Genomic DNA, 112761 nt, shown 5'->3' with positions numbered 1-112761 from the left:
GCCCCGCCAAGCCCGTCATCCCGGAACGGCAGCGGGCGATGTGCCCGAACTGCTTCGTCGAGGTGTCGGCGACGGGCGAGTGCGGCATCTGCGGCTGGTCGGCCGACTGAGGCCCGGGGCTACTTCTTCTTGAGGGACTTCTCCGGCACCGGCGCCTCGCCGGACGCCGCGAGCGCGCGGTAGTACTCCCGCGCCTCGTCCTGGCGCTTGCGCTCGGCCCCCGACGCGATCGGCGCGCGCACATGCTCGGGGGCGAAGCCGAAGGCGTCCACGAGATCCTGAGCGTGCGGACGCAGCCGCGCGGCGAGCCGGTCGATGTAGCGCGAGACGGATGCCGCGCGCTGCGTCGACAGCCTCCCGTTGATGAGGTACCACGCGAGGTGCTTCTCGATCAGGTGCAGGCCGAAGAGATCGCGCAGCCACCGCAGGACGTGCTTCGTGCCCTCGTCGGAGACGCGGTTCACGCCGTCGGTGAACGCCTCCCACTGCAGCAGCTCGGCGTGCGCCCGAGCAGCCTCGATGAGCTCGGCCTGGTGACTGTTGAACAGCGCCGCGGCCTCGGACTGCGGGAGCTTGGACGCGGGGCGCAGGGCCGCGGCCACGTCGGCCACCATCTGCTGCACGCGCCCGGCGAGCAGCTCGTGCTGCTGGTCGGCCCGCAGGCCCAGCTCCACCGAGCGTGCGGTGGAGCCGAAGTCGGCCACCGCCTGACCCAGCTGCCGCAGGCCCGCGCCGTGGAAAAGCTTGCCCGCGGTCTGCCCGACGGCGAAGCGGGCGAGGGTCGCGGCATCCGCTCCCTTGAACTGCTTGGCGTAGTCGGCCAGCAGCCGCTTGCCGACCAGCTGGAGCAGGACGTTGTTGTCGCCCTCGAACGTCACGTAGACGTCGAGGTCCTGGTGCAGCCCCACCATGCGGTTCTCGGCGAGGAAGCCCGAGCCGCCGCAGGCCTCGCGGGCCTCCTGGATGGTGTCCAGCGCGTTCCACGTCGACAGGGGCTTGAGCGCCGCGGCCAGCGTCTCGAGATCCTCGCGCTCCTCGGGGGTGTCGTGGCGGCCCGAGAAGACGCCGTCGAACTTCTTCAGCAGCTCGTCGTGGCTGAAGAACTGCGCGTAGTTCTGGGCGAGCAGGGGCAGCAGGCGCCGCTGGTGCTTGCCGTAGTCCAGCAGCACGACCTCTTCGGTGCCGGTGCCCGAGTCGAACTGCCGGCGCTGGTTCGCGTACGTCAGGGCGATGTACAGGGCGAGCGCGGTGCCGGTCGTCGCGGCGCCGTCCAGCGACACGCGGCCCTGCACGAGCGCGCCGAGCATGGTGAAGAAGCGGCGGCCGGGACTCGGGATCTCGGACGTGTACGAGCCGTCGGCCGCGACCTGCCCGTAGCGGTCGAGCAGGTTGAAGCGCGGCACCCGGACGTGGTCGAACGCGAGCCGGCCGTTGTCGATGCCGTTCAGGCCGCCCTTGACGCCGTCGTCCTCGCTGACGATGCCGGGGAGCATGTTGCCCTCGTCGTCGCGGATCGGCACGAAGAAGCAGTGCACTCCGTAGTTGACGCCGCCCGTGATGAGCTGCGCGAAAACCGTCGCGGCTCTGCCGTGCAGCGCGGCGTTGCCGAGGTAGTCCTTGTACGCGCCGCGGAACGGCGTGTGGATCACGAACTCCTCGGCGGCGGGGTCGTAGGTGGCCGTCGTGCCGATGGCGGCGACGTCCGAGCCGTGGCCGGTCTCGGTCATCGCGAACGCGCCCGGCAGCGACATGTCGATGACGCCGGGCAGCCACTCCTCGTGGTGCTTCTCGGTGCCCAGCTGGAAGATCGCGGACCCGAAGAGGCCCCACTGCACGCCCGACTTGATCTGAAGGCTCGGGTCGGCGAGCACGAGCTCCTGGAAGCCGGCGATGTTGGCGCCGTTGTCGTTCAGGCCGCCGAACTTCTCGGGCATCGCGCGGCGCGAGCCGCCGTGCTCGACGAGCAGGTGCAGCTGCGTCAGGACGCGCTCTCGGTGCTCGGCCATCGGCAGGCCGTCGATGCGCCAGAACGCCGGGTCCTTGATCATCTCGCGGGCCTCGCGGCGGGTCTCGCCCCACGTGCCCAGCAGCAGATCGGTGACGGCGGCGACGTCGATGCGGGGCTCGGATGCCTCAGCCGCCGTGTGCGGCGCGGTGGGGGCGCCGCCGGCGGGCGTGCGCTTGCTGGTGGCGGGCTTCTTGGTGCGGACGGCGGCGTCGGCCATGTGCATCACCTCTCGGTGCAATGGACAGGAGCAAGTTCTCTCCGACCGTAGGACTCCCACAAGCGGTCATCAAAGCCGCTGGTGGATGTCTACAATCCGAGGGCCAGGCGTCGCGCGCCCGGGTTGTGCGAGACGCACAGGTGCGTGCCGGTCGCAGGCCTCCCCCCTCGGGCCGGGGAGTCCTAGGCTCGTCGGCATGACGCCTCCGCCGACCGCCATCACGACGGCCTTCATCCCGGTGCACGACCCTCGCGCCGGGGCGCTCTGGTACGCCGACGCGTTCGAGCTCGACGTCGTCGAGTCGTCGGACGCGTCGAGCGTCGTGGCCGGCTCGCATGGCCAGGTGACCCTGATGGGGCCGGCGAGCGGCATCCACACCGCGCCCGGCCTGCGCTGGGCGACCTGCAACTTCCGCGTCGACGACCTCGCGGTGGCCCGCGAGCGCCTCGCCCGACTCGGCGCGCACCCGGGCGACGTGCTCGGGGATCCGGCGCGGTGCCTGTTCTTCACCGCGACCGACCCCGACGGCAACACCCTCCTCGTCACCGACCGCTGAGGCAGCCGGTCGACGCGTGGGACCCGGGAGTGTCGGGAGCGGCGGCGACAATGGACCGGATGGCCGACCGCATCGTGACGCTGGAGCCGTGGGGACCCGACGACCTGCCGCTGCTCGAGCGCGCCAACACGCCGGAGATGACCGCGTACCTCGGCGGCCCCGAGACGCCGGCCGAGCTCGAGGAGCGCCACGCACGGTATCTGCGCCTGACCGCCGAGGGCACCGCGGCGATGTACCGCATCGAGGCCGACGGGGTGGCTGTCGGCGGCATCGGGTACTGGCCGGTCGAGCACGACGGCGCGCCGGCGTGGGAGACCGGATGGAACGTGTTCCCCGAATGGCAGGGGCAGGGCCTCGCGCGGGCGGCGCTGCGGCTCGTCGTCCGCGAGGTCGCACGGCGCGGTGACCGCGAACTGCTCGTGGCATACCCGGGCGTCGACAATCCCGCCTCGAATGCGCTGTGCCGCTCTGCCGGATTCGAGCATCGCGGCACCGGGCCCTGGCGCGGCGGCGAGCTGACCTTCAACGTCTGGGTGCTCGACATGTCTCCCCTCGACCTCGCCGGCCGTGTGCCCGAGGTCGACGAGACGTTCGCGTCGCCCGCTCTGGACGCGGAGCGCTGGTGGCCGTTCTACACACCGCACTGGTCGTCGCGGGATGCCGCGGGCGCGCGGTGGCGCGTCGACCCCGGCGGACTCGAGCTGCGGATCGACGCCGACACCGCACCCTGGGCGCCCGACCTCGACGGCAACCTGCGCGTCTCGCATCTGCAGACCGGGCAGTTCTCGGGCCCCCTCGGCACCGGGATCGGGCAGCATCGCTTCCGCCCGGGACTCAGGGTGCGCGAGGAGCAGCCGCAGCACCGGCTGTGGCTCGTGCACCACGGCGTCATCGAGGTGCGGCTCGCCGCGATCCGGCATCCCGACGCGATGGTGGCGTTCTGGCCGATCGGCTTCGAGGAGCGCCCCGACGACTGCGGTGAGATCTGCATCGCCGAGATCTTCGGCAGCGAGATCGACGAGGGCGGAGGCTGGGTCGGCGTCGGCGTCAAGCCCCAGAACGACCCCCGGCTTCGCGAGGACTTCGAGAAGATCCGCGTCGACGGCGACCTCACCGAGTTCCACGACTACGCGGTGGAGTGGACGGGTGACCGGCTGCGCTTCTTCGTCGATGGGCGCTGGGTCAAGACGGCGGCGCAGTCCATCGACTACCCGGTGCAGCTCATGCTCGACGTCTACGAGTTCCCGCGGGCCGACGGCACGCGCGACGCCGCGGCGCTCCCCCACGCGCTGCGCGTGCAGCGGGTGCGGTCCTTCCCGCCGGCCTGAAACCGGCTCGCGCCGCGTGCATCCGCGGCCCTGACGCGGCCGAAGCGCGTGACTCGCGTCAGAAGAGCCCGACGATCCGGCCGTCGTCGTCGACGTCGATGCTGTTCGCCGCCGGCACGGCGGGCAGGCCGGGCATGGTCATGATGTCGCCGCACACCATGACGACGAACCGGGCGCCGGCCGCGAGGCGCACCTCGCGGATGTCGACGGCGTGGCCGGTCGGGGCCCCGCGCAGCTTCGGGTCGGTCGAGAAGGAGTACTGCGTCTTGGCGACGCACACCGGGTAGCCCCCGTACCCCTCGTCCTGCAGGCGCTTGATCTGGGCGCGCACCGCCGTCGATGCGGTGACCTCGGACGCCCCGTAGATCCGCGTCGCGATCGCCGTCATCTTCTGCCACAGCGTCGCGTGGTCGGGATACGTGAAGTGCAGAGCGGATGCCTCGGCGCGAGGCTCCTCGCAGATCCGCACGACCTCGCGGGCGAGGTCCTCGGCCCCGGCGCCGCCCTCGGCGAAGTGCCTCGCGACGACCGCCTTCGCCCCGACCGCCTCGGCGGCGGCGATGAGCGCCGCGATCTCGGCATCCGTGTCCTCCGCGCGATGGTTGATCGCGACGACCGCGGGGATGCCCCACGTGTCGCGCACCGTCTCGAGGTGCCGGACGAGGTTGGCCGTGCCGCGCCGGAGCGCCGCCACGTTCTCGTGCGGCAGGTCCGCGACCTCGACGCCGCCGTGGTACTTCATCGCGCGCACCGTCGCGACGATGACGGCGACGTCCGGCCGGAGGCCAGTGGTGCGGCAGAGGATGTCGACGAACTTCTCGGCGCCGAGATCCGCGCCGAAGCCGGCCTCGGTGACGACGTAACCCGCCAGTCGCAGCGCCGAATCCGTCGCGAGGTACGAGTTGCAGCCGTGCGCGATGTTGGCGAACGGTCCGCCGTGCACGAAGGCGGGCGTGTGCTCGAGCGTCTGCACCAGGTTGGGCGCGAGCGCGTCGCGCAGCACCGCGGCCATGGCGCCGTGCGCCTGCAGGTCGCGCGCGCGGATCGCACGGCGGTCGCGCGTGTAGGCGACGACGATCTCACCGAGCCGTTCCTTGAGGTCGGCGAGGTCGGTGGCCAGGCAGAAGATCGCCATCACCTCGCTGGCCACGACGATGTCGAACCCCGCCTCGCGCGGGTAGCCGTTGGAGGGTCCGCCGAGCCCCACGACGGTGTCGCGCAGGGCGCGGTCGTTCACGTCGAGCACGCGGCGCCAGGTCACGCGGCGCACGTCGATGCCGAGCTCGTTGCCGTGGTGCACGTGGTTGTCGATGAGCGCGGCGAGCAGATTCGTGGCGATGGCGATGGCCGAGAAGTCGCCCGTGAAGTGGAGGTTGATGTCTTCCATCGGCACGACCTGGGCGTATCCGCCGCCGGCGGCGCCGCCCTTCATGCCGAACACCGGGCCGAGGGCAGGCTCGCGCAGGCAGATCATGGCGCGCTCGCCGATCCGGGTGAGCGCGTCGCCCAGGCCCACCGTCGTGGTCGTCTTGCCCTCGCCGGCCGGCGTCGGCGACACGGCGGTCATCAGGACGAGGCGGCCGCGGGGCTTGTCGCGCAGCGTGCGCAGGTGCCGCAGCGACACCTTGGCCTTGTACCGGCCGTACGGCTCGAGCTCGTCGTCGGGGATGCCGAGGCCCTCGGCGATCCGGCCGATCGGCCAGAGGTCGGCCTGCTGTGCGATCTCGATGTTGCTCGTGGCCACGTCGCTCCCCGTCGGCGGGCGCCGTCGCCCGCTCCTGCGCGTCAGGCTACCGCGGGGCGCCCCCGCGCCGAGAAACCGCGGTCTCGCCGAGTAACCCCGCTGTCGGCGCCGAGGACGTGGTTCTTCGACGAGAAACCGCGATGTCGGCGAGAAACCCCGGGCTGCCGCGGGCCCCCACCCCCTCGCCGAGATACCGGGATGTCGTCGAGAGACCCCGCTGTCGGCGCCGACAACGTGGCTGTTCGACGAGATCGCGGTTCGTCGGCGGGAACGGGAGGGGCAGGAGGGGGCAAGAGGGGGCAGGAGGGGGCAGGAGGGATAGGGGGCTGAGGGGGTGGGGCCGACGGGGGACGAGGCCTACGGTGGGGGCATGCCCGATCGAGTCGTGCGCAGGGCCGCCGTCGACGACGCCGATCTCGTCGCCGAGCTGCTCCACACCTTCAACACCGAGTTCGACACGCCGTCCCCGGGCGCGCCCGCGCTGGCCGATCGGCTGCGTGAGCTGCTGGCCGAGCCGCACACGTTCGCGCTGCTCGGCGGCGACCCCGCGGTCGGCGTCGCGCTCGTGACGCTGCGTTCCAACGTCTGGTACCCCGGACCGGTCGCGCTGCTCGACGAGATGTACGTCGCGCCGCATGCGCGCGGGGCCGGCATCGGCGGCGCGATCGTCGACCGTCTCGTGGCGGAGTGCCGCCGGGGCGGGGTCTCGGCGATCGAGATCAACGTCGACGAGGGCGACGTCGACGCGCAGCGCTTCTACGAGCGCCACGGCTTCTTCGGAGGGGACCCCGACACCGGTGAACGGGCCTTCTACTTCTCGCAAGAGCTCTGACCCGCACGGCCCACCGCAGCGCCCGGTGCGGGGTGCGCCGCGCGGACCCCGGCGATGGAGACGGATGCCGCCCGCCAGCGCCGCGGTCGCACCGGCCTAGCCCGCCAGGAGCTCCAGCGCCGCGGCCGCGACCGCCTCGGCGTCGTCACCGGTCGCCAGGAGGCGGTTGGGTCCGACGACGACCAGCACCTCGACGGAGCGCGCACTGCTCTTCTCGTGCGCGAAGCGGTAGGCGGCATCCGCCCCCGGCATGGTGATCGGCGTGGCCTCCGCGACCGCGAGCTGGGCGTCGGAGGGCGCACCGACGCCCGCCTGCAGGTAGAGCTCGGCGGTGCGCGCCGAGCCGCTGGAGAGGTCGTACCAGGGGCACCACTGGGCGACGCCTGCCCCCGTGATGATGTCCCACGCAGCGCCTTCGGGAACGTTGTCACCGGGGAATCCCCGCTCGGGCGCGGTCATCCCCGCCGCGGCGGCGACGACGGGTTCGAAGGCATCGCAGGCCGGCAGGTCCCACCAGTCCTCGGCCGGCGCCGTCGGGGTGCCGGCGAACTCCTCCTGCTCATGCGCGAAGACCGACTGGATCGCGATGTCGACCGCCGCGGTCAGGAGCTCCGTCTCCTCCGGTGAAGCCGCCTCACGCTGCTGGAGCTGCGGGGCCTCGGCGAGCACCCACATGCCGGAGCGGATCTCGCCGCGCCCGCAGATGCCCCACTCGTAGCAGGAGTAGGCCTCGCGCGCTGCGACGAGCTCAGCCGGAACGGCCCCGACCGGCGCGACCACGACCGCCAGCCGCTCGATCTGCGACGTCTGCGCCACCCAGAGGCAGGCCAGTCCGCCCAGCTGCGCGAGCGAGCCCGAGGGGTCGGGCATGACGCCGCGCAGATAGCTCTGCTCCCGCACGGTGGGCTCCTCCCCGTCGAAGACGTCGGCGAGCACGTCGGCCGGAAGGACGCGCGCGCAGTCTCCGTCGAAGGGCACCTCGGCCTGCGCGGGCTCCGGAGTCGGCGTCGGCGTGGCGCTGGGCCGTGGCTCGACGGTGGACGGCGACTGCGTCGCCGCCGGGGTGCCCGCACAGCCGGTCAGCAGGGCAGCGACGGCGATCAGGGCGGCGACGGCGAGGCGAGGAGTCGTCATGTCGCTCACGGTAGTGCACGCCCGACCGCGGGATCGGTCGCCCTCATAACGGATCGAGAACGGATGCATTCTCTCATCGGAATGCGGTCGGCGGAGGGGACGGATGCCGCCACCCGATGCGCTGGGACGAGCGTCGGCCGCCGCCCTACGCGGCCTCGCGGATGACGCCGAGCACGGCCTCGCCGTACGCCTCGCGCTTCTTCGCGCCGATGCCCGCGACCCCGTCGAGGTCGGCGAGCGATCCGGGCCGCCGCTCGGCGAGAGCCCGCAGCGTCGCATCGCCGAACACGATGTACGCCGGCACGCCGAGGTCCTTCGCGACGCCGGCCCGCCAGGCGCGCAGCGCCTCGAACACGCCGACATCGGCCGGGTTGAGGCTGTCGGGCGCGTTGGTCTTGCGCACCCGGGCGACGCCGCCGGAGCGTCCCATCACGTCGCGACGCAGCGGCACCGGGGTCTCACCGCGCAGGACGCCGGCGGCAGGCTCACCGAGGGCGAGGGTGCCGTATTCGCCGCGGGCGACCAGGATGCCGCGCGCCAGCAGCTGACGGACCACGCTGCGCCAGTCCTGCTCGCTGAGGTCGGCGCCCAGCCCATAGGTCGACAGGGCGTCGTGCCCCTGCTGGCGGATGCGGTCGTTCTGGGCGCCGCGAAGGATGTCGATGAGATGTCCCGCGCCGAAGGCCTGACCGCGCTCGCGCTGCAGGCGCACGATCGTCGAGAGCAGCTTCTGCGCGGGGACGAGACCGTCCCACGTCTCGGGAGCCTCGAGGCAGGTGTCGCAGTTGCCGCACGGCTGGGAGGGCTCGCCGAAGTACGCGAGCAGGTTCTGGCGGCGGCATCCGACGGTCTCGCACAGGCCGAGCATCGCGTCGAGGTGCTGGCCCAGCCGGGTCTTGAATGCCCGATCGCCGGGCGACTGGTCGATCATGCGGCGCTGCTGCACGACGTCGCCGAGCCCGTAGGCCATCCAGGCGACGGATGCCTCGCCGTCACGGCCGGCCCGACCCGTCTCCTGGTAGTAGCCCTCGACCGACTTCGGCAGGTCGATGTGGGCGACGAAGCGGACGTCGGGCTTGTCGATGCCCATGCCGAACGCGATGGTGGCGACCATGACCACGCCGTCCTCGCGCAGGAACCGCGACTGGTTCGCGCTACGCGTCTCGGCCGGCAGGCCCGCGTGGTACGGCAGCGCGTCGACGCCCTGCGCGGAGAGGAACTCGGCAGTCTGCTCCACCGACTTGCGGCTGAGCGCGTAGACGATGCCGGCGGCACCGGCGCCCTGGGAGCGGATGAAGGCGACGAGCTGACGCCGCGGGTCGGACTTCGCCTCGATGCGGTACTGGATGTTCGGGCGGTCGAAGCTGGCCACGAAGTGGCGCGCGCGGGGCAGCTGCAGCCGCTCGGTCATCTCGCGATGCGTGGCGGGGGTCGCCGTCGCGGTCAGCGCGAGACGCGGGACGCCGGGGAACCGCTCGGCGAGCGCGCCCAGCGCGAGGTAGTCGGGCCGGAAGTCGTGGCCCCACTGCGACACGCAGTGGGCCTCGTCGATCGCGATCACGCTCAGCCGGCCCCGGGCGAGGAAGCGCAGCGTCGTCTCGGTGTTGAGCCGCTCGGGAGCGACGTACAGCAGGTCGAGCTCGCCCGCGAGGAAGGCGCGTTCGACCGCCGCCCGCTCCGCGGGCGCCTGGGTCGAGTTGAGGTAGGCCGCCCGGACGCCGTTGGCGACGAGGGCGTCGACCTGGTCGTGCATGAGCGCGATGAGCGGGCTGACGACGAGGCCGGTGCCGGGGCGCACGAGCGCGGGCACCTGGTAGCAGACGCTCTTGCCGCCGCCCGTGGGCATCAGCACGACGGCGTCCCCGCCGGCGATCACGTGGTCGACGATGGCGTCCTGCTCGCCGCGGAAGGCGTCGTAGCCGTACACCTCGCGCAGCACGGCGCGCGCGTCGGTGCCGGTGAAGTCCCGGCGGGGCCCCGCGCCGGCGAAGGGATCGATCGGCGCCGACCCGGCCGCGAGGGGGTCGGACGGAGGCATCCACCCGTCCTCCGGGGGCGCCCAGGAGTCGTCCGGCGGAGGCGCGACCTCGTCGGCCTCCCACGCGAGATCGGCGTACGGGTCGCCCTGCGGGATCGTCATCGCTTCCAGGGTAACCGCGGCCCCCGACGCGGGACCGCCCGCCCGCGGATGCGGCGGGAACCGGTGCCGGCCGTCGCACCCGGCGTGACCTGTGGAGGAAGCCGCGTCAGCACCACTTCGCGGCGATGGCCGTGACCACCGCGAGATTGCGGTTGGTCGCGACCCCCAGCAGCTTCGCCGCGTTCAGCGGGTCGACGGACCCCGCCTGGTATCCCGGCCCCAGCAGGGCGTGCGCGGCCCGCCCGCGCACGACCATCTCGCCCTCGGCCGACGCGAGCGCCTCGATCCGCGCCACCGCGTCCGCCGACGGCTCGTCCTTCAACAGGTACACGTAGTGCCGCTCCAGCCCGGGACGCTCGGCGCTCAGCGCCGTGGCGTCCCGGGCGATCTCGGCGAGCTCCGCCGTCGTGAACACGATCGCGGGGACCTCGAAGCCGCGGTCGGCCGCGAACGCCCGCTCGAGGACCGCCTCGATCTTCGCGCGCGAGCGCATCGGCGTCGTGAAGCGCACGTTGCCGGTGTTGATGTGGGTCTCGACATCGGTGAATCCGACGCCCTCGACGACGCGGCGGATGTCGTCCTTGGGGAACTTCCGGTTCGCGCCGAGGTTGATCGCCCGCAGGAAGGCCACATAGGTGGGCATGACGTCATCATTCCGGATGCCGGCGACACCCGGCATCCGTTATCGTCGTCGTCATGCAATGCCGGTGAGCCGCTTCCATCACCCTGCCGCCCGCTGCGATCCGCGCGGGCGCATGATCCGGATGCCGCGACACGGCGTCCACGAAAGGCATCGCATGTTCCCCTCCTCCTCCCTGCCGCTGCGCGGCAGGACCGCCCTCGTCACCGGCGTCTCACGCCGGCGCGGGATCGGGTTCGCCGTCGCGTCGCAGCTCGCGCGCCTCGGCGCCGACGTCTTCGTCCACCACTTCCGCCCGCACGACACCGTCCTGCCGTGGGGCGGCGACGACCTGGACGCGGTGCGCGACGCGCTGCGTGCCGAGCTCACCCCCGGCGCCCGGCTCGGCGACCTCGGCGCGGACCTGCGGGACGCGGCATCCGTTCCCCGTGTCATCGAGGCGGCCCGCGCACTGACCGGCCGGCTCGACATCCTCGTGTGCAACCACGCGCAGTCCGGCGACGACGGGTCGATCCTCGACATGACCGCGGACCGGCTCGACGGGTTCTGGCAGGCCAACGCGCGCTCGACGATCCTGCTGACCCGCGAGTTCGCCGCCCTCCACGCCGGCGACGGACCGGGTGCGCGACCCGGCGAGCGCATCGAGCGTCGCGGACCGTTCGCCGAGCCCACCGGCCGGGTGTTCTGGATGACCTCCGGCCAGACCCACGGCCCGATGCGCGGCGAGGTCGCCTATGCCGCGAGCAAGGCGGTGCTGGCGGGCATCACGAAGACGGTGGCGGCGGAGCTGCTCGAGCTCGGCATCATCCTCAACACGATCGACCCCGGCCCCGTCAACACCGGCTACCTCGACCCGGAGACGACCGACCGGCCGCTCGACGAGATCGAGGCGTGGATGCGCTCGACGCCCTTCGGCCGCTACGGCGAGCCGGCCGACCCGGCGCGCCTGATCGGCTGGCTCGCGAGCCCCGACGGCGCGTGGGTGGTGGGGCAGGTGCTCTCCACGGACGGCGGGCTCGGGCTCGGCTGACGAGGGGGCTGGTCGACGACGCCTCGCCGCGCCGCCTACAGCCGCACGACCTCGGTGATGCGTACGACGGCCGTCCCCGCCTCCTCCGAGGCGGGCAGGTCCACCACCCCGCGGATGCGCCAGTCGTGGTCGCCGGCCGGGTCGTCGACGGTCTGCTCGACGCGCCAGAGACCGGATGCCGCGGCATCCGTCTCATCCACCGTCACCAGGCGCGGCGACCGGGCGGCGCCGCCCGTCAGGATCTCGTCGTGCTCGTCGAAGTACGCGTCGAGCGCGGCCGGCCAGTCGACGTCGGGATCGAGCTCGACGAGTTCGTCGTCGCGCTGCAGCGCGGCCAGCTGCACGCGCCGGAACAGCTCGTTGCGCACCAGCACGAGGAAGGCGCGGCGGTTGGTGAGCACCGACGGCGGCGCGGGCGGGACGACCGGCGCGGCGGGGTCGTCGACGGGATTGACCAGCGCCTCCCACTCGTCCACCAGGCTGGAGTCGACCTGCCGCACCACCTCGCCGAGCCACGCGACGAGGTCGTGCAGGTCCTCGGTCTGCGCCTCGGCGGGCACCGTCTGCCGGATGGCGCGATAGGCGTCCGAGAGGTAGCGCAGGACGAGGCCCTCGCTGCGGGCCAGCTGGTACTGCGAGATGAGCTCCGAGAACGACAGCGCGCGCTCGAACATGTCGCGCACGACGGACTTAGGCGACAGCGCGAAGTCGCGCACCCACGGCTGGCTCGTCGCGAACACCTCGTACGCCTGGGTCAGCAGCTCCTCGAGCGGCTTGGGGTACGTGACCTCCTCGAGCAGCGCCATGCGCTCGTCGTACTCGATCCCGTCCTGCTTCATCGCGGCCACCGCCTCGCCGCGCGCCTTGAACTCCTGCTGCGCGAGGATCGGCCTCGGGTCGTCGAGCGTCGCCTCGATGACGCTGACCACGTCCAGCGCGTAGTGCCCCGTCCCGGCGGCACCGGCGGTGTCCTCCGGGTCGAGGAGCTCGATCGCGGCGAGCGCGAACGGCGACAGCGGCTGGTTGAGTGCGAAGTTCGGCTGCAGATCGACGGTGAGACGGATGCCGGGCGCCGCGGCATCCGCTCCGCTGCGGTCGACCTGGACGACGCCGGCGGTGACGAGCGTGCGGAAGATCGCGATCGCCCGCCGGGCGAGCTCGTAGCGCCGGGCGCGGGGCTCGTGGTTGTCGAACACGAGCGAGCGGACGTGCTCGAACACGTCGCCGCCGCGCGCGATCACGTTGATGAGCATCGCCGCGGTGAGCTGGAGGTGCGGCACGAGGGGCTCGGGTTCGGCGTCGACGAGCCGCTCGAACGAGCCGATGCCCCAGTTCACGACGCCGGTCGGCGCTCTCTTCCGCACGATCTTCTTGCGCTTCGCGGGGTCGTCGCCCGCCTTGCGCAGCGCCGCCTCGTTCTCGATCTCCCATTCGGGCGCCATCACGACGACGGTTCCGGACGTGTCGAACCCGGCGCGGCCGGCGCGACCGGCGACCTGGTGGAACTCGCGCGCCGTGAGCTGCCGCATGCGGGTGCCGTCGAACTTCGACAGCGCCGTGATGAGCACGGTGCGGATCGGCACGTTGATCCCGACGCCCAGTGTGTCGGTGCCGCAGATGACCCGGAGGAGGCCGCGCTGCGCGAGGGTCTCGACGAGACGGCGGTAGCGCGGCAGCATGCCGGCGTGGTGCACGCCGATGCCCGCGCGGACGTAGCGCGAGAGGGTGCGCCCGAAGGCCGTCGTGAACCGGAAGCCGCCGATGGCCTCGGCGATGGCGTCGCGCTGCTCGCGGCTCACGATCTTGATGGACGACAGCGCCTGCGCGCGCTCCATCGCGGCGGCCTGCGAGAAGTGCACGACGTACACCGGGGACTCGCCGGTCTGCAGCAGCTCCTCGACGGTCTCGTGGATGGGCGTGCGGGCATACGAGAAGTGCAGCGGCACGGGGCGCTCCACGCCGGTGATGCGCGACACCGTGCGGCCGGTGCGGCGCTCGAGGTCCTCGGCGATCGCCGTGACGTCGCCGAGCGTGGCCGACATGAGCACGAACTGCGCCCTCGGCAGCAGGAGCAGGGGCACCTGCCATGCCCAGCCGCGCTCGGGGTCGCCGTAGTAGTGGAACTCGTCCATCACGACCTGGTCGACGGCGGCGTCGGCACCCTGCCGCAGCGCGAGGTTCGCGAGGATCTCCGCGGTGCAGCACACGATGGGAGCGTCGGGATTCACCGACGAGTCGCCGGTGACCATGCCGACGTTCGCCGCGCCGAAGATGTCGACGAGCGCGAAGAACTTCTCGCTCACCAGCGCCTTGATCGGGGCGGTGTAGTAGGTGCGACCGCCGCGGGCGACGCACGCGGCGTGCGCGGCGACGGCGACCAGCGACTTGCCGGTCCCGGTCGGCGTCGACAGGATCACGTGCGAGCCCGACACGATCTCGATGACGGCCTCGTCCTGCGCGGGGTACAGCGCGAAGCCCCGATCGCCCGCCCACTCCACGAACGCGTCGTACAGGGCGTCGGCGTCCGGGCCGTCGGGGGATCCGGATGCCTCGGCCGCGGCCGCGATCGTCTCGAGTAGCGTCACCCGATCGAGTCTGCCCGACGTTGCCGCCGGCGCGGGCCGCTCCCGTCCCGACGGCAGGGGCGGGACGGATGCCGCGGGCCGCGGCATCCGTCACCGTCATCAGCCCGCGAGCACGGCCTGGATCACCTGGGTGTACGCGGTGTACCCCGCGTAGGTCGGGTGGAGGAAGCCGGCCGGATCATTCACCGGGTCCAGCCCGAACCAGGGATCGCTCGGCGCGCCGGGCACCAGCTGCACGCCGTGCCCGAGGAACGCCTCCACGACATCGGCGTAGACCACGTTCGCACCGTTCGCGGCGGCCAGCGCCACCGCTGCCTGGATCACGGCGTTGAGGGCGTCCGTGGCTGTGTTGACGGCCTGGGCGAGGGCGGCCAGCGCCAAGCACTGCTCGACCGGTGCGACCAGCGCGCACGCCTGCACATCGACCGGCTCGAGCAGGTGCGGGTAACCGGTGACGACGATGGTGGCGTTGGGCGCGCGCTGCGCGATCTCGCCGATCAGCATCGCGAGCGGTTGAACGAGGCCGGGCGCGTCGTCGATGACGGTCTGAACCGCCATCAGGCACGCATTGAGGTCGCCGCCGGCGGGAACCGCCGCACACTGCGCGTACACCGCATCGAGACCGAGATCGTTCGCGCCCACGGTGAGCGTGACGAGGGTGGTGCCGCGGTTCACCTGCGACAGCTGGGCCCAGGTCTCTTCGATCGTGGCGCCGGAGCAGCCCGGGTTGCGGAGCAGATTGATCCTGGGCACATCGTCGAGCTGGGCGGCGTAGCCCCCGTCGGTGCGAACGCACGAGTCCAGGGGGACTCCTCCGCCCTGGCCCGCCGCGATGGAGTCGCCGAGAGCCACGTACTTCGCCACCGGCTGCGGCGGCGCGGCCGTCGCGCTTGCCGCTCCCGCTCCGATCAGGCCGATTCCGAGTGCCATCGCCGCGACCGCGGCGAGAATGCGTCGTTTCATGATTCCCCTTCGAATCCCCAGCGTTCCGATCGATTCCCCCGTGAATCGGCTGCTGCCTCGTCGCCGTCTTCTCGCCCGAGGGACGCCGCAGTTGATGCCGACGATAGACCCGCGGCATCCGTCCCGCCAGGGGCCCCCGCGCGCGCTGGCGGAATCACGCGCACGACACGTACGTTGAAGGGAACGACGGAAGGAATCCGAGTGACCGACACCGAACAGATCACCGTGACCCGCAACGACGAGGAGCATCGCTACGAGGTGCACGTCGGAGACGTCCTCGCCGGCTTCACGACGTTCCGCATCGACTCCCGCGGGCGCCTGCTCTTCCCGCACACCGAGGTCGACCCGGCGTTCCGCGGACGCGGACTCGCGCAGGCGGTCGTGTCGGAGGCGATGACGGATGCCGCGCGCCGCGGCGAGACCGTCGTGCCGCACTGCCCTGTCGTGGCCAAGTACCTGCGCGAGAACGAGGTCCCCGGGCTCACGATCGAGTGGCCCGGCCAGCCGCACCCCGAGTGAGCGGACCAGGGCGATGACCCGCCTCGACGCCTCGTCGACCGCCGGCGGCCTCCGTCCGGACGCGATGGAGGTGGCATCCGCCGTCGAATGCTCCGGCCCGCGCACGCTGCTGCTCGAATCGAGGGAGGTCCCGCTCGGGGGCGTCCGCGCCATGTCGGTGCATCGCTCGCTGCCGCAGCGCGACCTGCCGCTGGTCGGCGCCTGGTGCTTCCTCGACCGGTTCGGTCCGCAGGACGCCCGCATGCGGGTGGAGCCGCATCCGCACATCGGGCTGCAGACGGTGACGTGGCCGTACCTCGGCGATGTGCGCCACCGCGACTCGGTGGGCAGCGACGTCGTCGTCCGCCGCGGGGCGCTCAACCTCATGACCAGCGGCGCGGGCATCTCCCACTCCGAGTACTCCGTCGGCGACGGCCCCACCCCGCTCGACGCGCTGCAGCTGTGGATCGCACTGCCGGAGTCCCGCCGCCACGGCGCGCCGGCGTTCGAGCAGCACGACGTGCTGCCCGACGTCGAGCTTCCGGCGCTCCTCGGCTCCCCGGGCGCGGCGACCGTTGTGCTCGGCGAGCTCGCCGGGGTCGCGTCGCCGGCCACCGTGTACACGCCGATCGTCGGGGCGGAGCTGCGCATCCCGCCCGGCGCGACGGTCCGCGTTCCCCTGCGAGCGGCGTGGGAGCACGCGCTCATCGCCGTGGCGGGCGAGGCCGAGGTGGCGTCCGCCGTCGGCGACGGGACCGGCACCGTCGTCGTCCTGGACACCGAGCACCTGCTGTACCTCGGAACCCAGCGCGACGACGTCGTGCTGTCGAGCGCGGCCGGCGCGACGCTCTTCCTGCTCGGCGGCGAGCCGTTCGAGGACGACGTCGTGATGTGGTGGAACTTCGTCGGCCGCTCGCACGAGGAGATCGTCGAGGCGCGCGAGGCGTGGGAGGCCGGCTCGGAGCGGTTCGGCCGGGTCGTCGACCACGGCGACGAGCGCATCCCCGCCCCGCCGCTGCCCGCCGTGAGGCTCACGCGGCGTCGGCGACGGCTCTAGGCCCACCCGCCTTGGCCTCGGCCTCGCCCGCCGTACACAGCGTCGGAGGTTTTCGCCGACACGCCGGGGCGAGGCATCCGTCGCCCGGCGCGCCGCCCGAAGCCTCCGATTCTGTGCACGCGTCGCGGCGACCCCGCCCCGGCACGCGAAGAGGCGCCCGGGCCGCAGCCCGGACGCCTCTTCGGTGTGGAACGGTTACGGCACGTCGACCGAGACGACCGTGCGCACCTGCGAGTCGCCGTAGCGCACGACACCCAGGTAGCTTCCGCTCTCGAGGCCCGACCACGACAGCTGGAACTGCGTCGGCGTGGCCTCGGTCACCGGCAGCGGGTTCGGGGTCGCGGTGAGCGATCCGAGTCCGTCCGGCGTGACGAGAGCCGAGGTGGCCTGCCAGGTGAAGGGGTCCGTGTACGAGTACACGTGCGCCTCGATGAGGTAGTAGCCCGCGGTCGGCGCCACGATCTGGACGGCCTCGTCGGCCGAGGCCGAAGCGGACTGCCAGTTCTCGTAGTAGCGCAGATCGGTGGGGCCCACCACACGGTAGACCGTGAGGTCGAGGTCGGATCCGGTGTCGTCGGACGAGTCGAGCGCGAAGCGCGCCAGCTCGGTCCCGGCGGCCACCTGGACCAGCTCGTACGTGTACCCGTCATCCTCGGCCCCGGTGGCCTCGGTGCCGTCGATCAGCACGTCCTCGCGAGCGAGGCCGGCCAGGTTCAGCGGGAGGTCGCCCGTGATGCCCGGCGTGATCTCGATGTCGACGCTGCCGTCGGCACCCTCGCCCTCGACCTGCGCGGGAGCGGCGGCCGTCACCGGGAACACCGCGATCGGCGAGCGCACCTCGGTCTCGCCCGACGTCCAGGTGAGGAAGCCGGTGGCCCACTGCTCGACCGGGGCGTCGCCCTTCGCGAAGGAGACCGTGAACGACTGCGTCTCGCCCGCCGCGCCGAAGGTCAGCGTGCTCGGCTCGACGGTCACGTTCATGCCGGGGACGGATGCCTCGGCGGTGAACGTGCCGGCCTGCGTCGCGGTGACCGTGCGGGTCACCGTCTGCGGGCCGGGGAGGGTGCCGATGCCGAACGACGCCAGGTTCAGGTCGCTGGGATCGGTGGGCTCGATCTCGCCGAAGAGGTCCTCGCCGAGCGCGCCCTCGAGGTACCCCGCCCAGTCCGCGGGACCGTTGAGGTACAGCAGCCCGGGCTCGAAGTACTTCGTCGGGTCGACGTGGCCGGCACCCTGCGCGAACGGGTCGGTGCTGTCGGTGCCGTCGGCCTTGACCGTGTTGTACGCGGTCGTCATGAGCGCGGACTTGATCTCGGCCGGCGTGGCCGTCGGGCGCTCACCGAGGTACAGCGCGCCGAGGCCGGCGACGTGCGGCGACGACATCGACGTGCCCGACTTGAAGCCGAACGTCGGCGCCTCGGTCGGACCGTTGTGGGTGGCGGCGACGATCGCGACACCCGGAGCCGAGACGTCGGGCTTGATGACGTCGGCGCCGTCGGCGAGCATCGGACCGCGGCTCGAGAAGCCCGCGACCTGCGGGGTCGGGGTCTCCTTGCCGGTGATGTTGTCACCCACGAGGGTCGCCGTGGCGTCCGCGGTGCTGCGCACGTAGTCCAGCAGCGCCGTGCGGTGCTGCGCGTCGATGTGCACGGTGGGGACCGAGTGGAAGTCGTTGTCGAGCGAGCCCGGGGTCACGTTCACGAGGATCATGCCCGTGCCGCCGGCAGCGGCGACCTCCTGCGACTTCTCGACGCGAGCGTTCGTGCCGCGGTCGCAGACCACGATCTTGCCGGCGACCTTGGCCGGGTCGAGCGTGCCGAGGAAGCACAGAGCCGCCTCGTTGGGAGCGGCGCCCGCCTTGGCGACGTCGCCCGAGTACACGACCGGACCGGTCAGGCTCTCGCCGAACGGCACGGTCACCGAGGCGCCGGCGGCCTGGAAGCCGTTCGGCAGCTTGACGGTGCCCTCGTACGTCGGGATGGTGGATGCCGCGACCGTGGTGTACCACGGCGACGCGTGGTCGGCCGTGGCGGCACCGGGGCCGCTGTTGCCCGCGCTCACCGCGACGAACACGCCGGCGGCCGCCGCGTTGAAGAACGAGATGTCCTCCGGCTGGAGCACGGTGGTGGCCGAGCCGCCGCCGATCGAGTAGTTGATCACGTCCACGCCGTCGGCGACTGCGGTGTCGATCGCGGCGAGCAGGTCGCTCAGCGCGCAGATGTCGTCGCTGGTGACGAGGTCGTCCGGACCCACGTAGCAGGCCTTGTACGACGCGACCTTCGCGGCCGGGGCGACACCCGAGACCTCGCCGAAGCCGACGCCCTCGACCGACGCCTCGACACCGAAGTTGCCGGCCGCCGTGCTCGCGGTGTGCGAGCCGTGGCCGTCACCGTCGCGCGGCGACAGGTAGTCGTAGCTGAAGTCGAAGCCCGTCGCCGCGGCGCCGTCGGCGAAGAACTGCGCGCCGATGAGCTTGGTGCTGTAGAGGTCCTTCGTCCAGCCCTGGTCGGACGCGTCCACGCGCCGGGCGCGGTACTCGTTGCCGTCGGACTTCTTGAAGACGACGTTGTCGCCGTTGATGTACGGCTTGCCCGTTCCGGGCTTGCCGATGAGCTTGTCGCCGGCGAACGACGGGTTCTCCGGGGCGATGCCGGTGTCGACCACGCCGACGACGACGCCCTTGCCGGCCTCGGCGACGCCGCCGACGGCATCCCACACTCCGCCGGTGCCGGCGTCACCCGAGCCGAGTCCGAGGAACTCGGTGGACGGGACGGCGTCGGGGTGGCGGATCTCGTCGGGGTACACCCCGAGCACGTTCTTGTCGCTCTGCAGCTTCGCGACCTGAGCGCCGTCGAGGTCGGCGGTGAACCCGTTCAGGGTCACCTGGTACGTCGTGGCGGGCGTGACGCCCGCCTCGGCGGCGACCGCCTGCTGCTCCTTCTTGAGGTGGGCGATGTACTTCTGCGAGTTCGCGGAGTGCGCGTCCAGCTGCCTCCCGGTCTCGGGCTTCGTGCGCTGGATGCCGGCCTGGCCGCCGTCGTACGTCGCCAGCGGTGCGTCCTTCAGCATGACGATGTAGCGGCCGGAGGGCGCATCGATCGGAACGGGGGTTCTCACCTCCTCCGGCGCCGCGCCGAAGCTGGCTGTGGCAGTGCCCGTGAACAGTGCGGCGAGTGTGACGACCGCGGCTGCTCTGACGGAGGATCGACCCATCGTGGCCTCCATATTGGTTTTCGTGGGGAGTCGCTGCGCCACTTCGTCGGGGCGCAGCGACCTCAAACCTAACTCTCGGTTGATTCTCGGTTAATGAGAGCTCTGTGAGAATCGAGAGGCCTCCCGCCGATAGGCTGGGCAGGTGGCTGAGCCGACCCGACTTTCGACGAGCGTTCTGCTCACCTGCGCGGCCATCGGCGTTGCGACGGGTGTTCTGCAGGCCGGCGCCGGGGCCGTCAGCGGGTTCGTCTCGGCGGGCGCGCCGATCCTGTACGGGCTCGTGCTCGGGGTGCACGTCCTTCCGGGTGTGGTGGCCCAGGAGCTGCTCCGGCGTCCGTGGGTCGCGCTGATCACGCACCTCATCGCGGCGCTCGTCGCCAGCGCCGTCGTTCCGCTGTGGATCGGCCGGTACATCGGCACCGCCCTGCTCGTCGGCGCGCTGCAGGAGCTGGTCGCCGCCACGTCGCGCTACAAGCGCTGGGAGCCCTGGCGGTTCTTCCTCTCGGCGGTGATCGTGGGCGCCGTGATCGCTGTGGCGATCTGGTTCGCCGCGGACGTGTCGCGGTTCCCGCTCTGGGGACAGATCGTCTACGTCGCGCTCTTCATCGTCGGTCCGGTGGCATGGACCGCCGTGGGGCTCGGGATCGGCGCGGCGCTGCGCCGCGCCGGCGTGGCGCGCCGAAGCAGCGCCTGACGTCGTCCGCGCCCGCGAGCTCGTTTCGCCGCCACCCAGGACGCGGGTAGGTTAGGGAAGGCTAAGTTTCCACCACGATCGGATGCCCGTGTCCACTGCCGCGCCGCTGCTGCGGGTGCGCGAGCTCGGCGTCACCCACGACGGCGAGACCGCCCCGGCGCCGGCATCCGTGTCGTTCGACGTCTCACCGGGTGAGGTCGTGCTGCTCCTCGGACCCAGCGGCTCGGGCAAGTCGACGCTCACGCTCGCGCTGAACGGGCTCATCCCCCACACGGTGCCCGCCGACGTCACGGGATCCGTCGAGGTCGGCGGCCTCGACACCCGGCACACCGCGGTCGCCGAGCTCAGCACCCGCGTCGGCATGGTCTTCCAGGATCCGGACGCGCAGCTGGTCACCGGAACGGTTCTCGACGAGGTCGCGTTCGGTCCGGAGAACCTGCGGATGCCGGTGCCCGACGTCCTCGCCCGCACCGAGGCCGCCCTGCGCCGCGTGGGGCTGTGGGAGCGCCGCTCCGAGAACCCCGACCGGCTGTCGGGCGGCGGACGTCAGCGGCTGGCGATCGCCTGCGCCCTCGCGATGGGCTCGCCGCTGCTCGTGCTGGACGAGCCGACCGCGAACCTCGACCCCGCCGGGATCGAAGAGGTCTACGCCGCCCTGGCCGAGCTCGTGGCCGCCGGGGATCGGGCCATCCTGCTCGTCGAGCACAACCTCGATGCCGCGGTCGGATTCGTCGACCGGGTGGTCGTGCTCGATCACGACGGGCGGCTCTTCGCCGACGGCACCGTCGACGAGGTCCTCCGCGGCCGCGCCGAGGAGCTGCAGCGGATGGGTGTCTGGCTGCCCGTGTCCACGATCGCCGCGCTGCGTCTCCGCCGCGCCGGCTTCGCGCTCGAGCCGCTTCCGCTCACCCCCGACGAGCTGCGCGCCGCCCTCGACGCCGAGCCCGCGCCCGTCCCCGCAGCATCCGCGTCTCCCCCCGCACCGGCCCCCGCGGCATCCGGAATTCGGACAATCGCGCAGATTCCGGATGCCGCGCCCGCCGCAGTCCGGAGAACCGCTGAATCTCCGGTTTCCGAACCGGCCGCAGGCAAGCCAACCGGCCCGCTCATCCGCGTGCGCGGCCTTACGCTGCGCCGCGGCCGCACCGAGGTGCTCCACGACATCGACCTCGATGTTCCGCGCGGCGCGTTCGTCGCGGTCGTCGGGGCGAACGGCGCGGGCAAGACCAGCCTCATCCAGGCGATGGCGGGCGTCGTCGCGCCGCCGAAGGGCACCGTGCACGTCGACGGGGTCGACGTCGGTCGCGCTGACGCCCGCACCCTGAGCCGGCGCATCGGCTTCGTGTTCCAGAACCCCGAGCACCAGTTCATCGCGCCCACGGTCTTCGACGAGATCGCGCACGGCCTGCGGCTGCAGCGCCTGCCCGAGGAGGAGGTGCGGACGCGCACGACGGCTCTCCTGGATCGATTCGGGCTCGCCTCGAAGGCGGCGAGCCACCCGTTCCTGCTGTCGGGCGGCCAGAAGCGGCGGCTCTCGGTCGGCACGGCGCTCGTCGCCGGGGCCCCCGTGCTCGTGCTCGACGAGCCCACCTTCGGCCAGGACCGTGCACGGGCGGAGGAGCTGCTGTCGCTGCTGTCGGAGCTGAACGCCGAGGGCACCACGATCCTGGTGGTGACCCACGACATGCAGCTGGTCACCGACTACGCCGACCGCACCGTCGTGATGACCGGCGGCCGCGTGCTCGCCGAGGGCCCGACCGCCGAGGTGTTCGCCGACGACGCCCTCATCACCGGCGCAGGCCTGCGCCCGCCGCCGCTGCGGCGTGCGCTGCGGAACGTCGTGCGCCACCCCGAGCTCGCCCGCATCGCGCGTCTGGCCGATCTCCCCGGCAGCCGGGCGGCCCTCCCGCGCTCCGAGCCCGACGGGGCGCCCGCCCAGCTCCCGAACGGCGCCGCGTCGGCCGAGCTTCCGAACGACGCGTCGAGGTCGCCCGAGGTCGCCGATCCCAACCGCTCCGCCACGAATGGTCAGGAACTCGGCCCGCACGCGGCACCCGCCCCGCACGCCGCGGGAGGTGCGCTGTGACCGACACCGGGCCCCTGACCGTGGCGACCGCGTCGCGCAGCGCGGTCGATCCGTACGCGCGGCGGGTCGAGGCATCCGCTGTCCGCTTCCTCTACGGCCTCAACCCGCTCGCCAAGCTCGCTGCACCACTGCCCGCCGCCGCGCTGCTCGTCTTCGTGCGGGACGCCGCGACCCCTGCGGCCTTCCTCGCGCTCGCGTACGCCGTGCTGCTGGTGGGCGTCTCGTTCACGCGGCGCCTGGCGGCGATCCTGTTCCTCGTGCTGCCGCTCGGTGCCCTGATCATCGGTTTCGGGTTCGCGCTGTGGACGGACGCGTCGCGCGTCGACCAGTCCTGGGTGGCGTGGCAGCTGGGCGGCTGGACGATGTACGGCGGAGCCCTCGCCGTCGGCTTCGCCACCGGGCTCCGGCTGTCGGCCATCCTCGCGCTCACCCTGATCACCGGCCTGTCGACGACGGGTCCCGACCTCGTGCGCGCCACGGTGCAGCAGCTGCGGGTGCCCTACCGGATCGGCTACACCGCGCTCGCGGCATTCCGGTTCCTGCCCCGTTTCGGGTACGAGCTCGACGTGATCCGTCAGGCGCATCGCGTGCGCGGTGCGCACGGCGGACGGGGGCCGTTCGTCGCGGTCGCGCGGTGGTTCGGCTACATCGTGCCGCTTCTGGCCGGAGCGATCCGCCACGCCGAGAGGGTCGCGCTCGCGATGGATGCCCGCGCCTTCGGGGCGCATCCCGACCGCACCGAGCGGTACACCGTGCCGTGGCGGGCGCGCGACACCGTCTTCACGCTGGCCTTCTGGGCGGTCTCCGCGGCTCTGCTCGCCGCCACCTTCCCGTGGGGTCTGGCCTGACCTCGAGCGGGCCTCCGCTCGGGAGCGACGGATGCCGGAGACCCGGCGCCTCCGCAGAGGGCCGGGTCGTGGCATCCGTCAGCGCTTGCCGACGATCTGGCGCGAGACGATGTCGCGCATGATCTCGTTCGTGCCGCCGTAGATGCGGTGCACGCGGGCATCGAGATAGGCGCGGGCGATCGGGTACTCGGTGATGTAGCCGTAGCCGCCGTGCAGCTGCACGCCGACATCGAGGAGCTCGGCCTCGCGGTCGGTCGTCCAGAACTTGACCTTCGCGGCCTCCTCGGCGGTGAGCTTCTCATCCCGGTAGAGCATCATCGCGCGGTCGACGTAGGCCCACATGACGTCGACGGTGGTGGCCATGTCGGCGAGCTTGAAGCGGGTGTTCTGGAAGTCGGCGATGCGCTCGCCGAACGCCTCACGGCTGAGCACGTAGTCGCGGGTCCACACGAACGCGGCCTCGCCCGCTGCCGCCGCCGCGACGCCGATCGACAGGCGCTCGAGCGGCAGGTTCATCATGAGCTGGATGAAGCCGAGGCCCTCCTTGCCTCCGATGAGGTTCTCTTCGGGAACGAAGACGTCGGTGAACGACAGCTCGGCGGTGTCCCAGCCGTGGAAGCCCATCTTCTCGAGCTTCTTGCCGTGGTCGAAGCCCGTCATGCCGTCCTCGAGGATCAGCAGGCTGAAGGCATCCGGCCGGTTGCCCTCACCCGTCTTGACGAAGGTGACCACCATGTCGGCGGTCTTGCCCGACGAGATGAAGGTCTTCGCACCGTTGACGATGTAGCCGCCCTCGACGCGCTTGGCGGTGGTCTTGATGCCGCGGAGGTCCGAGCCGGCGCCGGGCTCGGTCATCGCGAGGGCGCCGAGGATCTCGCCGGTCGCCATGCCCGGCAGCCACTTCTCCTTCTGCTCCTGCGTGCCCATGTGCACGATGTAGGGCACGGCCAGGTCGTCCTGGATGCCGAGGGCGCCGGCCAGCGAGCCGAGGCCCGCGCCGATCGTCTCTTCGAGCACGATCGAGCGGAAGCGGTAGTCCTGCAGCATGCCGGCGCCACCGAACTCCTCGGGCACCGACAGGCCGATGATCCCGGCCTCGCCCGCCGCCAGCATGGTGGCGCGGTCGATCTCGCCGTCGCGGTCCCACTGCCGGCGCTTCTCGTCCGAGGCGTAGCGCTTGATGAACTCCTTGACGACGTCGCGGAAGGCGTCGTGGTCCTCGTCGTAGATATCCCGCTCCATGGCAGGCGAACCTCTCTCTTCGTCGAGCCGGCGTCCCGTCGCGGCCCCGGTACCCCGATCCTACGCCGCGCCCGCGACATCCAGTCTCACTTCTCGTGGGATTGAGTTCCTTCAGCGGGGACGCCGCTCCCGCTCACTGCGCGTAGTCCGGCGCGGGGGCGAGGGCGAAGAAGGCCTCCAGCGACGTCCACCCGCCGTCGTGGTACGCCTTGGCGAGTTCGGGCCCGATGTAGCGCAGGTGCCAGGGCTCCGGCAGGTACCCGGTCACCTCGGTCGCGCCCTCGACGTAGCGCACGATCCACCCGTGCTCCCACGCGTGCGCAGCGACCCACTGCCCCTGCGGCGTCGCAGCGAGGTCGTCGAGTGTGCCGCAGGCGCCGGCGCACGCGACGACGTCGGCCCCGAGGCCCAGCTGGTGCTCGCTGTACCCGGGCCGCGCACTGACCTGATCGGCACGGTCGCCACGCTCTGCGAAATGCCGCCCGTAGGTCTGCTGCTGCGTCTGGTATGAGCGGAACCCGCTCTCCAGGGCGATCTCGCCGACGCCAGCCGTGCGCGCCGCATTGACGAGCGAGGTGAGAGCGGATGCCGCCTCCGTGCGCAGGGCGCCTCCCTCGATGTTGCGCACGCCGTCGGGCAGCACAAGGCCGCCGGGGCGATAGTCGATCGGAGACGCCGGCCGCAGCTTGTCGACGACGGCCCAGATGCGCGATGAGTCGCCGAGGTCCACGCACGGCGCACGGCCGTCGACCACTGCCGAGCGGAACGCCTCGCCGCCGCCCGCGGCGACGATCGCCTGCTCGTCGGCGCCCGAGCGGAGCGCGGTGAGGAACTCGGGCAGAGCGCACAGGTCTGCGGCCAGCGGCGACTGCTCCACGGCGGGCACGGGGAGCTGCTCGATCTCGCGCGCCTCCAGCGTGGTGGCGAGCGCCGCCTCGACCTCTGCCGGCGGGGCGGGCGGCAGCATCGCGGCCGTCATCGCCGCCGAGCCGAGCAGCAGTGCCGCACCTGCGGCGAGGCCCGCCACCGCGGCGACGCGGCCCGTGAGCCGCCGGGGACGCGCGTGCCGGACCGGCTGCGCGTCCTCGCCGACGGCGAGGATCTCGGCGCCGCGGGCGGCCCGCCGCTCACTCGTCACCGGGCGGCTATGGCGCGCGACGCGCCCGCCCGGTCGCGCTCGCAGCGAGGGAACCGGATGCGTCGCTGCCGTGTCGGGCGCGGCCGCCGCAGGGGAGGTGGTGCGAGGCGCGGACGCGGGGGATGCGGTGTGAGGCGCGGACGCGGGGGAGGCCGTGCAGGCCGCGGCAGCGGGTGCAGGTGCGGCGGACGCGGCGTCCGGTGCGACCGCGGCGGACTCCTCCCGGGCGCGCCGCGCCGCCTCATCGCGCATCGCTCGGGCAGCGCGACGAGTCTCGGGAACGGCTCGGGGGGTGGCGAGCCGGCCAGGCTCCGTCACGCCTGCCATTCTGACCTGGACGGAGCATCGGCGCACGCTTTCCCGCGATGTTCGACACGCCGCCCCGGTGTCTTGACGCGCTTTCGAATTTTTGTTCTCATGGGTGAATGCGTTGGCAGGGTCAGGAGCTGGGTGTGGCGGATGCCGCGGCCCTGCCCGGCCTCGAGCAGCTCAACGGCCTCGTGCGCTCGGTCACCACGCCCGAGTTCGCCGGCGTGACCTTCCACGAGGTGCTCTGCAAGTCGGCGCTCAACCATGTGCCGCTGGCGTCCGCGATGCCGTTCGACTGGACCGTGAACCCGTACCGCGGATGCAGTCACTCGTGCGTGTACTGCCTGCATCCCGACACGCAGGTTCTGATGGCCGACGGACGCAGCAAGCGCATCGGTGACGTTCGCGCGGGTGACGAGGTCGTCGGCACCCGTGGGGAGGGCGCCTACCGCAGATACGTCCGCGCGACAGTCTCCGCACAGTGGGAGACGCGCAAGCGCGCGTATCGTGTGACGCTCGCCGACGGCACCGTGCTCGTGGCGAGCGGTGACCACCGCTTCCTCACCGAACGCGGCTGGAAGCACGTGCAGCCCGCACCGAAGGGGGCGCCGCAGCGACCGCACCTCACGACGAACAACAAGCTCCTGGGCTTCGGCCTCGGCGGCACCTCGTCCCCCGCGCTTCCGACGGATGCGTACCAGTCGGGCTATCTCTGCGGCATGATCCGCGGTGACGCGATGATGCTCAGACGGTCGTACCCGCGAAGCAACGGGCGAGGGACCTATGTGGCACATAGATTCCGGCTCGCTCTGGGGGATTCTGAGGCGCTGGACCGCTCCCGCGGCTACCTCGAGGCGGCAGGCGTGCGGACGACCCTCCGCAGATTCTCGGCCGCGACGGCAGAACGCCGCGAGATGAACGCCATCTTCACTTCACGCGGGTCGGATGACGACGCGATCACAGAACTGATCGGGTGGCCGCTTGACCCGTCGCCAGAGTGGTCTCGGGGGTTCCTTGCCGGCGTCTTCGACGCCGAGGGGAGCTGCAGCCGGGGAGTGCTGCGGATCACCAATCGCGACCCCCGGATCCTGTCTGCGATCTGCGGCGCCCTCGACGCGCACGGCTTCCCCCATGTGCAGGAGCCGCCCCGCGCGAATGGCGTGAGCGCCGTGCGGCTGCTCGGCGGGCTCCCCGCCCGGCGCCGGTTCTTCGAGCTCACCCAGCCCGCGATCACCCGCAGACTGTCCCTCATCGGCGACGCCGTCAAGTCCGCCGCACCACTGCGGGTGGTCTCCATCGAAGACCTCGGCGAGACGATCGACATGGTCGACATCACGACATCGACGGGTGACTTCATCGCGAACGGGGTGATCAGCCACAACTGCTTCGCCCGGGGCACGCACGAGTACCTGGATCTCGACGCCGGGCGGGACTTCGACACGCAGGTCGTCGTGAAGATCAACGTCGCCGACGTGCTCGAGAAGGAACTGCGGCGGGGCAGCTGGCAGCGCCAGCCGGTGATGCTCGGCACCAACACCGACCCCTACCAGCGCGCCGAGGGCCGCTACCAGCTCATGCCGGGCATCGTGTCGGCGCTCGCCGAGTCGGGCACGCCGTTCTCGATCCTCACGAAGGGCACGCTGCTGCGGCGCGATCTGCCGATGCTGACGGATGCCGCGGCCCACGTGCCCGTCACGCTGGCCATGTCGATCGCGGTGTTCGACGACGAGCTGCAGCACCTGATCGAGCCGGGCACGCCGAGCGCCTCCGCCCGGCTGCAGACGGTCCGCGCGGCCGCCGACGCGGGCTTCCGCGTCACGGTGTTCCTGATGCCGATCATCCCGCACCTGACCGACTCGACAGCAGCGATCGACCACGCGCTGTCCCGCATCAAAGAGGCCGGCGCGATCCGGGTGGTCTACGGCGCACTGCACCTCCGGCCGGGCGCGAAGCAGTGGTTCATGCAGTGGCTCGAGCAGCGGCATCCGGAACTCGTGCCGTCGTATCGAGGGATGTACCCCGGCGTGACCGCGAATGCGCCGAAGGCGTACCGTGCATGGCTGGCGCAGCGCGTGCGGCCGCTCCTGCGCGCGCACCGGCTCGACGGGCGCGCCGAGGAGGAGCACGGGCGCGGGGCGCCGGTGGCAGGACTCGCCGACCGCGCCGACGCACGCGCCGCTCCGATCGTCACGACCTCACGCGGGCGTGCCGCCGCCGCGAGCACGAGGAACGCGACGGCGAGGAGCACGACGGCGAGGAGCGCGACGCTCGGCGCCGAGGCATCCGGCCGGCTCTTCTGACGGCGAGCCCGCCCTCAGCCGGCCAGCGTCACGCGCACGGCCGCGGCGTACGCGACGTACCCCGCGCTGTTGGGGTGGAAGGCGTTCCTGCTGCTGAGCCACCGGAAGTCGTTGATCCACGGGGCGGTGCTGCCGATGCCGTGTCCGGCGAAGTCGTCCTCGACGTCGACGAAGCGGGCGCCGTTGGCGACGGTCACCTGCTCGATGACGTCGTTCAGGACGACGGTCTGGTCGTTCACCTCGTCCGCCCACGTGTACTTGGGGTTGACGCCCGAGGAGTTCTCCCAGAACAGCAGCGGGTACCCGGTCACCACGATGCGCGCAGTCGCGGCCTTGGTGCGGATCGCCCCGATCACGTTCGCGATGCTGGCCTTGAAGGCGTCCGAGGTCGCGATCGCGGACCCCGCGGCGATCTTCGAGGAGCAGGTCGAGGTGACCAGGACGAAGCAGTTCTGCATGACGTCGGCGAACCCGACGTCGTTGCCGCCGACGGTCACCGTGACGATGCTCGCGTCGGCGGGGATGCCGGCGACCTGCGTCAGCACCGCGGACGTGTTGGCGCCCGAGCAGGCGAGGAAGGCGACGAGCCGCTTGTCGGGATCGGCGTCGAGCAGCTTCGGGTAGCTCTTCGAGCTGCGGTAGCAGGAGCTGTCGAGATAACTGTCGGCGCCCACGCCGGCGGCGAAAGAGTCGCCCACCGCCGCGTACGCGGGTTCGACGGTGCCCCCGCCGCCTCCGCCGCCTCCGCCGCCGCCGTTGCCGCCGCCGGGCTTGTCGGGCTTCGCGGCCGCGACCGGCGCGGCCCAGCCCGCCTCAGCGGGGGCCGCGACGGCGAGCAGGCATGCCACCGCCAGCGCGGCGACCACCGCAATGACGGCGCGCAGCCGGCGCCGCGAATCCTCGTGCGTCCGCACGCGTGTGATCGAGACGTCCATCGGAATACCCCCAGTGCTCTCGACCCCCCAGTCGACTCGACGCCTTCGTCGATGGTCACAGCAATACCACAGCGGCCATCGGGGCGGAAGGGCCCCGCTGCGACGGGGCTCAGACTCCCACCGGCACGGAGCGTGCCGCGCCGGCGGGGAGCGGTGCCGGCTCAGGTCGTCCCTGGGCGATCGGCGGGGCCGATGGCGCCGCGGCGACGGCCGGTGCGGCGAGGTGCGCCAGCACCGCGTCGAGCACGACGTCTGCCGCGAGCAGCCGGTTGTGCCCGAGTCCGCGCGTCTCCAGAAGACGGGCACCGGGATGCGCCGCCGCGATGCGCTGCGCCTCCGCGAAGGGCACGAGGCGGTCTTCACGGTCGTGGGCGATCAGCAGCGGCACCGTGGCCGGCACGGGCCGCTGCACGCTCGACAGCCACGCGAACGGGTCGGGCTCACCCGGGAAGTACCGGCTCGCGAACAGCTCCTTCATCCGGAGCGACACGGCATCGGAGTAGCCGAGGCCCGCCTGGAACTGCGTGAGCAGCGCAGCGGCGTCCGCCGGCGCGGCGATGGTGACCACCCGCGATGCCCGGATGCCTCCCGCGGCGCCGATCAGCGTGGCGAGCCCGCCGAACGAGTGCCCGATCATGGCCTCGAACCCGCCGTGGCGCTCCTGGAGGGCCGCGAAGACGTGGAGCCAGTCCACGAGGTACGTGCGCCGCCCGGCCGAGTTCCCGTGGGCCGGCGCGTCGAACGCGACGACACGGTAATCCTCGGCGACGAGCTCGCGGATGAGCGGCGCGAACTGGCTGGCGCGCGCATCCCAGCCGTGCGCGAGCAGCACGACCCGGTTTCCGCCGCCCCACTCGTACGTCTCGACCTCGGCACCGCGCCGATCTACGCCCGCGACCGTGACACGACCGCGTCGGGCGCGGGACATCGTCGGCTCGTGGTCGGGGTGAACGGGCCGCGGTCTGGCGACGCGGCCGAAGAGCGGCATCGCGACGGCGGCGCCCCACCGGGGCGAGAGGGCGCCTGCGGCGCGGACGGACGTGCCGGCGACGGCGGCTGCGATATCCATGATGCTCCGATCCGAAGAATACGAACGGTCGTACTTATGAATACGAACGATCGTACGGTAACCTCGAGGCATGGCACAACCCCCCGTCGACCGCCGCCGCCTGCGCGGCGACGAGTCGCGGCGTGCCGTGCTGTCACACGCGGTCGACACGGCGACGGTCGAGGGTCTCGACGGCCTCACGATCGGCCGGCTGGCGGATGCCTCGGGGCACAGCAAGAGCGGCATCGCCACGCTCTTCGGGTCCAAGGAGCAGCTGCAGCTGGCCGTCGTCGCGGCGGCGCGAGAGGTCTTCATCGATCGGGTGGTGGCGCCCGCCCGTGCCAGGACACCGCGCGGGCTCGTCCGGGTCTGCGCGCTCCTCACCGACTGGGTCTCCTACTCGCGCGACCGCGTGTTCAGCGGCGGGTGCTTCTTCGCGGCGACGTCCGTCGAGTTCGATGCCAAGCCGGGTGCCGTGCGGGACGCCGTCATCGCCGCCTCGGGCCAGTGGGAGGAATACCTCACCGCGAGCATCGAGCACGCGATGGCCGCCGGCGAGCTGCCGCTGCTCGACGATGCGCGCCAGCTGACGTTCGAGCTGGTGTCGTTCCTCGAGGCCGCCAACACCCGCTCCCTGCTGCACGCGAGCGATGAGCCGTACCGCCGCGCCGAGGTCGCCGTCCGCGCCCGGCTGACGGCGCTCGGCGGTGACCCCGCGCTGGTCGACGCGATCGGCGCAGCCTCCACGCCCTGAGCCGCGTCCGCGCCGCGCGCCCCTGGCGCGGACCGGATGCGCGGAGGACGATGTCGGGATGGCGCGCTTCCTGCTGTCGGCGATGCCGTTCACCGGGCACGTGACCCCGCTGCGGGCGATCGCGCACGCGCTCGTGGGGCGCGGGCACGACGTGCGGTTCTACACCGGCTCGGCCTTCCGGGCCGCGGTGGCGGCATCCGGCGCGGTCCTCGTGCCATGGCGCAGCGCCCCGGACTTCGACGAGAACGATCTGCGCGCGTCGTTCCCGCGACTGGAGGGCAGGAAGGGCATCAGGCAGGTCTTCGTGAACCTCGAGGACGTCATGATCGGCACGGCCCCCGCGCAGGTGGAGGATCTGCAGGCGGAGTGGGACCGGGAGCCGTGGGATGTCGTCGTCGCCGACGAGACCTCGGTCGGCGTCGCGCTCTTCGCGGAGCGGACCGGATGCCCCTGGGCCACGGTCGCCGTGCTGCCGCTGAGCCTGCCGAGCCGGCAGGGCGCCCCCAGCGGCCTCGGCCTCGCGCCGGGCCGCAATCCCCTCACGCGCGCGAGGGATGCCGCCCTCCGCGCAGTGGCGCCGCTGCTGATGCGTCCCCTCGTCGCACCGCTCGCCCGCGCGCGCGCCGCCGTAGGCCTGCCGGCGGACGCGACGCCGTTCGCGGCAGCGGTGTACTCGCCCGAGCGCATCCTCGCCAGCGGCGCGCCACTGCTCGACTTCGCCCGCGCGCGGCCCGACCACCTGGACTTCGTGGGACTGCTCGCGGCGCCGGCATCCGATCCCGGCCCGCTGCCGGGCTGGTGGGGCGACCTCGACGGTCGCACGGTGGTGCACGGGACACAGGGGACGCAGAACATCGATCCGGCCGACCTCATCCGGCCGGCGCTGGAGGCGCTCGCGCACCGCAACCTGCTCATCGTGGTGTCGACCGGGGTGCGCGGACGCGACAGCCTGCCGTTCCCGGTGCCGGGGAACGCCCGGGTCGCGGGATTCCTCCCCTACGACCGGCTGCTCCCGCGCACCGACGTCGTGATCACGAACGGCGGATGGGGCGGCACCCTGACCGCGCTCAGCCACGGCATCCCGCTCGTGGTCGCGGGCGGCGATCTCGACAAGCCGGAGGTTGCCGCCCGCGTCGCATGGACGGGAGCAGGCGTCGATCTGCGCACCGGCACGCCGACCGTCGGGCAGATCGCGCGTGCCTACGAGCGCGTCACGACCGACCCCGCGGTGAGGGATTCCGCAAGCCGCGTGGGCGCACAGCTGCGGTCGCTCGGCGGAGCCGCCGGAGCCGCTCGGCTGCTCGAGGCCTTCACGCTGCGCGGCTGACCGCCCCTGCGGCCGGCGCGCCCCTCGCCGTCAGCGGCGCTCGCTGTCGAAGAGGGGATCGCCCGGCCGCGCCTCGTCGAACGGCGCGTCGATGTCGGCGCGCTCGAGCAGCTCGGCGAGCCGTGCGCGACGGGAGCGGGTCACGAGGGTGACGACCAGGCCGCTGCGCCCGGCGCGTCCGGTGCGGCCGGCGCGGTGCAGGTACGTCTTGTACTCGTCCGGCGGATCGGCCTGCACCACGAGGTCGATGTCGTCGACGTGGATGCCGCGGGCCGCGACATCCGTCGCCACCAGCACGTCGATGCGCCCCGACGTGAGCTTCTCGAGGTTGCGGGTGCGCCGAGCCTGATCGAGATCGCCGTGCAGCGCGAGGGCCCGGATGCCGGCCTCATCGAGCTGCGCCGCGACCATCTCGGCGTACGCGCGCGTGCGCGTGAACACGAGCGCCTTCCCGGCCGCGCCGACGAGCGCCCGCAGGACCTCGGGCTTGTCGCGGTGGTCGATCACGAGCACGCGATGGTCGATGGTGCCGGAGCGCTGCGTCTCGCCCGCCACCTCGAACACGGCGGCCTCGGCGAGGAACTCGCGCACGAGCGTCTGCACCTGTCCGTCCAGCGTCGCCGAGAACAGCAGCCGCTGCGCCTCCCGCGGCGTGCGGCGCATCAGGCGCTGCACCGGCTCGAGGAAGCCCAGTTCGCACATGTGATCGGCTTCGTCGAGCACGGCGACGCCCACCTGCGACAGGTCGAGGGCGCGGGATTCGACGAGGTCCTCGATGCGGCCGGGCGTGCCGATGACGATGTCGATGCCCTTCTTGAGCGCGCCGAGCTGCCGCGCCTTGGGCACGCCGCCGTAGATCTGCGTCGTGAAGAGGCCGACGCTGCGCGCGATCGGCTGGATCGTGGCGTCGATCTGCAGCGCCAGCTCCCTCGTCGGCGCGAGGACCAGCGCGCGCGGCGGCCGGCCGAAGTCGCGCTTCTGCCCGGCCTGCGAGCGCAGCACGCTCTCGACGAGCGGCGCACCGAAGGCGATGGTCTTGCCCGAGCCGGTGCGCCCGCGCGCGAGCACGTCCCGGCCGTCCAGGATCGCGGGGATCGTCGCCGCCTGGATGGGGAACGGATGCCGCGCCCCGAGCTCGCCGATGGCCTTGACGATGTTCTGCCCCAGGCCGAGGTCGGCGAACGTGGCGCCTTCGACCTCGGTGGGCGAGACCGCCGCGGCGTCGAGCCGCTCGTGCACCACGTCCTGGCGGGTCGTCCGATCGGCGCGACCGGCGTCCCGGCGCGGCGCGGCATCGCGGCCGGGGCGCGAATCGCGGCCGGCGCGCGGGTCGCGGCCGGCGGCGGCATCCCGTCGCGGCTCTGCGGGGCGCGCTCGCTCATCGCGGGAGTGGCTCCGGATGGAGCGCGCCTCGTCGCGCCCCGCCCGCTCCTGCTCCGTCCAGCGACGCTTCGCGGGCGCCGGCCCGGCGTCGTCGCGGTGGCCGCGGTGCCCCGGGCTGCGGCTGCCGGGCTTCCCCGTCGACGATTCACCGGGACGCCGCTTCGCGTCGTCGCCGTCACGCGATCCGCCGGCGCGGTACTTCGGGTTGTAGCGCGGGTCGAAGTTCTTGGCCGCACGCCCCCCGCCGGGCTTCTTGTTCTTGGGCATCCGGTTCCTTACTGTGCGGTTTCGGCGGGCACCCGCAGCGCCGTCGGCGCGGGGTGGGCGGGGTGCGCCCAGCGTACTCGCGGCCGTCCGGCGACCCCTCCGATACCGCCTTCCGGGGGATCGGCGCAAGTTCTGGTCAGCGCTTGCCGGGCTCGGCAGGTTAGTGTTACCACAGGCGGCTTGCCGCTCAACAGCCTGGGAGGGCTGTTCCTGGGGAGTAGTCGTCGTATACCGATGGGCCCCGGACCGGGGATTCTATGGGGGGACGACCGGCACCGGGCTCACGCACCGAACCGATCGTGAGTCTCGAATGTCTCCCACGACCCTTTGCGATGCACCAAGTGCCCCACCGGTCCAGGACGGCGCCGTGATGTCGGCGGCCACCGCCACTCTCTCACATGTCGCGGCGGACACGGCGCCGGTGCAGGCGACGCGGCGTGACATCGTCGTGCCCGCCGTCAGCACGACGACCCGCCGGACGAGCGCCACGCCGTCGATCGTCTCGACGACCGCGCCGGCCGTGCTGCGGAGCGCGCGCCCGGCCGCAGAGACCGCGCTCATCGCGCACCGCGTCGGCAAGCTGGCCGTGCTGTCGCTCCCCGTCGGCGTGCTGGTGTCCGTTCTGACGACCAGCGACGCGACGTGGTGGCACCTCCACTTCTCGCAGCTCGGCACCCATTCCGACCTGTCGGGACGCACCTTCAACTCGATCGTGATCTTCTCGGGGTTCTTCCTCGCCGCCTACGGCGTGTTCCTGTCCCTCGCCCTGCCGGCCGGCATCGGCCGCCGCGCAGCGCGCGCGTTCCGCGGCTCGGTGGTCTCCGCTGGGCTCCACCTCACCGCCGTCGGCCTCGTGCCGATCCCGGTGAGCGCAGTGGTGCACGACGTCATCGCGAGCGGGCTCGGCGTGTCGTTCCTCGCGACGGTGGCCACGGGCCTGGCGATCCCGGGACGCAGCCGGCGATTCCGCCGGGCCACCGCTTTCTGCGTCGGCCTGCTCGCGGCCGGCATGGTCGTGCTCGCCGCGGACTTCATCACGCTCGCGCTCTTCGAGTTCGTCGCCTTCGTCTCGATGGGCGTCTGGCTCCTCTCGCTGCCGCGCGCCCTGGCCCACCGGGTGACGCCCGCGCCGGCGGCCGAGCAGGTGAGGCCTCCGGCCGGAGCGCCCCGAGAATGGATGCCATGGCAGAACCCGTGGCCCACCCCATCACCGTCGCGATCGAACGACGCATCGACCCTTCCCGCACCGTCGAGGCCACGAGCTGGATGCAGGCCGGCACCGATCTCGCCGCGGGCTTCCCTGGCTTCCTCGGGTCGGGCTGGGTCCGCGCCGGCGAGGCCAGCGACCTCTGGTACATGCTGTACCGGTTCCGCGACATCCCGACCCTCGAGGGGTGGGAGGACTCCCCGCAGCGCTCATGGTGGCTCGACTCCGGCCGTGCCTTCGCGAGCGAGGTCAGGGTCGAGCGCCGCACCGGCATCGAGGGGTGGTTCGACGCTCCGTTCGCCACGCACGTCGAGCCCCGGCATCCGGATCATCCCTCGTCACCGGCCACCGGTCCGGTGCAGCAGCCCATCCCGGCCGCTCCTCCGCGCTGGAAGCAGGCGGTCACGATCTGGCTCGGCTTCTTCCCCACGAACCTCCTCGCGTCATGGCTCCTCGGCTTCGTCCCGGGCTTCACGGAGTGGCCGCTGATCCTGCGCGTGCTGCTGGCGACGCTGCTGCTGACGCCGGTGATGACGTACGCGGTGCTCCCGTGGGTGACACGGATGCTGCGCCCTTGGCTGCAGCCGGGCGCCTGAGGCCCCCCGGCTCAGCGATTGCCCGCCGAGCAGGTCGCCTGCTCGGCCGTCGACCCGGTGATGTTCTCGGAGAGGACGACGGGCTCCTCGACCGGGTCGGGCGCGCTCGTGCCGCCGGTGCTGGGGCTCGGCGACGGGTCGGTCGTCTCGGGCGGGGCCACCTCGATCACGCCGCCGTTCGACCCGGCGTCGCCTGCCACCTGGAGGGGCCGGTTGGCCGCCAGGGCGTCCCACAGTCCCTGCGCCGCAGCGTGGTCCGGGACGACCCGGTTGCGATCGTAGGGGTCCTCCAGCACCGGGTACTGCACGAACACGATCTGATCCAGGGGCACGTCCTTGCCCGCGAGCGCGAGTTGCACGATGCGCAACGGGTCCGCGAGCGACTCGGTCGGCGTGATGTTGTCGGCGGCGGTGGCGGCGAGCCGGAACAGCGTGGCCGGGTTCGCGAGGACCTCCTCGCTCGTCAGCTTCCGCACCAGGCGCGACATGTACTGCTGCTGGTTGCCGATGCGCGCCAGGTCGCTCTGATCGCCCACGCCGTGCCGCGTGCGCAGGAACTGCAGCGCCTCGAAGCCCGCGATGGTCCGCGGCCCCGGCGGCCAGTCGATCCCGGTGAACGGGTCGCGCATCCCGTCGTTGCCGATGCAGACCTCGACCCCGCCGATGGCGGAGGTGATCGCCACGACGCCGCCGAAGCTGACCTTCGCGGCGAACTGGATGTTCTGCTGCGTCAGGTTCGACACGGTCTTCGTCACGCACGCGAGCCCGCCCAGGCGGTACACCGTGTTGATCTGCAGCTTGGGGATCTCGTCGGTCGTCGAGCCGTCCGCTTGTGTGCACGACGGGACGGGCGTCATGAGATCGCGCGGGAACGACACCACCGTCACCCGTCGCGGGTCGTCCGAGACGTGGACGAGCACGTTCACGTCGTTGAGCTCGTTCATCGAGTCCGGCCCGGTGCACCGCGGCCCGATCGCGGCGACGAGCTCGGGCTCGCATTCGTCCGTGCCGACGACGAGCAGGTCGAACGGCCCCTCGATGGGGCCCATCTCGGGCGGCGGCAGCGGCGTCTGGTCCTGCAGGACCACGGCGTCCTCGGCGAAGCTCGCGCTGAGGTCGTAGAGGAAGTATGCGACGACGGCTCCGCCTGCGACGAGGAGCGCCGTCGCCGTGACGCCCGCGATGGTCAGCGCCTGGCCCAGGGGGGTCGGCGAGGTCAGCGGCGCGTGACGCGCGACGGTCCGTCGCTTCGAAGCCCCCCAACGCGACAACGGGATCACCCCTTCCCCCGCGTCCTTGCGATCCTGTCATCCTCCCACCGCTGCGCGCATCCCGGGAGAACCGTCACCGAATCTTGACGCGCCGGGCGACCCACGCGACCCGTGCCGGTCGTACCCTGACCTCGTGAGCACCGTGAACACCTCGCCGCGTGATGCCGCAGCACCCACGCCCGGTCGCCGGGCGGAATCCGAGGCCGTCTATGCCGCCCTCGGCGCGGGAGTGGTCGGCGCCGTCTACGGCTTCTTCGTCGGCGTGTTCGCTCCCGATCTTCAGCTGGCCGGGCAGGCGGACTCGTTCGCCGTCTGGGCGGCGGCCGGCGCGACAGTGGTCGCCGCCGTCGCATCGACGGCCGAGTACTGGCGTGCGCGCCACCGGCCCGGGCAGGAGTGGCGGCAGTCCCTGCCGTCGTGGAAGTTCATCGTGAACACGATCTCGGTCGTGATCGTGCATGCGGCCCTCGCGTTCGTCGCCGTGTACGCGCTGTACCGCGTGCTCGCGATGGGCTTCATCGGGCTGCCGATCGTCACCTTCTGGGCCGTGGTGCTGATGTCCGTGACCCTCGGCCTCACGACCTGGGTCGTCTTCCTGTCGGTGTCGGCGATGACCACCCAGCGCATGTCGACGCTGCTGTTGGCGTTCATCGCGATCGGCACGCTCACCGCGATGGTGACGACCCCCGATCCGCGCTGGTGGACGATCCACTTCAGCCACCTCGGCACCTTCGAGGACGACCTGTCGAGCTGGGTCTTCAACGGCACCCTGATCGCGGCGGGCCTGCTCGTGACGACGTTCGCGGTCTACATCGCCAACGACATGCGCGCACTCGCGGCGGCGGGGGTCCTCGAGAACCCCCGCGCGCCGCGGACCGTGCCGGTGCTCTTCGTGATCATGGGCATCATGCTCGCGTGCGTCGGCGTGTTCCCCGTCGACGTGAATCTCGCGCTGCACAACATCTCGGCCTCGGGCATGGCGGCGATGTTCCTCGTGCTGCTGATCGGGGGCCCCAGATTCTTCCGAGGGATGCCGCGCACCTACTTCGTGGCCTCATGGGCGTTCCTGGCCGCGATGGCGGCATCAGTGATCCTCTTCATCCCGGCCATCGGGTTCTTCTCGCTCACCGCCTTCGAGATCATCGTCTTCGCGCTGGTCTTCGGCTGGATCGCCGTCTTCATCCGCTTCCTCGGCGTCGCCGGTCGGCAGGACTGACGCCCTGTCGCCGGGCGCTGCGCGGCGGGACAATGTCCGCAATGGACGCGCCCGTCATGGAACTGGAGATCGGGCCCGGTTCGGAGCCGGGCTCGTACGTCACACGTGTGCTCCACTCCGTCGGCGGGGGTGAGCCGACCGCGAGCTTCCGGCTCGACGTGGACGAGCTCCTCGACCGCCGGCCGCTGCTGGAGGCGAGCGTCCTGGCGTCGGCGGTGCCGGCCCGCCGGGTGATGGCGGACAGCGAGGCGATCGTCCAGGACGTCGGCCGCTGCCTCTTCGACGCGGCGTTCACCGGTGACGTCGCCACCGCGTACCGCACCAGCATGGCGGTCGCCTCGGAACGCGGTCTCAGCGTGCAGGTCTCGCTGCGGCTGACCGCTCCGGGACTGGCCGCGCTGCCGTGGGAGACGCTGTACGACCCCGTCACCGAGCGCTATCTGTGCCGCAAGGATCCGCTGGTGCGCAACGTTCCCTCGCCGCACGTCCCCGCCCTGCAGGTGACGCGGCCGCTCCGGGTGCTCGGCATGATCTCGTCGCCGCGGGGTCTCGTCGCCCTGGATGTGGACCTCGAGCGCTCACGGCTCGAGGAGGCGCTGCGCGCGCACCTCGAGGACGGCCGCGTCGAGCTGCACTGGCTCGACGAGGTCACGTGGGACGCGCTGCACGCGAAGCTGCTCGAATCCGCCTGGCACGTCCTCCACTTCGTCGGCCATGGGACGTACGACAGCGCGACCGATGAGGGGGTGCTGGCGTTCGTGGGACGCGACGGGCGGCCGGACTACGTCACAGCCTCCGCCCTCGCCGATCTGCTCGACGAGGCCGAGCCGACACCACCGCTGGTGGTGCTCAACTCGTGTCAGTCCGGTGCCAGCGGACCCACCGACCTGTTCTCGGGCACCGCGGCCGCTCTCGCGCGCAGCGGCATCCGTGCGGTCGCCGCGATGCAGTTCCCGATCAGCGATCCCGCGGCGCTCGCGTTCGCGCGCGGGTTCTACACCGCCCTGGCCCATGACCGCGGCGTCGACGAGGCCGTCCGCAGCGGCCGGATCGGCATCCTCGGCGGCGGACGCGGGACGCTCGAGTGGGTCACACCGGTGCTGTACCTGCGAGGCGACGGCCACCTGTTCGATCTCGTCGGCCCGGCGGCCGGCCCGCCGCCGGAGCAGCGCTCGCCCACCCCGCCTGACGACGACGCCTCCCCGACGGCCGGCTCGGGAACGGACACGCAGCGGGATGCCGTGCCCGACGCCGAATCCGCCCGCGGGGCGTCCGCCTGGCGACGATGGGCGATCGGCGGCGCCGCCGCGGCCCTCGCGATCGCCGCGGGCGCGGCGATCTACGCCGCGACGACGATGGCCGAGGGCGGCGGCGGCACCGCCGGCACCGACGAGGGCGGAACCGGGGGCTCCGCCAGCACCGCCCGCCTCGCCGTCCCGCTCGACATCGAGTGGGTCGACACGGGCCTGTACTGCCTCCTCGGCGACGAGTTCGTCATCGAGGTGACCGGGCGCGGTTGGCTCGACGAGACGGCCGAGTCGCAGATCGGGCCGGAAGGCCTCGTCGACGACGCATCCACCGACACGCGCGTCCTCGCCGAGGCGGGCACCGGCGCCGTCATCGGCACGCTCAGCACCACGCCCGAGGTCTTCGCCGTCGGCGCGGGCACCACCTACGAGTGCCCGGCGCAGGGCGACCTCATGCTCGGGATCAACGACACCGACCTGGCCGACAACAGCGGCGAGTTCGCCGCGTTCGTCACGCTCAACCAATAGGACGGACCGGACGCCGCGGCCATCCCCCGGGCGTCAGTCCGCGTCGCGACGCCACGTGAGGGTGACGGTGAAGTTCGCCTGCACCGCGGTCGACGCGATGACGGCGCCGAGGTCGGCCGACAGCTGCAGCCCGAACTCGACCCTCACCTCGGTCGGCGGATTCGGACCGGACCGCACGGCGTCGAGGACGGCGACGGCGGCCGGCTGTGCCCGCTGCACCACGCTCTCGAACGACTCGCTCGCCCGGGTGACGACGGCCTCGGTGCGAGCGCCACCACGGAAGACGGGGCCGGGCGAGGCATCCGTCTCGGGAGCGTTCGAGGCGACGACGATGGAGCCGCCGTCGCCCAACGGGAACTCGACAAGCTGCGTGACCATGGCACCCGCGCCTCCCCCCGGCGGCCGGCTCGCCTGCCGTGGTGGGAGTCTCCCGCAGGCGGCGGCGCGGTGCAACGGGCAGGGCGCCGGGTCCGGCGGCGGTTCCCCGAGCGGCGTTACAGTTGGGCCCAACGGCACGAGGAGGAGTCATGGCGAACACCGATCGGGATCTCGAGCCCGGAGGCGAAGTCGACCTCGCGATCGAGCGCGCGCTCGAGGAAGCGAACCTTCGTGCCGGCGATGCGACGAGCACGTCGACGGCCTACATCCTCGAGGACCGCGAGGTGTCCGCCGCGGAGGCGGGCGACGCGGACGCTGACGGCGACTGAGGGCCGACCGCACGGCGACATAGGGCGACGGTTGTCAAGACCGCCGTGCGCCGGGCGTCGCGTCGTACGCTCCGAGGAGGCCCCGCCGCACCTGGGAGGTTCGCACGATCGTGGGACGAACGACTGATCCGGTCCTCCGCGACCCCTCGCCGGATGAGCAGACGCTGACGGCCGGCGACGAACGTGAGCGTCGGTCACTCATCGCGCCAGGCCTCCCGCGCGACCGGTGGTGCGCAGAGGCCCTCGCCGAGGCGGTGAGCATCCCGGACCTCGGGCGCGACATCCCGGCCACCATCGACTGGTGCGTGCGGGTCGGACGTGAGGCCCCCGCCGCGGGCGACGGACGCACGACGGAGCTGTGGGACCTCCTCGCGGCGACCGCGGCACGCGATGTCGCAGCGGCCCGCGTCCTGGAACCCCACCTCGATGCGCTGAGCATCCTTCGGCAGGCCGGCACCGATCTCGCCTCCGGCGCCGATCCGTGGCGGGTCCGGGATATCGGGGTGGATGAGTCCTCGTCGTGGGGCGTCTTCGCGGCGGAAGGGTCGGGGATGCGCGTGGACGCGGCGGAAGGGTCGGGGATGCGCGTGGACGCGGGCGAGACGTCCTCGGGGTGGCGGCTCACCGGCACCAAGCCGTGGTGCTCCCTCGCGGCGCACCTGTCCCACGCCCTGGTGACGGCCTTCGTCGGCGAGGAGCGCCGCCTGTTCGCGGTCGCGCTGCGCGAGCCGGAGGTGCACCCGCACGAAGGGCCTTGGGTGGCGCGCGGCCTGCCCGACATCGTCAGCGCGCCCGTCGACTTCGACGGGGCCCGCGCGGTCCCGGTCGGCGCCGCCGGCTGGTACCTCTCGCGCCCGGGATTCGCGTGGGGCGGGATGTCGGTCGCCGCCTGCTGGTGGGGCGGTGCGCGCGGGATCGCCGACGCCGTTCGCGCGGCGGCGTCGTCGGAGCGCGCCGACCAGATCGCCCTCGTCCACCTCGGGCGAGCGGATGCCGCGCTCTGGGGCGCCCGCGCCGCGCTGCGGGAGGCAGCCGCCCTGATCGACGGCGGGTCTGTCCCGGACCCCCGGCTGCTGGCCGAGCGCGTCCGCACGACCGTCGTCGGCGCCGCGACCACCGTTCTCGCCGAGGCCGATTCGGCCCTCGGCCCGGGCCCGCTGGTGTCGGATGCCGCATACGCACGCAGGGTGGCCGACCTCCACCTGTACCTCCGGCAGCACCACGGGCTGCGGGATGCCGCACGGCTGGGACGCCTCGCGATCGAGGGCGAGCGCGACTGATGGCGCCGTTCAGCCACCTCGACGACGGCACCGCCGAGTCGGTCTGGCGCGACGAGCTGGCGCGCCGCACGTTCCGTCGACTCGACGATTCGTTCGAGCAGCTCGTCGTGGTCGCCGCGCATCCCGACGACGAGACCCTCGGCGCGGGTGGGCTCCTCGCCCGCGCCGCCCGGCGGGGAGCGCGGATCGTCGTGGTGATCGCGACCGACGGCGAGGCATCCCACCCGGAATCCCCCACGCACGACCAGGCGACGCTCGCGCGCTTACGCCGCGAGGAGGTGGGCCGGGCCGTCGGGCTGCTGGCGCCCGACGCCGAGGTCACCTTCCTCGGCCTGCCGGACGGCGGCCTCGACCGGGTCGAGGGCGAACTCGGCGAGCGCCTCGGCGCCGTCCTCGACGAGGTGCCGGCCGTGGACCCGCATCGGGTGGTCGTCGCCGCTCCGTGGGCGAAGGACCGCCACCGCGACCACCGGATCGCCGCCGAGGTCACCGCGGCGATCGCCGCCCGTCGCGGATTCACGCTGCTCGGGTATCCGGTGTGGGCGTGGCACTGGGGCACGCCGGCGGACCTGCCCTGGGAACGGCTGGTCGCACTCGCCCTCGACGACGGCGAGCGCCGCGCGAAGCGGCAGGCACTGGCGTCGCACACCACCCAGACGGCGCCGCTGTCCGATCTGCCCGGCGACGAGGCGCTCCTGCACGCCGGCATGCTGGAGCACTTCGACCGCGACGTCGAGCTCTTCGTGGTCGAACCGGGCGCCCTCGAGCATTCCCAGGAGAGTCTCGACGCCCGCTGGTTCGACGACTTCTACCGGCGCAACGGCGACGACCCGTGGGGATTCGAGTCGCGGTGGTACGAGCGGCGCAAGCGGGCGGTGCTGATGGCGACGCTGCCGACCGCCGAGCTGGGCGACGTCTTCGAGATCGGCTGCTCCACCGGCATGCTCACCCGCGAGCTCGCCGACCGCGCGAGACACGTGATCGCGATGGATGCCGCGGCCGCCGCCCTCCAGGCGGCCCGCGCCCGCCTCGGCGACGGTGCGCGGGTGTCGCTCCGCCGCGGTAGCGTCCCGGCGGACTGGCCGGAGGGCCGTTTCGACACGATCGTCCTGTCAGAGGTCGGCTACTACCTCTCTCCGTCGGACCTGCAGCGCACGATCGCGCTGATCGAGGGGTCGCTCGCCGACGACGGCCGGCTGGTCGCCTGTCACTGGCGTCACCCGGTCGCCGCGTATCCGCAGGCGGGCGACGACGTGCACGAGGCGCTCCATCGCGTCGCGGCGTGGGACGCGATCGTCCGCCACGAGGAGCGCGACTTCGTGCTGGAGGTCTTCGCCCGGCGTCCCGCGCGCTCGGTGGCCGAGGCCGAGGGACTCGTATGAGCCGCCGGCAGGCCGACGTCATGGTCGTGGCCGTCCCGGTCCGCGACGAAGAGCTGCTGCTCGAGGCATCCCTGTCGGCCCTCGCCGTCGCCGTCGACCGCGGGTCGGCGGCCGGCATCAGGACCGAGGTGCGCATCGTGCTGGATCGGTGCACGGATGCCTCCGCCGACGTCGCCGCGCAGTTCGCGTTCCCCACGCTCGTCTCGACCGCCGGCCGGGTGGGCGCCGCCCGCGCCGCCGGCATCGCCCACGCGTTGAACGCGCTCGCGGGCGTCCCGCTCGAGCGGGTGTGGATCGCCAGCACCGACGCCGATTCGCGGGTGCCCGCAGGGTGGCTCACGCACTTCCGCGAGATCTCGCGGATCGCGGACCTGTGCGTCGGCACCGTACGGCCCGACTTCGATGACCTGTCGGTTGCGCAGCGCGCCCTCTGGCTGCGCACCCACACGCGTGGCCGACCCAACGGGCACGTCCACGGCGCGAACCTCGGGCTGAGCGCGCGCACCTATCTCGACGCCGGCGGGTTCGCGCCGCTCGGTGAGCACGAGGACGTGGACCTCGTCACGCGGTGCCGCAACCGCGGCGCGCGTATCGTCGCCAGCGACGAGGCCGAGGTCATCACGTCCGGCCGCCTGACCGGCCGGACGCCCGGTGGGTATGCCGGGTACCTGCGTCAGCAGGCGACAGATCTCGCACGCGACGCCTCGGAATAGACGGTCGCGTCGACCGGAACCGGAACAACAGTGAAGGAGCTGTCATGGACGAATCGCCGACAGGCCCATCGGAACGGATCTCCACCACCGACTTCCGCCGGGCGAAGAAGACGGCGGATTGGCCGGTCACGCCTTTCGGTCCCGAGGCCGTCTTCACCGCCGCGTCGTTCTCACAGGCAGCGGAGCTCATCGCGCCGATCGTCGCCGCCGCCGCACGGTACGGGGTCCACCCGGACGTCGACCTGCGCCCGGAAGGGGTCGTCGTGCGCATCCCGGCAGACGACGACGGCATCCCCGCGGCGGCGATCGCGTTCGCGGCGGAGGTATCCGAGGCGGCCGCGGAGCTCCGGCTGGCCGCCGAACCCTCGCGCGTGCAATCCATCGGCGTATACGTCGCCCAGAACTCACGGGCCGACGTCCGTCCGTTCTTCCTGGCCGCGCTGGGCTACTCCGCGTGGGGCGACACGGATGCCGTCGACCCGCTGCGCCGCGGACCCCAGCTCGCCTTCAACCCGATCGCCGGCGACGTCGCGGCGCGAGGCCGCACGCACTTCGACGTCTATGTGCCCGCCGACCAGGCGCAGGCGCGAGTGGACGCCGCCCTCGCCGCCGGAGGGAGACTGGCCGACGACACCCACGCTCCGGCGTGGTGGTCGCTCGCCTCGCCCGACAACCACGGCGTGGACATCGCCGCCTGGGCTGACGCACCTCGCTGACGCAGCCCGTCGGGGCTACGTTGGGCACAGTCGTCCCCCACCCAGTCCGGAGGCCCGACCATGAGCGTTCCCCTGACCACCGAGGCGCTTGACGCCGCCATCGCAGCGGAGTCGTTCACCGGTGTGCTCACGATCGATGAGGGAGACACCCGCACGCTCGAGCGCTGCGAGGGATTCGCGCACCGCGCGCTCGGGGTGCGCAACACGCCGAGCACCCGCATCTCGGCCGCGAGCGGCAGCAAGGGCTTCACCGCGCTCGTGATCATGCGACTCGTCGAGGACGGCATGCTCGGCCTCGCGGATCCCGTACGTCCCCTGCTCCGTGACGACCTGCCGCTGATCGACGACAGGGTCAGCGTCGAGCACCTCCTCACGCACACCTCCGGTATCGGCGACTACCTCGACGAGGAGGGCGACGGAGAGATCGACGACTACATCTTCTCCCTGCCGCTGCATCTGCTCGCCGAGACCGAGGGGTTCCTCCCCGCCCTCGACGGCTTCCCGCAGAAGTTCCCGCCCGGCGAGCGCTTCTCCTACTGCAACGGCGGCTACGTGGTGCTCGCGCTTCTCGCCGAGCGCGTCAGCGGCCGCGGCTTCCACGACCTGGTCCACACGGAAATCTGCGACCGGGCGGGTCTCACCGGGTCCGCCTTCCTCCGCTCCGACGACCTCCCGGGCGATGCCGCGCTCGGCTACCTGGAGGGGGAGGGCGACCGCACCAACGTGCTGCACCTCCCGGTACGCGGCAACGGCGACGGCGGCATGTACTTCACCGCCGATGACCTGCACCGATTCTGGAACGCACTCCTGGACGGCAGGATCGTGGCGCCCGACACGCTCGCCGAGATGACCCGTCCTCGCCTCGATGTGCCGTCGGAGCACAAGCGATACGGGATGGGGCTGTGGCTGGGCCGCCGCAACTCGTCGCTGATTCTCGAAGGCTACGACGCGGGCGCGTCGTTCCGGTCCACCCACATCCCGGAGACCCGCACGACGGTGACGGTGCTGGGCAACAGCTCGGAGGGCGCCTGGCCGGTGATCTACGCCCTCGCCGACGCCATGGACGGAACCGTCCGGGGCAGGTTCCCCGACGAGAACTAGCGCGCCCGAGTCCGAACAACCGGGATCGGCTCGGGAGGTATCGGAGGCAGTTCTGTACAACGTTGCAAATTTCTCTTGACCTTCACTTGCCCGGGACATCACGATGGGCGGGTAGGGAATTTACGACGTTGTAAACCGCACACGCGGAGCTTCGTCGCCGCTCCGCCGGCGGTTCATCCCTCCCGGCGGGCAAGGCTCCCGCATGACGCCATGCGGGAGGTCACACGAGAGGAAATCAAAGGTGATGTGGACAGATCAAGGGCGGGGCACTGAGAAGCGCTCCCGTCGTGTGTGGGTGGCGATGGCCACTGCGGCCGCGTTGGGAGTGTCTACCCTCCTCACGGCGCAGCCGGCCGCCGCCGCCGAAGACCCGTGGGTCGCCGAGATCGACAACGTCGTCCCAGACGTCTACCGGTTCACGGTTCCCAACTCGGCGATTCAGCCGGCGACCGGCATCGCGGGCTCGGTGGTGGCGGTCGAAGGCAACTTCGCGCCGGGCAAGACCTGGACGACCCTGAACATGGGGTCCGGCGGAGGCAACTGGACCTCGACCATCGGCCCGCTCGAGCCGGGTCTGTACTACTACCAGTACTCGGCACGACCGTCGTGGGGTGAGGACGCCATTGCGTTCCGCAACCCCGCCAGCGCTCAGGAGGTGACGTCGAAGCCGACGTGGAACACGCTGTTCGTCGACGGCCCGGGCGCCGAGTGGTTCGCGGACGAACCCGCGGGCGGGAGTCTCGAGGAGCTCAGCTACGACAGCTCCGTCGCGGGCGCCGAGCGGTCGGCCCTCGTGTGGACGCCCCCGGGTTACGACGAGAACCGCGCGGAGCCGTACCCGGTGCTCTACCTCCTCCAGGACGAGGGTCAGAGCTATCGCGAATGGGTCGAGCTCGGGCGGCTGAAGCAGATCCTCGACAATCTGACGGTCGACGGGGACGCCGAGCCGATGGTCGTCGTGATGGGCGACGGCGAGACGGATGAGATCCGCGGTGAGGTGGTCAAGAACCTGCTCCCGGCTGCGGAGGGGGCGTTCAACATCTCGGGCGACGCCGATGACCGCGCGATCGCCGGTATCGGGCGTGGCGCCGAGCAGGCTCTCAGCCTCCTGGTCAGCGCCACGGGCGAGTTCTCGAACGTGGGCTCCTTCTCGGGTGACCTCGAGCAGAACGTGGGCAAGGGCAAGGCGCGGCAGATCAACGACGCGACCGACCTCATCCGCCTGTACGTCGGGAACGTCACCGACCCGAACTACAACCCGACGGTGGCCCTCGCCGACAAGCTCGGTGCCGCGGGCGTCGAGTTCCAGTCGGACGGCTCCGACCCCGAGACCGGCGGCACCTGGGACACCTGGCAGAAGAACCTGCACGACTTCGCGCAGCGGGTGTTCCAGGCCCCGGGCGACACCGGTCCGAGTGAAGGCCACCTCCCGCTCGAGCCGCACTCGCTCCCGGCCCCGGGCACCACTCCGACGCCGTGGATCGACGAGAACGGCGTTGTGACCTTCGAGACCGGGACGGAGTTCGCCGACGCGAACAACGTGACGGTGTGGGGCAACTTCGGCCCTGCCGGCAGCTGGCCGCGCACGCCCATGACCAAGCAGGACGACGGCCGCTGGCGCCTGACGATGCCGGTCGAGGCGGGCTCGTACTACTACAAGTTCGTGGTCGAAGGTGTCGACCACAAGGACGAGACGAACCCGACGACGGTGTTCTCCGAGCCCAACTGGAGCACGTTCCAGGTGCCCGGTGACGAGACGCTGCGCGGCGAGTACACGACCCCGGTCGCGCCCGAGCTGCGCGGCAGCGTCGAGGTCATGAACTACACGAGCACGGCGAACGGCAACCCCGAGCGCTCCGCGTACGTGTGGACGCCCCCGGGCTACGACGCCGAGCGTGAAGAGCCCTACCCGGTGTTCTACCTCCAGCACGGCGGCGGACAGACGTGGACGGACTGGATCGAGGTCGGCTTCGCCGCCCAGATCCTGGACAACCACTACGCCAAGGGCAACATCGTGCCGATGGTGGTCGTCATGGCCAACGGCAACGGCGTGAACTTCCCCAACGAGATCACGCAGCGCATCACCGTGGCAGCCGAGGCCCAGTACAACGTCAGCAGCGAGGGTGAAGACCGGGCCCTCGCGGGACTGTCGATGGGCTCCGGTGCGACTCTCACCACGCTGTGGGCGCACCCGGGTGAGTTCGCGTACATCAGCGGGATGTCGGCGTTCGGCAGCGTTCCCGCCGGCGCCGACGTCGCAGCGATCAACGAAGGCACCAAGCTGCTGCGCATCTACTCCGGTGACGTCCAGGACTTCACCTATGGAGCGACGCTGAGCCTGATCAGCAGCATGACCAACCGCGGTGTCGAGCATGAGTTCGCACCGATCATCCCCGGCCCGCACAGCTGGGACGTGTGGCAGAAGTCGTTGATCGACCTGCTGCCGCGCCTGTTCCAGGGCTGACGCCTCGGGCTCGATCGGGTGACACGACGGCCCGTGAGGGCGAGAACCGCATTCTCGCCCTCACGGGTCACCGGCTTCGCACAGCAGGCGGATCGGACTTCACGCGCAGACGCGAACCCGGCGACCCTCGTAGCCCACGACGTCACCGAGGCGGAGCTGGCGCCCCCTGCGTCGGTCGACCTCGCCGTTCACCGTCACGGCGCCGTCGATGATCGCCTCCTTCACCTCTCCTCCGGAGTCGAGGAGCCCGGCGAACTTCAGGAACTGCCCGAGACGGATCGCCTCCCCGCTGATCGAGACGTCGTCGATGCGAGCCGGGTTGGTCATCCCCGAATCGTAGCCGCTGCTCCCGCCGGCTCTTCAACCGAGGTGGTCGCCCGGTCGGACCCGCGACTCAGCCGTCGCCGCGGGTGCGATCCCCGTCGTCTCCGCGCCGGTCCGGATCATGCGCGTCCCCGGTCTCGTTCTCGCGCTCGAGCGGCGCTGAGGTCTCCGCAGTCGCGGTGTCCGCCTCCTCGTCCGGCGCCGCGGCAGGCTCCGCGGGGACATCGTCGGATGCCTCGGCCTCGCCGGTCTCGTCCGAACTCGGCGTCGCCTCCGCCGGCGCAGCAGCCGACTCCGACACCTCGATGTCGGGACCCTGCTCGATCACCGGCACCTCGCCCTCGCCGTCGGCCCCGGCATCCCCGGGCTCACCGGCATTCGCCGGCTCAGCGGCATCCGCAGGCTCCACGTCCACCGGCTCACCGGCATCCGCGGTATCCACGTCCACCGGCTCCACGTCCACCGGCTCCACGTCCACCGGCTCGACGTTCGCCTGCGCGGGCTCCACGTCGTGTGCCGCACCGGCGGGCGCCGGCGTGGCATCCGACACCTCGATGTCGGGCCCTTCCTCGATGACGGGCACCGCGATCTCCGAGGTATCGGTCGAGACCGCGCCCGCGGACTCGCGCAGACGGCGCTGGCGTCGCGTCTCGAATGCCGCCGCGGCGGCGGCAGCGGCACCGGCTCCGGCAGCGCTTCCGCCCGCGGCCATCTCGCCGCTGCCATCGGCCTCGCCCGCCGGAGCGCCCGCGCCGACGAGCGCCGGCACGGCCGCGGCATCCGTCCCGCCGGCGGGACCCTCGCCGTCCGGCCCGGGACCGCCGTCACGTCCGCGGCGGCGCTCGGCCCGCCGTTCCTTCGCGCCCTCGACGAGGTTGTAGAGCGTCGGCAGCACGAGGAGCGTCAGCACCGTCGACGACACCAGGCCGCCGATCACGACGATCGCGAGCGGCTGCGAGATGAAACCGCCCTGGCCGGTGATGCCGAGGGCCATCGGAGTGAGGGCGAAGATCGTCGCGAGCGCGGTCATGAGGATCGGGCGCAGACGGCGCGAGCCGCCGGCGATCGTGGCGTCGTGGGCCGACAGCCCCTTCTCGCGGTACTGGTTGACGAGATCGACGAGCACGATCGCGTTCGTGACGACGATGCCGATGAGCATCAGCACGCCGATGAGCGATGCGACCCCGAGCGGCACACCCGTGATGATCTGCAGCAGGATGGCGCCGGTCGCCGCGAACGGCACCGAGATCAGCAGCAGCAGCGGCTGGCGCAGCGACTTGAACGTCGCGACCATCACGATGTAGACGATGAGGATCGCGGCCAGAAGCGCCAGGCCGAGCTGCGTGAAGGCGTCCTGCTGCTGTGTCACCACGCCGCCGAGGGATGCGTCTGCGGATGCCGGCAGGTCGGCGTCTTCCAGCGCGGTCGTGACCGCGGCCGAGGCGCTGGCGAGGTCGTCGGTCGACGGCGTCACCGTCACCGTCGAGGTGCGCCGGCCGCCTTCGGTCGTGATGGAGGTCGGGCCTTCGCTCTCTTCGACGGTCGCCACCTCCTCGAGGGGGATGGGTCCGGTGGCGCTCGGCACCTGGAGCTGACGCAGCTCGTCCAGCGACGCGGGCGTCTCGGACGCCGCGAGGTACACGGTCAGCGACGTGCCGTCGATCTCGACCGAGCCGATCGACTGCGGCTGCATCGTGTTCGACACCAGCGCGCCGACGGCGACCTCCGAGAGGCCCAGCTCGGCGGCCCGCTCGCGGTCGACCGTCACGGCGATGTACGGCAGCGACGCCGAGAGGTTGCTCGAGACCTGGCCGACGCCTTCGGCTGCGTCGACGGCCTCGACGACGGCATCCGTCGCCGTCTGCAGCGTGTCGGCGTCGGGCGCCGTCACATCGATCTCGATGTCGCTCGATCCGAACCCGCCGCCCGCCGTCGAGACGGTGATCTCGCCGGCGTCTTCGAGATCGGCGACCGCCGCCTGCACCTCTTCGCGCAGGGCGACCTGGTCGACACCGGGGTCGGTGGTGATCGAGTAGGTGATGCCGCTGCCGCCGCCCGAGAAGGCGTCGCGCAGAGCCGAGCCGCTGGAGCCGATCGACACCTGGACGGTCTCGACGCCCTCGATGCCGAGGAGCACCTCCTCCACCTCCTCGGCGGCCGCGCTCTCGGCCTCGAGCGAGGGCGCCGCGCCGATCTCCTGCGTCATGGTGAACGTGTTCTGGCCGGAGTCGCCCAGGAAGTTCGTCTTCATGAAGGGCGCCGCGGCGATCGTCGCGGCGAGCACGAGCAGCGCGAGTCCCAGCGTCACCCACGAGTGCTTCAGCGTCCAGCGCAGGATCGGCAGGTACGACTTCTGCAGGCGGCTGGGCGGCGCCGCAGGGTCCTCCGGGTCGATCGCGACGCCGCGCTCGTCGAGGATCGGCTTGCCGGGCTTGAGGAACCAGTACGCCAGCACCGGCACGATCGTGAGCGCGACGAACAGCGACGCGGTCATGGCGATGGTGACGGTCAGCGCGAACGGGCGGAAGAGCTCGCCGGTGACGTCGCCGACGAAGGCGATGGGCAGGAACACCGCGACGGTCGTGATCGTCGACGCCGTGATGGCCGAGGCGACCTCGCGCACGCCGCGGAGGATCGCCCTGCGCTTGTCGGCGTCGCCGACGTAGTGGCGCTTGATGTTCTCGATGACGACGATCGAGTCGTCCACGACGCGTCCGATGGCGATCGTGAGCGCGCCGAGCGTGAGGATGTTCAGCGAGTACCCGAATGCCTGGATGCCCACGAACGTGATGAGCACGCTGGTGGGGATGGAGATCGCGGCGACGAGCGTCGAGCGCACCGACAGCAGGAAGACGAAGATCACGAGCACCGCGAAGACGAGGCCGAGCAGGCCCTCCTTCGCCAGCGTGTCGATCGACTCCTGGATGTACGGCGCCTGGTCGAAGACGACGGTGAACTGCGCACCGCCCAGCGACTCCTCGAGGTCGGGCAGGATCGCCAGCACCCCCCGCGAGACGTCGACGGTGTTGGCCGCCGGGAGCTTGGTGACGGCGATCGTGACCGCGGGCTCGCCGTTCACGCGCGAGACCGTCGTGACCGGGTCGGCCTCCTCGGCGACCGTCGCGACGTCTGCGATCGTCGTCGCCCCCGCCAGCGCCTGTTCCGGCGTCGACGGCACCAGCGGCAGCGCCGCGATCTCGTCGACCGTCGTGATCTTGGCGCCCGTCTGCACGGTGAGCGTCTCGTCGCCCTCGGTGATCTCGCCGCCGGGGAACAGCACGCCGTTCTGCTCGAGCGCGTCGCTGATCGCCTGCTGCGTGAACCCGGCGGCCGCGAGCGCCGCCTGGTCGGGCGTGATGGTGATCCGCTGCCCGACGCCGCCGACGATCTGCGCCGCGTTCACGCCCGCCACGTCCTCGAGGTCGGGGATGACGGATGCCTCCAGCTGCGACTGGATCGCCTCCTCGTCGTCGTAGCCGGTCACGGCCAGCTGGATGACGGGGAAGTCGTCGATGCTCGCCGAGATGACGTTCGGCTCGACGCTCTCGGGAAGCTGGCTCTTGATGCGGTTGATCGCCTGCGTCATCTTCTGCTCGGCGGTGGCGAGATCCGTGCCGTAGGTGAAGGACGCCTGCACGATCGAGGCGTTGGTGGTGCTGGTCGCCGTCGAGGTCTCGAGCCCCGGCACGCCCTGGATGGCGTTCTCGATCGGCACCGAGACGTCGTTGCTCACGACCTCGGGCGACGCGCCCGGGTAGGTCGACACCACGATGAGGGCGGGGAACTCGATCGAGGGGATGAGCTCCTGCTTGAGATTCGTCAGCGCCAGGCCGCCGAAGATGGCGGCGACGATCGTGATCAGCGCGATGAGCGCGCGGTTCTTGAGGCTCAGGACGGCGAGGTTGGACACAGGTGCCTTCGCTGGGTGAAGTGGTGCGACGGATGATCTCGATACGGTCCCCGTTTCGCGCGGAACCGCACTCGATCCGGCGGCAGGAGCCGGCACGATACGAAGATGTATCGGGTGTCAGTATTTCATGCAGCTCTCATGTGAGCGCCCTGAGTGCCGGTCGACGGGTCACGCCGCCGCGGAGCCGAGCAGCAGCCCGAGCCCGGCGGCGACCGCGGTGAGCGCGAGCGTGCCGAAGAGGTTGAGCGCGGCATCCCGCCACCGCCGCCGCTCGGCGAGCAGCACCGTCTCGACGGACACCGTGCTGAAGGTGGTGTACCCGCCCAGCAGCCCCGCACCGAGGGCGAGGGACAGCTCGGGCGCCACCGCCGCGCCGAGCCCGGTGAGTACGCCGAGCGCGAATGACCCCGAGACGTTGACGATCAGGATGCCGACCGGGAACCGCGCCCCCGCGGCGGGCGTGACGAGGCGGTCGACGAGGTAGCGAAGGCCCGCCCCGACGCCCCCGGCTGCGGCGACCACCAGCAGCAGGGGACTCATTCGGCGTCCTCGGGTGCCTCGATGCGGCCGGGGGCGTCGGCGATCCGGCGTCCGAGGAAGAGGCCGACGACGGCTGCCACGACGCCGGCGGTGACGGATGCCGCGGCCAGCGCCGAAGCGAGCCACGGCGTCGCCGCCCACGCGGCCGTCGCCACCGCGAATGCGCTGTAGGTCGTGAACCCGCCGAGCACGCCCGTGCCGAGGAACCCGCGGAGCAGAGGACGCCGCCCGTCGAGCCATCCGACGACGATGCCCAGGAGCAGCGAGCCGGCCGCGTTGATGCCGAGCGTCACCCACGGCACGGCGGCGGGGTCGCCGACCGGCAGGACGATCGCGGCCCGGGCCAGCACGCCGACCGCCCCGCCCGCCACGGTGACCGCGAGCACGCGGACATCGACGGGCTGGGGCATCCACTCACGCTACTTCAGCGACTTCCTCCGGCTCGGTATCGCTGCGGACCGGGCGCAGCAGCGACCGGATCGCCGACTCGGGCGTCCTGGACAGGTCCAGGAGGTTGCCCTCGCGGTAGCGGACGAAGACGCGGGGATCGATGTACGACCCGCGGGCGACCGCCGGGGTGTTGCCGAGGGCCTCCGCGGTGGCGCGCACCGCGAGCACCTCGGCGCGCTTGAGGTCGGTCTTGGTGTCGACGGTGCCGATGTGCGCGAGCGCTTCGGCGGCGAGGATCGTGCCGCGGAGCGTGCGGAAGTCCTTGGCGGTGAACTTGCCGCCGGTGAGCGACCGCACGTAGGCGTTGACCTCGGCGGGGGTGAGCGGCACGCGGCGCCCGGCGCGGTTGAACGCCAGCAGCGGTGAGCGCGGGCGCCCGGGCACGAGCAGCTCGATCGCCGCCGCCAGGTCGGCGTCGTCGATCTCGAGGTACTGCAGCTTGCCGCTCTTGCCCGGGAACGTGAGGGTGACGACGGTGCCCTCGACGGAGGCATCCCGTCGATGGAGGGTCGTGAGCCCCCGGCTGCCGTTCTGCGCGAGGTAGCGCTCGGATCCGATGCGGGGTGCGGCGTTGTCGAGCAGCCGGAAGGCGACGGCGAGCACCCGCTCGCGATCGAGGTCGTCCCGGCGGATCGAGGTGGTGACGCGTGCGCGGGCGCGGGGCAGCGCCTCGGCGAGCGCGAGGGCGCGGGCGAACTTGCCCCGGTCGCGGCCGGCCGTCCAGGCGGGGTGATAGATGTACTGCCGGCGCCCGGCGTCGTCGGTCCCCACCGCCTGGATGTGGCCGTCGTCGCGGACGCTGATCCAGACGTCCTGCCAGGCCGGCGGGATGACCAGCGCCCGGATCCGCTCCAGGTGCCGCTGCCCGGGCGTGCGGCCCTTCGCGTCGAGATACCGGAAGCCGGACCCGGCTCGCAGACGCCGGAAGCCGGGGTCGTGGAAGGGGCGCACACGCGTGAGCTTCGGCATGTGCTCAGTCTCCCCCGACCGCCGGGCCGGCCGGCGCATTGCCCGGTCGGCCCGGCGACCACATCGTCAGTGGTTCCGGATCATCTCGACGAGCTCGGACTTCTTCTTGCCCGAGTAGCCCGAGAGTCCGAGCTCCTTCGCGCGCTTGCGCAGCTCGGGCACGGTCCGGTCGTCGTAATTCGTCGCCTGGGCGCCGCGGCGTCCGACCGTCTTGCGGCCCTGGTTGGCCGCCGCGTTCGAGATGCGCGCCGCCTTCTCCTTGGACGCTCCGTCTTTGCGGAGCTCCTCGTACAGCTCGGGATCCTTGAGGTTGGATCCGCGTCCTCGAGGCATCGCTTCCTCCTTCCCTCGCCGCATCGCTCGGATGCGGACGTGCTGGCCGCCCGCTCAGAGCGGCTTTCCCCCGGTGACCGGGACGATGGCGCCGGAGGTGTACGACGACACGTCCGAGGCGAGATACACGTACGCGCCGGCGAGCTCCGCGGGCTGACCGGCGCGGCCCAGCGGCGTGTCCTGCCCGAACGACGCGAGGCGCTCCTCGTCCCAGCCGGTGGCGGGGATGAGCGGCGTCCAGATCGGACCGGGCGCCACGCCGTTGATGCGGATGCCCTTGGGCCCCAGCTCCTCGGCCAGCGCCTTCACGAGCGCGACCTGAGCGGCCTTGGTCATCGCGTAGTCGACGAGGCCCGGCGAGGGGTTGAACGCCTGCACCGACGTGGTGAGGATGATCGAGGCGCCCGGCTTCAGGTGCGGCACGGCGGCACGGAGTGTGAAGATCTGCGCGAAGAGGTTGGTCCGGAACACCCGCTCCATCTCCGCGGTCTCGAGCGTCTCGATGCCGTCGCGGTCCTTCTGGTACGCCGCGTTGAGGACGAGGACGTCGAGTCCCCCGAGCTCTTGGACGGTGCGCTCGACGATGTCGGCGCAGAACTGCTCCTCGCGAAGGTCGCCGGGAAGGGTCAGCGCCCGCCGGCCGGCGTCGGCGACGACGCGCGCGGTGTCCTGCGCGTCCTCTTCCTCCTCGGGCATGTAGACCAGCGCCACGTCGGCACCCTCGCGGGCGAAGGCGACGGCGACCGCGCGGCCGATGCCCGAGTCGCCCCCGGTGATCAGCGTGCGGCGGTCGGTCAGGCGCTGAGCGCCCCGATACGACTCCTCGCCGTGATCGGGTTCGGGACGCGTCTTGCCGGTGAGCCCCGGCTGGTCCTGCTGCTGAGCCGGGAAGCCTTCGTCGTGGTGCGCGGTCGTGGGGTCCTGCGGCGCCGATGAACTCATACCCGCACGCTAGGGCCGCGCGTGCGCGCGTTCACGGGGGTTGACTTCCCCGGCGGACGGCCTTAACACGAGGCCTTGCGACTATCACCGGCGCCGACACGCCGTCAACCCCCTGCGAAGGAGCGGTCACCAGTGCCACTGTGAGACCGTGCCCACAAGGCATCCGTTGCATCCCCTTGCACCGGACACGCAGAAGGAGAAGATCTCATGAACCTCGCCTTGATCATCATCATCGTCGTCGCGATCATCCTTGCGATCGTGGGCGGTCTGAACTCCGCGCTGAACTGGCTGCTGTGGGTGGCCATCATCGTCGGTGTCATCGCGCTGATCGTGTGGTTGTTCCGAGTGATCAGCGGGAACCGCAGGGCCTGACCCGACCCACTGAGCTGTAGACGGCGGATGCCGCGGCCAGAGCTGGCCGCGGCATCCGCCTGTCTACGGGGTCCGCGCGGGACTACAGGTTCGCCTCCGCGTACACGCGGAGCGCGTCGCGGACGAACTCCGCACCGTGTGTGCCGCCCGAGCTCGTCGCGTAGTTCGCGCCGAAGCGCGGGTCGGCGACGTACATCTCCCCGAGCCCCAGGACGTAGCCCCTCACGTCGCCACCGGGCGTCGCGGCGGGCGTGCCGGGCACGCCCGTCAGCCACTGGACGTGGCGCTTCGCGAGCGCCTGCGCCACGTCACTGTCGGGCGCGATGCCGGACTCCGCCGCGGCGATCCAGTCGCGGCCGAGGTCGGAGACGCGCTGCTGCCACGCGGCCTTCTCCTGCGCGCTCATCGAGCGCCACCACCGGTCGCTGTCCGCGTAGGCCTGCGTGCCCCAGCGCTCTACGACCTCGTCCTTGTACTGCGTGTGGTCGAAGCCGTCGAACATGTTCTCTGCCATCAGTCGTTCACCTCCTCTCAATGCGCTGATCGTGCTCTCGACCGACGCGATCTGCCGCGTCAGCCGGTCCTGCTCCTGCCGCAGCCACGCGAGGTGAGTCTCCAGCGCGTGCGCTTCGGACGCCTCGCGATCGAGCACCTCTCCGATCTGCGGCAGCCCCAGTCCGAGCTCGCGCAGCAGCAGGATGCGCTGCAGGCGCACGAGCGCGGCCTGGTCGTAGTGGCGGTAGCCGTTGTGGCCCACGCTCGACGGCGCGAGCAGCCCGATGTCGTCGTAGTGACGCAGCGTTCTGCTGGTCGTTCCGGCGAGCTTGGCGATCTGCTGGATCGACCACTCGTGATCCGTCATGACCTCTTCCCCTCTCTCGTGCCGTCCCTGATCACGGTAAAGGTTGACGCTGCGTCAAGGTCAAGCCGAATGATCGCTGTACTTTCTTGACATGGTCGCGATATATCGTGTTACTCTTCAGACACGATATATCGCGAATACCCCAGACAGGCAGGAGAAGCAGCCATGACCCTGGAGAAGTGGATCATCCACCCGGGCGAGACGCGCGTCATCGACATCGAAGCCGTTCGCTCGCTCAAGATCGGCCTCGTCGGCGGACAGGTCGACGTCGTCGCCCACGACGAGCCGGGCATCCGGATCGAGGTGCACGACGTCACCGTCAAGGACCTCCGCATCGAGGTCACCGAGGACCAGGTCGAGATCGACCACCCGCAGCTGCGCTGGGACAACTTCCTCGAGGTGTTCCGCAACTTCGGCGCCGGCGGTCCCAAGGCCGAGATCAGCGTCGCCGTGCCCCGCGACGTCGCGCTCACCCTGGGCGTGGTCAGCGCGAGCGCCCTCGTCACCGGCCTCCAGGCCGGCGCCGCACTGAACACCGTCTCCGGCGACATCCTGGTCGACGGCCTCACCGGCGACCTCTCGGTCAACGCCGTCTCGGGCGACGTCCAGGTGCGCGGGCTTGTCGGCGGCCTCAACGCCAACAGCGTCTCGGGCGACGTCGCGGCGACCGGCTCGCTGCGCAAGGCCGCCGTCGACACCGTGTCGGGCTCCGTGCTGGTCGACTCCTCCGGCGAGATCCACTCCGTCGGTCTCAACACCGTCAGCGGCAGCTCCACCGTACGGCTGGACGAGGGCTACCCGGCCAACTACGTCATCCGCAGCGTCAGCGGCCGCGTGCAGATCGACGGCGTCGTGCGCTCCGGCCAGGGCACCGGCCCGACGACCAACTACGCCGGTTCGGTGGGCGAGCTGAGCGGCAACTTCGCCGACGTGCGGGCCCACAGCGTCTCGGGCGACATCACCGTGCTCCGCCGCGCGGCCGCCCAGATGACGGATGCCCCGGCCGCGGCCTCCGTCGGCACGACGCCGGCCGCTCAGGCTCCCGTCGCGGGCTCCGAGGCTCCGGCCGAGGCGTACGGCGGCGACAGCACCGCGGACACCCCGTTCGGAACCGACCGGCAGGCCGAGGCCGGCGCCGACCGGGAGGAGCTGTGATGGCCCCGGTCTTCTCCCACGGCGACCTGCGCCTGTACCTGCTGAACCTGCTCGATGAAGGGCCCCGACACGGCTACGACATCATGCAGGCCCTGTCGGACCGCACCGGAGGCACCTACACCCCGAGCGCCGGCACGATCTATCCGCGACTGGCGAAGCTCGAAGAGGAGGGCCTCGTGACGAAGTCCGTCGACGGCCGCAAGACCGTCTACTCGATCACCGAGGCAGGCCACGCCGAGGTACAGGCCCGCGCCGGCGAGCTCGAGGGCATCGAGGCGGGTCTCGCCGACTCGGTGCGGCTCATCGCCGACGAGGTGCGCGGCAGCGTCCGCGAGGCCATGAAGAGCCTGCGGGCGGATCTCGCCGCCGCTTCCCGCGAGGAGCGCGAGACCACACCGCAGCGTCCGCGCGAGGACGACCCGCGCGTCCGCAGCCGTGAGCAGGTGCAGCGGCTCGACGCGCTCGTGAACGAGTTCCGCGCGAACCTGCGCGGTGACGTCCGCGTCCATGTCGCCCGTGGCGGCGAGCTCGCCTCCACGGTGGTGGACCAGGTCGCCGGCGAGCTCGACCGCATCGCGCGCGACGTGACACGCGCGCTGCGAGGCTGAGCCGCGGCATCCGCTGAACGCGAGAGGGTGGGCCCCGTCCCGGGAGCCCACCCTCTCGTCGTGCGTGCGCCCCGATCAGCGCCGCGCGAACGCCACCGCCGCCGGGCCGCCGTCGACGCCGCCGACGCGCAGGATCGCGTCGTCGCCGTCGCGCTCGACCACCAGGTCGCCCGACAGCACGCGGGAGCGGTCGAAGTCCACGCTGTCACGGCCGAGCCGGTGGTCGCCGGTCCCGTCGAGGAAGACGATGCGCTCCGACGGCGTCCACCACTCCCGCATCCAGCGCCCATCGGACGACTGCGGGCTCTCGCGGCGGATCGTGGTCTCGGACGCCTCGGCCACCGCCCGCTTCCAGTCGCCGAACCCGCGCAGCGACTCCTGCTGCAGTTCCGGGATGATCCCCTCCGCGGTGGGCCCCACGTTCAGCAGCAGCCGGCCGCCCTTGGCCACGACGTCGATCCAGTGCTTGGCCAGACTGGTCGAGTCCAGGATCTCCTTGGGCGACTCGAGCTTGTTGTATCCGAACGACCACCCCAGGCCGCGGTTGTTCTCCCAGACCTCCTTGGCCTCGTTCTCGCGTCCGGCCGAGTACTCCGTGGTCGCGAAGTCGGAATGCGTATCGCCCCACCGGTCGTTGACGACGCCCTCGGGATTCGCCTCGTAGTACTGCGCGAACAGCTCGTACAGCCCGTCCTTGCCGAAATGCTTGCCGGCGTCGGGCCAGTTGATGTCGTTCCACAGCACGTCGGGGCGATAGCGGTCGATGAGATCGCGTACGTGGGCGAGCGCGTAGTAGTTGTACGCGGCGTCGTTGGGACGAATCGAGTGCACCTCCGGGCCCGACCGGTGAGGCGGCAGATCGCTCACCGACCAATCGAGCCCGCCCGAGTAGTAGACGCCGAACCGCATCCCCTTCGCGCGGACCGCGTCCGCGATCGCGCCGATCAGGTCGCGCTGCGGGCCGCGCCGGACGGTGTTGCGCGAAGCCGTCCCGGGGGCGTCCCACAACGCGATGCCGTCATGGTGCTTCGTGGTCGGTACGACGTACTCCGCCCCCGCGTGGGCGAACAGCTCCGCCCACGCCCCCGGATCGAAGCGCTCGGCCTTCCACTGGTCGAGGAAGTCGTCGTACGGTGCATCTCCGTGGACGGTGCGGTGATGCTCCTGTGCCGGGCTGCCGTCGATCCGGATGGTGTTGAAGTACCACTCCGCGTACGGGTTGTGGGCGAACCACTGGTCGTCCGGTACCTCGCCGAGCGCGCCGATCGGCTCGGCCCACGCGGGCACGGAGTACGCACCCCAGTGGATGAAGACTCCGAACTTCGCCTTCGCGAACCATTCGGGCAGCGGGCGCGACAGATCGTCCCAGCTCTCATCGGTCACGGCATCCTCGACTTTCATCCGATGTATCGTCCTCAATCTTGGACATATCGGGAAAGCGAGTCAACAGTGCGGCCTAAACATCCGCTCTTTCGACGATGGCCCGGCGCTGGACCGACGGGCGTCAGGCGGGCCAGATCTCCTCGTCGTCGGGCACCGGTTCGCCCAGCGGCACCACCAGGATCGGGCGGTGCTGCCGATGCGCGAGGCGGGCGCCGACCGAGCCGGTGAAGAACTCGCGGACCGATTCACCGAACCCGCGCTTGCGGGTGCCGACCACGAGCAGCCGGGCGTCGATCTCGTCCGCCAGGTGCTTGAGCGCCATCGCCGGGTCGCCGACGAGCTGGCGCACGGTCCAGTCCACGCCGGAGTCGGCGAGGACGGCTGCCGCGGCATCCTGGACGCTCGTCAGGTCACCCTCGCCACCGGTGATGTTCATGTCGATGGGCGCCGAGTGGACGTAGCCGTCGGGGTCCTCGTAGGTGACGAAGCGGGTGACGTCGACGTGGACGACCGCCAGCGGCGCCCGGAGGAGCTTCGCGTACCGAGCGGCCTCTTTGAGGACCCGCGGCGACTGGTCGGGGATCACTCCCGCGATCACCGCCCCGTGCAGGCTCGCGTTGCTGCTGTCGTCGACTTCGGGCTCGGATGCCTCGTCGGTCATACGTCCGTGCTCCTCCCGCACCACTGGGGCCGGAACCGCCGGGGTGCGGGGGCTCCGTGTTATCCTGAATGCTACTCTTACCGGCTCGAAGCCGGATTCGTGAATGCCCGGGTTGCGCGGCGGAAAGCCCGCAGAAAAGCCCGCGACTCTAAATGAGGGGGTCTCGCATGGGGCGTGGCCGTCAGAAGGCGAAGCACACCAAGATCGCCCGAGAGCTGAAGTACGACACGTACAGCGTGAACTACTCGGCGCTCGAGCGCGAGCTCGGTCACCACAGCGAAGACGAGTACGTCGACAAGTGGGCGGACCAGTACAACGACGAGGACGAGGACGAGACCTCGCCCGTCTCGTCGTCGCAAGCCTGAGCGCTCGTGCGAGGCGGTCACGCCTCACCGCGCTCTGAGACGACCCCGCGCGCTGCGGTGCGCGGGGTTCGTCGTGCTCGGGGCCGATCCGGGCGCGGTCACCACGCGCCGTGGGGCCGGGACCAGTCGTCTTCGACGGTGTGCCGCCGCGCCGCCACCGCGCCCGCCGGGATGGCGGCGGCGACGACGCACGCGAGCACGATGAGGGGGCCGGTCCACGAACCGGTCGCGTCGTGCAGCAGGCCGATGCCCACCGGGAACAGCGCGGCGATCGCGTAGCCGCCGCTCTGCACGAACCCGCTGAGAGCGACCGCGCCCTCGTGCGTGCGCGTGCGCAGCCCCACGAGCACGAGGACCACCGGGAACAGCAGCGGCGCGAGCCCGATCAGCACGACCCACAGCCACGGCGCCGCTGTGGGCGCGAACAGCAGGCCCGCGATGCCGGCGAAGCCGGTGACGACGGCGACGCCGAAGAGCGCGCGGGTCGCGTTCAGACGTGTCACCAGCAGCGGCACGACGAGGGATGCCGGCAGCCCCATGAACCCGAAGAGCGAGAGCAGCGCGCCCGCCGTGGCGGGGGTGACGCCCGCGATCTCGACGAGCATCTTCGGCATCCACGCGAACGAGGTATACGCGATCGTGCTCGAGACGGCGAACGCGACCAGCAGCGCCCACGCCAGCGGAATGCGCCACATCCGCCCGAACACGCGAGGACTCGCCTGCTCGATGTCGTCGTCGGCTCCGTCGGCATGGCGGCGCAGCGCAAGTGCGATCCACGGGATCGTCGCGATGAGGGCGAAGACCGCCCACAGTCCCAGCGAGGCGTGCCAGTCCGTGGCATCCGCCACCGGCACCGCGACGAGGGCGGGCAGGAACGTCGACACCGCCATCGTCGTGGAGAACACCGTCGTCATGAGCCCGATGCGGTCGGGGAAGTAGCGCTTCACGAGCGGCGGCAGCAGGATGTTGCCCGTCCCGACGGCCGCGAAGACGAACGCCGTGCCGGCCAGCAGCAGCCCCGAGCTGGGCGCGAGGCTGCGCGCGACGAGGCCGACCGCCACGACCGCCATCGCCACCACGGCGAGCCGCTCGAGCCCGAACCGGCGCTCGAGCGCCGGGGTGAGCAGGCCGAACACGGCGAAGCACACCGGCGGGGCGGTGCCGATCAGGCCGATCACCGCGGCCGGCAGCGCGAAGTCCGCCGAGATGTGGTCGAAGAGCGGCGACAGCGAGGCCACGGCCGACCGCAGCGAGAACGCGAACAGCACGATGCCGACGAGGGCGAGGGTTCGCCCCTGCCAGAGCGGGCGGGCAGGGGACGATGTCACTCGTACAACCCTAGAGCCGGCGCCGATGCCCTCGGCGCGCCGGCCGACGGGCTCAGCTCTCCTGGGAGCCCTCCACCCACGCGAGATACTCGTCGGTGACGGTGCCGGTGATGTACCGGCCGTCGAAGCAGCTCATGTCGAGATCCTCGACGTCGGACCCCTCGAGGATCGCGGCCTTCAGGTCGTCGACCTCCTGGTAGACCACGAAGTCCGCGCCCAGCTCCTGCGCGATCTCGGGGATCGTCCGGCCGTGCGCGACCAGCTCGTGCCGCGAGGGCATGTTGATGCCGTAGACGTGCGGGTAGCGCACCGGCGGCGCCGCCGAGGCGAACGTGACGCTCTTGGCACCGGCATCCCGCGCCATCTGGATGATCTCCTTCGACGTCGTGCCGCGCACGATGGAGTCGTCGATGAGGAGCACGTTCTTGCCCTTGAACTCGGTCGACATGGCGTTGAGCTTCTGCCGCACGCTCTTCTTCCGCACCGCCTGCCCCGGCATGATGAACGTCCGCCCGATGTACCGGTTCTTGTAGAAGCCCTCGCGGTACTCCACGCCCAGCTTGCGCGCGACCTGCATCGCCGCCGGCCGCGAGGAGTCGGGAATGGGCATGACCACGTCGATCGCCTCGCGCGGCGTGTACTTCGCGATGGTGTCGGCGAGGCGGTCTCCCATGCGCAGGCGCGCCTCGTACACCGAGATGCCGTTCATGACCGAGTCCGGACGCGCGAGGTACACGTACTCGAACGAGCACGGCACCAGCTGCGGGTCGCTCGCGCACTGGCGGGTGTGAAGGTTGCCTTCGAGGTCGATGAAGACCGCTTCGCCCGGGTCGACGTCGCGCACGACCTCGAACTCGCCGTTCTCCAGCACGAGCGACTCGCTCGTGACGACCCACTCGTAGTGGCCGTCCGCGTTCTTGCGCGTGCCGAGGATGAGGGGACGGATGCCGAACGGATCGCGGAACGCCAGCAGACCGTACCCCGCGATCAGCGCGATCGCCGCGTACGATCCCTCGACGCGCTCGTGCACGCGCGTGACCGCCTGGAACACCTGCTCGGGGTCGAGCTCGAGTCCCGAGATCGAGGACTGCAGCTCGTTGGCCAGCACGTTCACCAGCAGCTCGGTGTCGGAGCTGGTGTTGAGGTGGCGGCGGTCCTTGTGGAACAGCTCCTCGGTCAGCTCGCGCGTGTTGGTGAGGTTGCCGTTGTGCACCATGACGATGCCGTACGGCGCGTTGACGTAGAAGGGCTGCGCCTCCTCCTCATTCGACGCGGTGCCCTTGGTCGCGTAGCGCACATGGCCGAGGCCGATCTCACCGAGGAGCGCGCGCATGTCGCGGGTGCGGAACGACTCGCGCACCTGGCCCCGCGTCTTGTGCATGTGCACGACCCCATGACGCTCGGCCGTGGCGATGCCGGTGGAGTCCTGACCGCGGTGCTGCAGGAGGAGGAGGGAGTCGTAGATCTCCTGATTGACGGACCCGCGGCCCACCATCCCGACGATTCCGCACATGGGTGTTGCCTGCTCCGTAAGGTCGTGCGACTCAGCGGGCCGTGTGGCTCGCGTGCGCCTGGTGGTCTGAATAGGCGCCGACGAGACGCACCGCGCCGCCGTCGACTCCCTTTGCGCCCTGCTCCCACTCGCCGTCCGGCCGGGCGCCGCCGCGGACGACGCCGACCTGCCAGGTCGCGATGCCGCCGAGGGAGAGAGCGGATGCCGCCGCCTCGGCCTTGTCGGCCGCCACGACGGCGAGGAAGCCGATGCCGAGGTTCCAGGTGCCCTCGGTCGACTCGAGGTCGAGGTCGCCCAGGTCGGCGAGGACGCGGAAGACGGGGGAGGGCGACCACGTCGAGCGGTCGACCTCGACCCACGTGCCCTGCGGCAGCACGCGGGCGAGGTTCGCCGCGATGCCGCCGCCGGTGACATGGCTGAGCGCGTGCACGCGGTCGCCGTGATCGGCGATGAGCCGCAGGAGCGGCTTGGTGTACAGGCGCGTCGGCTCGAGGAGGGCCTCGCCCCACGTCGCGCCGAAGTCGGCGGCGTTGTCGCCGTACTGCACGCCGGCGCCGGTGACGATGTGGCGCACCAGCGAGTAGCCGTTGGAGTGCAGGCCCGAGCTCGCGAGCGCCAGCACCACGTCGCCTTCGCGCACCCGCTCGGCGCCGAGCACGCGGTCGGCCTCGACAACACCGGTCGCGGCGCCCGCGACGTCGTAGTCGTTGACGCCGAGCAGCCCGGGGTGCTCCGCCGTCTCGCCGCCGACCAGGGCGGTGCCCGTCTCGGCGCAGCCGGCGGCGATGCCGCGGACGATGTCGGCGATGCGCTCGGGGAACACCTTGCCGCAGGCGATGTAGTCGGTCATGAACAGCGGCTTGGCCCCGACGACGACGATGTCGTCGACGACCATGCCGACGAGGTCCTGGCCGATCGTGTCGTGCTTGTCGATCGCCTGCGCGATGGCGACCTTGGTGCCGACGCCGTCGGTGCTGGTGGCCAGCAGCGGCTTGTCGTACGCCTTGAACGCGCTGGCGTCGAAGAGCCCGGCGAAGCCGCCGACGCCTCCGAGCACCTCGGGTCCGTGCGTGCGGCGGACGGCCGACTTCATCAGCTCCACGGCGAGGTCGCCGGCGGCGGTGTCGACGCCCGCAGCGACGTACGGGTTCACCGGCTGTTCGGGGCGTGAAGGGGCGTCGCGTTCGGAGGAGGCCACGGCTACCAGCCTACCGGCGGCGTGGCTGGGCGGATGCCGGGGTTACGGGTCGCTCCCCCGGCGCCGATCGGCACCCTGATCGTTGCCCGCGCCCCGGTCCGGACGTCGCGGGGCGGATCTATGATGTCCGCATGGGCGGCACCGGTGCACCGGAGTGGCTGATCCGCGAAGACGCAGGTCAGCCGGTTCTCCTCGCCCTCTATCTGCGCCAGGTGCTCGGCATCCGCTCTCCCGAGGAGCTGCCCCACCTGCGCGGAATCCCCCTGCGCGCCAACGACCGCTCCGACGAGGCGCAGGCGACGCTCGAACGCCAGTGGCGGGAGTTCTGGGCGATGACCGTCGAACCGCAGGCGCACCCGTCGCCGGTTCCGCTCCAGCTCGTCGACGGGTTCGACATGGCGCTCGCCCTGCCGGTCGAGGGCTGCGACGACCTGCGGCACGCGTTCACGCCGCATGCCGCCGACGCCATGGCCTTCGCGAAGGCCGCCCACGAGCGCTACCGCAAAGAGGCGTCGCACAGCACCGGCACCGCCTACCGGGCGTATGCGGGCGCCATCGCCGAGCACGAGCGGCAGGTGGGCCGCCGGGCGCACTCGTTCGAACTCAATGTCCAGGTGCTGCCGCTGAATCAGCGGGGCGTGTGGTGGATCGGCTCCCTCACGATCGCCGTCACCGACGGCCTGCGCGGCGACGTCGCCGCCTTCGACGCGGCGATCCACCCGATCATCGCCGAGCTGGCCTGAAAAGCCCGAGCTCAGCGGCGATCCTCGTCTGCGCCGGACTGCGGGTCGACCTGCACCGACGCGTGGTCGACCGAGACCTCGTGCGTGTGGCGGCGCGATCGACGGTCGAGGAGCAGCGCGACCAGGGCGCCGAGCACGATGCCGACGGGCGCGCAGATGAGCGCCAGGAAGCCGAAGACCTGGGTCTGCGAGTACTCCACGCCGGTGTTCGGGCTCACCTGCGACGTGCCGTCGAAGGCGAAGGTGAGGATCATCGCGACCAGGAGGCCCAGCGCGGCGCCGGCGATGAGGAAGACCGAGATCTTCGGGGCCCGCCGCACGCGCAGCGTCTCGACGCGGTCCTGGCTGTGCTCGGGCATGTCTCCATTATCCCTTCGGCCGGCGGCCGCTCGGGCCGTCGGGCCGGTCGGTCTCGATGTCCTCGGCGTCCCGCACCCACTGCGGCACGTCGTCGGTGACCGGAGAGACGAGGTCGTCGCTGAGGCTCGTGGCGTGCTCCGCGATGACCGAGCGACCGCGGCTGCTCACCACGCGGTCGAGCACGATGACGACGAGGCCCGCGACGAGGAGCCCGAACCCGACGCAGATGACGGCGAAGACGCCGAACACGCGCAGGTAGCCCGAGGCGCCCGTGGAGAGCGGGCCGCCCGGCTCCTCGGACACGGCGGCCGCTGCCGTGAGGACGCCCGCCGTCACCAGGCCGAGGACGATGCCCGAGATCATGATCCGCCCGATGCGCGGGGCGCGACGGACCCCGACGGACTCCCACTCCTCGTGGATGACGTGCTCGTCGGGGTCGTCGTCGCCGGCTGCGCCGGTGCGCGCGCGGGTCATGGTGCCATTGTCCCACCGCGGGACGGGCGCGTCTCGGGGTCCTCGCCCGGGCTCAGGGGCGCAGCGGCAGCAGGTGGGAGATGTCGGCGCGGGTGCCCGAGGCGACGATGCGGCCGGCGGAGGAGGCATCCGCCCAGTGCTCCGCCCCCGTCGCCACTGCGATCCAGGTCCCGGGATCGGTCTCGACGACGTTCGGTGGGGTTCCGCGGGTGTGCCGTGGCCCCTCGACCACCTGCACCGCGCCGAACGGAGGCACGCGCACCTCGACCGAGTTGCCCGGCGCCTTCTCGGCGAGCAGCTGCAGCAGGTAGCGCACGGCCGTGGCGCGGTCGGTGCGGGAGGCGGGGACGGATGCCGCGCCCGCCGCCGCGACGGCCTGCAGGGCCGCGCGGCCGTCGTCGGTGGAGATCTTGCGGGCCACGACCCCACGCTACGCGTGTCGCGTGCCGGCGGAATCCTCGACGACCCGAAACGCGGCGGAGCGCCCTCGGTAGGCTGGACGGCGTGAAGATCCTGGTTCTCGGCTCTGGCGCGCGGGAGCACGCCATCATCCTCGCGCTGCGGTCCGAGGAGACCGAGCACGAGATCTTCGCCGCCCCCGGCAACGCCGGCATCGCGCAGGACGCCCAGCTCGTATCGCTCGACGCGAACGACCCGGTCGCCGTCACCGACTTCGCGATCGAGAACGACATCGCGCTCGTCGTGATCGGCCCGGAGGCTCCGCTGGTCGCCGGGGTGGCCGATGCGGTGCGCGAACGCGGCATCCCGACGTTCGGGCCCGGCAAGGCGGCCGCGCAGCTGGAGGGCTCGAAGGCCTTCGCCAAGCGCATCATGGAGGCGGCGGGCGTGCCGACCGGCCGCGCGGTGCGGGCGTACTCGCGCGCCGACGTCGAGGCCGCGTTGGACGAGCTCGGCGCTCCGCACGTGGTCAAGGCGGACGGACTGGCCGCCGGCAAGGGGGTCATCGTCACGTCCGACCGCGACGAGGCGCTCGCCCACGCCGACCAGTACCTCCCCTCGGGCCCGGTGCTCGTCGAGGAGTACCTGGACGGTCCCGAGGTGTCGCTCTTCTTCCTCAGCGACGGCGACCACGTGCTGCCGCTGAGCCCCGCGCAGGATTACAAGCGCCTCCTCGACGGCGACGAGGGACCGAACACCGGCGGCATGGGCGCGTACTCGCCGCTGCCGTGGCTCGACGGCAGGTTCGGCAGCGAGCGGGAGTTCGTCGACCTCGTGACCCGCGACGTCGCCGAACCGGTCATCCGCCAGCTGGATGCCGAGGGCACGCCGTTCATCGGGCTGCTCTACGCCGGCCTCATCCTCACCGACGGCGGCGTGAAGGTCATCGAGTTCAACGCCCGCTTCGGCGACCCCGAGACGCAGGTGGTGCTCCCCCGGCTCGTCGACCCGCTGTCGGAGCTGCTGCTGGCTGCGGCATCCGGCACCCTCGAGGACTCCCCCCGTCCGGCGTTCGCCACCGACGTGGCCGTCACCGTGGTGGTGGCCAGCGAGGGCTATCCCGCCGCGCCGGTGACCGGCCGCGAGCTCACGGGGCTGCGCGAGGCGTCGGCGGTGCCCGGCGTCCACCTCGCACACGCCGCCACGGCCGAGACCGACGGCGGGCTCGTGGCCACCGGCGGCCGCGTGCTCAACGTGGTCGGGATCGGGACGACGTTCATGGAGGCGCGCGAGCGCGTCTACCGTGCGCTCGGCCAGATCGAGCTCGAGGGCGGGCAGCACCGCACCGACATCGCCGCCCGGGTCGCCGAAGGGCTCTGACCCGGCCGCGGCCCCGCATCGGCCGAAAGGACGAGGCCGGTCGGTCCCGACGGCCGATGTGCCGTGGCATCCGTCACCGCCACCATGGCGGCATGACGACCTCCACCTCCCTCCCACGCACCCGGCGGCGCGCGCCCGAGTGGCTCGTGCCCGCGGGCCTCATCGCCCTGAGCCTCGTGCCGGTCGCGGCCGGCTCGGCGCGCCTCACGCAGCTCGCGACCTCCGCCGGCGTGACCGCCGACAACGTCCGGTTCTTCGACGCGCCGGTGCCGATCGTCGCGCACATCGTCGGCTCGACCGTGTTCCTGGTGCTGGGCGCGCTGCAGTTCGCGCCGTCGCTGCGGCGCCGGCGCTGGCACCGCGTGGCCGGGCGCATCGTCGCGCCGGCCGGGCTGGTGTCGGCGCTGTCGGCGCTGTGGATGACGGTGTCGTACCAGATGCCGGCCGCGGTGGCGGGGCCGGGGCTCGCCGCCGTGCGCATGGTGCTCGGCGTCACGATGGCGGCGGCGATCGTGGCCGCCTTCGTCGCGATCCGCCGCGGCGACGTCGGCACGCACAGCGCGTGGATGACGCGCGCGTACGCGATCGGCCTCGGCGCCGGCACGCAGGTCGTCGTGTTCCTCCCGTTCACGCTCCTGATCGGGGCGCCCACGCCTGTCGGCTACACGCTTCTCATGACCGCGGGGTGGGTGATCAACCTCGTGGTCGCCGAGATCGTCATCCGCCGGCGGGCCCGCACCGGCGCGCGGCGGACGGGGGCACGGGCCACGGCGGCGCCGACCGGCGCACGCCTATCATGAGGGCATGACGAGCCCGGTCCGCGCGCTCTGGGACGCGCCCGCGGCGACTCCGGCACCGCCCCCGCGCGTGTGGCGCGACGGGGTGCTCGTCGCGGTGATCCCCCTGCTCGCTGTGGTGGAGGCATCCGTGCGCCCCGACGTGCCGTCGCGCTGGGTGTGGGCCGTCGTGCTCGCCGCCCTCGCGCCCACGCTGCTGTGGCGGCGCACGCGCCCGTTCATGATGCTCGCGATCGCCTTCGCCGTCGGCACCGCGGTCGGCTTCATCGTCGGCGGCGATCCGCAGCTGTACACGACCGCCTACTTCCTGATCCTGCTGTACGCGGTGTTCCGCTGGGGCTCCGGGCGGGCGATGCTCGCGGGCGGCGCGCTCGTGGCCGCCGGCATGGCGCTCACCGCCGCCGGGTCGGCCCCATCGCCGCCCGACGCGGTGGGCGGCGCCGCCGTCGCGGTCACCACGGCGACGCTCGGACTCGCGATGCGCTGGCGTCGGCGGGCACGCAGCCGCGAGCTCGAACAGGTGCGGCTGCTCGAGCGCGAGCAGCTCGCGCGCGATCTGCACGACACCGTCGCGCACCATGTCTCGGCGATCGCGATCCAGGCGCAGGCCGGCACCGCCGTGGCCGCGACCGATCCGGGCGCGACCGCGCAGGTGCTCCAGGCGATCGAGGCCGAGGCCTCGCAGACGCTGCGCGAGATGCGCGCCATGGTGGGCGTGCTCCGCGCGGACGCGCCGGTGGCGCCCGCACCCGGCCTCGCCGGGATCGCGGACCTGGCGCAGACGGATGCCGCCGGCCCGGCCGTCGCCGTGCACCTCGACGGCGACCTCGACACGGTGCCCCCGGCGGTGGGCGCCGCGGTGTTCCGCCTGGCCCAGGAAGCGGTGACGAACGCGCGGCGCCACGCCCGCGACGCGACCCGCGTCGAGGTCGGCGTCGACGTCGACGCGGCGGGGGTGCGGCTGTCGGTCCGTGACGACGGCGGGAGCGCGGCATCCGCGCCTCCCGGATTCGGGATCACCGGCATGCGCGAGCGGGCAGCGCTCCTCGGCGGCACGTGCGAGGCCGGCCCGGCGCCGGGCGGCGGGTGGGCCGTCACGGCGACGCTCCCGCGCAGGGGGTGGGGATCATGACCGTGCGCGTGCTCGTCGCCGACGATCAGGACCTCGTGCGCACCGGACTGCGCATGATCCTCGACGTGCAGCCCGGCATCGAGGTGGTGGGCGAGGCCGCCGACGGCCGCGAGGCCGTCGCGCTCACGCGGAGCCTGCGCCCCGACGTGTGCCTGTTCGACATCCGCATGCCGGTGATGGACGGCCTGGAGGCGACGCGCACGGTGGCGGGTCCGGACGTCGCCGACCCGACGCCCGTCGTCGTGATCACGACCTTCGACCTCGACGAGTACGTCTACGCCGCCCTCCGCGCGGGCGCCCGCGGCTTCCTGCTGAAGGACGCCGGTCCGGTCCTGCTCGCCGAGGCCGTGCGCGCGGCCGCGCGCGGCGACGCGCTCATCGATCCGAACGTCACCGTCCGCCTCATCGAGACGTTCGCCGGCGCGGCGCCGACGCCTCCGCCTCCGCCGTCCAGCCCCCTCACCGACCGCGAGGAGGCGGTGCTCGCCGGTGTCGCCCGCGGGCTCGGCAACAGCGAGATCGGCGACGAGCTGCACGTCTCCCTCAGCACCGTGAAGACCCACCTGGGAAGCATCATGGCCAAGCTGGGCGCGCGCAACCGCGTCGAGCTCGCGATCTGGGCGCACGAACGCGGCCGGTCGCGCGACTGAGCCCCAGCGTCAGTCCCGCGCCGGCCGCGCCGCCGCGCCCGCTGATCACACCGCCGCCCGCTGCTGCAGCAGCGGGCACTGGAAGGGATCGCGCTCCCCCAGTCCGACACGGTTGATGTACCGCGTGACGATGCGGTACGACTCGAGCAGGCCGGTCTCGGTGTAGTGCACGCCGTGGGCCTGGCAGTAGTCCTTGATCATGCCCGACGCCCTCCGCAGGTGCGGCCGGGGCATCGAGGGGAAGAGGTGGTGCTCGATCTGGTAGTTGAGCCCGCCCATGGCGACGTCGAGCAGGCGGTTCCCGCGGATGTTGCGGCTCATCAGCACCTGCCGGCGCAGGAAGTCGAGCTTGACGGATGCCGGCACCAACGGCATGCCCTTGTGGTTCGGCGCGAACGACAGCCCCATGTAGACGCCGAAGATCCCCAGCTGGACGGCGAGGAACACCGCCGCGATGCCCGGCGAGAGCACGATGAAGACGAGGGCGAGGTATCCCCCGATCCGCATCGCCAGGAAAGAGCCCTCCACCGCCCGGTGGCGCAACGGCTCACGCGAGAGCACCCGCCGCACGCTCGACGCGTGCAGCGACAGCCCTTCGAGCAGGAGGATCGGGTAGAAGAAGACGCCCTGGTGCGCCATCACCCAGCCGAGCACCGGGCCGTACCGGCGAGCGCGGCGGTCGACCTGGTCGGGGGTGACCGACACGACCGGCAGCTCGATGTCGGGATCGGAGCCGATCTTGTTGGGGTTGGCGTGGTGGCGGGTGTGCTTGTGCTGCCACCACCCGTAGCTCATCCCGACGAGGAGGTTGCCGAGGATGAGCGACGTCCAGTCGTTCCAGCGGCCCGAGACGAAGATCTGCCGGTGCGCCGCGTCGTGGCCGAGCATCGCGATCTGCGTGAACAGGATCGCGAGCGCCGCGGCGGTGAACAGCTGCCACCAGGTGTCGCCGATGAGGACGAAGCCGGCGACCGCCGCCGCCAGCACCACCACGGCGCCGATGAGCTTCGTCCAGTAGTAGCCGTAGCGGCGGTGCATCAGCCCGCTCGCGGCCACGACCTTCGCCAGCCCGGTGAAGTCGTTGGGCGGCCGGTCGGTCCGGGCAGCAGTCGCCCGGATGCCGGTGGTGGGTTGTCCGGTCATGTCGTCGACCCCGATCCTCGAGCCGCACCGATGCGGCGGCGACGTCGGGGTCCAGGACGTCCTGGCCACAGGCTACGCCCATTGCGCCGCCCGCGGGGGCCGCGTGCGGGCACTTCACAGGCACGATGCCGAGTACACCGGCGGACGAAAGGACGGACGCCGGCGTCGCTGGCTGGGGAGACGAGCGACGCCGGCGTCCGGATGACGCTGGGCTCTGTTTCGATGGGGCCCGAGCGTCCGGAAAACCCGAGCTGGGGGACTCAGGTCTGACGACGTATGAAGCGCATCAGCCAGGCGATCACCGCGATGACGATGATGACGAGGCCGATCCACAGCAGGAACTGGACCGCTTCGACGAGCACGCCCAGCAGCAGCAGGACGATTCCGACGATGAGCAGGGTCACTGCGAGTCCGGTCATGCAAGCCATCCTCCGCGGCCGTCTCCCGCGGGCCAACCTCTTGACAACCGTGCCCTCGCGGGTTTAGCCCGGGTCGGGCTCCGCGATAATGGGCGGGTGACGGACACGAATCCCACCCCGCTCGAACTCCCCGGCTGGCGCCACGTCTACTCGGGCAAAGTGCGGGACCTGTACGTCCCCGGCGACGCGGCCGAGGGCGCGCCCGCCGGGCGCATGCTCGTCGTCGCCAGCGACCGCGTCAGCGCCTTCGACCATGTGCTCTCGCCCGGCATCCCCGGCAAGGGGACGCTGCTGACCACGCTCAGCCTGTGGTGGTTCGACCGCCTCGCGGGAGCGGACGGCGGGCGCGGCATCCCGAACCATCTCGCGGCCTCGCACACGCTCACGCTCGGCGGCGACGGCGAGGCGAACACGCGCGACGACCTGCAGAACCTCATCCCGGATGCCGTCATCGGCCGGGCCATGGTCGTGAAGAGCCTCGACATGCTGCCCATCGAGTGCGTGGTGCGGGGCTACCTCACCGGGTCGGGCTGGGCCGAGTACCGCGAGAGCGGCACGGTGTGCGGCATCGCGCTCCCGGACGGGCTGTCCAACGGCGACCGGCTGCCGGAGCCGATCTACACCCCCGCCTACAAGGCCCCCTTGGGCGAGCACGACGAGAACATCTCGTTCGAGCGCACCGTCGAGCTCGTCGGGGGCGAGCGCGCGAGCGAGCTGCGCGACCTGTCGCTCGAGATCTACGCGCGCGCCGCCGCGACCGCCGAGGCGCACGGCGTGATCCTCGCCGACACGAAGTTCGAGTTCGGCCTCGACGAGAACGGCGTGCTGACCCTCGCCGACGAGGTGCTCACGAGCGACTCGTCGCGGTACTGGGATGCCGAGACCTGGGCGGCGGGCACCACGCCCGCGGAGCGCATGGCGAGCTTCGACAAGCAGATCGTGCGCGACTGGCTCGCCGCGAACTGGGCGCCGCCGCGCGACGGTGAGCCGCCGGCTCTGCCGGCCGACATCGTCGAGCGCACCGCCGACCGCTACCGCGAGCTTCTCGAGCGCCTCACCGCCGCCTGACGCCCGGCGCGGCATCCGCCCGTCACGCGTTCTTCATCGCCTTCAGCCGCGCCAGCAGCGTCGGACCGGTCCGATCGAGCATCGATCCGCCGATGAGGATGCCGCCGATCAGGACCGCCGTCCCCAGCACGAGGCCGACCGCGCATGCGATCCAGCTGAGCGCCGCGTCGTCGGTGAAGAACCCGATGATCCCGAGGATGCCGGCGGGCGCCGACAGCGCGACGGCGATCAGCCAGATGCCGAAGAACGCCATGCCCTGCAGGAACGTGGTGCCGGGCACCCGCTTGAACGGGTTGTCGCCGGATGCCGCGACCGGCACGACGAGCTGCGCCGACGTGAGCGCACAGACGCCGTAGCAGGTGAAGAGGATGCCGACCGACATGCCCAGGATGCCCGGGAACCGGCTCCACTCGCCCGAGAAGACGAAGGGGATGATCGCGGCGAGCAGCACGAGCGGCAGGGCGACCGCCGCAGCGGCGAGGCTGCGCCCCAGCCGGTCCGCCCGGCCCGGCGCGCCGGTGGCGAGCTCGGTCCCGAACGCGGTGCCGTCGTACGAGATGTCGGCGTACACGACGATGCCGATCACGATCGCGATGATCGGGCCCGAGAACGACAGCGCCACGAGCGGCTCGCCGTCACGGGCGTAGAACCACAGCAGCACCGGCACCAGGGGCGCCCCGACCAGCTGGCGGAGGTAGCGGGGGTCGCGCGTCCAGTACGTCAGCGCCCGCGCGAAGACGGCACCCGCGGCGCCGGTCGGCACGCGGCCGAACCATCCGATCGATCCCGCGCGCACCGCGGCGGCCGACGTGTGCCGCGGGCGGACCAGCGAGCGGCCGAGAGCTGCGCGCCACAGCAGCCACAGCAGCCCGAGCGTCGCGAGGGCGATCAGCAGCCGGGCGCCCGCGCCGGCGGGGTCGCCCGCCGCGGCGGCGGCCGGCACGGCCCACGCCGCGCCGAGCGGCGTCCAGCCGAGGATCGGCACCAGCTCGGCGAGCGTGTCGGCGTTCACCGCGAACCCGGTCGCCACACCGGCGATGATGGGTCCCGCGAGGATCAGCGGGATGAGGATGACGGTGCCCGACACCTCCCGGAAGCGCCGCCCGCTCCCGAGCCCGGCCGCGAGGGTCGCGACCGCGCGCGACGCGACCACGGCCGTGAGGACCGCGACCGGCGTGCTCACGATCCACGCGGCGACGGCCGCCGGCCAGTGCGCCCAGGTCGCGACCGTCGCAACCGCTGCCACCGAGGTGATGATGCCCGGGATGCCGGTGACCGCCGCCACCGCCAGCGCGACCATCATGCGCGACAGCGACATGGGGAACACCACCAGGCGGTCGGGGTCGAGCGTCGTGTCGACGCCGAAGGCGAGGAGGGGGATCAGCGCCCACCCGAGGGTCACGAGCGATCCGGCGCCCACGATGACGGCGGAGGCCGGCGCGAGACCCGCGAACCCGAGCAGCACCAGTCCGACGACGATGGCCACCAGCAGTCCGAGTCCGTACAACGCGCCGAAGACGAAGCCGACGAGCTGCCAGGGGCTGCGCCCGAGCTGGTTGCCCAGCACGCGGAAGCGCAGCCTCAGGAGCGTCGCAACCATTCCGGCCCTTCCGTGTGGCGCCGCCCGCCGACGAGCTCGACGAAGCGGTCCTGGAGCGACTGCCCCGCCCGCACGTCCTCGACGCTTCCGGCCACGAGGAGGCGGCCGGCGGCGACGATCGCCACGTGGTCGCACATGCGCTGCACGAGGTCCATGGAGTGGCTCGAGATGATGACCGTTCCGCCACCGGCGACGTACCCGGTGAGGATGTCCTGGATGTTGGCCGCCGAGACGGGATCGACGGACTCGAACGGCTCGTCCAGGACCAGGAGGCGCGGAGCGTGGACGAGGGCGCAGGCGAGCGCGATCTTCTTGGTCATGCCCGCCGAGTAGTCGACGACCATCGTGCCCGCGGCATCCGTCATGTCCATCAGCGCCAGCAGATCGGCGGTGCGCTGCGCGATCTCGTCGTGCGGCAGGCCGAACAGGAGCCCGTTGTAAGTGACGAGCTGCTCGCCGGTCAGGCGGTCGAAGAGCTTCACGCCGTCGGCGAGGTTGCCGAGCATGCGCTTGGCCGCGACCGGCTGCTGCCACACGTCCACGCCGTGCACGATCGCCCGGCCGGCGTCGGGCGCGAGGAGGCCGGTCGCCATCGAGAGGGTCGTCGTCTTGCCCGCGCCGTTGGGCCCGACCAGCCCGTAGAACGACCCCGTCGGCACTCGCAGGCTCAGGTCGGCGACCGCGACCTTCTGCCCGAAGCGCTTGTGGAGCCCGACGAGCTCGAGGGCCGCGGTGTCCTCACCCGGGGTGGAGACGCGGTCGGCCGCGGGGGTCTCGGACGCGCGTGCGGAGGTGTCGGCGGGCGGGCCCGCGGGCGCGGGGGGATTCGCGGGATCGCTCACGTATCTCCGTCGTTCGGCAGGGCGGGCGCCGGTGCGCGCCGGGCAGGATCCAGCCTCTCGGATGCCACGCCCCCGGGCAACTCGCGGCGCCGGGCCGCTCGTGCGCGAGGCGGGTCATCCCCGCCGCTATCGTGATCCTCGCACCATCCCCCGAGCGCAAGGAGCGCGCATGCCTTTGTGGACCCTGCACGGCAACGGCCGTACCGTCGAACCCGGCACGGTCGTGAAGCCCGACGAGAGGCTGAACTGGCCCGCCACCGTCGCGATCGGCGCGCAGCACGTCATCGCGATGTTCGGCGCCACGTTCCTGGTGCCGGTGCTGACGGGCTTCCCCGTCTCGACGACGCTGCTCTTCTCGGGCCTCGGCACGCTGCTGTTCCTCCTCGTCACGAAGAACCGGCTCCCCAGCTACCTCGGGTCCTCGTTCGCGTTCATCGCGCCGGTGACCGCCGCGACCGCGTCGCAGGGCATGGGATCGGCCCTCGCCGGCATCGTCGCGGTCGGCGTCCTGCTCGCCGCCGTCGGCTTCGTCGTGCAGTTCGCGGGTCTGCGATGGATCGAGAGGCTCATGCCGCCGGTCGTCGCCGGTGCCATCGTCGCCCTCATCGGCTTCAACCTCGCGCCGGTCGCGTGGGACAGCTACCAGCAGGCCCCCGTCACGGCGACCATCACGCTCGTCGCCGTCATCCTGTTCAGCGTGCTGTTCCGCGGCTTCCTCGGTCGCATCTCGATCTTCCTCGGCGTGATCGTCGGCTATCTCGTCGCGCTCGTGCGCGGCGAGGTCGACTTCACGGCCGTGAACGACCTCGTCGCCGAGGGACAGTGGGTCGGTCTCCCGGTCTTCCACTTCCCCACGTTCGGCTCGCCGGGCACCTGGAGCGTCATCGCGATGTTCCTGCCGGTCGTCCTCGTGCTCATCGCCGAGAACGTCGGTCACGTGCGCGGCGTCGCGACGATGACCGACGCCTCCGTCAACCGGTACACCGGCCGGGCGCTCATCGCCGACGGCGCGGCCACCGTGCTCGCGGGCACCTTCGGCGGCTCTGGCACCACGACCTACGGCGAGAACATCGGAGTCATGGCCGCGACGCGCGTGTACTCGACGGCCGCGTACTGGGTGGCCGGCATCTTCGCCGTCCTGCTGTCGCTCTCGCCCGTCGTCGGAGCGGTGTTCAACTCGATCCCGGCGGGTGTGCTCGGCGGCGTCACGACCGCGCTCTACGGTCTCATCGGCATCATCGGCATCAAGATCTGGGTCGACAACCGCGTGGACTTCTCGCGCCCGGTGAACCAGTACACCGGAGCCGTGGCCCTCGTGATCGCGATCGCCGGCTTCACCATGCAGTGGGGCGAGTTCCAGCTCGGCGCCATCGTCATCGGCGCGGCGGCAGCGCTGCTGATCTACCACGTGGGCAACGCCATCGCCCGCTGGCGCCGGACCGGTGCCGACGACGGCGGCCCGATCCCCGCGGTCGGCCAGCTCGGCGGCGACCCCCAGTAGCCCGACGTTGCCTGCCGCCACCCCGGAGCCGGGAGGGCGCCGGGTGGCGGCATCCGTCGTCCAAGTCCCGGTTTGGGGCGCACCGCGGACGGTTGGGGCGTGTCGCGCACGCCCCGAGCGGTCGCGCGACGCCCCAAACCGTGGAGACGTCTGGGAATGAACGACGGATGCCGGGGGTTCTCATTCGTGTGAATACACAGGCCGAACGTCTCGCCGCCGATACCGCCATGGGGGCCGTCACGCTGCTCGTCGGCGACCTCGACGGCATGACCGCGTTCTACCGCGACGTCATCACCCTGCAGGTGCTCGCCGCGGACGGCGACGAGGTCGTGCTCGGACGCGCGGGCCGGGCGGTGGTGGTGCTGAAGCACGAGCCGGCCCTCCGTCACGCGACCCCGGGCTCGGCGGGCCTGTTCCACACCGCGATCCTCTTCGAGACGCAGGAGGCCCTCGCCGCCGCGCTCTACAGCGTCGCCCGCCACGCACCGCACACCTTCACCGGCTCGGCCGATCACCTCGTCAGCCAGGCGTTCTATCTCACCGACCCGGAGGGCAACGGAATCGAGCTGTACTGGGACCGGGCCCGCACCGAGTGGTCGTGGACCCACGGTCAGATCGAGATGGCGACCCTGTACCTCGACCCGAACGCGTTCCTCCAGGAGCACCTCACGGAGCGCGCTGCGAGCGGCGCGACGGCACAGGAGGCGGCATCCGTCGGTCATGTGCACCTCTCGGTGGGCGACGTCGCGACCGCCCGGGCGTTCTACGTCGACGCGCTCGGCTTCGACGAGACGGCGGGTCTGGGCGACCAGGCGCTGTTCGTCAGCGCGGGCGGCTACCACCATCACATGGCGATGAACGTGTGGAACTCGCGCGGCGCCGGACCGCGGATGCCGGCCCTCGGCCTCGGCCGCGTGGACCTGACTCTGCCCGACGCCGACGCCCTCGGCGCGCTCGGCGAGCGCCTGCGGCACCACGGCCTCGACGTGCGCGACGACGGACGCACCGTGTCGTTCGACGACCCGTGGCGCAACCTGCTCCACGCGACGGTGCCCGGCCGAGGCTGACGCCGCCGACGCCGGCCCGCGACGCCGCGGACCGCGGAGCCGCTACACGGACTCCCGGACGACGAGCTCCGTCTCGAGGATCGTGACGTGACGCGGATGCCTCCCCGCGAGGAGGTCGATGAGCACCGAGGCCATGCGCTCCCCCTGCTGGAACGACGGCTGGCGCACCGTGGTCAGCTGCGGATTCACCGATGTCGCGACCGGGGAGTCGTCGAAGCCCATGATCGCGATGTCCTGGGGCACCCGGATGCCCGCCTGCGCGAGGACGGTGAGGACGCCTCGGGCCATGAGATCGCTCGCGACGAACACGGCGTCGGGCTGGGCGCCCGAGGCGAGGATGCGTCGCATCGCATCGGCGCCGCCGTCGGCCGTGAAGTTGCCGTCCTCCACCGCGACCTCGTCGAGACTCCATGCCGCCAGCGCCTCGCGGTACCCCTGCAGCCGGTCGACGCCGGCCGGCATGTCGCGGGGACCGGTGATCGTCGCGATCCGACGGCGCCCGCTCTCGATCAGGTAGACGGTCGCGTCGTAGGCGCCGCGCACGTTGTCGACGTCGACGTAGTAGTCGCGCTCCCGCTCGCGCACGGGCCGGCCGCCGTAGACGACCGGGACGACGCTGGCGATGCGGTCGATGAAGGTGTCGCTGGTGTGGTGCGAGACCACGATGGCGCCGTCCACCGCCCCGCTGCGCACGTAGCTCGTCGTCTTGTCGCCGGGGTCGTCGCTCGCGATGAAGAGGTTGAGCACGTAGTCCGAGCGGCTCAGGCGCGAGTTGATGCCCGACACGATGGCAGCGAAGAACGGGTCGCCGAAGAAGCGGGTCGTGTCTTCGGGGACGATGAGCGCGACGGCGTGCGTCTTCTGGCTGGCGAGGGAGCGTGCCGCGCGGTTGGGGACGTAGTTGAGCTCGGCGATCGCCCGCTGGACGGACTCCAGCGCCTCGGGGCTGACGGCGGTCGAGCCGTTGACGACGCGCGACACGGTCGAACGCGACACCCCCGCCGCAGCGGCGACCTCCTCGATCGTGACCGCCGATCGCATGGTCTCGGTACCCATCGTGTCCCTCCTCCCGGATGCTACGGCACGCTGTGGACATCGGCGACGCGGCGACGTCGCGCGCCCCCGAGTGTTACGACGCGACGGGCGCGGCCTCGGCGTACTCCGGCGCGAGCGCGCGGGCGGCGATGATGCGGCGGTACTCCCGCGCGCTGTCCTTCGGCGTGCGCTCCTGCGTGTCGTAGTCCACGCGCACGATGCCGAAGCGCTTCTCGTACCCCCACGCCCACTCGAAGTTGTCCAGGAGCGACCAGTAGAAGTATCCCCGCACATCGACGCCGGCCTCGGCCGCATCGAGGGTCGCACCCAGGTGCGCGCGGAGGAACTCCACCCGGTCGGCGTCGTGGACGCGCTTCTCGCCGTCCTCGATGACGAGCTCGTCGTCGTAGGCCGCACCGTTCTCGGTGACGTAGAGCACCGTGCCGGCCGGCTCGGCGTACTCGTCCCACACGCGGCGAAGCAGGGTGGTCAGGCCGTCGGGCTGGACCTCCCACTGCATCGGCGTGCGGGGAAGCCCGCGCTCGTGCCAGAAGATGCCCTCGTGCGACGGGAACGGCGAGCGACCGGGACGGTCGGTCGGCGCGTCTCCGCCGATCGGCGGGTCCACGGGCGCGCGACCTCCCACGTACTCGCCGTGGTAGTAGTTGACGCCGAGCGTGTCGAGGGGCGTCGCGATCGCCTCCAGGTCTCCCGGACGCACGGCGGCCTCCCAGGCGGCGACGGCCGCGGCATCCACCGTCCGGATGTCCTCGACGATGTCGGCCGGGTACTGGGCCCGGAAGATCGGGTCGAGGAACCAGCGGTTGAACTGGCCGTCGATGCGGCGCGCGGCGTCGAGGTCGGCGGGGTCGCCGGCGTCCACGGGGTCTGCCACCGTGAGGTTCAGCGTGATGCCGAGCTGCAGCGACTCGTCGCGCGCACGGAGCTCGCGCACGGCCTGTCCGTGGCCGAGCAGCAGGTGGTGCGCGGCGAGCACACCCTCCTCGACGCTGTAGTGGCCGGGCGCGTGCAGGCCCGCCGTGTAGCTGAGGAACGACGAGCACCACGGCTCGTTGAGCGTCGTCCACACGTCGACCCGGTCACCGAGCGCGTCGTGCATGTCCAGCGCATACTCGGTGAACCGGTCCGCGGTGTCGCGGTTCGCCCAGCCGCCCTTCTCCTGCAGAGCCTGCGGCAGGTCCCAGTGGTACAGCGTCAGCCACGGGAGGATGTCCGCCCCGAGCAGCTCGTCCACCAGGCGCTTGTAGAAGTCGACGCCCTTCTCGTTGACTTCGCCGCCGTCCGGCCGCACGCGCGACCACGACGTCGAGAAGCGGTACGTCTGCAGGCCGAGGTGCTTCATCAGTGCGACGTCATCGGGGTACCGGTGATAGTGGTCGCACGCCACGTCGCCGTTGTCGGCGTTGATGACCGCGCCCGGCACCCGGCAGAACGCGTCCCAGATCGAGTCGCGGCGGCCGTCCTCGTGGGCGGCGCCCTCGATCTGGAAGGCTGCGGTCGCGGCGCCGAACAGGAAGTTCTGGGGGAAGGCGCGCGGGTTCGGGGTCGTCATGAGGGGAAGGTCCTCTCTGGGGGCGTTGATATCAGGATGTCGGGGCGGGTGGGCGGGCGGAAACCCTAGCCCTTGACGGCGCCGGCCATGATGCCGCTGACCAGCTGCTTGCCGGCGACGGCGAACAGCAGCAGGAGCGGGATGGTCGACAGCAGCACACCGGCGAGCACGATCGAGTAGTCGACGAAGTAGTTCGACTGCAGGAGCGAGAGGGCGACCGGAAGGGTGGGGTTCTGCCGGTCGAGCACGATGAACGGCCAGAAGAAGTTATTCCAGGCGCCGACGAAGGTGAACAGGAACAGCATCGCTGCCGCCGGCCGCGCCGCGGTGACGCCGACGGTCCAGAACGTGCGGATCATCGACGCGCCGTCCACGCGCGCCGCCTCGATGAGCTCGTCGGGGACCGCCTGCTGCAGGTACTGCGTCATCCAGAAGACGCCGAAGGCGCTCGTGACCGCGGGGATGATGATCGCACCGATCTGGCCGGTCCATCCGAGGTCCGCGAACAGGATGTACAGGGGCACGACGCCGAGCTGCATCGGCACCGCCATCGTCGCGACCACGAAGATGAGCAGGCCCTTGCTCCCGGGGAAGCGGAGCTTCGCGAACGCCCAGCCCGCCAGCGTCGAGGTGAGGACGACGGATGCCGCGATCAGCGTCGAGCTGTAGATCGAGTTCCACAGCGCGGGCCAGAAGTTCACCGCCGGGTCGCCGACGACGGATGCCGCGTTGGCCAGGAAGTTGCCGCCGGGGATCCACGACATGTTCGGGTCGTTGATGGTGGAGGCGTCGCCCGATCCGATGAGGAACGACCAGTAGTAGGGGAACACGGCGGCGAGCACGACGACGCCCAGTCCGGCGTAGACCCAGAAGCCCGGCCGGTAGCCGCGGATCTTCGTGGTGCGCTGGCGGCGGCCGCCGCGGGGCTCGTCGGGGCTCGCGATGCGCTGCTCAGCCAGCGCGATGGGAGGAGTGGTGCTCACCGGCCCAGTCCCTTCTTGTTCTTGCGCGTGACCCCGCGGCCGCCCTCGTCGGCCACCAGCCGACGGGTGACCAGGAGGTTGATGAGGCCGATGACGAGGATGATGAGGAACAGGATCCACGCCAGGGCCGCGGCGCGGCCGAAGTTCCACTCGCGCCAGCCGATGTTGTAGAGGAACAGCGTGATCGTCAGCCACTGCTGCGCCGGGCCGCCCTCGCCGGTGTTGTCGTACATGCGCGGCTCGTCGAAGATCTGCAGGCCGCCGATCGTCGAGGTGATGATCACGAAGATGAGGGTCGCCCGCAGCGACGGGACGGTGATGCTCCAGAACTGGCGGAACGCGCCGGCGCCGTCGACGGTGGCGGCCTCGTAGTAGTCGCGCGGGATCGCCTGCATCGCTGCGAGGAGGATCAGCGCGTTGTAGCCGGTCCAACGGAAGTTCACCATCGTCGCGATGGCGACGTGGCTCCAGAACGGGTCCTTGTGCCACATGATCGGCTGGAGGCCGAGGTCGGTGAGGATGTTGTTCACCAGGCCGTGGTTGTCGCCGAACATGTTGCTGAAGATGAGCGCGACGGCGACGGGGGCCATGACGTAGGGCAGCAGCACGCTCATGCGCCAGAACGTCTTGGCGCGGATGTTGCGGTCGAGCATCGCCGCGATGAAGACCGCGAGGACGAGCTGCGGGATCGTGGACAGCAGGAAGATGCTGAACGTGTTGCGCAGCGCGGTCCAGAACTGCGGGTTGGAGAGGATCCAGACGTACTGGTCGAATCCGACGAACTCACCGGAGTTGCGGACGAGGTCCCACTCCTGGAACGAGATGACCGCGGTGTAGACGATCGGGAAGGCGCCGACGATCGCGAACAGGATGAAGAACGGCGAGATGTACAGGTAGGGCGAGACCTTCAGGTCCCAGCGGCTCAGCCGCTGGCCGAAGGTCAGCCGGCGCACGCGCTTCTCCTTCGGAGGCTGCGGGGGCGTCGCCTCCGGCGCGTGCGGGCGCGTGTCGGTTGCAGTCACGGGTTGCTCCAGGGCTCTGCGGACGGTGTGGGGGCGAGGTCGGTGCGTGCGGGCCCGGGGGGACGCCCGCACGCACCGGCCTTCTCAGAAGGCCTCGACCTCAGCGACCCACGTGTTCCAGGAGGTCTCCTGGTCCTCGAGGCCGTCGAAGACGCGGTTGACCGCGTTCTGGAGCGCGTCGTGGTACTTGAAGTAGTCCGCGTCCTTGAACGGGGCGACCGTGACCGCCTCGGCACGGGCCGAGAGGATCTCGCCGGTGGGCGCCTCGTTGAAGAAGGCGTTCGTGGCGTCGGCGAGCTCGGAGCTCTCGAGCGCGTCGAGCTGGCTCGGGAAGGTGCCCGCGTTGGCGAATGCCTTCATCTGCTGCTCGGGAGCGGTGAGCCAGTCGGCCAGCGCGAGCGCCGCCTCGACGTTCTCACCATCGGCGGGGACGGTCAGGTACGACCCGCCCCAGTTGCCGCCGCCGTTGGGGAAGACGTCCGCGATGTCCCAGCCGGTGACGTCGGGCGCGTTGCCCTCGATCACGCCGAGCATCCAGCCCGGGCACAGCATGGCGGCGAACTCGCCGTTGGCCATCGAGGCGAACCAGTCGTCGGACCACTGGCCCGAGTACGCGGAGTTGGGAACGGCGCGCTCGACGACGAGGTTGTACGCGTCCTGCACCTCGGGGTTCTCGGTCGCGATGACCGTGCCGTCCTCTTCGGTGTAGGTGTACTCGATCTGGTTCACGATGCCCTGGAGCACCGAGTTGGCCGAGTCGATCATCGGCTTGCCGGTGGCCGCCTTGTACTGGTCGGCGACGTCGAGGAAGTGCTCCCAGTCGCCGTCGAAGAGACCGGCCACGCCCTCGCGGTCGCTGGGGAGTCCCGCCGCGGCGAACAGGTCGGAGCGGTAGCAGATGCCCTGCGGGCCGATGTCGGTGCCGAAGCCGACCAGACGGCCGTCGGCGTCGGTCGCGGCGGCCTCCTTCCAGTCGAGCCAGCGGCCCTTGACGCTGTCGGGGGCCTCGGCGAGGAGGTCGGAGTACTGCATCGCCTCGGCGAACCAGTCGATCTCGACTGCCTCGATGTCGGCCAGGCCGCCCTTGCCGAGCTTGGCGAAGTAGTTCGCGCGGGCGTCGCCGGACTCGGCGGCGCGGTTGTGGACGATCTTCACGTTCGGGTTCTCGTCCATGTACTCCTGGAGGAGTTCATCGGTGTAGCCGAAGTCGTTGAAGGTGGCCACGGTCAGCGTGACCTCGCCGTCCTCGCCGCCGGCCTCGTCGTTGCTGCCGCCGGCGCAGCCGGCGAGGACGATGGCCGAGGCCGAGAATGCGGCGATTGCCACAGCGCTTCTGCGGAAGGCGCGTGCGTTCACTGTCACTCCTTTGTGTTGTCAGGTGGTGTGTTGCAGGACCGGCCAGGGCGGGTCCCGTGGCCGAGGTGATGTCATGGGAGCGTTCCCACCGATCGAGAGGAAACGCTATGGGATCGCTCTCACGAAGTCAAGGGAGCGCTCCCACGGACGGATCACGGTTCGGTCACGGTGGATTCCAGATGCAGGGAAATGAGCGATGCGGCGGCCCGTAGACTGGAGGCGACCCCTGCCCGCGACATCCGGCGTTCCGACTCCTCGCTGCGCTCGTCGCCCACGACCGATAGCTGCGGCCCCCGGCCGCCAGGAGGATCCCGATGCCCACGATCGTCGTCGACGTCATGCCCAAGGCCGAACTGCTGGACCCGCAGGGCAAGGCCGTCTCGGGCGCCTTCTCGCGACTCGGGATCAGCGATTTCAGCGCCGTGCGCATCGGCAAGCGCTTCGAGCTCACGGTCGACGGCGAGGTCACCGACGAGGTGCTCGCCGAGGCGAAGCGGGTCGCGGACGAGATCCTCTCGAACTCGGTGATCGAGGACGTCGTCGGCGTCGAGGTGGTCGAATGACCGCCCGCGTCGGGGTCATCACCTTCCCCGGCTCGCTCGACGACCGCGACGCGCAGCGCGCCATCCGCGTCGCCGGCGCCGAGCCGGTCGCGCTGTGGCACGGCTCGCACGACCTCGACGGCGTCGACGCGCTCGTGCTCCCCGGCGGCTTCAGCTACGGCGACTACCTGCGCGCCGGGGCCATCGCGGCCCTCGCCCCGATCATGTCGGAGGTGAAGGATGCCGCGGCCAAGGGCATGCCCATCCTCGGCATCTGCAACGGCTTCCAGATGCTCGTCGAGGCGCACCTGCTGCCGGGCGGCCTGATCCGCAACGCGCACCAGCAGTTCATCCGCCGGGACCAGCGCCTGCGCGTCGAGAACAACGACACCGCCTGGACGAGCGACTTCGCGACCGGCCAGGAGATCGTCATCCCGCTGAAGAACGCCGACGGCGGCTACATCGCGTCCGACTCCGAGCTCGACCGCCTCGAGGGCGAGGGCCTGGTGGCGTTCCGCTACCTCGGCGTGAACCCGAACGGGTCGCTGCGCGACATCGCCGGGCTCACCAACGAGCACGGCAACGTCGTGGGGCTCATGCCCCACCCCGAGCACGCCGTCGAGCCGGGGTTCGGCCCCGACACCTCGGCGGCCATGCGCTCCGGCGTGGACGGCCTGGCGTTCTTCACCTCGGCGATCGCCGCGGTGGTGGGCGCCGCCGCCTGAGCGGCGGCATCCGTTCTCAGACTGTTCCGGCCGGCGGCCAGACGCCGATGATGAGCGCCATGACGACGATCGTCACGAGCTCGTGCGCGATGTTCAGCACCGTGAGACTGGTCGGCCGCCCCTCGAAGGCGTCGTGCGTGATGAAGCGGGCGGCGGTGAATCCCGCCCACAGGATCACCCCCGTCGCCAGCGCCGCCCACAGATAGCTGCCGCCGTAGAAGTGCCAGGCGATCGACGACGCGCCCGCCAGCACCCACGCGGTCACGAAGCTCACGATCACCGTTACGACGATCGGCACCACCGCGCTGGCGCCCGGCCGGTCCATGTCGACGTCTGCGAGCTTCGACCACCGTGTGCCGAACACCTTCGGCGTGTACCAGATCGTTCCGACGACCATGCTCGACGCCGTCGCGATCAGCACCGCCCAGTAGTTGATCTCGGGAACCATGTCGGCCTCCTCCCCCTGTTCGACGCGAGCGTATCGCCGGCGTGCCGCGCCGGGCGCGCACCTCGCCGGTAGCGTGGACAGGGTGACCAGTGGCATCCGGAACCTCATCGTCAGCGTCCCCACCGAGCAGCTCGCCGCAGACCTCGGCGACCTACCCGAGGGGGTCGAGCTGGTCGTGTGGCCGATGGACGCCGCCGCCCCGCGAGACCGCTTCGACATCGTCGTCCCCCCGTACATGTCGATGGCGCGGGTGCTGGAGCAGCTGGAGGGCGTCGACGTCGGGCTGGTGCAGGGCCAGTCGATCGGCTACGACGGCGTGGCGGACATCCTTCCGGACGGGCTGCCGTTCGCCAACGCCGCCTCGGTGCACGAGACCTCGACAGCGGAGCTGGCGGTCGGCCTCGCCCTCGCCGCCCAGCGGCACATCGACGCGTTCGCCGTCGACACGGCCGCCGGGCGCTGGCAGCCGGTGTTCGCCGACAGCCTCGCCGACCGCCGCGTGCTGCTGCTCGGCTACGGCGGCGTCGGCAAGGCCGTCGCGGCACGTCTGGAGCCGTTCGAGGTCGAGCTGACCCCCGTCGCGTCACGGGCGCGAGAGGAGGACGGCGTCGCGGTGCACGGCATCGACGAGCTGCCGACGCTGCTCCCCCGCGCCGAGATCGTGGTCCTCACGCTGCCCGGCGGCGAGGCGACGCAGGGCCTCGTGGACGACGCGTTCCTGTCGGCGCTGCCCGACGGCGCGCTCATCGTCAACGTCGGCCGGGGCACGCTCGTCGACACCGACGCCCTCGTCGACCATGTGCGCCGCGGCAGGATCCGCGCCGCGCTGGACGTCACCGATCCCGAGCCGCTCCCCGCGGATCACCCGCTGTGGGGCCTTCCCGGGGTGCTCATCAGCCCCCACGTTGGCGGGGCATCCAGCGCCATGCGCCCCCGCGTCGCGAAGCTGGTGCGCACGCAGATCGAGCGCCTCGTCGCTGGCGAGCCCCCGCTCAACGTCGTACTGGGGGACTGACGGCCTGACTTCGTTCACGCGCCCGGGCGCACCAGACCCGTCTCGTAGGCGGCGACGACGGCCTGGACGCGGTCGCGCACCCCGAGCTTGGCCAGGAGCCGCGTGACGTGGGCCTTGACGGTCGCCTCGCTGAGGTGGAGCTCGCCGCCGATCTCGAGGTTGGACCGGCCGCGCGCGATGAGTAGCAACGCGAGGGTCGAACGTCCCTTCTCTCGGTCGGGGCATTGGGGTATGACCGAGGGAAGGGACGGTGATGGCGGATGAAGAACGACTCGGGATCGAAGCGCGCGGCCACGGTGGAGCGTCTGGACGCCGCCACCTGCTGGGCGTACGTGCAGGGGGCCAAGCTCGGCCGGCTCGCCGTCGTGAACGCCGACGGCTCGCCGGACATCTTCCCCGTGAACCATCTGGCCCACGAGGGGGCGATCTACTTCCGCACGGCGCGGGACTCCAAGCTGCTGCACATCGCCCATCACCCGCTCGTCGCCTTCGAGGTCGACGGCGAGGCCGACGAGCACTACTGGAGCGTCGTCATCCGGGGGCGCGCGGAGCGGGTGACCCGCGACGACCAGATCCGCGACAGCGGGGTGCGCACGCTCGTGTCGTGGAGCCCGACCGCCAAGTTCTTCGTCGTCAAGGTCACCGCGAACGCCGTGACGGGTCGGCGCTTCCCCGTGCACGCGGGTCGCAGCGGACGGCTGCTGGCCTTCGAGGGCGACCCCTCCCTCCCGGCCCCTGCCGACGCCCAGCGATCGGTACGGGGCGACCGGCCTGAGCCGATCCCGCACTTCGGGCCGCGCCCGGGGGGCGACCACGGCCCGCCCGCCGGCGACGCGGGCCCGGACCGCTGACGGCGCGGGCGAAGACCCGTCCGAAGGTCAGGCGGTGAACACCGTGTGGACGTCGCCGACCACGGCGCGCCCGCCGAGCGCGGTGACCTCCATCAGCACCGCGGTGCCGACGACGACGCCGCCGAGCGAGGCCACGAGCTCGTGCGCGGCGACCAGCGTCCCTCCGGTGGCCAGCACGTCGTCCACCAGCAGGACGCGCGCACGGTCGGCGATGTCGCCGTGCGCCTCGATCGTGGCGCTGCCGTACTCGAGGTCATAGGAGACGGATGCCGCCGGCAGCGGCAGCCTGCCCGCTTTGCGGATCGGCACCAGACCCACGCCGGCCTCCATCGCGACGGCACCCGCCAGCAGGAACCCTCGCGCCTCGACGCCCGCGACCACGTCGAACGACCCCTCGAAGGGCGCGATCATCGCGTGGATGACGGTGCGCAGGGCCGAGGCATCCGCCAGCAGCGGCGTGATGTCGCGGAACAGCACCCCCGGCTCGGGGTAGTCGGGGACGCTCCGGATCAGGGACTCGGCGCGGACGAGGGCTTCAGACGGCACCCGTTCACCCTACGCCGCGTGCCCGGGTGCCGAGGGAGGCGGCTGTGTAAGCGCTTGCAGTACACTGGCCCGATGACTTCCGCAGATACCGAAGAGCGAACGGATGCGTTCCTCGCCGCCGTGGGCGGCGAGTGGTGGCGCACCGCCGTCATCTACCAGATCTACCCCCGCTCCTTCGCCGACGCGTCCGGCGACGGCATCGGCGACCTCCCGGGTGTCACGTCGCACCTCGACGATCTGCAGGACCTCGGCGTCGACGCCATCTGGCTGAGCCCGTTCCAGCGCTCTCCGCAGAAGGACGCCGGCTACGACGTCAGCGACTACTGCGACGTCGACCCCCTGTTCGGCACGCTGGCGGACTTCGACGCCATGCTCGCCGGCGCGCACGCCCGCGGCATCCGTGTCATCGTCGATCTGGTCCCCAATCACTCCTCCGACCAGCACGAATGGTTCCAGCAGGCGCTCCACGCGGCGCCGCACAGCGCCGAGCGCGCGCGCTACATGTTCCGCGACGGCCAGGGCGAGAACGGCGAGCTCCCGCCGAACAACTGGGAGTCGGTCTTCGGCGGCCCCGCCTGGACGCGCGTCATCGAGGCCGACGGCAAGCCGGGCCAGTGGTACCTCCACCTCTTCGACTCGTCGCAGCCCGACTTCGACTGGTCGAACGAGGAGGTGCGCGAGGAGTTCCGCCGCATCCTGCGCTTCTGGCTCGACCGGGGCGTCGACGGCTTCCGTGTGGACGTCGCCCACGGACTCGTCAAGGCCGAGGGTCTCCCGGACTACATCCCCGACCCCGAGGCCGGTTCGATGGGCGGCGAAGAGGAGAACGTGCCCTACTGGGGCCAGGACGCCGTGCACGAGGTCTACCGCGACTGGCGCAAGATCCTCGAGGAGTACCAGGGCGACCGGGCCCTCGCCGCCGAGGCGTGGCTGCCGACCGCCGAGCGCACCGCGCAGTGGGTGCGCCCCGACGAGATGCACCAGGCCTTCAACTTCCCCTACCTCTCGACCGAGTGGAACGCCGCGGACCTGCGCAGGGTCATCGACGTCTCGCTGCGGGCCTTCCCGGGCGTCGGCGCTCCGAGCACGTGGGTGCTGTCGAACCACGACGTCGTGCGCCACGCGTCGCGCCTCGCGCTGACCGCCGAGAACCCGCAGGGTCACGGCATCGGCCCCGAGTCCCCCGGCCAGCCGATCCCCGAGGTCGGCCTCGCCCGCGCCCGCGCCGCGACGACGCTCATGCTCGCGCTGCCCGGCTCGGCCTACCTGTACCAGGGCGAGGAGCTCGGCCTCCCCGAGGTCATCGACATCCCCGGGCACGCGCGCCAGGACCCGACGTGGTTCCGCACGAACGGCGAGCGGTACGGCCGTGACGGCTGTCGCGTTCCGATCCCGTGGACCGCGGATGCCCCGGCCTACGGTTTCAACGCCACGGGCGCGTCGTGGCTGCCCCAGCCCGCCGAGTGGGCACATCTCGCCCGCGACCGGCAGTCCGGCGTCGAGGGCTCGACCCTCGAGCTCTACCGCACGCTCCTCGCCGAGCGCCGCGCGCGCTCGCTCGGCGCCGGCTCGCTCGAGTGGATCGACGGCTACGGCGACGACGTGCTGGCGTTCCGCAACGGCGGGGTCACCGTCGTCGCGAACACCGGCTCCACGCCGATCGCGATGCCGCCGGGTATCGTGATCGCGTCGAGCGGCCCCGTCGTGGGAGACCGGATCCCCGCCGACACCACCGTCTGGGTGACAGGCGACTGAGATCCGCGCACCCGGGCGTCGGGCGGGGTCATCCCCCGCCTGACGGCCCGGGCGGAGCGGAAGCCGGCGCGGCACGAGCCCCGCGACCGGCAGCAAGGAGGACGACGTGGTCAGCATCGACGAGGTCGCCCGCGCGGCGGGCGTCTCGACGGCGACGGTCTCGCGCGCCCTCAGCGGGCGCGGCCACGTCTCGGCGGGCGCGAAGGCCAAGGTCGAGGCGGCCGCGAAGAGTCTCGGCTACGTCGTCTCGGCGTCGGCGTCCAGCCTCGCCTCGGGCCGCACGCGCAACATCGGCGTCATGGTGCCGTTCCTGGACCGCTGGTTCTTCTCCACGGTGCTGAGCGGCATCGCCTCGGCCCTCATGCGACGCGGCTACGACATCACGCTGTACAGCCTCACGGCGGACCGCGACGAGCGGCACGACATCTTCGAGACCTTCCTGCGCCGCCAGCGCGTCGACGGCGTGATCGCGATCTCACTGGAGCTCGGCAAGGAGGAGACCGAGCGCCTCGTCGAGCTCGACCTGCCGGTCATCGCGATCGGCGGACCGAACCCGCTCCTGACCACGCTCACCGTCGACGACGTCGCGGTCGCGCGCCTGGCGACCGAGCACCTGCTGGCGCTCGGGCACCGCGAGATCGCGCACATCGGCGCCAGCCCCGAGTTCGACGTCGACTTCCACATCCCGACGCAGCGGCGGCAGGGCTTCGAGCAGGCGCTGGCAGATGCCGGCATCCCGGTGAAGCCGTCCCTGTACGAGCCCGCGGACTTCACGATCGAAGGCGGCTTCCGCGCCGCCAAGCAGCTGCTGGGCAAGCCCGGCGGGCGACCGACGGCGATCTTCGCGGCATCCGACGAGATGGCCATCGGGGCGCTGCTGGCCGCGCGCGACCTCGGCTACCGCGTGCCCGAGGACCTGTCGGTCATCGGCATCGACGGCCACGAGCTCGGCGAGTTCTTCCGCCTCACCACGGTCGATCAGTTCCCCCTCGGCCAGGGTGAGCGCGCCGCCGAAGCGATCCTCGCCGCGCTGGAGCGGACCGAGACCGGAACCCCGGCCCACCGGCCTGGCGAGCTGCCGTACGAGCTCATCGTCCGCGGCTCGACCGCGCGCCTGCCCGGCTGACGCGGGCGACGGTCCTCGGGCGGCGCGGATAGGCTCGACGCCATGACCATCGACCTCGAGGCCCTCTACATCGACCTGCACCGGCATCCGGAACTGTCGTTCCAGGAGACGCGGACGGCCGGTGTCGTCACCCAGCACCTCGCGGACCTCGGCATCGAGTTCGAAGAGGGGATCGGCAAGACCGGCGTGGTCGCGTCGATCGTCAACGGCGACGGACCCGTCGTGTGGCTGCGCGCCGACATGGACGCCCTCCCCGTCCCCGAGCAGACCGGCCTCGAGTACGCCAGCACCGCGCGCGGAACCGACCCCGCCGGCAACGACGTTCCCGTCATGCACGCGTGCGGCCACGACATGCACGTCACCGCGCTCCTCGGCGCCCTGGAGCGCCTGGTCGCCACGAAGGACGAGTGGTCGGGGACGATCGTCGCCGTCTTCCAGCCGGCCGAGGAGTACGGCGCCGGCTCACAGGCCATGATCGCCGACGGCGTGCTCGACCGATTCCCGAAGCCCGACATCGTGCTCGGCCAGCACGTCACCCCGCTCCCGGCGGGCACGATCGGCGTGCGCAGCGGCACCCAGATGGCGGCATCCGACGGGCTCACCGTGACGCTCCTCGGCCGCGGCGGGCACGGATCGCGACCGCACTCGACGATCGACCCCGTCGTCATGGCGGCGGCCACGGTGATGCGCCTGCAGACGATCGTGTCGCGCGAGGTCGACCCCCGCGACGTCGCGGTGGTGACGGTGGGATCCATCCACGCGGGCCTGAAGAACAACATCATCCCCGCCGAGGCGAAGCTCGAGCTGAGTCTGCGCTACCCCGACGACGAGGCTCGCGCCCGCGTGCTCGAGAAGGTGGAGCGCGTCGTGCGCGCCGAGGCGCAGGCATCCGGTGCGGAGCAGCCGCCCACGATCGTCGTCGACCACTCGCTGCCCCCCACGATCAACGACGTGCACGCCACGGCCCGCCTCGTGCTGGCCTTCGACGCCGCGTTCGGCGAGGGCACGGTCATCGACCCGGGCATGTTCACCGGCAGCGAGGACGTCTCGTGGTTCGCGCGCGAGGCTGGCGTGCCGCTGGTGTTCTGGTTCTGGGGCGGCGTCGACCCGGCCGCGTTCGCCGCGGCGCAGGCCGCCGGCACGATCGAGCGCGACATCCCGACGAACCACTCGCCGTTCTTCGCCCCCGTGCTGCAGCCGACGCTGAGCCGCGGCGTGGAGGCGCTCGTCGTCGCCGCCCGCGAGTTCCTGGAGTCGCCCGCCCGCTGATCGAGTAACCGCGATCTCGTCGAGTGACCACGTCCTCGGCGCCGACAGCGTGGTCACTCGGCGAGGACGCGGTCACTCGGCGGCCAAAGGCCCCGGCAGCTCGCGGGCGTCGACCAGCCGCTGGCCCGAGACGACGCCCGGCAGCCCGCGCGGACCGAGCCGGGTGAACACGAGCAGCACCGACGCGATGACGAACACCACTTCGACGAGCCCCCACGCCCCCGGGAGCGCCGCGAGCACGAGGTAGCCGCCGATGCCGCCGAGGAACCGAAGGAAGCGGGCGAGGCCCACCGGCAGCTCACCGCCCGTGAAGCGCAGCTGCACGGCGTGATCGCCGACGGTGCGGCCGGTGGCGAGGGTCACCACCAGCCACACCGCGATCGTCGCCGCGTTGCCCACGGCGGCGGCGGCGCCGTCGCGCACGGCCGACTGCGCGCCGAGGAGCGCGAGCGCCAGCTGCACGGCGACCACCGTCGAGAGGTTCAGCACCCAGGCGGCGACGGCGTCGCAGACCATGCCCAGGAGCCGCCGGCCCCGGGTCACCGGCTGGGGCTCGCCGGCGTCCGGGAGCCGCGCGGATCCGCGCCACCGACGGGGCACGGCGAGGGCCAGCAGCGAGCCGATCACTGCGCCGAGCGTGTTCATCAGCAGGTCGTCGACGTCGAACACGCGGTAGGCGCACGGGTACAGACCCCAGACGCCGGTGAGCTGCGTGAGCTCGACGAACGCCGACAGCGCGAAGCCGGCGACCAGGGCAGCGCCCACTCCGCGCCCGCCGAACACCCGGAGGATGACGCCGAGGGGCACGAAGAGCACGACGTTGAGCAGCAGCTGGCGCACGGCCGGGTCGGCGGCCGCGCCGCCGCCCCGCCGGGCGATCGCGTCGCGCAGCTCGCCGGCGAGCGTCGTGGGGTCGAGGTTGACGCCGCCGCAGCGGATCGCGTCGGGGTCGGGCAGCGGCAGCAGCGTGTACGTCCAGATCGCCATGACGTAGACGAGAGCCGCCGCCCACAGCAGGAACCTGCCGACGCCGAACCCGCCACGCCGCCGGTAGCTCAGCGCCACGAACGGGACGAACAGCAGCACGCCGACGACCACACCGAGCGTGATCGCGAGCACGCCGAGGCGGATCTGCTCGTCCACGCATCGAGTGTCGCAGAGCGCGTCGGATGCCTCGCGGGCAGGCGTATGGATTCCGTGAGGATCGGCGGCCCGCCCCACCCGCGCGAGTAGCTTCTCCCGCTGTGACGAACGAACTCAGGGAGCCGGCGGTCGACGAGCCGCCGATGGCGAAGCGCCTCATCCTGGGCGGTCCCCTGGCCTCCAGCGACTCCGAGGAGCACCTGCTCCCCAAGAAGCGGGCGCTGCCGATCTTCGCCTCCGACGCGCTGTCATCGGTGGCGTACGCGCCGCAGGAGCTGCTGCTCATCCTCCTCACCGGCGGCCTCGCCTTCCTCGCGTTCGCCCCCTGGATCGCCGCCGCGGTCGTGCTGCTGCTGATCGTCGTCGTCGTCAGCTACCGGCAGCTCATCAAGGCGTACCCCTCCGGCGGCGGCGACTACGAGGTCGCGCGGAAGAACCTGGGCGAGGTGCCGGGTGTCGTCGTGGCCGCGGCGCTCCTGGTCGACTACGTCCTCACCGTGTCCGTCTCGGTCGCGTCGGGCGTCGACAACATCATCTCGGCGCTGCCGGGGCTCGACCCGTTCCGCGTGGAGCTGGCGGTCGGCTTCGTCATCCTCATCGTCGTCGTGAACCTCCGGGGCGTCCGCGAGGCCTCCACGGCGTTCGCCATCCCGACGTACGTGTTCATCGCCTCGGTGGGCGTCATGGTCGTCGTCGGCCTCTTCCGGACCCTGACCGGCGACGCGCCGCTGGCGGCCAGCGCGCAGTACGCCGTCGAGACGCAGAGCGTCACCCAGGCGGCGGTCATCCTCCTCGTGCTGCGGGCGTTCTCGAGCGGCTGCTCGGCGCTGACCGGCGTGGAGGCCGTCTCCAACGGCGTGCAGGCGTTCCGCAAGCCGAAGGTGCGCAACGCCCAGACGACGCTCGCGCTGATGGGCGGGATCGCGATCCTGCTGTTCTCGGGACTCACCGCCCTGGCCCTGGTGTCGGGCGTCCACTACGCCGAGAACCCCTGCGACCTCATCGGCTTCGACTGCACGGCGGGCCCGCAGCCGAGCGTCATGGCCCAGGTGTCGTCGGCCGTGTTCGGAATGAACTCGATCCCGTTCTTCGTCATCCAGGCGGCGACCGCGCTCGTCCTGCTGCTCGCCGCCAACACCGCCTTCAACGGGTTCCCGCTGCTGGGCTCGGTGCTCGCGCGCGACGGCTACGCGCCCAAGGCCCTCAACACGCGCGGCGACCGCCTGGTCTACTCCAACGGCATGATCGTCCTGGGGCTCATCGCGATCGGCGTGCTGATCGTCTACCAGGCGAACCTGACGAACCTGATCCAGCTGTACATCATCGGCGTCTTCACCTCGTTCACCCTCGGCCAGATCGGCATGATCCGGCACTGGCGCCGGGGACTGCGCGAGATCCGGGCGCTGCCGCCGGAGCGACGCGACGACCGGACGGTCCGCGACGACCTCTTCAGCTATCGCAAGGGGCTCGTCATCAACTCGGCGGGCGCCGTGATGACGGCATCCGTGCTCATCATCGTGACGATCACGAAGTTCACCCACGGGGCGTGGCTGGTCTTCCTCGCGATCCCCGTGCTGTCGTTCCTCATGATCGGCGTGCACCGCTACTACCGCGATGTCGACCACGAGATCGCCATGGACGACCGGATCCACTTCGGCTCGTCGGGCGACGTCGCGCTCATCCTCGTCAACAAGCTGCAGAAGCCGGTCGTGAAGGCCGTCGACTACGCGCTGGCCGCCAAGCACGACAAGACCTTCGCGGTGCACGTCTCTGTGACGAAGGAGGACGCGGCGGCACTCGAGCAGGAGTGGCGGGAGCATCGGATGCCGATCCCGCTGAAGATCATCGAGTCGCCGTACCGCACCTACGCGAGCCCGATCGCCGAGTTCGTCAAGAAGTACCGCGAGCAGCACGGGTCGTCCGTGGTCACCGTCTACCTGCCGCAGTACATCGTCGGGCACTGGTGGGAGACGCTGTTGCACAACCGCCGCGCCCGTCGCATCGCCCAGCAGCTCATGCTGGTCCACGGCGTCTCGATCACGCTCGTGCCGTGGCTGCTGGACTCGTCCGAGCTGATCTACGGCCGGCGCTCCCGCGCGCTTCCCGGCGACGACCGCGCGGGCCGGGGCAGCGCGTAGCCTTGAAGGGTGACCATCCCCGCATCTGCACCCTCGCCGGCTGCGCTCCTGGATGCCGAAGCCGTCCGCGCGGACTTCCCCATCCTCGGCGAGCGCGCCAACGGTCAGCGCCTGGTGTATCTCGACTCGGGTGCGACGAGCCAGAAGCCGCAGGCGGTCATCGATGCGGAGGTCGGCTTCCTCACGCGGTCCAACTCGGCCGTGCACCGCGGCGCCCACACCCTCGCCGCCGAGGCGACCGAGCTCTTCGAGGACGCCCGCGCCACCGTCGCCGGCTTCGTCGGCGCGCGGCCGGAGCAGCTCGTCTGGACGAGCGGCGCCACCGCCGGCCTCAACCTCGCCGCCTACGCCATCGGCAACGCCTCGCTCGGCCGCGGGGCGCCCGAGAGCGCCGGCTTCGCGCTGCGCCCCGGCGATGAGATCGTCGTGACCGAGGGCGAGCACCACGCCAACCTGATCCCGTGGCAGGAGCTCGCCGCGCGCACCGGCGCCGTGCTCCGCCACATCCCCGTGCGCGACGACGGGACGCTCGACACGGATGCCGCGGCCGCCGTCATCGGCGGGCGGACGCGAGTCGTCGCCTTCACGCACGTCTCCAACGTGCTCGGCATCGTCAACCCCGTCGACGAGCTCGTCGCCCTCGCGCGGGAGGTCGGCGCGCTCACCGTCCTCGACGCATGCCAGTCCGCACCCCACCTGCCGCTGGACCTGGTCGCGCTCGACGTCGACCTCGCGGTCTTCTCGGGCCACAAGATGCTCGGGCCCTACGGCGTCGGCGGGCTGTACGGGCGCTCCGAGGTGCTCGAGGCGCTGCCGCCCTTCCTCACCGGCGGGTCGATGATCACGACCGTCACCCTCGACGAGGCGGACTACCTGCCGCCCCCGCAGCGGTTCGAGGCCGGCACGCAGCCGGTCTCGCAGGCGATCGGCCTCGCCGCCGCCGTCCGCTACCTGCAGGCCATCGGCATGGACGCCGCCCATGCGCACGAGAAGGCCCTCGAGGCCCGCATGGCCGAGGGACTCCGCTCGATCCCGGGCGTGCGGCTCCTCGGCGACGCACCGGACGCGGAGCGGGTCGGACTGTGGTCGTTCGACGTCGACGGCGTGCACGCGCACGACGTGGGCCAGTTCCTCGACGCGCGCGGCGTCGCCGTGCGGGTCGGCCACCACTGCGCGCAGCCGCTGCACCGCCGCTTCGGCCTCACCGCCTCGGTGCGCGCCTCCACCGCCGTGTACAACACCGCCGACGACGTCGACGTGTTCCTCGACGCGCTGTCGGGCGTGCGCTCGTTCTTCGGAGCCGGCTCATGAGCGGGCTCGAGTCGCTGTACCAGGAGCTGATCCTCGACCACTCCAAGCGACCGCACGGCAAGGGCCTGGGCGACGAGACCGGGCGGGTCGCCTCGTCGTACCAGCGCAACCCCATCTGCGGCGATGAGATCACGCTGCGGGTCCGCCTGTCCGACGACGGCACCACGGTCGACGAGGTGACGTGGGACGGCGCCGGCTGCTCCATCTCACAGGCGTCGGCGTCGATGCTCGCCGCGCTGGTCGAGGAGGAGGGACGGATGCCGCGGGCCGAGGCATCCGCTCTCATCGACGGCTTCCGCGAGGCGCTGCGCTCCCGCGGCGAGATCGCGCTCGACGAGGAGGTCTTCGGCGACGCCGCCGCCCTGTCGGGCGTCTCGAAGTTCACGGCGCGCGTCAAGTGCGCGATGCTCGCGTGGGTCGCGTTCGAGGACGCCGTCTCGCGCGCCTGACCCGACCCCTGGTGGCGCCGCGCGCGTGGTGCAAGACTTCGCACAGCCGCGTCTGCGGAGGGGTGGGCGCGGGACGGGACGAGGGAGGAAGTCCATGCGCAAGCCACTTTTCATCGGACTGGTGACGGGTCTGGCCGCGACGCTGGTGTTCGCGGGCGCCGCGCAGGCGGAGGACGGCGGGAGGCCGTTCACGGTTCCGCTGTCGGGTGCTGCCGAGGTGCCGGGGCCGGGTGATCCCGATGCGAGCGGAACGGCGTCGCTGCGGCTCAACCCGGGGCAGGGAGAGGTCTGCCTCGACATCGACTGGGCCGACGTCGACGGCACCGTCTTCGCCGGGCACATCCACGTGGGCACGGCGGATGCGGCAGGACCCGTGGTCGTCTCGCTGTTCTCCGGCGCGTTCACCGGCACCGACAGCGTCAGCGGCTGCGTGGCCGCCGACCGCGAGCTGATCCTCGCCATCATGCGCGATCCCGACAACTACTACGTCAACGTCCACAGCCTGCCCAGCTTCCCCGCCGGCGCCGTCCGCGGCCAGCTGGGGTAGCTCCCGGGCTGCCGATGGCGTGGGGCGGATGCCGCCGCCCCACGCGCCGCGACCTGGGGACCTGCGACCCCCGCGGCATCGCGGTCCCCGCGGTGGCGTTCGGATTCCGTGAGGACACCCGTCGTGGCACGGCTGCCGGGTCGTAGGGTGGCGGCATGGAGCGCGGCGGCGACGGGGTGCAGTCCCGGGAGGAGCCCGACGTCGGCGAGCCGCGCGCCCGCGGCGACCGGTTCACGCTGCCCCGCGTGAGCGGCGGGGTCCTGGGCCGGCGGCGCCGGCTGCTCGGCTTCGGCCTGGCGCTCGTGGGCGGGCCGCTGCTGACGTGGTTCCTGGTGGGCATCCGCAGCGACGAGACCATCACCAGCGACGTGCTGGCGTACCAGCTGCTGGTCGTGCTGGTCTCGCTCGTCGGCGGGATCTGGCCGGCGGTGTTCGCGGCCGTGATGTCGGCGCTGACCCTCAACTACTTCTTCGTCGAGCCGTACTACACCGCCTCGATCGCCGACCCCCGGAACGTCTGGGCGCTCGTGCTGTACGTCGTGATCGCGGTGCTCGTGAGCTTCGTCGTCGACCGGGCCGCTCGCGCGGCGCGGGCGGCGCACCGCGCGGAAGCGGAGGCGGAGCTGCTCGCGACCGTCGCCGGCAGCGTGCTGCGCGGCGACTCCGGGGTGCTCGCGCTCATCAGCCGCACCCGGGAGTCCCTCGGCCTCGCCGGCGTGCGCCTCGTCGACGCCGACGGCACCGTGCTCGCCACCGACGGCGAGCCGGTGCGCGACGGCCGCTTCGACGCGGTCACGGTCGGCCGGCGCAACGGCGGGCCGCCCGCGATGCTCGAGTTGCACGGCCACGTCCTGGACGCCTCGGAGCGACGCCTCATCGACGCGGTCCGGGCGCAGCTCTCGGCCGCCCTCGAGCACACCGACCTCACCCGCACGGCGCGGGAGGCCGATGCGCTGGCCGAGACCGACCAGGTGCGCAGCGCGCTGCTCTCGGCCGTGAGCCACGACCTGCGGCGTCCCCTCTCCGCCGCGGTCGCCGCCGTCGGCGGACTCCGCGCGGCGGGGGCGAACCTGTCGGCCGATGACCGCGACGAGCTGATCGCGACGGCCGACGAATCCCTCGCGACGCTGTCGGCCCTGGTCACCGACCTCCTCGACGTGAGCCGGGTGCAGGCGGGGGTGCTCGCCGTGTCGCTGCAGCGGGTGGACAGCGCCGAGATCGTGCTCGCCGCCCTCGACGAGCTGAACGGGGGGCCCGAGCGGTTCGACCTCGCCCTGGACCCGGACCTGCCGCCTCTGAAGGCCGATCCCGTGCTGCTGCAGCGGGTGCTGGTGAACGTGCTCGCCAACGCCGCCCGCCATGCGCCCGCCGGTTCGCTCGTGCGCGTGTCGTCGAGACGCTTCGGCCGGACCGCCGAGATCCGCGTCCTCGACCACGGCGCCGGCATCCCTCCGGAGCGCCGCGACGACATGTTCACGCCGTTCCAGCGCCTCGGCGACACCGACAACACCGCCGGCCTCGGCCTCGGACTGGCGCTGTCGAAGGGATTCGCGGAGGGCATGGGCGGTACGCTCGCGCCGGAGGACACCCCCGGGGGCGGCCTCACGATGGTCATCTCGCTCCCCGTGGCCGACGATCACGTCCCGGAAGGAGCCGCTGCGTGAAGGTCCTCATCGCCGACGACGACCCCCAGCTGGTGAGGGCGCTGCGGATCACCCTCGCCGCGCACGGCTACGAGGTCATCGCCGCGCCCGACGGCGCTGCCGCGATCGCGCTGGCTGCGAAGGAGCACCCCGACATCGTGATGGTGGACCTCGGGATGCCGCGCCTCGACGGCGTGCAGGTGATCCAGGCGCTGCGGGGCTGGACCGCCGCCCCGATCATCGTGGTGTCCGGCCGGACCGGCTCCGGCGACAAGGTCGACGCACTCGATGCCGGAGCCGACGACTACGTCACCAAGCCGTTCCAGGTCGACGAGCTGCTGGCGCGACTGCGGGCGCTCTCGCGACGCGCGGGCGCGGCATCCGGTGCCCCCGTCGTCACGTTCGGGGACGTCGTGGTCGACCTCTCCACCAAGTCGGTGACCCGCTCCGGCGAGCGCGTGCACCTCACCCCCACGGAGTGGCGCATCCTCGAGTTCCTCGTACGCAACCCCGGTTCGCTCGTGACGCGGCAGACGCTGCTCAAGGACATCTGGGGCACCGAGCAGGTCGCCGACACCGGCTATCTGCGCCTGTACATGTCGCAGCTGCGCAAGAAGCTCGAGGCCGACCCCGGCCACCCCGCGCACCTGCTCACCGAGTCGGGCATGGGCTACCGGCTGCTCGCCGACCCGGCCTGAGCCCTCGCGTCGACGACCGACGGCTTATTCGGGTTTGGGGCGCGCCGCGGACGGTCGGGGCGTGCCGCGCGCGCCCCGAACGGTCGCGCGGCGCCCCAAACCCCGGAGACTTCGCGTCAAGCGGCGGGGCGCCTGGTCAGCCGAGGCCCTGGCGCTCGGCGCGGGCGTCGGGCGCGGCATCCCCCGACACCGGCTTCGACGAGAGGCCGACGGAGCCTCCCGACGCCCCACCCGAAAGGGCGGCCGAGACCGCGACCGACTCGTCGACGTCGGGGTACTGCGGACGCAGCTGCACCGCGTGCGGCTCCCGCTTGTCGCGCTTGGCCTTGCGTGCGGAGTAGGCGAGGTTGAGGGCCTCGACGAAGATCGCGAAGGCCATCGGGCCGTAGATGAAGGCCTTGTCGATCTTGATCTCGAAGCCCTCCGCCACGAGGAAGACGCCGATGAGCAGCAGGAACGACAGCGCGAGCATCTTCACCGTGGGGTGCTTGTTGACGAACGCGAAGATGAAGCGCGAGGCGAACAGCATGATGCCGAACGACAGCACGACGACGGTGATGATCACGACGAGGTTCTCGGTCATACCGACCGCGGTGATCACGGAGTCCAGCGAGAAGACGAGGTCGAGCAGCAGGATCTGCAGCAGCACCGACCCGAACGTGATCGTCTTGCGTCCGACGCCGCCGTGCTCCTCCTCGGCGCCCTCCAGCTTGTGGTGGATCTCGGTGACCGCCTTGTAGACGAGGAAGAGGCCACCGGCGATGAGGATGAGGTCCTTCCACGAGAAGCCCATCTCGCCGACGAAGAACACGTCGTTCTTCAGCGTGATGATCCACCCGGCGAACAGCACCAGGACCACGCGCATCACCATCGCCAGGGTCAGGCCGAGGTTGCGCGCCTTCGCCTGCTGCTCCTTGGGCAGCTTGGACGCGAGGATCGAGATGAAGATGACGTTGTCGACGCCGAGGACGATCTCGAGCACGAACAGCGTGATGAACACGGCGATGAGATCGGGCGTGAATGCGAAGGAGAAGTCCACGTCACGATCGTAGGCGGCGGTGACCGACATCCCGGCCGAACTCGGCCGGACGACGGAGCGGGACGGATGCCGCGGCATCCGTCCCGCTCGTGCGCGGGGTGGTCAGACCCCGGCGAGCACGCCCTCGAGACGGGCGTAGCTGGCTTCCATGCCGTCGGTCATGCCGGTGGCGAGCACCATGTCGCGGGTCTGCGAGTCCGGATACTCGATGAGGACCGTGATGAGGGTCACGCCGTCCTCCTCCTCGAGGGTCAGGTCGTTGAGCGTCGACGGGTAGTCCGTCCCCGTCATGTGCTCGGTCGTGACCGCGCGGCGCGGCGGCTCCGACAGGAGGGTCTCCCCGTCGAACCCGAAGCGCTCGCCCGGAGCGCCCTCGACGGGCTCCCACTCGTAGCGGTAGCGTCCGCCGACCGACGGGTCGACCTCGCACACCGACATGCGCCACCCGTCGGGGCCGAGCATCCACTTCTGGAGCAGCTCGGGCTCCTGGTGCGCGCGCCACACCAGGTCGATCGGGCCCTCGATGAGACGCGTGATGCGCACGTGGGTGTCGTCGAGGATCTCGGTCTGCGTGCCCTTGCCGGCCGCGTACTCGCGCAGGCCCGCGAGCACCTTGTCGAGCTGGTTGATCGCCATCGTCGAGCCCTCGACCGCGCCCATCGCGACCACCTGCTCGAGCGCCTGCGCCGAGTCGAAGTGGGTGGTGTTCACCAGCCGGGAGCCGGTGGGCGTCTGCTCGAACGTGAACACCATGCGGGAGGTCGGCATCTCGGCCAGCACCTCGCCCTGCTCATCGGCGAACGAGTCGAGCGCCGAGAACGTGCGGGGCCCGTCGATCTCGAGGAACTCCCACACCCCGTGGAACTGCTCGCCCTTGGGGCTGGTCATGTGGTACCGCGCCCGGCCCCCGGCGGTGAGGTCGAACTCGGTGAAGGTGGCGGGGTACCCGGGCGGGCCCCAGAACCGCTCGAGCTGGCGCGGATCGGTGAAAGCGCTCCACAGCCGGTCGACGGGAGCCGCGAAGTCGGCCGTCAGCGTCATGGTGAGCGCTTCGGCGTCGGTGGTGACATCGGTGACGGGCATCGTCATTCTCCTTCGTTGCGGGGGTCGTTCTTCTTCGTGCGTTCTTCGGTGGTGCGCGGGGCGCCGGCGGGGCCGGCAGGGCCGGCAGGTTCTGCCAGCAGAGCGTCGAGCCGGTCGATGCGAGCGCGCCACAGGTCCTCGTAGCGGGCCAGCAGTGCGCGGGCGCGGGCGATCATCGTGGGATCCGCCCGGACGAGGCGCTCGCGCCCTTCGGCCCGCTTGACGATGAGCCCCGCGGCCTCGAGCACGCCGACGTGCTTCTGCACGGCCGCGAAGGACATGTCGTACTCGCGTGCCAGCGCCGAGACGGAGTGCTCGCCGTCGATCGTCCGACGCAGGATGTCGCGCCTCGTGGCCGCGGCCAGCGCGTGGAACACGCGGTCGATCTCGTCATCGCTGAGCTCAATTCCTACAACCATTTGGTTGTAGGTTACGGCGGGGCGCGGCATCCGTCAACCCCTTTCTCGAGCGCGACCCCCGCGATCGGCCGGCATCCGTCACCCCGTGTCGCGCCGAACTAGACTGGACCGGTCCGGCATCCCCCGAATCCTGGAGTTGAGCCGCGTGACCACCCCCTCCCAGGCCGCTGTCGCCGACACCGTCGAGAACGCCGCCACCACTCCGGAGAAGGAGCAGCCGTACGCGGCGCTCGGCCTCAAGGACGACGAGTACGCGCAGATCCGCGAGATCCTCGGCCGCCGCCCCACGTCGGGCGAGCTGGCGATGTACTCCGTGATGTGGTCGGAGCACTGCTCCTACAAGTCCTCGAAGATCTACCTGCGCCAGTTCGGCCAGAAGGTCTCGGACGAGATGAAGGAACGGCTCATGGTCGGCATGGGCCAGAACGCCGGCGTCGTCGACATCGGCGAGGGCTGGGCGGTCACCTTCAAGGTGGAGTCGCACAACCACCCGAGCTACATCGAGCCCTTCCAGGGCGCCGCGACCGGCGTCGGCGGCATCGTGCGCGACATCATCTCGATGGGCGCGCGCCCGGTCGCCGTGATGGACCAGCTGCGCTTCGGCGCCATCGACAACCCCGACACCGCGCGCTTGGTGCACGGCGTCGTGAGCGGCATCTCGTTCTACGGCAACTGCCTCGGCCTGCCCAACATCGGCGGCGAGACCGTGTTCGATGCGGTCTACCAGGGCAACCCGCTCGTCAACGCCCTCGCGGTGGGCGTGCTTCGCCACGAGGACCTCAAGCTCGCCAACGCGTCCGGCGCCGGCAACAAGGTCGTGCTCTTCGGCGCCCGCACCGGCGGCGACGGCATCGGCGGGGCATCCATCCTCGCCTCCGACACCTTCGCCGACGGCGGTCCCACCAAGCGCCCCGCGGTGCAGGTCGGCGACCCGTTCGCCGAGAAGGTGCTCATCGAGTGCTGCCTCGAGCTGTACCAGGGCGAGCTCGTCGAGGCCATCCAGGACCTCGGCGCGGCCGGCATCTCGTGCGCGACGTCGGAGCTCGCCGCCAACGGCGGCTCGGGCATGCGCGTCGACCTCGAGAAGGTGCTGCTGCGCGACCCCACGCTCACGCCCGAGGAGATCCTCATGAGCGAGAGCCAGGAGCGCATGATGGCGATCGTCTCGCCGGAGAAGCTCGACGCGTTCCTCGCCGTCACGGCCAAGTGGGACGTCGAGACGTCGGTGCTCGGCGAGGTGACCGGCGACGGACGCCTGCAGATCTTCTGGCACGGCGAGCAGATCGTCGACGTCGACCCGTCGACCGTCGCGGTGGACGGCCCGGTGTACGAGCGTCCCGTGGCCTATCCGACCTGGATCGATGCGCTCCGCGACGACTCCGCCTCCGCACTGCCGCGCTCGAGCGACGCCGACACGCTGCGCGAGCAGTTCACGACCCTCGTCGCGAGCCCGAACCTCGCCGACACGTCGTGGGTGACCAACCAGTACGACTACTACGTCATGGGCAACACGGCGCTGTCGTTCCCCGACGACGCGGGGATGATCCGCGTCGACGAGCACTCCGGCCTCGGCTTCGCGATCGCGACCGACTGCAACGGGCGCTACTGCCAGCTCGACCCGTACCAGGGCGCGAAGCTCGCCCTCGCCGAGGCGTACCGCAACGTCGCCGTCACGGGCGCGCAGCCCACCGCGGTGACCGACTGCCTCAACTTCGGCAGCCCCGAGAACCCCGAGGTCATGTGGCAGTTCTCGCAGTCGGTCGAGGGACTGTCGGACGGATGCCTCGAACTCGGCGTCCCCGTCACGGGCGGCAACGTCTCGTTCTACAACCAGACCGGCGACCAGCCGATCTTCCCGACCCCCGTCGTGGGCGTGCTCGGGATCATCGACGACGTCGCGCGCCGCATCCCGTCGGGCTGGCAGGACGCCGGCGAGAACATCTACCTGCTCGGCGTCACCGCCACCGAGCTCTCGGGCTCGCAATGGGCCGGGACCATCCACGGCCACCTCGGCGGTCGCCCGCCGGCCGTCGACCTCGCGCAGGAGAAGAAGCTCGCCGACCTGCTCCACGCGGCCGGGCAGCAGTCGCTCGTCTCGTCGGCGCACGACCTGTCGTCGGGCGGCCTCGCGCAGGCCCTCGCCGAGGCCGTCATCCGCTTCGGCGTCGGCGCGCGCGTGTGGCTGAACGAGATCCAGGAGCGCGACGGGGTGGATGCCGCGACCGCGCTCTTCTCGGAGTCGACCGGCCGCGTCATCGTGAGCGTGCCGCGCGAGGACGACGTGAAGTTCCGCGGGCTCTGCGAGGGCCGCGGCTACCCGGTGCTGCGCATCGGCGTGACCGACTCCGCGGCCGACGGCGACGAGCCGGCGCTCGAGGTGCAGGGCCTGTTCACGGTGCCTCTGGCCGAGCTGCGGGGCCTGTCGACCTCGACCCTCCCCGACGCCTTCGGCCCGATCGTCACCGAGCACACGGCCTGACCGGGCTGAGCTTCACCCCCAACTCCCCGGTTTGGGGCGCACCGCGTGCGTTCGGGGCGCGCCGGACGCGCCCCGAACGGACGGGATGCGCCCCGAACGCGACGCGTCCCACCCTGAACCCACAAGTAGGATGAGTCGCATGGCGGCGGACGACGACGAGTACAGCGGTTTCAACGACACGCGGCAGCGTCGCGTCAAGATCATCGCGTGGGTGACGATCGTCGCCCTCATCCTCGTCGGCGGCGGCGCCACCGTCTTCGCCCTGCTCTTCGGCTGACGGAGCGCCCGACCGCGCACAGCAGACTCCCGGCGACGACCGCGCTATATCGCGACTAGCATGGCACCGTGGAGACGATCCTCCTCGTCATGTCGTCCTGGTGGTGGGTCGCCCCGGCAGCCGCAGGCGCCGGAGCGGCGACCTACGCCGGGCTGACGACGCGCAGCCGTCGCGCGCGTCGTCTCGAACTCGACGCCGCGCGGCACGAGGAGTCGCAGGCCTACCGGGCGCTCGTCGCGGCGAAGGCGCGCGTGCGGACCGCTCAGGCCGAGGCGCTCACGACGAAGTCCGCCGGTCCGGTGCGCGCGTACGACGCCCGGCGCGCGCTGCAGGCCGCGAAGCAGGCGGAGAGAAACGCGTCGCTCGAGCTGCGGGCGAGCCGGTCCCGCGTGAAGGCGGGCTACTCGCAGTATCGGGCCGCCGCCGCACACGACCCGCTGCCGATCGAGCGGCTGTGCGCCGTGCACGACGCGGTCAACGCGCGCTGGCTCGCGTACGAGACCGACGTCGACAAGGCGCTGGCTCATCCGCAGATGACCGATACGCGGCATCCGGCCACCGTCGCCTTCCTCCTCGCACAGCGCGAGGCGCTCTCGAAGCGGCCGATGCTGCGCGACCGCGTGACGCCGCAGCAGTTCGCCGAGTACCGCGTCGCGGTGCGCCACCTGGAGGCCGCGTTCGACGAGGCCGAGCGCCAGGCCGGCGTGCCCGGCGCGGCGCGCGCGACGTCGCCCGCCGCGGCCACGGCCGCGAGCATCAGCGCGGCGGCCACCGCCATCGCCGAGCTGGCCGACCGGCTGCCGTCGCTGCTGGCGAAGCTCCCGCAGCCCCGGCAGGGCGAGCCGCCCGCTGGCAGGGTGCCCTGAGGAGAGAGCGGCGGTCGACGGCGGCCGTTAGCATGACAGGGTGGAGCCGTTCTTCGAGTTCCTGCGCGACTTCTGGTGGCTGGCCTTCCCAGCGTTCGGCCTTCTTGCCGCCGTCGGAAACGCGTGGGAGCAGAGCGCGAGACGCCGGCATAAGCGGCGGCTCGAGATGATGCACGCCAAGGCCGAGCTCAAGGCGGCACAGGCGGCGGCCCGCGGCAAGGCGGTGCCGGCGGCATCCCTCCCCTCCGTCACCGGTCCCACCGCCGTCGCCGAAGCGGGCCCGGCCGGCCGCGAGACCCAGGCAACCCAGCTCGAGCGGCTCTTCGCGACCCACGACTCGGTCACCTCGCGATGGCTGGAGTACGAGCTCGACGTCGCGAAGATCATCGCCTTCCCGGCGATGAGCGACGGCCGTCAACCGCTGACGGCCGCGTTCCTGCGCGCCAAGCGCATCGCCGACGGGCTGCGCCCCGCGTCGTCGAAGGCGCGGCTGACGAGAGACCAGCTCGCCGAGTACCGCAACGCCGTGGCCGACTTCGAGGTCGCCTTCGACGTCGCCGAACGCGACGCGCGGCGCCTGCGCGACTCGAGCTTCACCGAGATGGAGCGCAAGCGGCTCGACACGGCGAAGAAGCTGCTGACCGTGGCGATCGACGAGGCCGCCACTCCCGCGGAGCGCCAGCTGGCGTACCGCCGTGTGCGTGAAGAGCTCGACGGGCTCATCTCGCTCTCGGACGAGGCGATCGAGGTGCTCGAGAACAAGGTCATGCTCGAGCTCGGCCCGACGACCGCGGCGCCTGCGCCCGCGACCTCCGCTCCCGCATCCGATGCCCCGGCCTCGCCGCCGACGACGACACCGACGGCGTCGCCAGCGGCGTCACCGGCCGCCCCGGCCTCGCCGGTCGCCGAGCCGCTTCCCGCGCCCACCCCGCAGCGCCCCAGCTCCACGCCGCCGGCCACGTGGCCGGTGCCCTCGCGCGGCCACGGCGACGCCCCCGGACGCGTGGTGCACCCGAAGCCGCACCGCTGAGGCTCAGCGGCCGAGCTCGGGGTGCGCGTCGATCCATGCGTCGATCCGCGCGAACCAGTCGAACAGCCAGACGGCGCGCGCGTCGATGCCCTCCGGCACGTCCGCGCGGGGGACGCGCCAGGCGCACATGGTGACGCGCTTGTCCATCGGCAGCTCCCGCCAGATGTCGCGGAGCGTCGCCAGGCGGTCGAGACCGGTGTGGGCGATGAAGACGACGTCCGCGGTCGGCGCCGCGTCCAGCGCCGCGTGGATGCCGCCCGGCTGCGGCGCCATCACGTGGAGGAGCGCCTCGGCGCGCACGGCCAGACTCTCGCGCCCGGCATCGCGCAGCCGCTTGATGCGCGCCAGCCGGCGACCCGGGGTCACGTTGCCGCCCTCGGGGAAGATGACGAAGGTGTCGTCCGGCCCGAGATCCTCGGCCAGCTGGGCGAGCGCCCGCTCCACCTCCATCCCGCCGCCGCGGGGCGCGCGGTCGAAGCCGGTGGGCACGATGAACCGCGACGGCACGCGGTGCAGCAGGATGTCGATCGCGGGATCCCACTGCAGCGTGTACTTCAGGACGATCCGGGGGCGCCGGCCGGCCTCGTTCAACAGGGTGTGGATCAGGATGAAGGAGTCGCCCGGTCCCCCGTGCCGGCTCGCGACGATGAGCGGTGTGCCCGGCGCGAACAGGGCGTCGAAGGCGTCGGGGCCGGCGGCCGCCCCCGAGATGAGGTCCGCGGCCGGGTCGCCGGTGGCGGCATCCGGCAGCGCGTCGTCGGAGCCGGTGGTCGAGATGGTCAGGCGCAGGACGCTCCCGAAGATGCGGAAGAGGACGCGCAGCCCCCACGCGCCGAGGCGATAGTGCGCGGTCACGAACCCCGGCCGTCGCAGCGCATAGCCGAAGCCCGACCCGACCCATAAGCCGAACAGCGCCACGACCATCACGGCGTCCCACAGCAGGTACACCGTGATCAGCCACAGCATGCGGGGCAGCCGGAACCGGCCGGGCACCAACGACGTCAGCGCCAGCCCCACGAGCAGCCACAGCGGGGTGAGCGCCAGCATGAGAACCGCCGCCACGATCACCAGCGGTGCGAGAAGGATGCGTCGCAGCCACGTCGGCGGGAGCCGCATCACGCACCGCCGGGGATGAGGCCGCCCACGCGGAGGAACTCGCGGCTCGCCTCGTAGGCGCGGTCGATACGCCCCCGCACGGTGTCCATGCGCCGGTACGACAGGAGCGTGTCGTCGCCGTCCGTCCCGCCGCTGGGCAGCACGTGGAGGGTGACGCCCTCGGGGATGGTGGCCATGTCGCGCGCATACCGGTGCCGGCGCGCGACCTCGAAGGCCACCCGGGCCGTGTCGACGGCGGACTGGGGCGCCTCGAGCGGCGCCTCGACGCGGCCCACCTGCAGCACGAAGACGGTGCGGGCGCCCACTTCCACGGCGTGGGAGATCGGGATGGAGTTGACGATGCCGCCGTCGATGAAGTGCTCGTCGCCGATGCGGGTGGGCGGCAGCAGGCCGGGCACGGATGCCGAGGCCAGCACGGCGTCGATGAGCGGCCCGGAGTCGAACACCTGCTCGGCGGCGCGCTCGATGCTCGCGGCGACGACGCGCAGGCGCACCGGCAGATCCTCGAACCTCGTGTCCGCCCCGAGCGCCCGCTCGAGCAGCCGCCGCAGCGGCGTCGGCGAGTTCAGATGCGTCCTCGTCCTCACGAGGCGCGTGAACTGGGCGAACAGCGAGTCCCCGTACACGGCGCTCGCCTCGGGCGACGTCCACGCGTCGAGCAGGCGCTCGATCACGGCGGGCCGCGGGTCGCTGGCCACGAGCGCGCCGTTGATCGCGCCGATGGAGGTGCCGACGATGAGGTCGGGACGGATGCCGGACTCCAGCAGGGCACGCAGCATGCCGATCTGCACGGCACCCCGGACCCCGCCGCCGCCCAGGACGAACGCCACCGTCATGCCCACACCCTAGTGCGGGGCGCGGTGGCGTTCGCCCTCCGGGCGTCAGCCGGTCAGGAGGTCAGGCCGTCGACCCACTCCTGGTTGTCGGCGATCCACTGCTCGACAATGGGACCGTAGTCGTCGCCGTCGTACTCGTTGAACATCGCGTCCTCGAGCGAGTACAGCAGGTCGCTGGGCATCTCGAAGTCCGAGATCCAGTCGCTCACCTCGGGGAAGTCCTCGCCGAAGGGCGTCGAGGAGACCGAGTGGATGCCCTCGGCCTCGCCGAGAAGGCCCTGCGGGTCCTCGAGGTCCTTGATGGGGAACGCGCTGTACGCCCAGTGCGGGCGCCACAGCGTCACGACGATGTTCTCGCCGGCATCGGTGGCCGACTGGAGCTCCGCGAGCATCGCGGGCGTCGACGACTCGATGAGCGTCATGTCCTCCAGGCCGTAGCCCGGCACGACCTCGTCGCCGGTGATGCGCATCAGGCCGGAACCCGGCTCGATGCCGACGATCTCGTTGCCGAACTCCTCGGCGTTCGCGGCGAGCTCCTCGAGCGAGTCGATGGGCGCGTCCTCGTTCACGGCGATGGTGAGCGAGGCCTCGTCGTTCCAGACGCCGAGGTCGACGAGGTCGTCGCCGTACTGCTCCATGTAGTCCGCGTGGGTGGTGGGCAGCCAGGTGTCGAGCACGAGGTCGAAATCGCCCTGCGCCAGGCCGGCGTATACCGGCGCGACGTCGGCGTAGGTGAGCTCGACGTCATACCCCTTCTCGGTGAGGATGGCCTCCCACAGGTAGGACGCGGCGATGCCCTCGTCCCAGCCGTTGAAGACGGCGAGCTCGATCGCGCGGTCGGCGGCCTCACCCGAGCCGCCCCCGTCCGCGGCGTCGGCTCCGCTTTCTCCGGCGCAGCCGGCCAGCACGAGCGTGCTCGCGCCGAGAAGCGCTGCTCCGGCAGCGAGGTGCTTCTTCTTCATCATGTCGACTTCCTCTCCACTCGTGGTTGCTGTGTCACGAGTCGGTCTTGGTCTGGCGTGCGAATCTCGCGCGCCTCCGGCGGGCTGATGGTCCCGCCCGGTCGATGGGCGGACGGACGACGTCCGTCCGGGTGGGTCAGGCGGTGCCGACGGGGACGCCGGGCTCCGGCGCCGTCGCGCTCCGCGTCGCGCCGTCGTCCGACCCGGCGCCGTCCTGCGATGCCGCGGCGACACCACGGCGGCGCGTCCGGGGCCCGGTCGGCGTGGCGAAGGCGGAGGTCAGCCGATCGAGGATCATCGCGATGATCACGATCGAGATGCCCGCCTCGAACCCCAGCCCGACGTTGATGCGGCCGATGGCCCGGGTGATCTCGCCGCCCAGCCCGCCGGCTCCGACGATGCCCGCGATGACGACCATCGACAGGCTGAGCATGATGATCTGGTTGACGCCGGCCATGATGCTGGGGCGCGCGAGCGGGAGCTGGATCTGACGCAGGATGCGCGCGGGGCTTGCGCCGAAGGCGTGGCCGGCTTCGACGACCTCCTGGTCGACGCCGCGGATCCCCAGCTCCGTCAGGCGGACGCCGGGAGCCAGGGCGAACAGGATCGTCGCGATCATGCCCGGCACCGCTCCGACGCCGAAGAAGATGATGGCGGGGATGAGGTAGACGAAGGCCGGCATCGTCTGGAGGAAGTCCAGGACCGGCCGCACCGCGCGCGAGACGTGCTCGTTTCCGGCGGCCCAGATGCCCACCGGCACGCTGATCGCGGTCGCGATGGCGGATGCCACGAGCACGAGCGCGAGGGTGTCCATGGCGTTGTCCCACTGATCCACCAGCACGATGAGGAGGAGTCCCAGCGCGGTGCCGATCGCGAGCTTCGCGCCCTTGACCCAGAATGCCAGCGCGGCGAACACCGCGATGATCACCCAGAACGGAGGCGTGACGAGAAGCCACGCCAAGCCGTCGTACACGGTGCCGAGAGCGACCGCGACGGCGTCGAAGAACCAGCCGAACGTGTCGCCGAGGAAGTCCACGAAGGCCTCGATCCAGGCCCCGAGGGGCAGTCGCAGTGTCTGCATCAGCGGGCTCCCTCCGTCGTGATCGCCTCGGGGACGGCGACGCCCGCACCGGATGCCGCGTCGATGACCTCGAGGGTGTGGGTGATCTCGGCCACCGGCACGGTGGCGGGGGCCTCGATCACGGGGTTCTCGCGCGTGACGGCGGGGACGTTGCCGAGCGCCGCCAGCAGCGTCACGCGCGGGATGGTGCCGACGAGCCTGCCGCC

At 71.7% G+C, this 112761-nt stretch carries 101 protein-coding genes and 3 pseudogenes (2 of these 104 cut by a window edge); 52 read left to right on the top strand and 52 right to left on the bottom strand.

Going from position 1 to position 112761, the window contains the following annotated elements; genetic code table 11:
• Window positions 1-110 carry the final stretch of a glucose-6-phosphate dehydrogenase gene (locus ACFRAL_RS03125; protein WP_378879615.1) on the top strand. Its footprint begins 289 nt before the window's first position, so the window shows 110 of its 399 coding nt (coding positions 290-399); its start codon lies beyond the left edge, outside the window; it ends in the stop codon at window positions 108-110.
• Between the two features lie 9 nt (window positions 111-119).
• Here the strand turns inward: ACFRAL_RS03125 and ACFRAL_RS03120 are convergent, their stop codons facing one another.
• On the bottom strand, window positions 120-2225 hold the full coding sequence (locus tag ACFRAL_RS03120; protein WP_336393858.1) for an acyl-CoA dehydrogenase: 2106 nt from the start codon (window positions 2223-2225) through the stop codon (window positions 120-122).
• Between the two features lie 196 nt (window positions 2226-2421).
• Between ACFRAL_RS03120 and ACFRAL_RS03115 the strand changes: the two genes are divergently transcribed.
• The gene (locus tag ACFRAL_RS03115) at window positions 2422-2781 is read left to right on the top strand and encodes a VOC family protein (protein WP_336393859.1); all 360 of its coding nucleotides are present in this window, start codon (window positions 2422-2424) and stop codon (window positions 2779-2781) included.
• A 59-nt stretch (window positions 2782-2840) separates the two neighbouring features.
• Window positions 2841-4109, top strand: coding sequence for a GNAT family N-acetyltransferase (locus ACFRAL_RS03110; RefSeq protein WP_378879611.1), 1269 nt, complete (start codon window positions 2841-2843; stop codon window positions 4107-4109).
• A gap of 58 nt (window positions 4110-4167) precedes the next feature.
• Here ACFRAL_RS03110 and ACFRAL_RS03105 read toward each other — a convergent pair whose 3' ends face one another.
• Window positions 4168-5853: a formate--tetrahydrofolate ligase gene (locus ACFRAL_RS03105; RefSeq protein ID WP_378879608.1), complete on the bottom strand. Its 1686-nt coding sequence runs from the start codon at window positions 5851-5853 to the stop codon at window positions 4168-4170.
• Window positions 5854-6223: 370 nt separating this feature from the next.
• Here ACFRAL_RS03105 and ACFRAL_RS03100 point away from each other — a divergent pair, with 370 nt between their 5' ends.
• Entirely contained in the window at window positions 6224-6685 is a 462-nt protein-coding gene (locus ACFRAL_RS03100; protein ID WP_378879606.1) for a GNAT family N-acetyltransferase, read from the top strand.
• A gap of 96 nt (window positions 6686-6781) precedes the next feature.
• Here ACFRAL_RS03100 and ACFRAL_RS03095 read toward each other — a convergent pair whose 3' ends face one another.
• The 3 genes from ACFRAL_RS03095 to ACFRAL_RS03085 all read right to left on the bottom strand — a co-directional run bounded on the left by ACFRAL_RS03095 (window position 6782) and on the right by ACFRAL_RS03085 (window position 10602).
• Complete coding sequence (locus ACFRAL_RS03095) at window positions 6782-7819, bottom strand: hypothetical protein (protein WP_378879603.1); 1038 nt, start codon at window positions 7817-7819, stop codon at window positions 6782-6784.
• Between the two features lie 145 nt (window positions 7820-7964).
• Complete coding sequence (gene recQ / locus ACFRAL_RS03090; RefSeq protein WP_378879600.1) at window positions 7965-9959, bottom strand: DNA helicase RecQ; 1995 nt, start codon at window positions 9957-9959, stop codon at window positions 7965-7967.
• 106 nt (window positions 9960-10065) lie between these two features.
• Window positions 10066-10602 carry a DUF1697 domain-containing protein gene (locus ACFRAL_RS03085; protein ID WP_378879597.1) on the bottom strand — a complete coding sequence of 179 codons (537 nt, stop codon included), beginning with the start codon at window positions 10600-10602 and terminating at the stop codon, window positions 10066-10068.
• Between the two features lie 154 nt (window positions 10603-10756).
• Here ACFRAL_RS03085 and ACFRAL_RS03080 point away from each other — a divergent pair, with 154 nt between their 5' ends.
• The gene (locus tag ACFRAL_RS03080; RefSeq protein WP_378879594.1) at window positions 10757-11629 is read left to right on the top strand and encodes an SDR family oxidoreductase; all 873 of its coding nucleotides are present in this window, start codon (window positions 10757-10759) and stop codon (window positions 11627-11629) included.
• Between the two features lie 35 nt (window positions 11630-11664).
• On the opposite strand, the gene ACFRAL_RS03075 is transcribed toward ACFRAL_RS03080, so the two are convergent.
• Window positions 11665-14214: a DEAD/DEAH box helicase gene (locus ACFRAL_RS03075; protein ID WP_378879591.1), complete on the bottom strand. Its 2550-nt coding sequence runs from the start codon at window positions 14212-14214 to the stop codon at window positions 11665-11667.
• Between the two features lie 99 nt (window positions 14215-14313).
• Window positions 14314-15177: an SGNH/GDSL hydrolase family protein gene (locus tag ACFRAL_RS03070; RefSeq protein ID WP_378879588.1), complete on the bottom strand. Its 864-nt coding sequence runs from the start codon at window positions 15175-15177 to the stop codon at window positions 14314-14316.
• Window positions 15178-15378: 201 nt separating this feature from the next.
• On the opposite strand from ACFRAL_RS03070, the gene ACFRAL_RS03065 reads away from it, so the two are divergent.
• Window positions 15379-15696 carry a GNAT family N-acetyltransferase gene (locus ACFRAL_RS03065; RefSeq protein WP_378879585.1) on the top strand — a complete coding sequence of 106 codons (318 nt, stop codon included), beginning with the start codon at window positions 15379-15381 and terminating at the stop codon, window positions 15694-15696.
• Window positions 15697-15709: 13 nt separating this feature from the next.
• Window positions 15710-16732 carry a pirin family protein gene (locus ACFRAL_RS03060; RefSeq protein ID WP_378879583.1) on the top strand — a complete coding sequence of 341 codons (1023 nt, stop codon included), beginning with the start codon at window positions 15710-15712 and terminating at the stop codon, window positions 16730-16732.
• A gap of 195 nt (window positions 16733-16927) precedes the next feature.
• Here ACFRAL_RS03060 and ACFRAL_RS03055 read toward each other — a convergent pair whose 3' ends face one another.
• A complete protein-coding gene (locus ACFRAL_RS03055) occupies window positions 16928-19945 on the bottom strand; it encodes a S8 family serine peptidase (protein ID WP_378879580.1) in 3018 nt (1005 codons plus the stop codon).
• Between the two features lie 142 nt (window positions 19946-20087).
• Here ACFRAL_RS03055 and ACFRAL_RS03050 point away from each other — a divergent pair, with 142 nt between their 5' ends.
• The 3 genes from ACFRAL_RS03050 to ACFRAL_RS03040 all read left to right on the top strand — a co-directional run bounded on the left by ACFRAL_RS03050 (window position 20088) and on the right by ACFRAL_RS03040 (window position 23573).
• A complete protein-coding gene (locus ACFRAL_RS03050; RefSeq protein ID WP_378879577.1) occupies window positions 20088-20639 on the top strand; it encodes an ECF transporter S component in 552 nt (183 codons plus the stop codon).
• A gap of 82 nt (window positions 20640-20721) precedes the next feature.
• Window positions 20722-22725, top strand: a complete 2004-nt coding sequence (locus ACFRAL_RS03045; protein ID WP_378879574.1) for an ABC transporter ATP-binding protein — start codon at window positions 20722-20724, stop codon at window positions 22723-22725.
• Complete coding sequence (locus tag ACFRAL_RS03040) at window positions 22722-23573, top strand: energy-coupling factor transporter transmembrane component T (protein ID WP_336393872.1); 852 nt, start codon at window positions 22722-22724, stop codon at window positions 23571-23573. Before ACFRAL_RS03045 ends, ACFRAL_RS03040 begins: the two co-directional genes overlap by 4 nt.
• 78 nt (window positions 23574-23651) lie before the next feature.
• On the opposite strand, the gene ACFRAL_RS03035 is transcribed toward ACFRAL_RS03040, so the two are convergent.
• Together ACFRAL_RS03035 and ACFRAL_RS03030 are read right to left on the bottom strand one after the other, a co-directional pair.
• Window positions 23652-24815, bottom strand: a complete 1164-nt coding sequence (locus tag ACFRAL_RS03035; protein WP_336393873.1) for an acyl-CoA dehydrogenase family protein — start codon at window positions 24813-24815, stop codon at window positions 23652-23654.
• A 133-nt stretch (window positions 24816-24948) separates the two neighbouring features.
• Window positions 24949-25953 (bottom strand): M15 family metallopeptidase, encoded by a 1005-nt coding sequence (locus ACFRAL_RS03030; RefSeq protein WP_378879571.1) that lies wholly within the window; start codon window positions 25951-25953, stop codon window positions 24949-24951.
• Between the two features lie 425 nt (window positions 25954-26378).
• Here ACFRAL_RS03030 and ACFRAL_RS03025 point away from each other — a divergent pair, with 425 nt between their 5' ends.
• Window positions 26379-28562 carry an intein-containing Rv2578c family radical SAM protein gene (locus ACFRAL_RS03025; protein ID WP_378879569.1) on the top strand — a complete coding sequence of 728 codons (2184 nt, stop codon included), beginning with the start codon at window positions 26379-26381 and terminating at the stop codon, window positions 28560-28562.
• Window positions 28563-28576: 14 nt separating this feature from the next.
• Here ACFRAL_RS03025 and ACFRAL_RS03020 read toward each other — a convergent pair whose 3' ends face one another.
• Together ACFRAL_RS03020 and ACFRAL_RS03015 are read right to left on the bottom strand one after the other, a co-directional pair.
• Window positions 28577-29497: an SGNH/GDSL hydrolase family protein gene (locus tag ACFRAL_RS03020; protein ID WP_378879566.1), complete on the bottom strand. Its 921-nt coding sequence runs from the start codon at window positions 29495-29497 to the stop codon at window positions 28577-28579.
• Between the two features lie 109 nt (window positions 29498-29606).
• Window positions 29607-30566, bottom strand: coding sequence for an alpha/beta hydrolase (locus ACFRAL_RS03015; RefSeq protein ID WP_336393877.1), 960 nt, complete (start codon window positions 30564-30566; stop codon window positions 29607-29609).
• 70 nt (window positions 30567-30636) lie between these two features.
• On the opposite strand from ACFRAL_RS03015, the gene ACFRAL_RS03010 reads away from it, so the two are divergent.
• Both ACFRAL_RS03010 and ACFRAL_RS03005 read left to right on the top strand, forming a co-directional pair.
• Window positions 30637-31299 (top strand): TetR/AcrR family transcriptional regulator, encoded by a 663-nt coding sequence (locus tag ACFRAL_RS03010; RefSeq protein WP_378879563.1) that lies wholly within the window; start codon window positions 30637-30639, stop codon window positions 31297-31299.
• A gap of 58 nt (window positions 31300-31357) precedes the next feature.
• The gene (locus ACFRAL_RS03005; protein WP_378879561.1) at window positions 31358-32626 is read left to right on the top strand and encodes a glycosyltransferase; all 1269 of its coding nucleotides are present in this window, start codon (window positions 31358-31360) and stop codon (window positions 32624-32626) included.
• A gap of 30 nt (window positions 32627-32656) precedes the next feature.
• Here ACFRAL_RS03005 and ACFRAL_RS03000 read toward each other — a convergent pair whose 3' ends face one another.
• Window positions 32657-34276 carry a DEAD/DEAH box helicase gene (locus ACFRAL_RS03000; protein ID WP_378879559.1) on the bottom strand — a complete coding sequence of 540 codons (1620 nt, stop codon included), beginning with the start codon at window positions 34274-34276 and terminating at the stop codon, window positions 32657-32659.
• 1182 nt (window positions 34277-35458) lie between these two features.
• Between ACFRAL_RS03000 and ACFRAL_RS02995 the strand changes: the two genes are divergently transcribed.
• On the top strand, window positions 35459-36079 hold the full coding sequence (locus ACFRAL_RS02995) for an antibiotic biosynthesis monooxygenase (protein ID WP_378879556.1): 621 nt from the start codon (window positions 35459-35461) through the stop codon (window positions 36077-36079).
• Window positions 36080-36090: 11 nt separating this feature from the next.
• Here ACFRAL_RS02995 and ACFRAL_RS02990 read toward each other — a convergent pair whose 3' ends face one another.
• Window positions 36091-37350, bottom strand: coding sequence for an LCP family protein (locus ACFRAL_RS02990; protein ID WP_378879553.1), 1260 nt, complete (start codon window positions 37348-37350; stop codon window positions 36091-36093).
• 133 nt (window positions 37351-37483) lie between these two features.
• Here ACFRAL_RS02990 and ACFRAL_RS02985 point away from each other — a divergent pair, with 133 nt between their 5' ends.
• Entirely contained in the window at window positions 37484-38566 is a 1083-nt protein-coding gene (locus ACFRAL_RS02985) for a DUF998 domain-containing protein (RefSeq protein ID WP_378879550.1), read from the top strand.
• 41 nt (window positions 38567-38607) lie between these two features.
• Window positions 38608-40341 carry a CHAT domain-containing protein gene (locus ACFRAL_RS02980; protein ID WP_378879547.1) on the top strand — a complete coding sequence of 578 codons (1734 nt, stop codon included), beginning with the start codon at window positions 38608-38610 and terminating at the stop codon, window positions 40339-40341.
• Between the two features lie 33 nt (window positions 40342-40374).
• Here ACFRAL_RS02980 and ACFRAL_RS02975 read toward each other — a convergent pair whose 3' ends face one another.
• Window positions 40375-40719: a CU044_2847 family protein gene (locus ACFRAL_RS02975; protein ID WP_378879544.1), complete on the bottom strand. Its 345-nt coding sequence runs from the start codon at window positions 40717-40719 to the stop codon at window positions 40375-40377.
• Between the two features lie 149 nt (window positions 40720-40868).
• Between ACFRAL_RS02975 and ACFRAL_RS02970 the strand changes: the two genes are divergently transcribed.
• The 7 genes from ACFRAL_RS02970 (at window position 40869) to ACFRAL_RS02940 (ending at window position 48704) form a co-directional block, all read left to right on the top strand.
• Entirely contained in the window at window positions 40869-41048 is a 180-nt protein-coding gene (locus ACFRAL_RS02970; protein WP_378879542.1) for a hypothetical protein, read from the top strand.
• A 110-nt stretch (window positions 41049-41158) separates the two neighbouring features.
• Window positions 41159-42328 (top strand): acyl-CoA dehydrogenase, encoded by a 1170-nt coding sequence (locus ACFRAL_RS02965; protein WP_378879539.1) that lies wholly within the window; start codon window positions 41159-41161, stop codon window positions 42326-42328.
• Complete coding sequence (locus tag ACFRAL_RS02960) at window positions 42328-43710, top strand: PIG-L family deacetylase (protein WP_378879535.1); 1383 nt, start codon at window positions 42328-42330, stop codon at window positions 43708-43710. Before ACFRAL_RS02965 ends, ACFRAL_RS02960 begins: the two co-directional genes overlap by 1 nt.
• Window positions 43707-44423, top strand: coding sequence for a glycosyl transferase (locus ACFRAL_RS02955; protein WP_378879532.1), 717 nt, complete (start codon window positions 43707-43709; stop codon window positions 44421-44423). Before ACFRAL_RS02960 ends, ACFRAL_RS02955 begins: the two co-directional genes overlap by 4 nt.
• A gap of 44 nt (window positions 44424-44467) precedes the next feature.
• Complete coding sequence (locus ACFRAL_RS02950; RefSeq protein WP_378879529.1) at window positions 44468-45139, top strand: VOC family protein; 672 nt, start codon at window positions 44468-44470, stop codon at window positions 45137-45139.
• 60 nt (window positions 45140-45199) lie between these two features.
• Window positions 45200-46240 carry a serine hydrolase domain-containing protein gene (locus ACFRAL_RS02945; protein ID WP_378879526.1) on the top strand — a complete coding sequence of 347 codons (1041 nt, stop codon included), beginning with the start codon at window positions 45200-45202 and terminating at the stop codon, window positions 46238-46240.
• A gap of 325 nt (window positions 46241-46565) precedes the next feature.
• Complete coding sequence (locus tag ACFRAL_RS02940; protein WP_378879523.1) at window positions 46566-48704, top strand: alpha/beta hydrolase-fold protein; 2139 nt, start codon at window positions 46566-46568, stop codon at window positions 48702-48704.
• 99 nt (window positions 48705-48803) lie between these two features.
• Here the strand turns inward: ACFRAL_RS02940 and ACFRAL_RS02935 are convergent, their stop codons facing one another.
• The 7 genes and pseudogenes from ACFRAL_RS02935 to ACFRAL_RS02905 form a co-directional block, all read right to left on the bottom strand.
• Window positions 48804-49031: an RNA-binding S4 domain-containing protein gene (locus tag ACFRAL_RS02935; protein ID WP_378879520.1), complete on the bottom strand. Its 228-nt coding sequence runs from the start codon at window positions 49029-49031 to the stop codon at window positions 48804-48806.
• Window positions 49032-49785: 754 nt separating this feature from the next.
• A pseudogene (locus ACFRAL_RS02930) lies at window positions 49786-52938 on the bottom strand (efflux RND transporter permease subunit); the annotation flags it as partial.
• A 168-nt stretch (window positions 52939-53106) separates the two neighbouring features.
• Entirely contained in the window at window positions 53107-53478 is a 372-nt protein-coding gene (locus ACFRAL_RS02925) for a fluoride efflux transporter FluC (RefSeq protein WP_378879517.1), read from the bottom strand.
• On the bottom strand, window positions 53475-53888 hold the full coding sequence (locus ACFRAL_RS02920) for a CrcB family protein (RefSeq protein WP_336393894.1): 414 nt from the start codon (window positions 53886-53888) through the stop codon (window positions 53475-53477). The genes ACFRAL_RS02925 and ACFRAL_RS02920 overlap by 4 nt, the downstream gene beginning before the upstream one ends.
• A gap of 4 nt (window positions 53889-53892) precedes the next feature.
• A complete protein-coding gene (locus ACFRAL_RS02915; protein WP_378879514.1) occupies window positions 53893-54897 on the bottom strand; it encodes a DNA topoisomerase IB in 1005 nt (334 codons plus the stop codon).
• 66 nt (window positions 54898-54963) lie between these two features.
• On the bottom strand, window positions 54964-55230 hold the full coding sequence (locus tag ACFRAL_RS02910) for a Rho termination factor N-terminal domain-containing protein (RefSeq protein WP_378879511.1): 267 nt from the start codon (window positions 55228-55230) through the stop codon (window positions 54964-54966).
• Between the two features lie 54 nt (window positions 55231-55284).
• The gene (locus tag ACFRAL_RS02905; protein ID WP_378879508.1) at window positions 55285-56172 is read right to left on the bottom strand and encodes an SDR family oxidoreductase; all 888 of its coding nucleotides are present in this window, start codon (window positions 56170-56172) and stop codon (window positions 55285-55287) included.
• Window positions 56173-56379: 207 nt separating this feature from the next.
• Between ACFRAL_RS02905 and ACFRAL_RS02900 the strand changes: the two genes are divergently transcribed.
• A complete protein-coding gene (locus ACFRAL_RS02900; RefSeq protein ID WP_336393898.1) occupies window positions 56380-56544 on the top strand; it encodes a hypothetical protein in 165 nt (54 codons plus the stop codon).
• An 82-nt stretch (window positions 56545-56626) separates the two neighbouring features.
• Here the strand turns inward: ACFRAL_RS02900 and ACFRAL_RS02895 are convergent, their stop codons facing one another.
• Window positions 56627-57406 carry a MerR family transcriptional regulator gene (locus ACFRAL_RS02895; RefSeq protein WP_336393899.1) on the bottom strand — a complete coding sequence of 260 codons (780 nt, stop codon included), beginning with the start codon at window positions 57404-57406 and terminating at the stop codon, window positions 56627-56629.
• A 165-nt stretch (window positions 57407-57571) separates the two neighbouring features.
• On the opposite strand from ACFRAL_RS02895, the gene ACFRAL_RS02890 reads away from it, so the two are divergent.
• Together ACFRAL_RS02890 and ACFRAL_RS02885 are read left to right on the top strand one after the other, a co-directional pair.
• Entirely contained in the window at window positions 57572-58561 is a 990-nt protein-coding gene (locus tag ACFRAL_RS02890; protein WP_378879505.1) for a DUF4097 domain-containing protein, read from the top strand.
• Window positions 58561-59169, top strand: coding sequence for a PadR family transcriptional regulator (locus ACFRAL_RS02885; RefSeq protein ID WP_336393901.1), 609 nt, complete (start codon window positions 58561-58563; stop codon window positions 59167-59169). Before ACFRAL_RS02890 ends, ACFRAL_RS02885 begins: the two co-directional genes overlap by 1 nt.
• 75 nt (window positions 59170-59244) lie before the next feature.
• Here the strand turns inward: ACFRAL_RS02885 and ACFRAL_RS02880 are convergent, their stop codons facing one another.
• Entirely contained in the window at window positions 59245-60570 is a 1326-nt protein-coding gene (locus ACFRAL_RS02880) for an alpha-L-fucosidase (RefSeq protein ID WP_378879502.1), read from the bottom strand.
• A gap of 103 nt (window positions 60571-60673) precedes the next feature.
• Window positions 60674-61213: a universal stress protein gene (locus tag ACFRAL_RS02875; protein ID WP_336393903.1), complete on the bottom strand. Its 540-nt coding sequence runs from the start codon at window positions 61211-61213 to the stop codon at window positions 60674-60676.
• A 167-nt stretch (window positions 61214-61380) separates the two neighbouring features.
• Between ACFRAL_RS02875 and ACFRAL_RS02870 the strand changes: the two genes are divergently transcribed.
• Window positions 61381-61578, top strand: a complete 198-nt coding sequence (locus tag ACFRAL_RS02870; protein WP_194397108.1) for a DUF3073 domain-containing protein — start codon at window positions 61381-61383, stop codon at window positions 61576-61578.
• Window positions 61579-61676: 98 nt separating this feature from the next.
• Here ACFRAL_RS02870 and ACFRAL_RS02865 read toward each other — a convergent pair whose 3' ends face one another.
• Genes ACFRAL_RS02865 through purM form a run of 3 tightly spaced genes read right to left on the bottom strand, consistent with a single transcriptional unit; the run spans window position 61677 to window position 65617 of the window.
• Window positions 61677-62906, bottom strand: coding sequence for an MFS transporter (locus ACFRAL_RS02865; protein WP_378879497.1), 1230 nt, complete (start codon window positions 62904-62906; stop codon window positions 61677-61679).
• 52 nt (window positions 62907-62958) lie between these two features.
• Complete coding sequence (purF, locus tag ACFRAL_RS02860) at window positions 62959-64419, bottom strand: amidophosphoribosyltransferase (RefSeq protein ID WP_336393905.1); 1461 nt, start codon at window positions 64417-64419, stop codon at window positions 62959-62961.
• 31 nt (window positions 64420-64450) lie between these two features.
• Entirely contained in the window at window positions 64451-65617 is a 1167-nt protein-coding gene (gene purM, locus ACFRAL_RS02855) for a phosphoribosylformylglycinamidine cyclo-ligase (RefSeq protein ID WP_336393906.1), read from the bottom strand.
• A 131-nt stretch (window positions 65618-65748) separates the two neighbouring features.
• Between purM and ACFRAL_RS02850 the strand changes: the two genes are divergently transcribed.
• Window positions 65749-66360: a zinc-binding alcohol dehydrogenase gene (locus ACFRAL_RS02850; protein ID WP_336393907.1), complete on the top strand. Its 612-nt coding sequence runs from the start codon at window positions 65749-65751 to the stop codon at window positions 66358-66360.
• Window positions 66361-66371: 11 nt separating this feature from the next.
• Here ACFRAL_RS02850 and ACFRAL_RS02845 read toward each other — a convergent pair whose 3' ends face one another.
• The 3 genes from ACFRAL_RS02845 to ACFRAL_RS02835 are packed head-to-tail and all read right to left on the bottom strand — an operon-like array spanning window position 66372 to window position 67615.
• Window positions 66372-66719 (bottom strand): DUF6232 family protein, encoded by a 348-nt coding sequence (locus tag ACFRAL_RS02845; protein ID WP_378879492.1) that lies wholly within the window; start codon window positions 66717-66719, stop codon window positions 66372-66374.
• A 7-nt stretch (window positions 66720-66726) separates the two neighbouring features.
• On the bottom strand, window positions 66727-67194 hold the full coding sequence (locus tag ACFRAL_RS02840) for a hypothetical protein (protein ID WP_378879490.1): 468 nt from the start codon (window positions 67192-67194) through the stop codon (window positions 66727-66729).
• 52 nt (window positions 67195-67246) lie between these two features.
• On the bottom strand, window positions 67247-67615 hold the full coding sequence (locus ACFRAL_RS02835) for a sterol carrier family protein (protein ID WP_378879488.1): 369 nt from the start codon (window positions 67613-67615) through the stop codon (window positions 67247-67249).
• 83 nt (window positions 67616-67698) lie between these two features.
• On the opposite strand from ACFRAL_RS02835, the gene purD reads away from it, so the two are divergent.
• From purD to ACFRAL_RS02815, 4 genes are all read left to right on the top strand, one after another.
• Complete coding sequence (gene purD / locus ACFRAL_RS02830; RefSeq protein WP_378879486.1) at window positions 67699-68973, top strand: phosphoribosylamine--glycine ligase; 1275 nt, start codon at window positions 67699-67701, stop codon at window positions 68971-68973.
• Window positions 68974-69065: 92 nt separating this feature from the next.
• On the top strand, window positions 69066-69773 hold the full coding sequence (locus ACFRAL_RS02825) for a DUF2306 domain-containing protein (protein ID WP_378879483.1): 708 nt from the start codon (window positions 69066-69068) through the stop codon (window positions 69771-69773).
• Window positions 69774-69777: 4 nt separating this feature from the next.
• Window positions 69778-70902 carry a sensor histidine kinase gene (locus ACFRAL_RS02820; RefSeq protein WP_378879481.1) on the top strand — a complete coding sequence of 375 codons (1125 nt, stop codon included), beginning with the start codon at window positions 69778-69780 and terminating at the stop codon, window positions 70900-70902.
• A complete protein-coding gene (locus tag ACFRAL_RS02815; RefSeq protein WP_378879479.1) occupies window positions 70899-71552 on the top strand; it encodes a response regulator in 654 nt (217 codons plus the stop codon). The genes ACFRAL_RS02820 and ACFRAL_RS02815 overlap by 4 nt, the downstream gene beginning before the upstream one ends.
• A gap of 45 nt (window positions 71553-71597) precedes the next feature.
• Here the strand turns inward: ACFRAL_RS02815 and ACFRAL_RS02810 are convergent, their stop codons facing one another.
• Window positions 71598-72695, bottom strand: coding sequence for a fatty acid desaturase family protein (locus ACFRAL_RS02810; RefSeq protein ID WP_378879476.1), 1098 nt, complete (start codon window positions 72693-72695; stop codon window positions 71598-71600).
• A gap of 260 nt (window positions 72696-72955) precedes the next feature.
• Entirely contained in the window at window positions 72956-73114 is a 159-nt protein-coding gene (locus ACFRAL_RS02805; protein ID WP_336393916.1) for a hypothetical protein, read from the bottom strand.
• Between the two features lie 96 nt (window positions 73115-73210).
• On the opposite strand from ACFRAL_RS02805, the gene ACFRAL_RS02800 reads away from it, so the two are divergent.
• Entirely contained in the window at window positions 73211-74182 is a 972-nt protein-coding gene (locus tag ACFRAL_RS02800; protein ID WP_378879471.1) for a phosphoribosylaminoimidazolesuccinocarboxamide synthase, read from the top strand.
• A 22-nt stretch (window positions 74183-74204) separates the two neighbouring features.
• Here ACFRAL_RS02800 and ACFRAL_RS02795 read toward each other — a convergent pair whose 3' ends face one another.
• Complete coding sequence (locus ACFRAL_RS02795; RefSeq protein ID WP_378879469.1) at window positions 74205-75782, bottom strand: hypothetical protein; 1578 nt, start codon at window positions 75780-75782, stop codon at window positions 74205-74207.
• Window positions 75764-76624 (bottom strand): ABC transporter ATP-binding protein, encoded by an 861-nt coding sequence (locus ACFRAL_RS02790; protein ID WP_378879466.1) that lies wholly within the window; start codon window positions 76622-76624, stop codon window positions 75764-75766. The genes ACFRAL_RS02795 and ACFRAL_RS02790 overlap by 19 nt, the downstream gene beginning before the upstream one ends.
• Before the next feature lie 169 nt (window positions 76625-76793).
• On the opposite strand from ACFRAL_RS02790, the gene ACFRAL_RS02785 reads away from it, so the two are divergent.
• Both ACFRAL_RS02785 and ACFRAL_RS02780 read left to right on the top strand, forming a co-directional pair.
• Entirely contained in the window at window positions 76794-78125 is a 1332-nt protein-coding gene (locus ACFRAL_RS02785; RefSeq protein WP_378879463.1) for a uracil-xanthine permease family protein, read from the top strand.
• A 227-nt stretch (window positions 78126-78352) separates the two neighbouring features.
• On the top strand, window positions 78353-79192 hold the full coding sequence (locus ACFRAL_RS02780; protein ID WP_378879460.1) for a VOC family protein: 840 nt from the start codon (window positions 78353-78355) through the stop codon (window positions 79190-79192).
• 42 nt (window positions 79193-79234) lie between these two features.
• On the opposite strand, the gene ACFRAL_RS02775 is transcribed toward ACFRAL_RS02780, so the two are convergent.
• The 5 genes from ACFRAL_RS02775 to ACFRAL_RS02755 all read right to left on the bottom strand — a co-directional run bounded on the left by ACFRAL_RS02775 (window position 79235) and on the right by ACFRAL_RS02755 (window position 85161).
• Window positions 79235-80248, bottom strand: coding sequence for a LacI family DNA-binding transcriptional regulator (locus ACFRAL_RS02775; protein WP_378879457.1), 1014 nt, complete (start codon window positions 80246-80248; stop codon window positions 79235-79237).
• A gap of 73 nt (window positions 80249-80321) precedes the next feature.
• Entirely contained in the window at window positions 80322-81800 is a 1479-nt protein-coding gene (locus ACFRAL_RS02770) for a glycoside hydrolase family 1 protein (RefSeq protein WP_378879454.1), read from the bottom strand.
• A 65-nt stretch (window positions 81801-81865) separates the two neighbouring features.
• Window positions 81866-82783: a carbohydrate ABC transporter permease gene (locus ACFRAL_RS02765; protein ID WP_378879451.1), complete on the bottom strand. Its 918-nt coding sequence runs from the start codon at window positions 82781-82783 to the stop codon at window positions 81866-81868.
• Window positions 82780-83805: a carbohydrate ABC transporter permease gene (locus ACFRAL_RS02760; RefSeq protein ID WP_378879448.1), complete on the bottom strand. Its 1026-nt coding sequence runs from the start codon at window positions 83803-83805 to the stop codon at window positions 82780-82782. The genes ACFRAL_RS02765 and ACFRAL_RS02760 overlap by 4 nt, the downstream gene beginning before the upstream one ends.
• 84 nt (window positions 83806-83889) lie before the next feature.
• Window positions 83890-85161, bottom strand: coding sequence for an ABC transporter substrate-binding protein (locus tag ACFRAL_RS02755; protein ID WP_336393923.1), 1272 nt, complete (start codon window positions 85159-85161; stop codon window positions 83890-83892).
• Window positions 85162-85475: 314 nt separating this feature from the next.
• Here ACFRAL_RS02755 and purS point away from each other — a divergent pair, with 314 nt between their 5' ends.
• A complete protein-coding gene (gene purS / locus ACFRAL_RS02750; protein ID WP_336393924.1) occupies window positions 85476-85724 on the top strand; it encodes a phosphoribosylformylglycinamidine synthase subunit PurS in 249 nt (82 codons plus the stop codon).
• Window positions 85721-86428, top strand: coding sequence for a phosphoribosylformylglycinamidine synthase subunit PurQ (gene purQ / locus ACFRAL_RS02745; protein ID WP_336393925.1), 708 nt, complete (start codon window positions 85721-85723; stop codon window positions 86426-86428). Before purS ends, purQ begins: the two co-directional genes overlap by 4 nt.
• Before the next feature lie 16 nt (window positions 86429-86444).
• Here purQ and ACFRAL_RS02740 read toward each other — a convergent pair whose 3' ends face one another.
• The gene (locus ACFRAL_RS02740) at window positions 86445-86876 is read right to left on the bottom strand and encodes a DUF1761 domain-containing protein (RefSeq protein ID WP_378879443.1); all 432 of its coding nucleotides are present in this window, start codon (window positions 86874-86876) and stop codon (window positions 86445-86447) included.
• An 82-nt stretch (window positions 86877-86958) separates the two neighbouring features.
• On the opposite strand from ACFRAL_RS02740, the gene ACFRAL_RS02735 reads away from it, so the two are divergent.
• Window positions 86959-87891 (top strand): 2-hydroxyacid dehydrogenase, encoded by a 933-nt coding sequence (locus tag ACFRAL_RS02735; RefSeq protein WP_378879441.1) that lies wholly within the window; start codon window positions 86959-86961, stop codon window positions 87889-87891.
• A gap of 14 nt (window positions 87892-87905) precedes the next feature.
• On the opposite strand, the pseudogene ACFRAL_RS02730 reads toward ACFRAL_RS02735, so the two are convergent.
• Window positions 87906-88079 (bottom strand): annotated as a pseudogene (locus ACFRAL_RS02730) (response regulator transcription factor); the annotation flags it as partial.
• A gap of 72 nt (window positions 88080-88151) precedes the next feature.
• On the opposite strand from ACFRAL_RS02730, the gene ACFRAL_RS02725 reads away from it, so the two are divergent.
• A complete protein-coding gene (locus tag ACFRAL_RS02725; RefSeq protein WP_378879438.1) occupies window positions 88152-88742 on the top strand; it encodes a pyridoxamine 5'-phosphate oxidase family protein in 591 nt (196 codons plus the stop codon).
• A gap of 27 nt (window positions 88743-88769) precedes the next feature.
• Here the strand turns inward: ACFRAL_RS02725 and ACFRAL_RS02720 are convergent, their stop codons facing one another.
• The gene (locus ACFRAL_RS02720) at window positions 88770-89288 is read right to left on the bottom strand and encodes an adenine phosphoribosyltransferase (protein WP_378879435.1); all 519 of its coding nucleotides are present in this window, start codon (window positions 89286-89288) and stop codon (window positions 88770-88772) included.
• A gap of 72 nt (window positions 89289-89360) precedes the next feature.
• On the opposite strand from ACFRAL_RS02720, the gene ACFRAL_RS02715 reads away from it, so the two are divergent.
• The 3 genes from ACFRAL_RS02715 (at window position 89361) to ACFRAL_RS02705 (ending at window position 93438) form a co-directional block, all read left to right on the top strand.
• Window positions 89361-91043, top strand: coding sequence for a glycoside hydrolase family 13 protein (locus tag ACFRAL_RS02715; protein WP_378879432.1), 1683 nt, complete (start codon window positions 89361-89363; stop codon window positions 91041-91043).
• A gap of 106 nt (window positions 91044-91149) precedes the next feature.
• Window positions 91150-92169 (top strand): LacI family DNA-binding transcriptional regulator, encoded by a 1020-nt coding sequence (locus ACFRAL_RS02710; RefSeq protein WP_378879429.1) that lies wholly within the window; start codon window positions 91150-91152, stop codon window positions 92167-92169.
• A gap of 42 nt (window positions 92170-92211) precedes the next feature.
• Entirely contained in the window at window positions 92212-93438 is a 1227-nt protein-coding gene (locus ACFRAL_RS02705) for an amidohydrolase (protein ID WP_336393935.1), read from the top strand.
• Between the two features lie 72 nt (window positions 93439-93510).
• Here ACFRAL_RS02705 and ACFRAL_RS02700 read toward each other — a convergent pair whose 3' ends face one another.
• Window positions 93511-94581 (bottom strand): VanZ family protein, encoded by a 1071-nt coding sequence (locus ACFRAL_RS02700; protein ID WP_378879426.1) that lies wholly within the window; start codon window positions 94579-94581, stop codon window positions 93511-93513.
• A 143-nt stretch (window positions 94582-94724) separates the two neighbouring features.
• On the opposite strand from ACFRAL_RS02700, the gene ACFRAL_RS02695 reads away from it, so the two are divergent.
• From ACFRAL_RS02695 to ACFRAL_RS02670, 6 genes and pseudogenes are all read left to right on the top strand, one after another.
• Complete coding sequence (locus tag ACFRAL_RS02695; RefSeq protein WP_378880220.1) at window positions 94725-96719, top strand: APC family permease; 1995 nt, start codon at window positions 94725-94727, stop codon at window positions 96717-96719.
• Window positions 96720-96728: 9 nt separating this feature from the next.
• Window positions 96729-98030: a SufS family cysteine desulfurase gene (locus tag ACFRAL_RS02690; RefSeq protein WP_378879424.1), complete on the top strand. Its 1302-nt coding sequence runs from the start codon at window positions 96729-96731 to the stop codon at window positions 98028-98030.
• Complete coding sequence (sufU, locus tag ACFRAL_RS02685; RefSeq protein WP_336393938.1) at window positions 98027-98479, top strand: Fe-S cluster assembly sulfur transfer protein SufU; 453 nt, start codon at window positions 98027-98029, stop codon at window positions 98477-98479. The genes ACFRAL_RS02690 and sufU overlap by 4 nt, the downstream gene beginning before the upstream one ends.
• A 94-nt stretch (window positions 98480-98573) precedes the next feature.
• Entirely contained in the window at window positions 98574-99026 is a 453-nt protein-coding gene (locus ACFRAL_RS02680; protein ID WP_378879421.1) for a CHRD domain-containing protein, read from the top strand.
• A gap of 215 nt (window positions 99027-99241) precedes the next feature.
• Window positions 99242-100690: pseudogene (locus tag ACFRAL_RS02675) on the top strand (DUF4118 domain-containing protein); the annotation flags it as partial.
• The gene (locus ACFRAL_RS02670; RefSeq protein ID WP_336393941.1) at window positions 100687-101367 is read left to right on the top strand and encodes a response regulator; all 681 of its coding nucleotides are present in this window, start codon (window positions 100687-100689) and stop codon (window positions 101365-101367) included. The pseudogene ACFRAL_RS02675 and the gene ACFRAL_RS02670, both read left to right, overlap by 4 nt.
• Window positions 101368-101503: 136 nt before the next feature.
• Here ACFRAL_RS02670 and ACFRAL_RS02665 read toward each other — a convergent pair whose 3' ends face one another.
• The 3 genes from ACFRAL_RS02665 to ACFRAL_RS02655 all read right to left on the bottom strand — a co-directional run bounded on the left by ACFRAL_RS02665 (window position 101504) and on the right by ACFRAL_RS02655 (window position 103908).
• Window positions 101504-102406: a TerC family protein gene (locus ACFRAL_RS02665; protein WP_336393942.1), complete on the bottom strand. Its 903-nt coding sequence runs from the start codon at window positions 102404-102406 to the stop codon at window positions 101504-101506.
• Window positions 102407-102508: 102 nt separating this feature from the next.
• Window positions 102509-103489, bottom strand: coding sequence for an SRPBCC family protein (locus ACFRAL_RS02660; protein ID WP_336393943.1), 981 nt, complete (start codon window positions 103487-103489; stop codon window positions 102509-102511).
• A 2-nt stretch (window positions 103490-103491) separates the two neighbouring features.
• Window positions 103492-103908, bottom strand: a complete 417-nt coding sequence (locus tag ACFRAL_RS02655; protein ID WP_378879415.1) for an ArsR/SmtB family transcription factor — start codon at window positions 103906-103908, stop codon at window positions 103492-103494.
• Window positions 103909-104053: 145 nt separating this feature from the next.
• Here ACFRAL_RS02655 and purL point away from each other — a divergent pair, with 145 nt between their 5' ends.
• The 4 genes from purL (at window position 104054) to ACFRAL_RS02635 (ending at window position 108560) form a co-directional block, all read left to right on the top strand.
• Complete coding sequence (purL, locus tag ACFRAL_RS02650) at window positions 104054-106387, top strand: phosphoribosylformylglycinamidine synthase subunit PurL (RefSeq protein ID WP_378879412.1); 2334 nt, start codon at window positions 104054-104056, stop codon at window positions 106385-106387.
• A 139-nt stretch (window positions 106388-106526) separates the two neighbouring features.
• Complete coding sequence (locus ACFRAL_RS02645) at window positions 106527-106664, top strand: hypothetical protein (RefSeq protein ID WP_192633022.1); 138 nt, start codon at window positions 106527-106529, stop codon at window positions 106662-106664.
• Between the two features lie 68 nt (window positions 106665-106732).
• Window positions 106733-107530 (top strand): hypothetical protein, encoded by a 798-nt coding sequence (locus ACFRAL_RS02640; protein WP_378879409.1) that lies wholly within the window; start codon window positions 106733-106735, stop codon window positions 107528-107530.
• Window positions 107531-107570: 40 nt separating this feature from the next.
• Window positions 107571-108560, top strand: a complete 990-nt coding sequence (locus ACFRAL_RS02635) for a hypothetical protein (protein WP_378879407.1) — start codon at window positions 107571-107573, stop codon at window positions 108558-108560.
• Between the two features lie 3 nt (window positions 108561-108563).
• Here the strand turns inward: ACFRAL_RS02635 and ACFRAL_RS02630 are convergent, their stop codons facing one another.
• The 5 genes from ACFRAL_RS02630 to ACFRAL_RS02610 all read right to left on the bottom strand — a co-directional run.
• Window positions 108564-109676 (bottom strand): 1-acyl-sn-glycerol-3-phosphate acyltransferase, encoded by a 1113-nt coding sequence (locus tag ACFRAL_RS02630; protein ID WP_378880217.1) that lies wholly within the window; start codon window positions 109674-109676, stop codon window positions 108564-108566.
• Window positions 109676-110512 (bottom strand): patatin-like phospholipase family protein, encoded by an 837-nt coding sequence (locus tag ACFRAL_RS02625; RefSeq protein WP_378879405.1) that lies wholly within the window; start codon window positions 110510-110512, stop codon window positions 109676-109678. Before ACFRAL_RS02625 ends, ACFRAL_RS02630 begins: the two co-directional genes overlap by 1 nt.
• Before the next feature lie 53 nt (window positions 110513-110565).
• Complete coding sequence (locus tag ACFRAL_RS02620) at window positions 110566-111477, bottom strand: glycine betaine ABC transporter substrate-binding protein (protein WP_378879403.1); 912 nt, start codon at window positions 111475-111477, stop codon at window positions 110566-110568.
• Between the two features lie 133 nt (window positions 111478-111610).
• Window positions 111611-112555 (bottom strand): ABC transporter permease, encoded by a 945-nt coding sequence (locus ACFRAL_RS02615; protein WP_378879400.1) that lies wholly within the window; start codon window positions 112553-112555, stop codon window positions 111611-111613.
• Window positions 112555-112761: the 3' portion of a glycine betaine/L-proline ABC transporter ATP-binding protein gene (locus ACFRAL_RS02610; RefSeq protein ID WP_378879397.1), read on the bottom strand. The gene runs 1152 nt beyond the window's last position; the window shows 207 of its 1359 coding nt (coding positions 1153-1359); its start codon lies off the right edge, out of view — the gene reads right to left on this strand; it ends in the stop codon at window positions 112555-112557. The genes ACFRAL_RS02615 and ACFRAL_RS02610 overlap by 1 nt, the downstream gene beginning before the upstream one ends.

This window comes from Microbacterium sp. NPDC056736, from assembly GCF_042790415.1.
Classification (GTDB): domain Bacteria; phylum Actinomycetota; class Actinomycetes; order Actinomycetales; family Microbacteriaceae; genus Microbacterium.
Note: the sequence above shows the minus strand (reverse complement) of the source record. Positions and strands in the feature narration are given on the sequence as shown.

Bases quoted from the DNA above. Each gene is read 5' to 3' on its own strand.
- ACFRAL_RS03120 (WP_336393858.1), bottom strand. From the start codon at position 2,225: ATGGCCGACGCCGCCGTCCGCACCAAGAAGCCCGCCACCAGCAAGCGC.
- ACFRAL_RS03115 (WP_336393859.1), top strand. From the start codon at position 2,422: ATGACGCCTCCGCCGACCGCCATCACGACGGCCTTCATCCCGGTGCAC.
- ACFRAL_RS03110 (WP_378879611.1), top strand. From the start codon at position 2,841: ATGGCCGACCGCATCGTGACGCTGGAGCCGTGGGGACCCGACGACCTG.
- ACFRAL_RS03100 (WP_378879606.1), top strand. From the start codon at position 6,224: ATGCCCGATCGAGTCGTGCGCAGGGCCGCCGTCGACGACGCCGATCTC.
- ACFRAL_RS03095 (WP_378879603.1), bottom strand. From the start codon at position 7,819: ATGACGACTCCTCGCCTCGCCGTCGCCGCCCTGATCGCCGTCGCTGCC.
- recQ (WP_378879600.1), bottom strand. From the start codon at position 9,959: ATGACGATCCCGCAGGGCGACCCGTACGCCGATCTCGCGTGGGAGGCC.
- ACFRAL_RS03085 (WP_378879597.1), bottom strand. From the start codon at position 10,602: ATGCCCACCTATGTGGCCTTCCTGCGGGCGATCAACCTCGGCGCGAAC.
- ACFRAL_RS03080 (WP_378879594.1), top strand. From the start codon at position 10,757: ATGTTCCCCTCCTCCTCCCTGCCGCTGCGCGGCAGGACCGCCCTCGTC.
- ACFRAL_RS03070 (WP_378879588.1), bottom strand. From the start codon at position 15,177: ATGAAACGACGCATTCTCGCCGCGGTCGCGGCGATGGCACTCGGAATC.
- ACFRAL_RS03060 (WP_378879583.1), top strand. From the start codon at position 15,710: ATGACCCGCCTCGACGCCTCGTCGACCGCCGGCGGCCTCCGTCCGGAC.
- ACFRAL_RS03055 (WP_378879580.1), bottom strand. From the start codon at position 19,945: ATGGGTCGATCCTCCGTCAGAGCAGCCGCGGTCGTCACACTCGCCGCA.
- ACFRAL_RS03045 (WP_378879574.1), top strand. From the start codon at position 20,722: ATGCCCGTGTCCACTGCCGCGCCGCTGCTGCGGGTGCGCGAGCTCGGC.
- ACFRAL_RS03035 (WP_336393873.1), bottom strand. From the start codon at position 24,815: ATGGAGCGGGATATCTACGACGAGGACCACGACGCCTTCCGCGACGTC.
- ACFRAL_RS03025 (WP_378879569.1), top strand. From the start codon at position 26,379: ATGCGTTGGCAGGGTCAGGAGCTGGGTGTGGCGGATGCCGCGGCCCTG.
- ACFRAL_RS03020 (WP_378879566.1), bottom strand. From the start codon at position 29,497: ATGGACGTCTCGATCACACGCGTGCGGACGCACGAGGATTCGCGGCGC.
- ACFRAL_RS03015 (WP_336393877.1), bottom strand. From the start codon at position 30,566: ATGGATATCGCAGCCGCCGTCGCCGGCACGTCCGTCCGCGCCGCAGGC.
- ACFRAL_RS03010 (WP_378879563.1), top strand. From the start codon at position 30,637: ATGGCACAACCCCCCGTCGACCGCCGCCGCCTGCGCGGCGACGAGTCG.
- ACFRAL_RS03005 (WP_378879561.1), top strand. From the start codon at position 31,358: ATGGCGCGCTTCCTGCTGTCGGCGATGCCGTTCACCGGGCACGTGACC.
- ACFRAL_RS03000 (WP_378879559.1), bottom strand. From the start codon at position 34,276: ATGCCCAAGAACAAGAAGCCCGGCGGGGGGCGTGCGGCCAAGAACTTC.
- ACFRAL_RS02995 (WP_378879556.1), top strand. From the start codon at position 35,459: ATGGCAGAACCCGTGGCCCACCCCATCACCGTCGCGATCGAACGACGC.
- ACFRAL_RS02980 (WP_378879547.1), top strand. From the start codon at position 38,608: ATGGACGCGCCCGTCATGGAACTGGAGATCGGGCCCGGTTCGGAGCCG.
- ACFRAL_RS02975 (WP_378879544.1), bottom strand. From the start codon at position 40,719: ATGGTCACGCAGCTTGTCGAGTTCCCGTTGGGCGACGGCGGCTCCATC.
- ACFRAL_RS02970 (WP_378879542.1), top strand. From the start codon at position 40,869: ATGGCGAACACCGATCGGGATCTCGAGCCCGGAGGCGAAGTCGACCTC.
- ACFRAL_RS02960 (WP_378879535.1), top strand. From the start codon at position 42,328: ATGGCGCCGTTCAGCCACCTCGACGACGGCACCGCCGAGTCGGTCTGG.
- ACFRAL_RS02955 (WP_378879532.1), top strand. From the start codon at position 43,707: ATGAGCCGCCGGCAGGCCGACGTCATGGTCGTGGCCGTCCCGGTCCGC.
- ACFRAL_RS02950 (WP_378879529.1), top strand. From the start codon at position 44,468: ATGGACGAATCGCCGACAGGCCCATCGGAACGGATCTCCACCACCGAC.
- ACFRAL_RS02945 (WP_378879526.1), top strand. From the start codon at position 45,200: ATGAGCGTTCCCCTGACCACCGAGGCGCTTGACGCCGCCATCGCAGCG.
- ACFRAL_RS02935 (WP_378879520.1), bottom strand. From the start codon at position 49,031: ATGACCAACCCGGCTCGCATCGACGACGTCTCGATCAGCGGGGAGGCG.
- ACFRAL_RS02925 (WP_378879517.1), bottom strand. From the start codon at position 53,478: ATGAGTCCCCTGCTGCTGGTGGTCGCCGCAGCCGGGGGCGTCGGGGCG.
- ACFRAL_RS02920 (WP_336393894.1), bottom strand. From the start codon at position 53,888: ATGCCCCAGCCCGTCGATGTCCGCGTGCTCGCGGTCACCGTGGCGGGC.
- ACFRAL_RS02915 (WP_378879514.1), bottom strand. From the start codon at position 54,897: ATGCCGAAGCTCACGCGTGTGCGCCCCTTCCACGACCCCGGCTTCCGG.
- ACFRAL_RS02910 (WP_378879511.1), bottom strand. From the start codon at position 55,230: ATGCCTCGAGGACGCGGATCCAACCTCAAGGATCCCGAGCTGTACGAG.
- ACFRAL_RS02905 (WP_378879508.1), bottom strand. From the start codon at position 56,172: ATGAGTTCATCGGCGCCGCAGGACCCCACGACCGCGCACCACGACGAA.
- ACFRAL_RS02900 (WP_336393898.1), top strand. From the start codon at position 56,380: ATGAACCTCGCCTTGATCATCATCATCGTCGTCGCGATCATCCTTGCG.
- ACFRAL_RS02895 (WP_336393899.1), bottom strand. From the start codon at position 57,406: ATGACGGATCACGAGTGGTCGATCCAGCAGATCGCCAAGCTCGCCGGA.
- ACFRAL_RS02890 (WP_378879505.1), top strand. From the start codon at position 57,572: ATGACCCTGGAGAAGTGGATCATCCACCCGGGCGAGACGCGCGTCATC.
- ACFRAL_RS02885 (WP_336393901.1), top strand. From the start codon at position 58,561: ATGGCCCCGGTCTTCTCCCACGGCGACCTGCGCCTGTACCTGCTGAAC.
- ACFRAL_RS02880 (WP_378879502.1), bottom strand. From the start codon at position 60,570: ATGAAAGTCGAGGATGCCGTGACCGATGAGAGCTGGGACGATCTGTCG.
- ACFRAL_RS02875 (WP_336393903.1), bottom strand. From the start codon at position 61,213: ATGACCGACGAGGCATCCGAGCCCGAAGTCGACGACAGCAGCAACGCG.
- ACFRAL_RS02870 (WP_194397108.1), top strand. From the start codon at position 61,381: ATGGGGCGTGGCCGTCAGAAGGCGAAGCACACCAAGATCGCCCGAGAG.
- purF (WP_336393905.1), bottom strand. From the start codon at position 64,419: ATGTGCGGAATCGTCGGGATGGTGGGCCGCGGGTCCGTCAATCAGGAG.
- ACFRAL_RS02850 (WP_336393907.1), top strand. From the start codon at position 65,749: ATGGGCGGCACCGGTGCACCGGAGTGGCTGATCCGCGAAGACGCAGGT.
- ACFRAL_RS02845 (WP_378879492.1), bottom strand. From the start codon at position 66,719: ATGCCCGAGCACAGCCAGGACCGCGTCGAGACGCTGCGCGTGCGGCGG.
- ACFRAL_RS02840 (WP_378879490.1), bottom strand. From the start codon at position 67,194: ATGACCCGCGCGCGCACCGGCGCAGCCGGCGACGACGACCCCGACGAG.
- ACFRAL_RS02825 (WP_378879483.1), top strand. From the start codon at position 69,066: ATGACGACCTCCACCTCCCTCCCACGCACCCGGCGGCGCGCGCCCGAG.
- ACFRAL_RS02820 (WP_378879481.1), top strand. From the start codon at position 69,778: ATGACGAGCCCGGTCCGCGCGCTCTGGGACGCGCCCGCGGCGACTCCG.
- ACFRAL_RS02815 (WP_378879479.1), top strand. From the start codon at position 70,899: ATGACCGTGCGCGTGCTCGTCGCCGACGATCAGGACCTCGTGCGCACC.
- ACFRAL_RS02810 (WP_378879476.1), bottom strand. From the start codon at position 72,695: ATGACCGGACAACCCACCACCGGCATCCGGGCGACTGCTGCCCGGACC.
- ACFRAL_RS02805 (WP_336393916.1), bottom strand. From the start codon at position 73,114: ATGACCGGACTCGCAGTGACCCTGCTCATCGTCGGAATCGTCCTGCTG.
- ACFRAL_RS02795 (WP_378879469.1), bottom strand. From the start codon at position 75,782: ATGGTTGCGACGCTCCTGAGGCTGCGCTTCCGCGTGCTGGGCAACCAG.
- ACFRAL_RS02785 (WP_378879463.1), top strand. From the start codon at position 76,794: ATGCCTTTGTGGACCCTGCACGGCAACGGCCGTACCGTCGAACCCGGC.
- ACFRAL_RS02780 (WP_378879460.1), top strand. From the start codon at position 78,353: ATGGGGGCCGTCACGCTGCTCGTCGGCGACCTCGACGGCATGACCGCG.
- ACFRAL_RS02775 (WP_378879457.1), bottom strand. From the start codon at position 80,248: ATGGGTACCGAGACCATGCGATCGGCGGTCACGATCGAGGAGGTCGCC.
- ACFRAL_RS02770 (WP_378879454.1), bottom strand. From the start codon at position 81,800: ATGACGACCCCGAACCCGCGCGCCTTCCCCCAGAACTTCCTGTTCGGC.
- purS (WP_336393924.1), top strand. From the start codon at position 85,476: ATGCCCACGATCGTCGTCGACGTCATGCCCAAGGCCGAACTGCTGGAC.
- purQ (WP_336393925.1), top strand. From the start codon at position 85,721: ATGACCGCCCGCGTCGGGGTCATCACCTTCCCCGGCTCGCTCGACGAC.
- ACFRAL_RS02740 (WP_378879443.1), bottom strand. From the start codon at position 86,876: ATGGTTCCCGAGATCAACTACTGGGCGGTGCTGATCGCGACGGCGTCG.
- ACFRAL_RS02725 (WP_378879438.1), top strand. From the start codon at position 88,152: ATGAAGAACGACTCGGGATCGAAGCGCGCGGCCACGGTGGAGCGTCTG.
- ACFRAL_RS02715 (WP_378879432.1), top strand. From the start codon at position 89,361: ATGACTTCCGCAGATACCGAAGAGCGAACGGATGCGTTCCTCGCCGCC.
- ACFRAL_RS02705 (WP_336393935.1), top strand. From the start codon at position 92,212: ATGACCATCGACCTCGAGGCCCTCTACATCGACCTGCACCGGCATCCG.
- ACFRAL_RS02695 (WP_378880220.1), top strand. From the start codon at position 94,725: ATGGCGAAGCGCCTCATCCTGGGCGGTCCCCTGGCCTCCAGCGACTCC.
- sufU (WP_336393938.1), top strand. From the start codon at position 98,027: ATGAGCGGGCTCGAGTCGCTGTACCAGGAGCTGATCCTCGACCACTCC.
- ACFRAL_RS02680 (WP_378879421.1), top strand. From the start codon at position 98,574: ATGCGCAAGCCACTTTTCATCGGACTGGTGACGGGTCTGGCCGCGACG.
- ACFRAL_RS02660 (WP_336393943.1), bottom strand. From the start codon at position 103,489: ATGCCCGTCACCGATGTCACCACCGACGCCGAAGCGCTCACCATGACG.
- ACFRAL_RS02655 (WP_378879415.1), bottom strand. From the start codon at position 103,908: ATGGTTGTAGGAATTGAGCTCAGCGATGACGAGATCGACCGCGTGTTC.
- ACFRAL_RS02645 (WP_192633022.1), top strand. From the start codon at position 106,527: ATGGCGGCGGACGACGACGAGTACAGCGGTTTCAACGACACGCGGCAG.
- ACFRAL_RS02630 (WP_378880217.1), bottom strand. From the start codon at position 109,676: ATGCGGCTCCCGCCGACGTGGCTGCGACGCATCCTTCTCGCACCGCTG.
- ACFRAL_RS02625 (WP_378879405.1), bottom strand. From the start codon at position 110,512: ATGACGGTGGCGTTCGTCCTGGGCGGCGGCGGGGTCCGGGGTGCCGTG.
- ACFRAL_RS02620 (WP_378879403.1), bottom strand. From the start codon at position 111,477: ATGATGAAGAAGAAGCACCTCGCTGCCGGAGCAGCGCTTCTCGGCGCG.
- ACFRAL_RS02615 (WP_378879400.1), bottom strand. From the start codon at position 112,555: ATGCAGACACTGCGACTGCCCCTCGGGGCCTGGATCGAGGCCTTCGTG.